Raw genomic sequence first — 83,824 nt, 5'->3', positions numbered from 1 at the left:
TAGTGGTGGAAGGAAAAGTTATCAACATTTATGGTCAACTTTCTTTTGCAGTAGTATTGCATGGGAAAAATTTACTTAATTACCAGTTAATAAATGGTTTTAATGGTAATATTTTTCTTATAAAATACACAAAGGAGGGAGAAAAACCACCTTAAACAAGTTCAAAAAAATGTCTTGACATCTTTAGCCACCATAAATCGTGTAACTGCCGATCCTATTGAAGCAGCATATATCCAAGTTTATCTCTGGGCTGAAGCAGTGAAAAAAGCAGGAACTACTGATGTGGATAAAGTTAGAGAGGCCGCTAAAGGGCTTGAGTATAGAGCTCCTGAAGGATTGGTCAAGATTGAGGCAGAGAACCAGCACCTGTGGAAACCTGTCAGAATCGGTGAGGTGCAGGAAGATGGCTTGATCAAGGAGATCTGGAGTACAAAAGAAGCTGTAAAACCAGATCCATATCTGAAATCCTATGCTTGGGCTAAAGACTTAAGTAACTAACCAGCATAAAGTAGCTTTGACTGTGCAGGATGAAACAATCATCCTGCACAGGCTAAAAAATCGGAGAGTGAATGGGGCTGTGGAAACATATGTTCTGCAAATATTCAACGGGATCAGCGTAAGTTCGATTTTGATGCTTGCTGCTTTGGGCCTTGCCATTACATTTGGTTTAATGAAGATTATTAATATGGCCCATGGTGAATTGATCATGATCGGCGCTTATGTGACCTTTGTAACACAAAATATCTTTATGTCATATGTAGATAAAAGTTTTTTGACATCTATTTTATTTTTGCTTTACCCGTTGCTTTTGTTGTTACTGCATTTGTCGGCTATTTGCTGGAAATTACCATCGTCAGGCATCTTTATGGTCGACCGCTGGACAGTCTGTTAGCTACCTGGGGGGTAAGCCTCGTATTGCAGCAACTGGCAAGAAATATTTTTGGGGCCTAATGTTGATGTCAAAAGTCCTAAATGGCTCGATGGCGGTATTCTTATTTGGGGGAATTTGCAACTGCCATATAAGAGACTGTTTATCATGTTGCTTGTTGCACTTTGCATATTCGCAGTTTATTATTTTCTCTACAAAACAACCAGTGGGCGTAGGATCCGGGCAGTTATGCAAAACCGTAGCATGGCACAAAGCCTCGGGATTAATACGCGGAAGGTTGATGCCATGACTTTTGCAATTGGCTCCGGCCTGGCAGGTATTGCAGGCTGTGCCCTTACGCTGCTTGGTTCCATAGGACCAACCCTTGGCACAAATTACATAGTTGATACATTTATGGTTGTAGTTCTTGGCGGTGTGGGCAGAATTATCGGCACTGTCGCGGGCGCCGGGGCAATTGGTCTGGGGAATACAACTTTTGAGTTTTTAACTGATGCATCCCTTGGCAAGGTACTTGTGTTTTTAGCGGTCATCTTATTCCTGCAATGGAAGCCGCAGGGCTTCTTTACAATCAGTAGTCGCGCCTTAGATGAGTAATTGGAGGTGTACTGATTTGATCGAGAAAGTTACGCAAATTAAAGAACACATTATAAAACGGAATGTAGTCATCTCCATAATATTTATTTTATTATGTCTGGCGCCGTTATTTTTATCAGACTTTAGAATAAATTTGCTTGGTAAATTTGTGGCCTTTGCCATACTTGCTCTTGGCATTGATCTTATTTGGGGTTATACGGGGATATTAAGCCTTGGACATGGTGTATTTTTTGGCTTAGGAGCCTATTGTATGGCCATGTACCTCAAGCTGGAATCAAGCGGAGGTAAGGTGCCGGACTTCATGTCCTGGAGCGGACAGGAAGTGTTGCCCTGGTTTTGGAAGCCATTCGCTTCTGCACCCTTTGCGTTGACAATGGCAATTCTCATTCCTGTGCTGTTAGCTTCAATTATTGGCTACTTAACCTTTAAAAATCGCATTCGCGGCGTATATTTCTCCATTTTAACACAAGCTCTGTCGATTATCTTTGTAGTTCTATTTGTTGGTCAACAAGCTTACACGGGTGGTACAAACGGTATAACCAATTTTAAAACTATTTTTGGTTTCTCGCTTTCCAACCCATCAACTAAACTTGGCCTTTATTATATTGCTGTTTTGTTGTTGTTGGCAGCATATGTGTTTTGCAAATTTATTATCGACAGGCGTATTGGTCGAGTATTGGTCGCTATTCGAGACGGGGAAAACAGGATTCGTTTTTCAGGATACAACCCAACAGTTTATAAAGTATTTGTTTACGCTATTTCTGCCGGCCTGGCTGGCTTGGCAGGTGCCATCTATGTTCCACAGGTTGGGATAATATCTCCTGCAGAAATGGGCATTGTACTTTCCATTGAAATGGTAAGTTGGGTTGCAATAGGCGGACGTGGTACATTAACCGGCGCCATAATCGGAGCAGTGCTGGTTAATTCATTAAAAAGTGTAGTTAGCGAAAATTTCCCTGATATATGGTCATATTTTATCGGCATTGCCTTCATAGCAGTTGTTATTTTCATGCCTTCGGGATTGGTTGGCATTTATCATCAAATAAAAAAGTCTGGCGCAATTCTTTGGTGTTCAAGAGAAAGGAAGCAGCCATGAAACATTGACCACCGTCGCAAAAGTTGTAACCAAAAAGAATTAGATATTAATTTCTTAAAACAATCTTAAAGGTGTGTTTTTGATGGATAGAGTTTTGGAGATTAAAGATTTAACAGTTAGTTTTGATGGATTTAAAGCAGTCAATAATGTAAGTACTACTGTAAAGAAAGGGGATATCCATTTTTTTATTGGACCAAACGGCGCCGGTAAGACTACTTTGCTTGATGCCATCTGCGGACGTGTTAAGCCTGCTGCCGGTTCGATAATTTTCAAAGACAGCAGTGATGTGACAAAGTTGGCTGAACATGAAATTGTTGAACGTGGTATTAGTAGAAAATTTCAGGTTCCATCTGTGTTTAACAGCATTACAGTTTTTGAAAATATGGAGCTGGCAGTTGAAAAGAAAAGAACTATTTATTCTACTCTTTTTTCAAAGCTGAGTCATGAGCAACGGGAAAGAATCGAATATGTACTCAATACAATTGGTTTATATGAAAAGAGGTTCGAGAAGCCGGCAGCTTTGTCGCATGGAGAAAAACAATGGTTAGAAATAGGCATGCTTTTCGTCCAAGAACCAGAAATTATGCTTTTAGATGAACCTGTGGCCGGCATGGGTAGAAAGGAAACGGATAAGACCGGCGAACTCCTTAAAGAAATGGCCAAAGACTGTTCCGTGGTTGTTGTTGAACATGACATGGAATTTGTCAGAGAGTGCGCAAGTACCGTTACGGTTCTGCATGAAGGAACACTTTTGGTTGAAGGCGATATGGACGAAGTGCAAAAACATCCGCGCGTAATTGAAGTTTATTTAGGCAGAGGTGGTGAGTGAAGGTGCTGGATGTTAGCGGCTTAGATGCCTATTATGGCGACAGTATTATTCTGAAAAATATCTGCTTGAGAATTAAACAAGGGCAAGTTGTTTGCCTGCTGGGAAGAAACGGTGTTGGCAAAACAACATTTCTGAAAAGCATTATGGGTCTCGTAAAAACCCCTAACGGCAGCATTTCGCTTAATGGGACAGAAATCATCAAAATGCCTACTTATAACAGGGCCTTACAAGGAATCGGCTATGTCCCGCAAGGAAGGGATATTTTCTCTAATCTAAGTGTTTATGAGAACTTGCTGCTGGGGCTGGAAAGAAATAAAAATAACAGTGCTTTAGACGAAAGCATTTACGAACTCTTTCCTGTCTTAAAAACGATGCTGAAAAGAAAAGGTGGTGATTTAAGCGGTGGACAGCAGCAGCAATTAGCAATTGCCCGGGCCCTGGTGTCAAACCCAAAGCTGCTTTTACTTGATGAACCAACAGAAGGTATTCAGCCTTCGATCATACAAGAAATTGCCAGAGTCATCAAGAAGCTTAAAAGCAAGGGCAATATCACGATGCTAATAGTAGAGCAATATCTGGATTTTGTTTTAGAAACTTCAGATTATTTTTACGTGATGGATAAAGGTTCCATTGTTATGGAAGGAAGTACAAAAGGTGTTGAGCCCGAAAAAATTCAGGCAAAAATAGCAATTTAATATCTATTTAATCCGGCACGGGGAGGTGATGGCTAATGCATTTAACACCAAAAGAAACAGAAAAATTAATGCTGCATTTAGCAGGGGAGCTGGCCAGCAAAAGAAAAGCAAGGGGACTTAAACTAAACTATCCTGAGGCGGTTGCTTGATCAGTGCAGAATTACTCGAAGCTGCTAGGGACGGTAAAACTGTTACTGAATTGATGCGGTTTGGTGCCAATATCCTAACGAAGGATGATGTCATGGAAGGGGTAGCTGACATGATACATGAGATTCAAATTGAAGCAACCTTTCCCGATGGTACGAAACTTGTTACCGTGCATAATCCAATCCGTTAATGTAAAGGGGGCGTAGATTGATGATACCCGGGGAATATTTCATTAGTAATGAATATATAACTTTGAATGGCGGTCGAAAGAAAATTGTACTCAAAGTTTCAAATACCGGCGATAGATCTGTTCAGGTGGGATCGCATTATCACTTTTTTGAAGTTAATAAATGTCTGGCTTTTCCAAGAGGTCAAGCTTTTGGCATGAGGTTGAACATTCCATCCGGGACAACAGTGAGATTTGAGCCTGGAGAAGAGAAGGAAGTTGAGTTGGTCGCCATTGGCGGCAACGCCATTATCCATGGTTTGCATGGTCTGACAAGCGGCAGCGTCAAGGATGCAGATACTTTGCAGAGTGCTCTTGTAAAAGCAAAAAATCTGGGCTTTAAAGGAGTTGAAGGCTAAGTGAGCTATAAAATACCGGGCAAGGATTATGCAGGCATGTACGGTCCAACCAAGGGAGATCGGATAAGACTTGCTGATACGGATTTGATCATTGAGATTGAAGATGATTTTACAGTTTACGGAGATGAATGCAAGTTTGGGGGCGGTAAATCAATTCGAGATGGCATGGGTCAATCGCCATCAGCCACCAGGCAGGATGGTGTTTTGGATGTGGTGATCACCAATGCCATCGTAGTTGATTCCTGGGGGATTGTGAAAGGCGATATAGGCATCCGGGATGGCAAGATTGTTGGTATCGGCAAGGCGGGAAATCCCGATGTCATGGATGGTGTAGTGCCGGATTTAGTCATTGGCGTCTCAACAGAGGTGATTGCCGGTGAAGGCTCATAGCTACGCCAGGTGGCATTGACACACATGTTCATTTTATTTGTCCCCAGCAGGTTGAAACGGCGTTGTACAGCGGTATTACAACAATGATCGGTGGAGGAACGGGACCGGCAGACGGGACTAACGCTACCAATTGCACACCTGGTAGTTTTCATATCCATAGAATGCTGGAAGCTGCTGAAAGCTTTCCCATGAACCTTGGTTTTTTGGCAAGGGCAATGCATCCTTTAAAGGGCCGATTGTTGAGCAAATTGAAGCGGGAGCCATCGGACTAAAATTACATGAAGACTGGGGATCAACACCGAAAGTTATCGATACATGCTTGCAGGTAGCGGATATGTATGATGTACAAGTTGCTATCCATACTGATACGTTAAATGAAGCAGGTTTTGTTGAAGACACGATGCGAGCCATTGATGGCAGGGTAATTCATACTTATCATATAGAAGGAGCCGGCGGTGGCCATGCACCTGATATCATCAAGTTGGCTGCGCTGCCAAATGTACTGCCATCTTCCACGACTCCGACCATGCCTTTTACGATCAACACAGTTGACGAACATTTAGATATGCTGATGGTTTGTCACCACATGGATAGCAAGGTGCCCGAGGATGTTGCTTTTGCCAAGTCAAGAATACGGCCGGAGACCATTGCGGCAGAAGATATTCTGCATGATTTGGGCATCTTCAGCATGATGGCTTCTGATTCACAGGCAATGGGCAGAGTTGGTGAAGTTATTATCAGAACCTGGCAGACGGCTGATAAAATGAAAAAACAAAGAGGTCCGTTACCAGAAGATAGTGATCAGAATGATAATTTCCGTGTGAAGAGATACGTAGCCAAATATACGATTAATCCTGCATTAACACATGGTGTAGCTAATTATGTAGGTTCTTTGGCAAAAGGTAAAGTTGCTGATGTTGTTTTGTGGAAACCGGCTATGTTTGGAGTTAAGCCAGAGATGATTATCAAGGGAGGCTTTATTGTCGCAAGTAAAATGGGTGAAGCTAATGCATCAATACCTACTCCGCAACCAGTGATTTATAGAAACATGTTTGGCGCTTTTGGCCGGGCAAAGTACAATACATGTTTGACCTTTGTATCCAAGGCGGCACTGGAATCGGGAGCCCTTGATAAATTAAAACTTCAAAAGCAAGTTGTGCCTGTTGTTGGCTGCAGAAATGTATCTAAGAAAGACATGGTATTAAATAACGCCACGCCTAATATTGAAGTAGATCCTGAAACATACGAAGTGAGAGTTGACGGGGAACATTTAACCTGTGAACCTTTGCAAACACTTTCTCTGGCTCAGAGATACTTTTTATTTTAATATAGAAATCGGTGAGCAACACGGTAGTAAGCCGGTTGAAAACACCGGTGACACCCCCCGACAGGCCATGCCTGCACCGGGATGCAGATGAAAAAATGACTGCGGCAATTATAGATCGGTTAATCCACCACAGTCATTTGCTAGTGTTTACTGGTCCAAGCTATCGGCTAAAGCATTCTCCCATAAATTGCTAGAAATGGGAACGGGGTGCTCCAAAGATTAAGTTCCGTAATAACTATAGAATCTTTAGTGTTATCAGCAGTAGCAGTAATAATTTCGATGGTTTGATCATTTACAATCTTATAACCACCGGCATAACCGGTACCAGTATATACATCACCAGTAACAGTAGTTTTCCACTCAACGCCAGCAAGAAGTACCACACGGATGGTTTCGTCGTTGGCCCAATCATGCAGGTAGTCTTTGTCTTCTTCAATGGTGATTTAGTTTCCAAGATCACCGGTTTTTGCCGCCAGGTATGAGGTTAGCAGCACCATGATTACCACCAACCTGGAATTTTCCAAATGGCCCGCATTTCTTGGCAATGACCAGGCTATGTCCGCAGCCTTGGTGGACCGGCTCATACACCGGCGGGGAAATCCTTAACATGAACGACAAAAGCTACAGGCTCAAAGATGCTAAAGGGGAGATCGGCAGCTAACTTCTACCAAATCTAACCAAACCTAAATCCTGTGACAGGCCATCTATACAAACACCGGTGCAGGAAGAGAATGAATTACCCGTTCTCCCGCACCGGTGTTTTAATTCCTGGAATATCTTCAGGCCGGCCGCATTAGCAAACACCCCGGTAATTTGCCGCTTTGCACAGTGAATTTTGTAGAGGAAAATATTGTTCACAGCCTGCCCAAAACCACCTCATTATCAGACCCAGATTTCTCTAAGACTCAAGTGTGGTATACTTTTACTGAGCATGAAGGGTTTGTTCCATCCCTACTTCCGGTCCCCGTTAGGCTGAGCGCATCCACCCACACATCGCTGGTTTCTGTGCGGTACCTCATTCTTTTATCTTTTCAAAATCATACCCCGGTGATACACTTCCAATCTTATTCATCTGTGTTTGAGCCGGGACATCGTCAGGAATCTTGAACAACTTATAGAATTCCATCAATTCCATATTTAGAGATTCAGATGCTTCCCTGATTGTCATAGAGCCTTTAATACCACTTATATCCACCTTGTTGTAGTTTTCTGGTTTTTCTATATTATTAGCGGTATTTTCCGACCCTCCGGCTTTTGCCTTAGCTTCGTCAAAATTATAGCCGGGTACTTCATTCGATATTTCTTTCATTTTCGTATTCTTTGAAACATTTTCCGGGATACCTAGCTTTTCATATACTTCTTTCAATGAAAAGCCGGTTGCAATGGCTGTTTCTTCAATCGTATAATAACCTTTTACTTCAGATATCGGCACAATCTGACCCTCCTTCAGCGCTGAAGGAATAGTTTGAAAATTTCCAGTTGCTTGAGCTATTAGTATGGTGCTAAAAAACAAACCTACTACTATAAGAAGCATTGCAATAGGATGAAATGCCTTTCTTGCTGTCTTTACCTCCAGTGCTCCTGTTTTAGAGCAGGCCAAAACACACTCATTACAGTTAATACATTCTGCACTGGTAACTTTGACTGCTTTAGCTATATCAATATTGACAGGACAAGCTTTGTTGCATGCTTTACAATGAATGCATAGATTGTCATTCCGTTCAACTCTTGTAGGACTTATCTTACCAATAATTCCGTAGAATGCTCCCACAGGGCAAAGATATTTACAGAAGAAACGATCATACAGGAAGGAGCCCAATAGCGTAACTGCCAACAGGATAAACCCTACGATGGCATGGGGATCTTCTTTAATGGACTCAGAAACAGTCCATATGTGTGAATAGGCTGAATATGGATCATAAGGAGCCATCCAGAGTTTCCCATAATACCATGCCATTGCGACAGTAAGCAATAGTATGACATATTTTAAGTAACGCAAAGGTTTATCAATTTTCTGCGGTACAATAAACCGCTTTTTGAATATTTTTCGTCCAAGAAGGGAAAATGCCTCCTGCAACGATCCGAAAGGACAAAGTAAGCCGCAAAAGCTTCGACGGAAAAGAATTGCCAAGACAACTGTCAATATCAGCAAAACGAAAGTTCCTAAATAAATTTTCTTAATAAAGCTTCCCATAAAAAGCAATGTATACAAACTTTCAAGTGCACCAAAAGGACATAGTGCATGTATAGAAGGAGCTTTCCTTCCTCCAAGAAGCTGATGCATATAAGATGCATATGTTACAAATGCTAATAATCCTAACAATGTTAAAAGTCTTAACCATTTGGAGGCCTTATTCCAATTTATATAGAACACCCCTTTATCTAAAATGTTTATAACTACTCAAGGGATACCTGAGTAGTTATAAATGTTAAAACAAGCAGGCCACTAATTTTCCTTGATTTATCGTGGTCTTATAGAGGCTGTTTAAATAGTTTTAATACCCATTACCAAGGGAGCATCAACCAATACTCCTGGTAATGGGTACTTTTTAGAGGGGTGCCTACCTGTTCATGCCTCTGCCGGCTCCCATTCCTTGACCAAATCCACCACCATTACGCATTCCTGCACCTCTGCCGGCACCTTGTCCAAGGCCCATACCACTTCCCTGGCCAAAGCCTGCACCATATTTTTTGCCTATTCCAGCACTGCCGGTTCCATCGCAGGTAGCCTGGTTGTTCTTAATTGAATTGTAAATTTGGTCTGCCTGCTCCTGTGTGAGCCTACCGTCCTTTACACGTTGGTCAAGAACGGTTTTCTTCTGCTCCAAGATTTGTGCTTTAAATTCTTCCAGCTTTCCGGCCTCATTTGCGATGGTGCCATAGGTCTTTCCCGCAGAACGCTCCTTGTAGAGGTCCTCAACGGTTTTTCCTGTCAATCCGGATACAACTTCTGCAGGAGTCATTGCTGTTGCTGCAAAGGCAGAACCTGCTACTCCAAGCATACCTACTACTGTTACTGTTGCTAGAAGTTTCTTTAGGTTTTTCATAAAATACACGCTCCTTATCATTTGGTTTTGTTTGTTTAGCTTATATTTACATCATAAGGAGCAATTGTGATAGAAGTATGATAGAAGACTGAAAGAAGGATGAAAGTTAATTAATGAATATTATTTTTTCAGCTCAAACCAGAAGGTTGTGCCAACCTCCCTTTTGCTTTCCACACCATAAGCAGCCTGATGGGCTTCCAGTACGCTCTTGACAATGGCAAGCCCCAGTCCTGTTCCCGCGGCTCTTCTTTTTCCGCTTGCTTTTTCCGCTTTATAGTACCTGTCCCAAATATGAGGAAGATCCTCCTCCGGTATGCCGCTGCCTGTGTCCGAAACCTCGACCCGGACGGCCTTCAGACCGTCAATAGCATTGACTGTGATTGTTCCGCCTCTGGGTGTATGATTGAATCCATTATTGATCAAATTATAAAGTACCTGCTCGATTCTTGCTTCATCTGCTTCCACAAGCCCGTCACTTGAACCCTGCAGTACAATTTGCACACCGGTTTTCTGGCTTAAAACATCATAGCGTTTTACAACGGCAGCAAGAGTCTTCATTATCGGGAAACGGCTTTTATTGAGACTTAAATAGCCGGTCTGGAGCTGTGAAAGGTTAAGAATATCGTCCACTATTTTGCCGAGACGCTCTGTCTCTTCAATAATAATTCCAAGCTGCTTTTCCCTTTTATCCGGAACATTCCCGGTTACATCCCTGATGGTTTCTGCATACCCTCTGATAAGACTTAACGGAGTTCGAAGTTCATGGGATACATTGGCAATCAAATCTTTCCTGAGCTGCTCAATTTTTGAAAGCTGCTGTCCCATATAATTAATTGTTTCTGCTAATTTGCCAATCTCATCCTTGTTACTGGATGTTATCCTGTCGGAAAAATCACCGGAAGCTATTTTCTCCGCCACCTGCTTAATTTCCAGTATGGGTTTTGTAAATGTTCTGGAAATGATAAAGGAAATAATAACTGATGCAGTCAGCAGGATCAATGTTATAAATAGAAGCTGTTTTTTTAATATTGAAGCAGTATCCTCAACCGGTGCCAAAGGCATGTTTATAAAAAGCACACCGGTTAATTCTCCGGATATTTTTACCGGAAGACCGATCAGCATGAACTTGTTCCCGAAACGGGGATGTACTAACGGAACAGTTATCTCCTTACCAGCCATAACCTCCTGAAATGCCTCAACCCTTGCGCTGTTTCTTATCATGGGCATGTGTCCGCTGGAACCGGTTGCACCGGTTATGTAGATGGAGTTTCCACCTGAGTCCACCATCTCGATACTCAGGTTGTTATTAAATGCAAAGGCATCCAGCCTGTTTTCAAACTCGGTTTTACTACCGTCATCAAGTAATTTGACAATGGAAGCACCTTCATTTTTTATATCTGATATTCGCATGCGGGTATAAAAGCTTTCAAGGAATACAATCTGGAAAAGCCATAGGAGTATTAATACGATCATAACAAGGGCCATCATGCCAGCCCATAGCTTTAAGCCTATACTTTTCATTTTTTAACTCCTGCTTCAAACTTGTAGCCTGTTCCCCATACTGTCACAATAAACTTTCTGTAATCCGCCAGGCTTTCCCGGAGCATTTTTACATGGGTATCTACTGTTCTGTTGTCGCCTGCAAAATCATACCCCCATACCGAATTCAGAAGCTGCTCCCTGGAAAACACCCTGTTCGGATTCTGAACGAAGAAGTTTAGCAGTTCGTATTCTTTTGGTGTAAGGTTTACTTTATTGCCATCCACATAAACATTCCTTGAATTGAATTCAATCACAAGGCCTTCAAAACTGATCCTGTCACCTTTTGCGGTATTTTCGGCTGCCGATGAGCCTCTTCTAATAATCGCCTTCATACGGGCAAGAAGTTCTTTGGGGCTGAAAGGCTTTACAATATAGTCGTCCACGCCCAGTTCAAAACCAAAGAGTTTGTCATACTCTTCTCCTCTAGCAGTCAGCATTATTACAGGAACCTGGGAGGTCTTTCTAATCTCCCTGCATACGCTCCAGCCATCCATTTTAGGCATCATGACATCGAGAATAACCAATGAATATTTCTGTTGTTTAAAAAGATTTATAGCTTCAATTCCGTCTGAGGCTTCATCAATATCATATCCCTCCAGACTGGTATATTCCCTGATCATTTCCCTGATCCGTTCCTCATCATCCACTAAAAGAATTCTTACTTTTTCCATGCCGGCCACCTTCTTTTGTGAGCGTTTTCAAATTATTATAAACTCTAATTGTGATAAAAGTTTGAAAAACGTTGATCCTTTATTCAATAAATGCTCAAACTTCTATCACAATAAAAATATAATAGGAATACCGTAAAGAAGATGATAAGGCCGCTAAATCAGCCACCACAAGGGCTGCGCAACCAGACAGGCGCAAACCTGTATTGGCATTTAGCAGAAATTTTGCGCTATCATAACATATATGCCACTGAAACACCATCTTAAAAAAAGAAAGGGGTTTCGCATTGGCGATGCCCCTTTAAATTTCCGGGAAAACAGGGACATTTCCCGAAAACTGTCGGTAAATATTTGGGGGTTAAAGAAAGGATTACTCCACTACCAACAAATACTTAAATATTGCGAAACATTTCACAACTCTAAATAGAATGATTTTTACGAAACAGAAAAATGCGAAAAGTATGTCAAGCCGCTTAATTCGGACAAAACCGATGCAATGACGCAATAATCCTTATTTATATCGACAAGCAAATATAGTATTTATGAAAACAAGATCAAAAGCAAGAAAAAATAAGATAAAGGCAAGGTAAATATAATTTTTAGCCTCATATCTTCCGCAGGGGCATTATTACACTATAATTAGAAATAGTAATTAGTGCGAATAAAACTTAAACTTATTAAAAGAGGTTTTTCTATTTTTAGGAGGTGTCTCCACCTTATGCAACCGATTAACCTTACCCAAAATGGGAATGGGTTTGAACAATTAGCTAACCAAACAGACCAAAACCTACAACATTGTTACCAGTGCGGTAAGTGTACTGCCGGGTGCCCCGTAGCCTTTACCATGGATGTTGCTCCGAACCAAATTGTCAGGATGCTGCAATTAGGTTTGCTAAATGAAACATTCCAAACAGAAACCATATGGCTCTGTGCGTCTTGTTCCACCTGCTCTACCCGTTGTCCCAAAGGTTTTGACCTGGCTAAATTAATGGACAACCTGCGGCAGCTTGCCTGTGAGCAAGGCATTAACCCTGGCGGACGGGGTAAAAAGGTATCCCTTTTTAACCGGCTTTTCTTAGACGCCTTGAAGAAATACGGGCGTGCTTATGAGATGGGCTTAATGGTAAGGTATAACGTAAATTTAATGAACCCCTTTAAGGATGCCCTGGTAGGGTTAACCTTATTTTCCCGGGGCAAATTGAAAATCGGACCCCATCGGATTAAGGGGACTAAGGAGATGATCCGGATTATGGAAAATATTAAGAGATTGGAGGGAGACAAGGTATGAAAGTGGCGTACTACCCCGGCTGCTCTTTGCACTCTGTTGCCAGAGAGTATGATTCCTCCACCAGGGCAGTATGCCAGGCTCTGGGTATTGAATTAGTGGAAATACCTGACTGGAATTGCTGTGGGGCCAGTGCCGCCCACGCCTCCAGTGAATATCTGCCCACGGCCCTTGCTGCACGGAATTTACACCTGGCTGAAAAAATGGGATTGAACGTAACGTCTCCCTGTGCCGCCTGCTACCAGTCCCTTGCGCAAGCAAACTGGAAGATGACCGGGAACGAAAAACTGCGGGAAAAGATTAATGAGGCAGTTGGACAACCCTATCAAGGGGGTGTTAAGGTCCTTTCCATCATTGATGTGTTTACCGGAGCAGGTATAGATAAAATTCAGTCTCAAGTGGTGCAGTCCCTGAAAGGGTTAAAGGTTGCAGTTTATTACGGCTGTCTGCTGGTGAGGCCGCCTAAAGTGGTAAGTATAGATGATTCCGAAAACCCCCAGGCTCTGGATAACCTGATTAGGGCTACCGGAGCTGAACCCGTGGATTGGTCCCATAAGGTGGAGTGCTGTGGTGGTTCCCTGTCTGTAACAAATGAGGAAGTTTCACTAAAGATGGTCAAGGACATTTTAGCCAGCGCTACCAGGGCCGGCGCAAATTGTATTATTGACGCTTGCCCGCAGTGTCACCTTAATCTGGATATGAGGCAGAAAAAAATAAACAAAATATATAACACAGACTTCAATATTCCGATTCTTTACTTTACCCAATTACTGGGTTTGGCCCTGGGCATTAAACCTATTCATTTAAGCATGGATTCCCACTTCGTCAGTACCGGGTCAGTAGTATCCCTGGTAGGGTGATACCAGTGACAGAAAGGGGGGAACTTTTATGAACCGTATTGGCGTTTTTGTCTGCTGGTGTGGTTCTAACATCAGCAGTGCAGTTGATGTTTCGTTGCTGGCTGAAGAAGCGGCCAAGCTGCCGGGAGTGGTCTTTAGCACTGATTATAAATACATGTGTTCTGTACCCGGGCAGGATTTGATTATAAAAATGATTGGTGAACACCGGCTGGATAAGGTGGTACTGGCCTCCTGTTCGCCCCGGTTACATGAAACAACATTTAGAAAAACTTTGGAGCGCGCGGGTCTTAACCCGTATATGTTGGAAATAGCAAATATCAGGGAACAGTGTGCCTGGGTACACCCCAAAATGAAGGATGAAGCTACCGAGAAGGCATTTGCCCTGGTTCGCCGGGCGGTGGCCAAGGCTACCTATATGGAACCAATGTATGAAACCAAAATTCCGGTTACCAGGCGGGCACTGGTGATTGGCGGTGGCATTGCCGGAATGCAGGCCGCTTTAGATATTGCTGAAGCCGGCCACGAGGTGGTTCTGGTGGAGCGGGAACCATCCATTGGCGGAAAACTGGCCATGCTTGATAAAACCTTTCCTACTCTTGATTGCGCTGGCTGAATTGTTACCCCCAAGATGGTTGCTGTGGTACAGCATCCCCATATTAAGCTGTTTACCTACTCGGAAGTTATTGAGGTAGGTGGCTATATCGGTAATTTTAATATAAAGATTAAACAACGGGCCAAATATGTAGATCATGAAAAATGTACCGGGTGCGGTTCCTGCTGGGAAAAATGCCCCGCCCGGGTAACCAGTGAATATAACTTAAACCTGGGAAAAAGAAAGGCAATTTATATTAATTCTCCCCAGGCAGTCCCCAATAAACCGGTCATTGACCCGAAGGCTGCCGGATGCTCCTGAGCGGCAAGTGCGGGGTATGCCAGAAAGTGTGTCAAGCCGGGGCCATTAATTACAAAGATTCCGACCAGATCGTGGAACTGCAGGTTGGCGCAATCGTAATGGCTACGGGTTATGATTTATTTAAATGGGAAAGTGCCTACGGTGAATATGGGTACGGAAAATATCCCGACGTCATCAGCGGGTTGCAGTTTGAACGTATGTTGAGCACCTCCGGCCTTCCGGCGGCAAGATTTTTCGGCCCTCCGACGGGAAAGAGCCCAAGAACGTGGTTTTTATAAAATGTGTGGGCTCCAGGGATGACTCTAAAGGGAAATCCTATTGCTCCCGGGCTTGCTGTATGTACACGGCTAAGCATGCCCACCAGGTACTGGAGAAGATTGAAGGGGCAAATGCCTTTGTTTTCTATATGGATGTACGTACCCCGGGAAAGGGCTATGAGGAGTTTTACCAGCGTTCCGTAGACGAGGGTGTCCGGTATATCAGGGGCAGGGTATCTAAAATATACCCCCGGGATGATAAGCTGGTAGTGATGGGTGCGGACACACTGTTGGGACGACCAGTGGAAATTGAAGCCGACCTGGTGGTACTGGCAACTGCCATGGTACCCAGTGAGGGAGCCGGCATCCTGGCCCAGACGGTAGGATTTTCCACTGACAAAGACGGTTTTTACCTGGAGGCGCATCCTAAGTTAAAACCCGTAGAAACCAATACGGGTGGGATTTTTCTGGCAGGGTGCTGCCAGGGGCCTAAGGATATTCCGGACACGGTTGCCCAGGCCAGTGCCGCGGCGGCCAAAGTCATGGGGTTGCTGGCCAAAAAGGAACTGGCCACTGAACCCATGGTTTCCCAAATTAACGAAAGGCTTTGTACCGGGTGCATGGTATGTCGCGCAGTCTGTCCCTTTAAGGCCATTGAGGCAAAGTTTGATGAGAGAACCCAAAGGACCGTGGCGGCAGTGAACACCAGCCTTTGCCAGGGCTGCGGAGCCTGTTCCTCGTCCTGTCGCTGTGGTGCCGCAGATCTAAAGGGCTTCTCCAATACACAAATAGTATCTGAGATAATGGCTCTATGCAGGTAGTATTAAGGGTTTCGCAAAATTGCGAAACCCCTTGGTTTTCCAAACCCCGTTACGTTCCGTAAATTGAGAATGATTACTAAAAAACCCCAAAAAGAGGGAATATGAACAGAACTTTTCGTTGATGTGAACTTTATTCATCTCGCACAGTGAAAGAGCCGGTTGGGAAAGGATTCCCGCCCGTCTAAAGGCTACCAATTGGGTTGAAGAAATGGGGCCAGCCTGCCGTACACCGGCACCGGCGAGGGAAGGATAGGCAACAGAATAACATCCAAGAGGTCGCCGAATCGTCGCCGATATAGTGAAAAAATACTTGCAAAAACCGACAAACTGTTCAAATGCCAAGGTTCTTGAGTGGTACAAAACCAATAATAAAAGAATAATTCTGGAAGGTAATTGAAAGCACCAATAAGCCTCACAAAACTCGAAATCGACTAGGCGGTGCTGAGCGGTCTCTAGGGTTCGAATCCCTAACTCTCCGCCAGATATTATATATTAATGAAAGACAATGGCTTCTACCGCTATCGGTGGAGGCTCTTGTTGTTTTGTGAGCCGATTTGAGCCGCAGCCGAGGAGTTCCACCTTTCTGGCTGTTTTTTGTTAGGACAAATTCCAGTTAATAATTAATACCCTAAAGGGGAATATTTTAAATGTTTCCGCTTCCGTAGCATCGTATGGTAATGAAGCCTTAATCACTTTTTAATTTCTGATTTTCTTCAGGAGAACCTATGATTCTAAATACTGAACAACTCCGTCAAAAAGCTCATGAAACTGCACTGACACACGACCCTTACGTGAGGCGCAGGCCTCCAAAGCGCCTGTGGCGGGAGTTTTATGCGGACGTCGAGAATTTACGCACGTTTATCCGCTCCCTGCAGGACGGCCACGCAAGCTGTTTGCAGCCCGCTGAAGAATGGCTGCTCGATCATGCTGAGCTCATCGAAGAACAGGTGTTGGTTGTCCGGCACCAGTTTTCCGATGCCTTCTTGCGGGATTTGCCGAATCTGCGCAAGACGGGCGAAAAAAGAGTACTGTCTATCTGTGCTGATTATCTGGAACATGTGGACGGGAATCTGGACGAGGACTCGTTCGTTTCATACATCAATTTTTACCAGGAAGTATCGGTTTTGACCATTGCTGAGGCGTGGGCGGTGCCGCTTATCCTGCGCATCGCCTTGATCCGGCGCCTGGCCGAGGTTATGGAACTGGTTCGCGAACGACGAGAGGTGTGTACGTTAGTCGAACGGTTGCTGTCGCGAATAGAGTCGTCAAAGTTGAGTCCGGATGTTCTTAAGGCTGCCCTTGAAGAAGCGGGTCAAGATATGCCGCTCTCCGGGCCGCTAATCGTCCAATTGGTCAGGCATCTGCGTGAATGGGCGGACGATTCGGCAACCGTACGGGAATGGCTGCTGTGCAAACTGGAAAATGGCCCTGACAGCCTTGATCAAATCGTCTCCTACGAGTATCAGCTTCAGGCCGCCTATCAAGTGACAACAGGCAACCTTATCGGAAGTCTGCGCAAAATTTCGCGCATGCACTGGCGCAATCGGTTCGAGCGGATTTGCATGGCTGAGCAAACTCTGCGCGAAGAGAGCGCAGGCGTCTACCGGCTTCTTGATTTTTCAAGCCGCGACGTGTTGCGAAAGCGCGTTGAGCAATTGGCCCGCCGCTTGCGTGTGCCGGAAAACCTGGTCGCGAAGCAGGCCGTCGAGCTTGCGGCGAAAGAACACGAGCAGGCGTGCGTGGAGCGGGCACAGGCGGATGAGGTTGCCGGCAGTCCGGCAGATTTAGAAGAACTGCCGCGCCAAGCATTTGCTGCATACTACCTATTTGAACCGGATGGCGTCAAGGAACTGCGGCGCGCGCTGAAAATGTGCAGCACTCCCCGGTATTTGCCGGAAATAGGAATTTTGCGTCGTGCCACCGGCGCCTATTTCACCGCCCTTACAGGATTGTTCACGGCCTTTCTGCTCGGATTCGCCCTGTGGATCGGAGGGGGCGCGAGCCTCACCGCTGCCCAGTGGGTGATGATTCTGATTGCGCTGTCGTTGCCCGCCAGCGAATGGGCCGTCACCGCGGCACACTGGCTTATAGAGTGCGCCAGGCGGCCGCGGCCGCTGTTGAGATACGATTTCTCGCACGGGATTCCACCTGAAGCGACCACGATGGTCGTCATTCCCGTAATCTGGTCGACAGTCAAAGAGGTGCAGGAATTAGCGGATCGGTTGGAACTGCATTACCTGGCCAACCGCGACTCAAATATCCACTTTGCTCTCCTGGGTGATCTTGTTGACGCAGCTGCGGAGAGGTTTCCACAGGATGCTGCCGTCCTTGCTGCCGCCCGCGCAAGCATTGAGGAGTTAAACCGCAAGTACTCCCGCCCGGGCGAAAGTACATTTCACCTCTTTCAGCGCCGCAGGTTGTGGAACCCGTCCCAGGGCGTATGGATGGGTTGGGAGCGCAAGCGAGGCGCATTGGTGGAATTTGTCGAACTGCTTAAAGGACGGACTGATACAACTTATGACTTGGTAGTGGGGGACACAGCTATTCTTCCGCGTATCCGTTACATCATCACCCTTGACGCGGATACGCAACTGCCGATGGGAAGCGCGCAGCGGATGATCGGCACCCTGCATCTGCCTATAACCGGCCGCGGTTAAACAGTACGCGGACACGGGTCATCGAGGGATACGGGGTGCTGCAGCCGCGTATCGGCATTAGCCACGGGGCGGCCTTGCGTTCGCGCTTTGCTTATTTATGGTCAGCGGATCCGGGAATCGATCCGTACGCCTTTGCCGTCTCCGATCCATACCAGGACGGGTTAGAGCAGGGCATTTTTACAGGGAAGGGTATATTCGATGTTGACGCCTTTGCTCAGGTACTGTGTGAACGAATTCCGGAAAACCGGGTGCTTAGTCACGATTTATTGGAAGGTGGATTTTTACGCGCCGGCCTGCTGTCGGACATCGAATTAATCGATGAACACCCAGCTACCTTCAGCGCTTATCAGAAGAGAATGCACCGCTGGGTGCGTGGCGATTGGCAATTGCTCCCATGGCTGTTTCACTGTGCCCGCGACCGGTGGGGAAAGCTTTTACCGGTTGATTTATCCCCCCTCAGCCGCTGGCAGATGATCGACAATCTGCGGCGCAGTTTGCTGCCGCCGGCGCTGTTTGCAGTACTGCTGCTCGGCCTGACCGTCTTGCCCGGCTCACCCGGGCGATGGCTTGCTTTTGTTTTCGCTACATTGTTTTTGCCGTTGCTCCGCCAACTGGTGGCGATTCGACGGACAATTTGGCGGCCACGGAGCATACTGGCCACAGTAGGTCAGGTTTTGGTAACCGTTATGACAATGCCGTTTCAAAGCGCGCTGTTGCTTGACGCAATTGCCAGAACCCTATATCGCTTATTAGTGTCTAAACGTCATTTGCTCGAATGGGTCAGCGCCGCGGAAATTGAACGCCGCAACCGGAGCGGGCGCTATCCGGCACTGCTGGGTATGTACGGAGGTTACGCGCTGGTGTTCCTTTTTGGGCTGGCAGCGGCGGCCATTACCGTTCCGGCGCTGCAGTGGACAGGCGTGGTGCTTTTAGCTATTTGGGTTTTCGCTCCGCTTGCGGTCCGCTGGTTGGACAGGCCCGTGCAGCAGCCCGAGTACCCGCTTACGGCGGCCGAGGAGGCAGAACTGCGAAAGTTGTCGGAACAGATTTGGGCTTTTTTCGAGGACTACGTTACTGAGACAGATCATTGGCTGCCGCCTGATAACGTTCAAATGGATCCGCCCAACGGGATCGCGCACCGCACTTCGCCCACCAACATCGGGCTTTATCTTGCATGTGCGCTGGCTGCGCGGGATTTCGGGTTCATCGATACGCCCGGGCTGATTGAGCGTTTGGAACGCACAATCAGTACGGTTGAGCGCCTGGATAAATGGAAAGGCCATCTCTACAACTGGTACGATACGGTGACTCTCGAACCACTACCTCCAATGTACGTGTCAACGGTGGATTCCGGCAACTTCGTCGGCTGCTTAATGACGGTCAGAGAGGGGTTGGCGGAGTGGCTCAAGGTGGACATTGAAGGGGACCAACAGCCAGGTTCTGATCCGGATCGAGGGAAAGCGGCGGCCGCTGGAGTCCGGACTGAAGAGAGGTCGGCAGACTGCAGAACATCGCCAAAGGGGGTCCGGGAGGATTGGCCGGCACGCGGGCAAAATCTGATCGCCCGCTTAGAGGCGCTGATTAACGGGACAGACTTTCGCCAGCTTTACGATCAAAAGACGAAATTGTTCACCCTGGGCTACCACGCCGCACTGCGTGAACCGGATCAGATCCTCTATGACCTGCTGGCATCGGAGGCAAGGCTGGCAAGCTTTATTGCCATCGCCCTCGGCCATGTGTCTGTGGCGCACTGGCATGCGCTCGGGCGGACAATGACCAGGGTTGGGCGGCGGGTCACCCTGCTCTCGTGGTCCGGGACGATGTTTGAATATTTGATGCCCTGGCTCTTTACGCGAACCTATTGGAACACCATCTGGGACAGCACTTACCGTGCGGTTGTCAGACGGCAAATCGAGTACGCGCATCAACGGGGAGTCCCCTTCGGGATCTCCGAATCCGGCTACTACGCTTTTGATTATCAGATGAACTATCAATACAGGGCCTTTGGTGTTCCCGGTCTCGGATTTAAGCGCGGTCTCGAACAAGATTTGGTTGTGGCGCCGTACGCAACAATCCTTGCCTTACCCTTTGCCAAGCATCAGGGGCTGGCGGATTTGCGCAAAATGGAGGAGCTTGGCGCCCTTGGAAAATACGGCTACTACGAAGCCATCGATTTTACGTCCGAGCGGCTGCCAAAGGACCGGACCAGTATGGTCATCCGCAGTTTTATGGCACATCATCAGGGAATGAGCCTGCTCACCCTGGCCAACTTGCTGTTGCCAAAGAAAATATACGAGCGTTTTCACCGTGACAAGCGCGTGCGGGCGGCGGAACTGCTGCTGCAGGAACGTATTCCCGCGCGGCCTAAAATTATTAAACATCCCGCCTTGGCATGTGTGCCTGTGCCTGATGCCAGGCCGGCAGAGACTGGCGCGCTGCGTGAATACCTCTCTGCGGATACGCTGACCCCCGAGGTGTGTATCCTTTCAAACGGGGCCTTTATGACCATGGTAACCAACAGCGGCAGCGGGTTCAGCCGGTACCAAGGTCTGGCCGTCTCCCGTTGGCGGGAGGATCCGGTGTTGGACAATTGGGGCAGCTACCTGTATATCCGTGACGTTACCCGCGACATGGTATGGTCGCCGGCGTTTCAGCCTTGCCGTGTCCCGTCTTCTGAACAACGCGCGCAATTCTCCCTTGACCGGGCCACCTTTATGCGCGTGGACGGAGACATGCAGACGAGCCTTGAAATTTGCGTGTCTCCGGAATGGAATGCGGAAGTCCGCCGGTTGACGCTCACCAACGCAGGCAATGAAATGCGAATCATCGAAGTCACAACATTTCTTGAACTGGCCCTGGCGCCTCCCATCGCCGACGATGCGCACCCGGCCTTCAGCAAATTATTCATTAATACCGAATATGCGGAGGAGGCCCAGTGCCTGCTGGCCCGGCGAAGACCTCGCCAGGAAGGCGAGAAACCGTTATGGGCGGCGCATTCGCTTATGGTCACGGGACGAACGCTTGGACCGGTGGAATACGAGACCGATCGGGCCGGCTTTATTGGCCGGGGCCATACTCTCTTCCGGCCGCAGGGAATCCGTTCCCGCCTGCGTGGAACGGTGGGCTCTGTGGCCGACCCCGCCTTTATCATGCGGCGGCGATTAAGCATCCAGCCCGGTGAACAGGTGCAGTTGTTTGCTGTCACTGCTGTGGCAGGCACGAAGGAGGAGGCGATGGACATTGTTAGCCGTTTCTCGGGGGACCTGGTGGTGGAACGAACATTTCAACTGGCCTGGAATCGCAGTCAAATCGAACTTCGGCACTTGCACATGACTGCCGCCGAGGCCATGGACTGGCAAACTTTTGCGGGCCAGGTGTTGTATACTCCGCCGCTGCGGCAGGAACGGCAAAAAGTATCGTTGCGAACGAAAAAGGCCAGTCCGGCCTCTGGTCGTACGGAGTTTCCGGAGACTTGCCGATGATCCTTGTACGGATCGAGAATCGGGCCAATCTGCAGTTTGTCGTCAAACTGCTAACCGGGTACGAGTATTTACGCCGCATGGGGCTGCTTTTCGACCTGGTCATTCTGAACGAATCGGCGGGAGGGTACCAGCAGGTTCTAAGTGAAATGTTGCGGCGGGCGGTGGAACAGGTCGTTGACCGACATGGTGCAGGGCCCGGCGGCGTCTTTATCATAAATGCCAATCAGCTGCCGGACGAGGACAGGACACTGCTGTTCGCCGCAGCCCGTGTTGCGCTGCGGGCAGGCGGTCCCAGCCTCAAGGCGCAAACCAAACTGCCTTGGCGGGATACCGTCTGCCCGGCACCCCTCAAGCCGGCAGCGCCGTTAAACAGGTTCGCTACGCTTGCGCCGGACGATGTGCGCCAGCTGATGTTCTTCAACGGTTGGGGAGGATTTTCGCCGGATGGCCGGGAGTATCAGATTATGCTCAAAAACGGCAATCATCTGCCGGCGCCATGGATCAATGTAATGGCCAATCCGCGCTTCGGCTGCCTTGTCTCCGAGCTCGGCACGGGTTACACCTGGTGGCGCAACAGCCGTGAGTGCAAATTGACCCCATGGTCTAACGATCCTGTGCTCGACCCACCGGGTGAAGTGTGTTATCTACGGGACGAAGAGAGCGGCGAACGATGGTCTGCCACGCCGTCTACCGCACAAGCAGACCCGCCTTACACCGTTACGCACGGCCGGGGGTTCACACGTTTTCACCACGAGAGACACGGCGTCAGGCAGGAAATGACCGTTTTTGTTCCGTTGGATGATCCGGTCAAGGTGGTCAAATTGCGGTTGCAGAACAGAAGTGCCGGGCGGCGGCGCCTTTCCGTCACATATTACACGGAATGGGTGTTGGGTGTACGGCGCCAGGCGAACGCCTCTTTCATCATCACGGAGTGGGACGAGTCTGCCCAAATCATGCTGGCACGCAACGCGTATCAGGAGGCATTTCGCGATGCTACAGCCTTTTTAGGCGTGTATTTGCAACCGGATCCATCTGTCGAGCCGCCGGCTGCGGCAGAATTCGAAGCGAAGGGGAACGCCGCCGAGGCGGACGATCTGTCTTGGACGTCAGACCGCAACGAATTTCTCGGCCGTAACGGCACACCGGAAAATCCCGCCGCCATGGGCCGGGAGCGCCTGTCAGGTAAAACAGGGCCTCTTTATGACGCTTGCGGCGCGGTGCAGACTAAGCTCACACTGGAGCCTGGAGCCGAACGGACCGTCTACATCCTGCTAGGTTGCGAACATTCCCGGGACGCCGCCGTGAAATTGGCGCAAAAATACTGCCAAACCCATGTCTACGACCAGGCATTTGAACTTGTTCGAGAATTCTGGGAGGGTGTTTTGGATCAGGTCTCGGTTTCCACACCCTGCCCGGAGATGGATTTACTATTAAACGGCTGGTTGCTTTACCAGGCCCTTGGCTGCAGAATGTGGGCGCGATCCGCTTTTTACCAGGCGGGAGGCGCATACGGCTTTCGGGATCAACTACAGGATTCTCTGGCGCTCCTGCACGCCCGTCCCGACCTTACGCGGGCGCAAATTATGCTGCACGCCGCACATCAATATGAGGAGGGCGACGTGCAGCATTGGTGGCATGAAGAGACGCAGCGCGGCATCCGCACGCATTTCTCCGACGATTTGCTCTGGCTGCCCTATGCCGTCGGACGGTATGTCGATCATACGGGGGACAACAGTATACTTGACGAGGTGGCGCCGTTTCTGCATAGTGAACCTTTACGGGAGGGTGAACATGAACGATACGAGCCGACCCAAATCTCTAACCGGAGCGGCACCGTTTTCGAGCACTGCTTGCGAGCCATCGACAGGGCTTTACAGCGCTTCGGTGAACACGGGCTGCCGCTGATCGGCATCGGCGACTGGAACGACGGTATGAGCCGTGTCGGCGCTGAAGGCCGCGGTGAAAGTGTGTGGCTCGGCTGGTTCCTCTGTGATGTGTTGAACCGGTTCACGGATTTATGCCGTCAGCGCGGTGATGTTGAGCGGGCGGGACGCTACCGGGATGTAAGCGTGAAGTTGGCCTCCTCCCTTGAAGAGCACGCCTGGGATGGGCAGTGGTACCGGCGGGCCTTCACCGACGAAGGCCTTTGGCTAGGTTCTATTTGCAATGAGGAATGCCGTATCGATGCCATCGCCCAGTCGTGGTCAGTCATCTCCGGAGCGGCGCCGCAAGAGAAGGCACTGCAGGCGATGCAGTCATTCGACCGCGAACTTGTGGACCGGGATCTTTCCGTTGCACGTCTTTTGACGCCGCCTTTTGACCGCACGGATCCGAGTCCCGGCTACATTCAGGCTATCCGCCCGGCATTCGTGAGAACGGAGCCCAGTATACCCATGGTGTCATATGGAGCATTGTCGCCTGGTGCCGGCTTGGCAACGGAGATAAGGCCTTTGAATTGTTTCATATGTTAAATCCTCTGAATCACACGCGCACGCCCAATGAAGTGCGGCAGTATGCCGGTGAACCCTACGTCATGGCGGCAGACGTTTACACGGTGGATCCGCACCAAGGACGCGCCGGCTGGACGTGGTACACCGGCGCTGCGGGATGGATGTATCAGGCAGGAATTGAGTGTATACTCGGCCTGCGCCGCCGTGGCAAACGGCTGTACATTCGCCCGTGCATCCCTTGTGAATGGCCGGAGTTTTCCGTCAGCTACCGTTTTGGCAGCGCACGCTACCTTATTACGGTCAAAAATCCGTCGCGCAAGTCAGGCGGAGCGACCGCTTTACAAATTGATGGGCGGGAAGTTACTCTTATGGAGCAAGACGTCAAGGAGGGTCCTTTCGTTGAATTGTACGACGACGGGCAGGTCCATCATGTCGTTCTGATGTTGTAGATTGTGCTGAGCCGCCTCTAGGGTTCGAAACCCTGACTTTCCGCCGGATTGCGTATAAATAAAGGGATTCTCACTGGTTTGAGGTGAGAATCCCTTTTACCTTTTGTGTCAAATTTTGGCCTGCGGTCGTACGGTGTAGCAGACGATGGTGTCCATTTGGCCGCCATCATTTGTGTTATTACGATTTAAAAGTATTCGTAATGGAGTAGAAATCAGACGAACAGCACTTCCATGGTTGAATCCCCAACTCTCCGCCAAAATACCTTATAGGCCAGGGGGTGGGGTCAGGTTTGCATTATTGCATTTTATCAGCCAACTTATATTAATGCGATACAAGCCTGGCCCTGCCTACCCAGTAGCAATGTTCAAGATGTTTTACCCTGTTTATCCAACGTTAGCCCTAACCGGTAAACGCAGTTCTTCGGAGGGTTTTTGATTTTATGACCATTTAAACGTAGATCAACATGATACATGGCAAAAACCGGTCTTGACATAATATTACACCCAATGCAGTTTGGGTTTTAACAAACACAGATGTTAACTGATCTATTACCCAATTTCCTAAAACAAAAAAGAATCCCTTTTCCGGAAAGAGTTATTTCCATTATTTCTGCTAGCATTGCAGATAAAAGCAGGAAAAAGTAAGTTTGCGTAGAAAACGTGTTTATGATAACTTGGAAATAAAACTAGTAATTTATCTTAAACAAACTACGAATACCTTAAGATTATAAATCGTTAACAGGAATTACCAGTTGGAAATACAACATAACGAGAGTTTAATTCATCCAAGAGCTTGCTAAAGTAAGGCTGTGGCAACGTATTGTCATTTTGGAAGCCATTAGTTTTAGAAAAACACAATATGGCAAATCAAAGGAATGATCAAGAGATGAAAACGTGGGAACACGCCAATAGAATAACCAGAACATATGTTCCCCCTGGGGGGGGGGGGGGGATTATATGTAATAACTTCCAATATTTGGTAGTTTATTATTTCCCCCTTGGTTATGTAGATAGCTACCACTTTTTGCTTTCTCTTTCAAATTACCTAACCAGATTTTCCCTTCGCTCTTTCCGGTTGCTTGCGAAGGGCATCATAACCATTCTCCTGGATAAAAAGATATTTAAAGGGCTGAACTTTTCACCGGCTGGAAAATTATGTAAAATCCAGTGGTGTTAAATCAGCCTTTAACTTTTAATTATTATATTAAAATTTATTGTGATAAAGGCAAACCATCCGAAAGGTTGGGACGCAAAGCCATGGGTCTGTAGCCCTTGTGGGTATGACTGCCAGGCTGCCGCTATAAAGCTTCACTGTTTGTTTTAAATAGTGTTCTCTATTACGGCAGCTAATTAAGCTGCCGTTTTTGCTTATATGTAATTATACCCGCAAATACTCGTAGAAGGTGGTCGACAATAGCATGATGGGAAAAAAGTTAAAAGGGACACTTGTGGATCTAACGAGCATGAGTGACTTGTTAAGGACGATGAAAGAAGCCTGGCCCACATTATATCTTCACAGTGCTAATGTTGCCAATCTGGCCTTGAGAATATGCACTTTTCTCCGTCTTAGCGAAGTGGAGCAGGAAACTATAATAGCCGGAGCATTCCTCCACGATATAGGAAAGATGTTTGTTAGGCGTGAAATTATCGAAAAGCCGGGACCGCTTTCAGATGAAGAATGGGCTGAATTAAAAGAACACCCCCGACGGGGTGCCTCCATAGTAGCGGCAAGGGGAGGAGACAATTCCTTGGTGGAAATAATCCGCTATCACCACGAGCGGTGGAATGGGAAGGGATACGAGGGACTGAGGGGGCAAATGATACCCTGGTCTGCCCGAGTCATTGCGTTGGCCGATGCCCTAGATGCCATGACTTCCCTAAGGCCTTACCGTCAGCCTTCTAAAATGTATGACGCACTTGAAGAAGTTTACAATGGTGCCGGTTCGCAGTTTGACCCACAATTAATTAGGGCTTTGGCGGAAAAACCCTTTTGGCAAATCGTTACATACCGCGACCCGGGTAGGCTTGAGAGACAAATCGATGAAGAAAAAAAATGGCTTGATCAATTGGTGGATTCATATGCTACTTTATCTCATCCATTAGTATACGCCCAAAGCCAATGGTTGGATCGCTTACTAGTGCTCAATTTAAAGGACATGCAGCCGGCAGGGGCTGATAAGTAGAAGGGCGGTGAAAAAATGCGCCGGTGCTTTGAATGCGTAAAAAAAGAACCAGACCGTCCTTGTGTGGAGTGCTCAGACTTCGTTCAAACGAGTCCAGTTCGCCGGGTACCTCCGAAGCCTATTCAGGTAGTGCTGGAAGAGGAGCAAGGACAAAAATACCCAGCCAATATCCTGGTGTTAAGTACCACAGAATTTGGTATAGAAACGGCAGCTCCGGTACCGGGTCAGTATCTAATTAGGTTGCATGAAAGCTTATGCCTCGAAGTTGCCGGCGTACCATTCAAGGGGAAAAATAACGTCCACGTGTTTGACATCTTATGTGTACATCGGAGGCAGGGGACTGACCGCCGGCTTAACAAAGACGAGTACCAATTACTGACAGGAAGCAATGGCGAACTAGTGGCTGAGATTTCTCGGCACTTACCGGAGCATCTTCAGGACTTGGTCAAGGAGAAACTATTAGCTGAATTGGAAAAATCTGAACTAATTAGTGCTCTCCGGGTTGGCAAGGTGCTGAAATATGAAAGAGGGCGCTTCCGCTACATTTCAGGCCAGGCGGATCTAGACCTACCTATGGAAGAAGTCGAGAAGTTGATGCGGCAGGCCACCCGCCAGGGCGAACACCAGCGCGAGGTAATCATTAGCGCTAACGGGCAAAAGGTATTCGATCTTCATGGGGTACCGTTTGACCACAGGAGCGGTGGGCTATTAGCCCTCGATATTACAGAGGTTATTGAAAAGGAAAGAAAGATTCATCGTCAGGAGATGGAGGCTTACCGAGAGGCTATGTCGGCGGTCACAGGAGGCCGGCTACACCTGGTGAACGGTGAAGAGGCGAAAAGGTTGTTATCGGAAGGAGTGGAAATGGTAAAAGGTGAGGCCAGGCAAGCCCATGACATTCCGGAAGCTCGCCAGGTATTGCGTGAATCTCTGCCCGGTATAGCCAGCCGGAGGCAGCACGCGATTGCCCTATGCTTGTCAGAAGCACTGGCCAACGTTCTCAAACATGCAGGGGGTGGTTGCTGGCAAGTTAGACGGGTGGGGGACATCGTCAGGATTATCGTGCAGGACCGGGGGCCGGGAATCAAAACCTCTGAATTGGCCAGGGCCACGCTGATGCAACATTATTCTACCAAAAATTCCATGGGGTGTGGATTTAATTTGATGCTCTACTACGCGGACTACCTTTACCTTAATACAGGGCCGTTAGGTACCACCTTAGCCCTTGATTTTAGCAATGTGCTCACAGATAAGTTAAACAGTGAAAAAATGACTGAAAGAAGGTGATGTTATTGCTGAAAGTAGAGGTAAATGCTGTTCCAGGAATACGCCGGGTAGTGCTAAACGGTGAATTAGATATGGTAACAGTAGCGCTTTTGCAAGAGGTTGTTAAGAAAGAGGATGAACACACACTGGAACTTGACCTCTCCGGGGTGTCTTTCGTTGATTCAACTGGTCTGAAAGGTTTGCTGGACATCAACAACAACTGGCAGCAAAGAGGTGGCCAGGTGTTAATTTTGCAGCCGCAACCCGATGTAGCAGAAGTGATGCGACTGGTAGGGCTGGACAAACTCCTGCCACAAATCGGTGCTTTGGATGGAGAAGAGAGGTAGAAATGGGATGAGAGAAATGGTGGAAGGGAATGGGAAAATCCTAAGGGGTTACGGATTGGAAGGTAGTGGCTGTAGCTTGCCAGCTGGACAAGAAGGTGGCGATTTTTTTGAATTTATCTCCTGCAACGAAAGAAGCGTCTTTGCCGTTATCGGGGATGTAATGGGTAAAGGATTCCAGGCGGCACGGCTAATGGAAACAATCCGCCAATTGCTCCGGGAGTGTATTAGGATTGACCCCCATCCCCTGGAGGTAGTACGCAGATTAAACAAGCTAGGAGGATATGAGCTAAGAAAACGTGGCTCTTTTGCCACCCTATGCTTGTTATGTTATGACGGAATAACTGGCCGCCTTGCTTGCGTCAATGCAGGTCACCACCCTCCCTCCTTTTATCAAATGGTCGGGTGAGGGTAGCTCAGTCCCGGGGAGTTGCCGTAGGCCTTTTGGAAGATTATCTTGGGTCAGGGGAGGAGGAATTTTTTCTTGCCGCCGGAGATGCGGTAGTGCTGTACACCGATGGACTAGTGGAAGCATCTGGTCCTAGCGAGCGGAGGTACGGGCAAGAACGATTGAAAGAAGTAGTTCGTTTACAAAATGGCTTTGGTGCCGAGTGTATGAAAGGAAATATTTTGGCTGATTTAGATACATTTACTCGCGGTATATCTCAAAAGGATGATGTGACCCTGGTTGTTATGAAGGTAACGGGAAAGGCGGGTGATATGGGTGGAGATTAGAGTCCGACAGCAGAAGGGAATGGCAACTCTCGAAGTGGAGGGTGAACTGGATTTTAGCAACGTGGAACAATTGCAACGGGAAATTCAGCGCCGGCCGGAGGAAGTAGTGGAAGTAGATCTGCAGGAACTTCGCTTTATAGACTCCTCCGGGATGGGTATGCTTCTGAGTCAGGCCAGACTTTTCTACAGGCAGGGGCGGATCCTAAGATTTGTCCGCATACCCAATTTTATTCAAGAAGACCTGGAAGTGATAGGTTTTTTCCGAGTGCTTGAAGTCCTGGAGACAAAGCCCAACGATTAAAAGAAGGTGGGGTGCTAATGAAGGCTGACATAACCCAGGAATCTCTGGCCACAACAGCGATTGAAGCAGACAATACTTGTCCGAACAGGGAAGCTGACAGTTCGTATGCATTTATGAAAGAGGGGTGCCTTGTTGTCCGGCACCCACCGGAAGGACCCTACCCCTTAGTGATACCTTGCCCAGGAGTGAGATTGATTGTTAACGGCCAGGAGCGCACTCAAGCCACTCCGGTATCCATGCAAGATACAGTACTGGTAGAGGTGGTGAATGAACGAAGAGAAGGGGAATGGTCTATAAGCATTTCTGCCGATGGTTTACAAGCGAAATTGCGGGTAAGCCCTACGGTGGTACTATACCGGGAGCTAGCGGATCTCCCGCCTGCCAGCAAACTACAACTTGCGGTAGTTGAGCGGGAAGAACTCCTTCCACCCCTCACATGGGACCAGTTATTGGAGGAATTGTCCCAGCTGGGTATTAACTATGGCGTAGACTGGCAAGCATGCTCTCGCGGCGTTGCATCGTGCACTGAAGAAGAGGTGGTTATTGCCCAAGGTATTCCGGCTAAACCAGGAAAAGACAGTCGAGTGGAATTTCTTTTTCCCACCGATTCCAAATTGCCGGTACCGGTGGAGGAAGAGGAAACGGTAGATTTCCGGGAACGGTATGTTTTTACTTCAGTGGAGGCAGGTAAAATCTTGGCTGTAAAGTATCCGCCTGAGCCAGGGCATCCTGGTACCAGCGTCAAAGGTGACATAATTATACCGCCGTCACCCCGGGACTGCATCCTTGTTGCAGGTGAAGGCGTGGTTCTTACTAAGGATGGTGAACGGGCGGTTGCGGCTCGGGTTGGGCGTCCTGTGGCCACCCACCGTCGTAATTCGGTGAGGGTAAGTGTACTGCCTGAACTTATGCATACAGGTGACGTAGACCTTGCTTACGGAAACATTTCCTTCAAAGGTGATGTGGTGATTGCCGGTAATGTGGAAGAAGGGATGAAGGTAGAGGCCGGCGGAAATATCAGGATAGGAGGTTTGGTCTCTGGGGCGAGAATTCAAGCAACGGGATCTATCCTGATCAGGGGAAATATTTTGACATCAGTAGTAATCGCAGGCGGAATTCCTACCTTTATGAAAGAAATGCTTCCACAGGTTCGCGCCTTAGCAATTGGTTTGCGAGAGATGATCAGGGCTATCTATCAGTTACTTGGTCACCCATCGTTCAAGCAAGGTGATCTTAAACGCGGTATAGGTCCTTTATTAAGATTGCTATTGGAGGGGAAGTTTCGTCATCTTCCTACTGCTGCTGAAGCATTCAGGAAGCAAGTTGAAACTCTTCCATCGGGATTAGCCGGTGAAGGCCTGGATGAGTTTATTGACGAAGTCGAACGGGTAGTGGTTCGCTCCCCTCTGGTGGTACGTGACCTCCAGGAGGTAGAAAAACTAGCCCAACTAGCTTCGGAATGGGAACAAGCCCTTGCGTCTCCGCCCTCTGCGGAAAGTGATGTAGTAGCTGCTAACATCCTCAATTCCACCGTTATAGCGAGCGGCGATATCAGGGTAGTGGGTGGCGGTTGTTATAATTCGCGAATTCAGGCTGATAAAAAGGTGACTGTAACAGGGGTATTTCGCGGGGGAGAGATTCAGGCCGGGGGAGATGTGCATGTAGGAGAACTGGGATCCAGAGGCGGGTCTGCCACCAGGGTGATGGCTGGCGCAAGAGCTACGGTTACCATAAAGTTTGCCTATGAGAATGCTTTAGTATTGGTGGGTGCCCGAGCTTATCGTTTTGATAGGAAGGAAAAAGATGTCTGTCTTTGGTTGGATAAGGAAGGGAATCTCCAGTCCCGAGCAATTCCAGCTTAAGGATCTAGCAATTTAAATGGCTGGTGCGTTTTATTAAAATAGCATCTCAGGGATCAACTGAGGAGAATATGAGAAACGCAATCTTGTTGGCTTTTTTCCTGTTTTACCAATGTGCTTCCTTCGGCAGTATCTTCAGTATTGACGGTAATGGAAGGCTTAACTGGGTAGCTATTCGAGATGATGTTCTAACATTAAGAACTTTAGAATTGGCTAAGCCAGAATAACGGGCTTTGCCCAAGCACATCTTTTGGGAAAGCCCATTTATACCCTTCTTTTGAAAAAAAGGAAAGATAAATTCTTGTGGAATATTGTTTATAAGCAACTTAGAGATCGAACTATTTATACTTGCTATTGATAGTTTGAAACTTCTACTTTAATCTATTGATATTACTACTTGCAAATCCAGCTAAAGCATGATGAAATGGATTGCAAATATGTTAAAAACAAACGTTGAGACTCATATCGAAAAAGAATTTAAGAGCTTTATGTTTGAGTATCATACCTTAATCCGTTTGATAAATAAAATTTTTGAGGAGGATATTTCCAAAATAGCCAAATCTGTAGATCTAACATATCCGCAATTTCTGGCTTTGCTTTTTATAAACCATAACGAAGGTTTATTAATTTCTTGAATCGCTAAAGCAGGGTCATGGCATATCTCTACAGCAATGAATTTTATTGACCGTTTACTTGAAAGAAGTTAATTACTTTGCAAGCCTTAGAAAAAGGAAAAGGGTCTCGGGTTTATTTAACTGATTTAGGGCGAAGTACAATTACTGAAAATATCCCTTGTCCACCGGAACAAATCAAGAAATTTATGATGAACATGGGAGTGGAAGCTGTTAAAAGCAATATTGACCTATATCATAACGTTATGACCGGGGTATTGGGTGAAAGATTTATGCAAGAAATAAGAACTAATTTATCCAAAGCCAGTCATAAAATCACCTCTAGTAAAAACCAGTAAAGATAGAACAGTAGTGAGTAGGGATTTTAAGTTTATTTCAAGCATAAACCGGTAAAGGTAAACCTATCGAAAGGTAGGGGCACAAAACCAAGGGCCTAAGGCTTTATTATGGAGCTATGGCAGCCGGTTGCCGAAGGAGATGCTTTTTTATCTTTTCTATTTGTAAGGGCTTCCTGTCTAAAGTTTCATGAAAGCATTACCAACAACGGGGAAACAATTCTATAAACCTCTATATATTGATTGTAATCTGCAGGTTTTGCTTATGATTCCTGGGACGGATGATTTTCCATGTTTACAAAACTTCTTCGGAAAGGGAAAGTTGAATGGTATATCGCGTTTTAATAGTTGACGATTCTTCTTTTATGAGAAATGTCTTGAAGAATGTAATATCTAAGGATAGCAATTATGTAATTGCTGGGGAAGCAAAAAATGGACTTGAGGCAATCAAAAAGTATAAAGAACTTAACCCGGACATAGTAACCATGGATATTACCATGCCAGATATGGATGGCCTTACTGCTTTAAAAGAGATTAGAAAATACGACAGTGATGCTCGAATCATTATTTGTAGTTCCATGGGTCAAAAAGCCTTTGTCATGGAGGCTTATGAAGCAGGAGCTAAAGATTTTATAGTAAAACCTTTTCGACCTGATATAGTGCTGAAGGTTTTAGCAAATGCGTTAAAATCACCGTAAGAAAGAGGTATCGAGTGATAACCTCTCCTTTACTACGAAAGAAATAGAATAACCAGGCAAGCTAATGCACAACCGGAGACTATGAATGTAAAAAGTTAGCAGAAGGCGCCATTAACAAGAACTGTTACAAGTCTCCTGACGCTCAAGCCTTTAGAGCGAGCAAACGTCGTACGGCGGTTTGTAACAGGCCTCCGAGTAGCTGAGCTGGACCGGTAATTGGCCGGACGGAGGAGAAATTGTACCGGCTACTCAGCCAGGCTCTGCGTGAACTGTCACGCTGGATCAAATTAGCTGGTTAGTTTGTTATGTTGATACTCTGGATAAGTATTAAAATCGTGTTTCCAAAAGGGGGATTCCGGCTTAAGGAATCAAAAGGGTATACATTTGTTTTAGGCAATAGTTTCTAGTACGACAGAACCCAACATATTTATGGTAGTAAATGGTATATAACAGATATAAAAGGTTCACTTAGGCAGAAGAGTTAAATATTTTTACCGAAAAGGCAAACCTGCTCGAAAGACAGGGACGCAAAGCCACGGATCTAATGCGAGCACCAGGATCGCGATGACCGCCGGGCTGCCGAAGGATGATATCAGGCTCACTGGTGCTTTATTATTTAAGGCAGCAGGGGCTTTTTTTAATCTGATTTTCAACCAACATTTTTTCCAGACCCCAAAGCCTTGAAAATAAAGATAAAGCATTACTTTTTAAGCGGCTAACAAAACGGGCACCATTTTCACAGTATTGATCAATTTCTTGTAATCTACATAACCCCGGTCAAAGACATTTAGGACATCGTTTTCCTCTATAACCGGGGCATCCATCTGTGTTTTGTCCAGGTTTGGCCGGTGTAATAACAGCTGAGTCCGGTAGAGCACCTTGCTCAAATAGTCTGATACGAAGGTGTAGTTTTACTCCACCTTTACAACCTGCCGTATTATGTCGCTAAATAGTAACTGGATTAATGAAGAGGGTATTTTCCTTGTCTTCCGTGAAAGCGGGGAAGCACTAATAGATTGAAGACCTACTGCCGTACTGAAACTCTCATTGTTTAAGCTGTTGCTCCATTTGAGCATAAGCCATTATTTGGATGGTTTTACTAACGGTCAATTTCTTAGTGTATTTGTCAAGACCTAAACTTGAACTTTTTTCAAAAATTCTCCGTTACTTATAGGTTGAAACAGTTGAATAAATGTGGATTTATTAACTGTTGATAAATCTTCCTCTAACTCATGAACATCGTAGTTCAGGGGTATATTGTGATTTGCCAAAAAGCCCAAGAAATCTTGCTTGGATACATTGGCTATTTGGGCTGCCTTGCCCAAAGATAGACTGCCGTCCGCATAAAAGGTTGCAGCCAGCATTTTCAAAGCCTCAGCTTTGATTAGTGTTTGCGTGATGACTCGACCTTTAAAGAACAACTCTTTTGGTAATTCAAATTCTATTTTTATGGTTTCACCCGACATTTTTTTATCCTCCCTGATGGTCCAATGACCTTTGTAAGATTATACCATAAATCAACTCTCAACTGCCGCTCTTATCTTGCTTCATTTTTATCGGAACTGACCTCGATTTATAGGTTTCAGGCCCTTCCTTTAGCACACTTCTGACATAGGGTGGTGAAAAACCGTATTTCTGATAAATTTCTTGTACGCTCACTTCCTCAACAAAGTGTAATCGGTATATTAGATCAAAATCTTTGGCTCGTTTCATTTTAGCTCTTTCAGTAAGACTGATTCTTTCAATCCCATGCTTTTTAAATACCTCTTTAACCGTCCACCACTCCATACCCATCTTTTCAGCAATTTGCATTAATGTCAGTCTGTCTTTTTGGTACATATCAATGAGCTTGTCCACTACTTCAGGAGGAATTTGATCAACTTTAGTCAAATAACGGGGCTGAGTTTTGGGTAGGGTATCTCTGTGAAATACATAGTAATTTAATCCTTGGTCTTGGCGCTTGCCTACCCCGCCTCTGGTTCCCACTGCGTTTTTTGCCACAGCCGACAAGGCTCACTCCACACCATTACCCCCTCCGGAGCGAGGGTGGTTCCCCGAACCACAAACAACCTCTCGGGTGGCGGTGAACCACTGCCATATAGGAATATTTCTAAGTTGGTAGTGACCCAGCTCCACTTGCAGACCTTTTGTGGTCAGGTACACCGGCGTGAGCACGGGCACCAAACCCGTCGGCATCGCAGTGCCTTGCACCCCGGGCGATATCGGTGTCAAAATTATCAAAGAACGTTAAAAAACAAAAACCGTTTTTCAGAGAACAATTTCTTGCCCTCTGCCACATAAAGAGAAACTAAAGGCACTTTTAGCAACCGTATACCAATTTATTTTAGCGTTTATAGCCCCTTTTTATGTCAAGGAAAGCTTCCAGTTATTTGCAAAACATTCGAATATTACAACTTTCTGTTTACTCCCCGGTGGCCTAAAATAATAAGGAGACAAACCACTTCTTAATCGCTTGTGAATTTGATTTTTTGCCAAGTGCTATGATGACAGAAAGTTAAAAAACCTGTACAGGAAAAAATAACTAAGAGTCGGAACAATTATGTCAAGAAGTACGTCTACCGAAATAGAAGGAGGGATGTTCCGTGCATTGCCAGGAAGCATTGGAGATGCTGTCACCGTACCTGGACGGAGTCCTTGATCCTGCCGAACATGCAGCAGTTCAAGACCATTTGGCATGTTGTCCCTCATGCAGCGCTGAATTGGAAGAACTACGGTCATGTCTTTCCCTGCTGCAGGAACTTCCTGATGTAGCTCCTCCAGCCGGCTTCCGGGCCGGGTTAATGGAAAAGATTGATACATTGTCTTTGCCGACACAGGCACCCCAGCGTAAAAGTTGGTTTGAACATGTGAACGGGGTCAGCCGTAAAGGGTGGTACCGGACCGCTGCTGTGGCCGCCGTTATGGCCATGACCCTGGGGCTCACCGCCCTGTGGGAAAAGGAAGGACATCAATTCATTCCCGTTCAGCCCACCGCCCAGGAGATGGCTTCGGTTGAGCAGTTAACAGCCGGGGACAGGCAGGAAAACCGGGAAAATAACCCGTCTAAGCCAGCAGACAATACGGTACCCGGCGTAGAGGGCGAGAAGCCCCACGCTTCGGTCCAGGCAGGTAAAGAAACAACCAAACCGGCGGACAAAGCGGGTGCCCCCAAGACAGCCGGTCCGTCTGAAAGACAGTTGGTTTTTGAAAACTACCATTATCAGCCCAGCGAGGGAATGACCGTGCGCACGGTTGTCCTAAAACTGGATGTCCAGGATGCCGGAGCGGCGCTGAAGTTCATTGGTGCCATCAGCCAAAAGGCTGGCGGTTCTATTGTGGTGCCCTATACGGAAAACAGCGGCTCCGGTACGGTAGGCATTAAAGTGCCGGCCCACCAGTCTAGGGCGGTAGAAAACCAGTTAAAAGCCCTAGGTGAAGTCGTTACAGACATGCCCACAGTAAGAGACTTGAGCAGTCAGCACAGACATGCTGTGGATGTGCTGGAACAACTGAAGGCCGAACAGACCAAGCTGGCCAACAAACTGGCAGAGAAAGAGGACCCGGCGCTGGAAGATCAACTGGCGAGCATTACTGCCGCCATGACCCAGCAAATTAAACTGATTCAACAAATAGAAGAACAATGCAGTGATTCAACCATTACAATTACCCTTCAGTAAACCATGCCACCTCCCGGAGGTGGTTTTTTGTTTCTCTGTTCAGCTCCTTCCGGGGAGGCATCATGAACAGCCGGGCGTCTTACGGCATATGCTGATAAGGATAGAAAGGGCCGTTGTTTTTGAAAAAATTTAATCGCATCAGCGACAACGAAGATTTTTACCTCACAGACAATGCCTGGTGATTTGCTTTCAACTTTATGAATATACGCCGTATTATGTCGGTATTCCGGAGTTTGTCATTCCCTATTCCCGGATCCGCAATTTAATCAGGGAAGACGGATCCATTGGAAGGATTTTGGAGGACGAATAACAACCTTCGCCGCATGCAAAAAAACGGTTGCCTAAACTGTTCATTTAATGTATACTAACCCGGCGGGCTTTTATTTTCCCTTGTTTTTCAGCCTTAAGATTTGTCTGGCTTGTCTATAATTGGCTCTTGACTTGCCTGGGAGAAATTAATATAATCTAACATGTAGTCTGTTAGCATAACTTAATAAATTCTCTGGAGAGGTGGCCGAGTCCGGTCGAAGGCGCATGACTGGAAATCATGTAATGGGGTAACTCATTCGCGGGTTCGAATCCCGCCCTCTCCGCCATTTTAAATGTTAGTCTATGACCGTGCTAGACGGGGAGGTAGCGGTGCCCTGAACCAGCAATCCGCTGTAGCTGGGTTGAATTCCTGCCATAGGGTTTGGTTTGTGAGGACTGGTCAGCGTAAGGGGCGTTGACGACCGGGTCTTGCGCAGCGTAGGCTCTCGAACCGTGTCAGGTCCTGACGGAAGCAGCACTAAGGGAAACCCTGCGGGTGCCGCGAGGCAGCCTGGTCTGAGCAACCTGCGTTGGTTCGCTCGGAAGCCATTACTCGACGGTGGGTGCACGGTCTCCTTATTTATTAAGTAGGGTAAACTGCCTGTATAATAAACAGGCAGTTTTTAGTTTCACTATCATAAAGTATATAATTATTATGCTTGAAAGTAAAAGAGGTGCCGGTTGTTGAATTCGACGGTTGAATTCAACAACCGGCACCATTCTGTTTTATAGCACCCAAAATGAAGCGGCAGGTTCAGTTCCTGCCGATTTGATACTAGCGACAATTTAATGCAAATAAGTAGTTCCATTTAGAACCATGCTTCAGTTCATCGGTATAAATTTCAGTTATCATGTTCCGGTAGGGTAAGAACTCTAAACCAAACAAAATTTTACGGTATCTTTCCACGGCAGCCAGTTCCCCAAAAAGGGCATTTGTTATGCCTTCACAATAACTTCTGGGAGGCTGAAAGGCTGTCTCCGGCACCGGGGGTATGTCCTGTCCGGTCAACTCCCAGTATATTTCCCGCAGCATCTTGTTGTGCTTCCTTTCGTCATCCCGGATGGAAGCCACGATGTCTTTTTGATCAGGGGGAGCCATGCTAACCATGTAATTATAAAACAATTCGTCTTCCCTCTCATTGCTTACGGACTGTACGATAAGTTGCAATGCTTCCGGGTAGGCGTAGGCAGGAACATACATATAGGTTGGGTAATACTTGTAAGTTGTGTTGGGGTAGCTGGGGTAAGGAGGCCTCATGTAAGATGTGTTGTTCATATATACAGCACCTCGCTTTTATTACCATACTATGAAGGTACTGGGAAAATGGTTACATCAATTAAAAAACCACAATATTCGAGAAATAGTAGCCTGATTTGTGAAATCTCGATATAATAGTTTTACTTAGTTAACTAATTGTTTGGGAGGTGTACAAATGGAAAACTTAATCAAGGTTCAAGTAGAGGGAGAGCAAACCTTCGAGATTGCCCAGGGTACACCGGTGCTGGAGTTTCTGAAGAATTACATGGAAGAGCGGCAGATTCCGGTTGTGGCCGCCAACATCAACAACAGGCTCAAGGATCTATGGACACCGTTGGACACCCCCTGCCAGGTGAGTTTTGTGGATTTGGCCTCGCCGGAAGGCATTCGCATTTATCATCGCAGTGTTACCATGCTCTTAATGAAGGCCATTACGGAAGTGATGCCCGGCAGCAATGCGGTGATCCAGCACGCTCTGGGCAATGGCCTGTATGGAGAAATTCATTACGACCGGCCCTTGCGGGACCGGGACATTACCAGAATTGAGCGGCAGATGCGCTATATTATTGAAGCCGATGAACCCTTCCTGCACACCGTCCTGAACAAGGAAGATGCAGAGAGGTTGTTTACCGAAGCGGGGCAAACGGAAAAAATTCAACTATTAAAATATATATCAAATGAGCAAGTGGAGCTTTATGTCTGCGGCGGCTTTTATGATTTCTGTCACGGGCCCATGGTCCCCGGCACAGGATATTTGAGGAACTTTCGTCTGCGTTTTTACCTGCCCGGATTTATTTTAGAGTTGCCCAGGGCGGAAAGTCCCACGGAAATTCCCCCCTACGTGGAACATGGTAAACTGGCCAATATTCATTTTGAGGCCAAAAAATGGGCCAATATTTTAAAAGTGAGCAACGTAGTGTCTCTGAATGATGTGATAACAAAAGGGGATGCTACCAATTTAATACGGTTAATCCGGGTTTCCGAGGCCTTCCATGAAAAGAAAATTGCCTATATCGCCGATGAGATTGCTGAGAATATCGACCGGATCAGGATTGTCTTGATCGCCGGACCCTCTTCCTCCGGGAAAACCTCCTTTGCCCAGAGGCTGTCCATCCAGTTGCAGGTGAATGGCATCCGCCCGGTGGCCATTTCCCTGGACGATTACTTTGTGGACAGGGAACATACCCCCCGGGATGAAAAGGGTAACTACGATTTTGAGAGTATTCATGCCATTGACATAGGGTTGTTCAATGATCACCTGATTAAATTGATCCAGGGCGAAGAGATTAAGCTTCCTTATTTTAACTTCAAGACCGGCAAGCGGGAATATCATGGCGAAAGATTAAAACTGGGCCCGGCTGACCTGCTGGTGGTGGAGGGAATACATGCCCTGAACGATCAACTAACCAGTTCCATTCCCAAAGGCAGGAAGTTTAAAATCTATGTCAGTGCCCTGACGCAAATTAATCTGGATAACCAGAACCGCATCCCCACCGCCGATGTAAGACTGTTGCGGCGGATTGTCCGGGACCAGCGCTGCCGGGGGCGTTCGGCCAGGGAAACCATAGCCGTGTGGCCCTCCGTGCGCCGGGGCGAGGAGAAAAATATTTTCCCCTTCCAGGAAAGCGCCGATGTCATGTTTAACTCTGCTTTGCCCTATGAACTGGCTGTGTTAAAGCGGGTTGTGGAACCGCATCTCAAGGAAATTTTGCCGGAGCACCCGGAGTATGCCGAGGCCCAAAGATTGTTAAGATTCCTCAGTTATTTTGCCCCCCTGGAGCTGGATGACGTGCCGTTAAACTCCATTGTCAGGGAGTTTGCGGGCGGCATCTGCTTCGTTGGACCGGTCAGATAGGTTGAAGAAAAACACCCTCGGGGAGATTGCCCTTGAGGGTGTTAAATTTGAGGTCCGGCTATTCGCTATTAGACTATGGGGTACTCCTTTTGGGTCCTGATAGAACCAAAGAAGGACCAGCGACAGGACCAAGGGAAATACCCTTTAGTCTAATGACTAGACCCATAAGACTACCAGAAAGGCCAATAGCTGACCCCAGAGAAATACACATTAGCGAAGAAGTCTTTTTCCCAGCCAGTTCTGGTGCACGCTAACAGCCCGGTGGGGGCATAGTTCCTGGCAGCAGAAACAGCGAATACAGGAATTCAGTTTAAGCCGGGGCCGGCCGTCCACCATATCAATGGCACCGGCCGGGCAGCAGCGGTGGCATTCCCCGCACCCGACGCATAATTCCGGGCTGAAGACAGGCTTGGGCTGCAGTTTGCTGATTAATCCTTTGAAAGGGCCGGGAATATCAAAATCCACCTGCCTGTGGGACGGTAATTGAAAGGGCGGTTTTATCTCTGGAAGAGGGTCGCCGGTTAACTGGATGTGAGAAGGTTCCGGGCAAAGTCTCCTTTCCATGGACAAGCGGATAAAAGGGAGACCTGTTGGGTTGATGCCAATTAAGTTGGAACAGACAACATCCATGGCGTAGGGGCTTGGACTTGCCAGCAACAGGCCAACCTCCCTGGGGAAACCGGCGGTGGGACCATCCCCCTCCATACCCACCACGGCATCCATGATGGTCAGGGAGGTGGGGAGTAACGTATTGATATCGATTAAAAGGCTGCTGAATTGCTCTAACTGCTGCATGTTGAAATGATACTCCGCCTTTTTCAGTCCGGGAATGGCGCCGTACATCAACTTAACGGCGCCGGTGTAGCGGGTCATGCAGTGGGTTTTTAACTTTGGCAGGCCAATGATGACATCCGCCTCGGCCAGCACCTTGAGGACGGTCAACTGCTTTACCGCTTTCCCCCGAGGGTGGGCCAGCACCATCTCCGTCGTATCAAGGCTCAGCCCGCAGCCTGTCCGCTCTGCCACTCCCGCCATGCCGGTGGTTCGGTAAACGGCATTGAGCAGTCCTTTGCTGCCGGGGCCCCCGGGGAATCTACGATAAAGGGTTTGCCGCCGGCCTTTTGGACCAGCCTCACCACCGCCTCCACCACCGTGGGGTGGGTGGTGACAGCCTCCTCGGGCTTCTTTCTGGCAATCAGGTTGGGCTTGACCGCTACAATTTGCCCGGGGCGGATAAATCTCTCCATGCCCCCCAAATGTTCTACCAGCTTGTCCAGCGAGGCGACTACCTGCTGCCGGTCATAGCCGGAACAACGGGATACAGCGACGGTATTATTCTCCGGCACGGTTCAGTCTCCCTTCACAAGGTCATCCTTTGGCAGCAGTAAACTAAAAAGAAAAGCCGGCACCGGCAGGAACGTCATGGCCCATACTGCCACCGGGGCGCCAAAATGGTCGGCAATGGCCCCCAGCAGGGTTACCCCGAGGCCCCCATCCCGATGGCAAAACCGGTCATCAAGCCCGAGGCCACCCCCACCCGGTGAGGCAGCAGTTCCTGCCCCATAACAACGGTAGTGGCCATGGTGGAAACCATCACCATGCCGGTGATAAAGACCAAAACCAGTGTCCAAATTCCCGTACTGTACTTAAACAGCAGCATTAAAGGGATCAGCACAGCGGTGGACCCCAGCAGGCTGGTTCTCCGGCCCAAGCGGTCGGCCAGCGGCCCCCCTGCAACGGTGCCCACAGACCCGGCCAGCATGAAAGCAACCAGGAAAGACCCGGCATAGGCAGGACTTTTGCCAAGATAGTTGACGAAATAAAGGGGCATAAAATGGGTCAAACCCGACTGGAGCCAGGAACGAAGGACGATAAACAGAATTAAGACGGATAGCGGAAAAAGCACCCGCCGGGGAACACTGATTGAAAAATCAGGTTTACCGGTTAGTATGACCGGGGAGTCCTCCGGCAATTTATTTTTGAAGGCAAAAAATAAGACAACCATCAACAGGCCCGGCAAAATAAAATAAAGACTGGCAGACCGGCTATAATGCAGCAGCAGTTGAGCCATCACCAGCGAGCCCAGCGCTGCCCCCAGCGCGCCCCCCACAATAAACAGCGACATGCCGGTGGCCAGACGGGAACCGCTGGCCAGCCGGCTTACCTTGGACGCCTCAGGGTGGTATGCGGCAGAACCCAGGCCGCTCATGAAGACCACCGCCAGGATCAACCAGTAGGTAGAGACAAACCCCGCCAGGGCCAGCCCTGCGGTGGACAACAGGACGCCCGCGGGCAGCAGCCAGCGGCTTTTTACCCGGTCGCTCCAGTAGCCCAGCAGGGGTTGGATGACCGAGGAACTGACATTAAAGACCAGGGCGATGACCCCGGCGGCACTGTAGGAAAGATGCAGGCTGGCCTGCAAAATGGGGAGCAGAACCGGCCAAGCGCCGGCCGCCAGGTCCGTTACCAGGTGGCCCAGGGAAAGCAGGACCAGCACCTTGGTGCGCATGGTCGGGGTGGCTAAGACTTTTTCCGCAGACAATAAAATACCTCCGCATGTGAATTGGCAGATGTCAATACCTGATACCATTCGCTAGTCTTTCATGATTTCCTGTTTTTTAATTGTAAGGAAATAACCTCCCGAAAAGGAAAAGCGTATTAAAGGGCGAAACAATATGGAAGAATATCTATGAGGTGTGTGTGTTTTGGCTTATAAAGCATTGTACCGAACCTGGCGCCCCCAAAATTTCAAAGACATTGTCGGGCAGCAGCACATTACCCGGACGTTGCAAAACGCCCTGCTTCAGGAAAAAGTGGCCCATGCTTACCTGTTCTGCGGCCCCCGGGGTACGGGTAAAACTACAACGGCAAAGGTGCTGGCCAAAGCCTTAAACTGCCTGGACCCTGCCGGCGGCGAGCCCTGCAATCGGTGCGACAATTGCACGGGGGTCAATGAGGGGAATTCCGTGGACGTGGTGGAAATCGACGCAGCCTCCAACCGCGGTATTGATGAAATTCGGGATTTACGGGAAAAAGTAAAATTTGCGCCTTCTACCGGCCGGAGAAAGTATATATTATAGATGAAGTTCACATGCTCACCGACCAGGCCTTTAACGCCCTGTTAAAAACCCTGGAGGAACCGCCGGCCCACGTGGTCTTTGTGCTGGCCACCACCGAGGCCCATAAGGTTCCGGTGACCATTCTTTCCCGCTGCCAGCGCTTTGATTTTCGCCGGATTAAACCCGAAGAGATGGTGATCCGGTTAAAGGAAGTGGCCGCAGGGGCGGGCATCGCAGCCACAGAAGAGGCTCTGCAGCTGATCGCCAGGGCCGCCGAAGGGGGCCTGCGGGATGCCTTGAGCATTCTGGACCAGGGTGCCGCCTTTGCGGAAAAAGAAGTTACCGAGGAAGATATTCACAGTATTTTGGGCACCGTGCAGCAGGACATTCTGGCAGCCATGACCCGCTGCCTGGCAGAGGGGAAAACCGGGGAGGCACTGCAGCTGGTGGCCGAAATCGCCGACCGTGGGAAGGACCTCCGGCTGTTTACCCGGGAAATGACTTCCTATTTAAGAGGACTGCTGGTGGAGGGGATTGAGGGACGAAACACCGGTCTGCAGGCAGGGAACGAAACCCTGTTTACGCTTTTACAGACCCTTGTTCAGGCCGAACAGGAGATGAAGTGGAGTTCCCAGCCGGCCCTGGTTCTGGAACTGGCTCTGGTAAAGGCTTCCCGCCCGGAAATCGCCGGGTCGTTGGAAGGGCTGGCCAGAAGGGTGGCGGAACTGGAGCGGCGAATTGAACAGGGACCGCCGGTTGTACCGAGACAAGATATCCCGCCAGCACCGCCCCGGGAAGCAAAACCGGTGGCCGCTGAACCAGCCGCTCCGGAGAAACCCAAGGCACCCCCGGTTGCGGAAAAAGCCCCGGAGGCCCAAAGGGCTGCGGAAAATCACCTTGTCCCGGAGAGCGGCGGCGTGAATGCCGAGCAGGTGCGCAAGGCCTGGCCGGCCCTGTTAAAGGGAATCAAAGAGGGCAAAAAATGCCTCTCTGGTCCCTGTTAAGCAGCAGCCAACCGCCCCTGGAAGTGCATGACCATCTTTTAACCCTTTACTTTGAAGACGAGTTTGACTTAAAAACAGCCGACAAACCGGAATACCGAAAATACATGGAGTGGCTGGTGAGTAAACACTTCGGCGGGCAGTGGGAGGTACGCTGTGTGCACGCAAAAAAGCCGGTGCCCGGGCCCGCCCCTAGACCCGAAGAAGATCCGCTCTATACCGAGGCGGTCCGTATCTTTGGCAAAGACATTGTGGTTCTGGAGAATGACCCCGACGAAACAACCCGGGGATGAACATAAAAGGAGGATTTACACGTTATGATGGGTGGAAATATGAACAAAATGATGAAGCAAGTGCAAAAGATGCAGCAGGAAATGGCTAAAATGCAGGAGGAACTGGGCAACCGTACGGTGGAAACCACTGCCGGCGGCGGCGCCGTAAAAGTGGTGGCCAGCGGCAAACAGGAGATTGTCAGCATTACCATCAAACCCGAAGCCGTAGACCCCGAAGATGTAGAAATGCTGCAGGACCTGCTCCTGACCGCTGTCAATGACGCCCTGCGCCAGTCCCAGGAAATGGTGGCCAAAGAAATGGGCAAACTGACCGGCGGGCTGAATATACCGGGGCTGTTCTAGGCTTGTAGATATTCCTTTGAGGGTCTGGCTGTTCGCCATTCGCCTTACGGGTAGTGCTTTCGGGTCCGGTCCTTAGACTAAAGGGTATTTCTCTTGGGTCCTGTTGCAGGTTTCTCAATAACTGGACCCAAAAGAAATGCCCGTGCGTCTAACAACAGGACCCCAAAGGAATACCCTTTAGTCTAACAGCGAACAGCTTATATCGACTACTGCCGCTCCATACTTAGCTAGTACTGACGGCTAGGAGGCTATCCCCATGCTATATTTCTCTGGTCCGGTGGCCAGGCTGGTGGACGAATTTGCCAAGCTGCCGGGCATTGGGCCGAAGACGGCCCAGCGGTTGGCTTTTCATATCCTGAACGCTCCGCCGGAGTCGGCCCAAAGTTTGGCCCGGGCGCTCATCGAGGTCCGGCAATCTGTCAAACGCTGTTCCCGGTGCTGCAACCTGACGGACGAAGATCCCTGCGCCATCTGCCGGGACACCACCCGGAATGCCCGGCTGCTGTGTGTGGTGGAAGAGCCCCGGGATGTGGTGGCCATGGAAAAGGCCCGGGGGTACCGGGGCCTGTACCATGTGCTGCACGGGGCCATTTCACCCATGGAGGGCATCGGCCCGGACGACCTGACCATCAAAGAATTGCTAAGAAACTTGCATAACAACCCGGTGGAGGAGGTCATCCTGGCGGCCAATTCCGATGTGGAGGGGGAAACCACCGCCCTTTACCTGGCCCGGCTGTTAAAACCCTTGGGCATGAAGGTAACCCGCATCGCCCATGGCATCCCTGTGGGTTCAGACCTAGAATATGCCGATGCCATGACACTGAATAAAGCCCTGGAGGGCCGCGGCGAATTTGGTTAAAAATTTTTGCATAATCCAAAAAACACAGTCATAAAGTTTGTCCAAGCCCCCTATATTTAGCCTAGGGGGTATTTCTATGGGGTCTGGCCCTCAGCCTCAGCTTAATAACTTAGGTACCAGGTACCTAAGTTATTAAGCTGAGGCTGAGGGCCGATGGCCGGTTTAACATAGAACCCCCATATTTAAAAAGGGGGGTAATCCACTTTGGAATGGAAAACTATCATACTAAGCTTGCTCGGCCTGTTCGGCTTGTACTTGTTTGGGACAATCTTTGCCCGGCCGCTGGTTTTGATCGGCAAATTGGGCTTGTCCCTGGTGCTGGGGGGGATTTTGCTGGTCCTGGTCAATGTGGTCTGTGGCGGGTTGGGGATTCATATTGCCATTAACCCCTTTACCCTGCTTACGGCGGGAATCCTGCAGATTCCGGGCGTCGTCCTTTTGGTGCTGGCCAATTATCTTATCCTGTAACCGGGAAAGCTACGGGAGTCTTATTTTGCGTACTAACTTTAAAAAGATTTAACATTCTACCAATTAGAACCTTCGACCGCTCGGGGGCCTGATTTACACGTTGGGGTGCCATAAATTGCCTTTCCGCCAGAGGCTAAATCCTTGCAGTAAGCCGTTCGGTGAGCTTTAGCAACCTTTTAACGAACTGTCGAAAAAACGACTTAAGTGGTTGGAGGGGCCTGTTAAATTGGTTAAAATTTGTTGATTTATTAAAAATTACAGCTTATACTGAAAAAAGGAACTCGGGATATGTCTGACTATCCAGATTCTTGCTATTTATAGGCCTTTTAGGAATTTTCTGAAATGGGTAAACTAAGTCAACAAAAACGACTGGAGGTAGCTGTACCATCTCGAAAAGAATTGTTGAAGCCTATGTTGGCGAGTATGCCAGCGGCAAAAGCGAAGTGGCGGTAAACCGGGCACTGGAACTGGCCAGAGAGGGCCGCAAAGTAAATCTGGTGGATCTTGACATCGTAGAGCCCTGCTATACCCTGCGACCCATTAAAAAAGAACTGGAACAAGCAGGGATGACCGTGCTTGCCTGGGAAACCAGGGACACCGTGGGTTTAGGTGAAGCAGGCAATATCATAAAACCCGAATGCAGATGGGCATTATACCGTGAGGGGGATGTGATCCTTGACATCGGGTACGGTGTCGAAGGGGCAAAGACCCTCAACCTGCTGGAAGGGGTGGAGGAAACCCCGGAACTGCAGATTTTTGCTGTCATTAATGCCAAACGACCCATGACATCCACTGTGCCGGAGATCTTAGACTACATAAAGGAACTGGGGCCGGTGGACGGTTTGATCAACAATACACATTTGGGCGATGAAACAACACCGGACACTGTGCAAGAGGGTGCCCGGATTGTCAGTGAAGTTTCCAACATTCTGGGAATCCCCGCGGTGGCCACCGCTGCGGACCAGGAAGTAGCGAAACAAATTGGTTCCAAGGATTGTATGGGCAATCCCGTACGCCCCCTGGTCCGATACATGCCGCATACTTTCTGGTAGGACAACCAGACCATCATACTAAAAATTTCACAAGCTTCTCAAGTCCCCAAGGATCTTTATTAATTCAGGAGGTGTGGTATCTCTCATGTCCGAAAAACCCATTACAGGTGAAAAACGGGCGTTCATGACCGGGAACGAGGTAGTTGCCTGGGCAGCCCTGGCTGCCGGTGCCGAAATTATGTACGGCTATCCCATTACCCCTCAGAACGAAATCATGCACTACTGGACCCGTCAAATCCCCAAGTATGGCCGCAAATTCCTGCAAACTGAAGACGAACTGTCTGCGGGCTTCACCACAGTAGGCGGCGTTTTAGCAGGCCTCAAGGCCTTCACCGCCACCGCAGGCCCCGGCAATACCCTGATGCAGGAACCCATGTCCATGGCCGAAATGATGAGACTTCCAACCGTTACCGTTGTGCAGCAGCGTGGCGGTCCGTCCACGGCCACCGTTATCTACTCCCAGCAGGAAGTGACCCTGACCACCATGGGCGGTAACGGTGAAGGGATGCGTATCGTTTACTCCCCCAGCAACCACCAGGAATTGTTTGACTACACCATCAAGGCCTTCAACACTGCCTGGAAATATCGTTTCCCCACCTTCGTGCTGGGTGACGGCTACCAAGCCAAAATGCGTGAATCGGTAACCCTGTACGATCCTGCGGAAAAAGGCATCGAATTCGTGCCTGCCGAGAAGTATGTGGGTAAGCCCGGCACTCCCGGCGTAGACCGCGAACCCGACCTCTATCGCAATACCTACAACACCGAAGAAGAATTATTTGAAGTACTGCAGCAGCACTTTGTGGATTTTGAAAAAATGACGCCGGAAGTTGTGGAATACGCCCAGGAAGCTGTCGAGGATGCAGAGGTTGTCATCATCGGCCATGGCGTTGTTTTCCGTGGCGTCCGGGATGCCGTTAAAGAACTGAGAGCAGAGGGCCTGAAGGTTGGTTATTTCCGTCCCATTACCCTCCGTCCCTTCCCGGCTGAGCAACTCAAGGCCGTGGCCAACAAAGCCAAAAAGCTGTTAATTACCGAATCTGCCCAGGGTCAGCTGGCCAGACTGGTGAAAGACGCCATTTACGGCGCTTCCGCTGAGATCGTTCCCATGTATCGTCCCGGTTTAGGGATTACCACCGAACAAATCGTGGCGAAAGTTAAAGAGGTGCTCTAGAAATTTTCTTCTAAATAAGGAGGGAGGTTCCAACATGTCTGTGTCTCCACAACCTACCATGCCGAAAAGCTGGCGTGTAGAAAGCAAACCCCATAAATTCTGCCCCGGTTGCGGCCACGGTCTGGTGCTGAAGTGCCTGGGCGAGGCCATTGATGAACTGGGTATTCAGGATAGAGTTGTCTTTGGCTGTGACATCGGCTGTTCCCTGCTGTCTTGGGATTTCTTCAACTGCGACAGCGTGCAAACCCACCACGGCCGCACCACCCCGGTGATGACCGGTATCAAGCGGGCCAACCCCGACCTCATCTGCATCGCTTACATGGGTGACGGCGGCGGTTATGCCATCGGTGTAGGCGGTATTGTAAACGCTGCTACCCGTAACGAAAAAGTAACCGTACTGCTGGCCAACAACACCGTATACGCCATGACCGGCGGTCAAATGTCCCCCTGTACCATGCCCGGACAAAAGGTAGAAACCGCTCCCTACGGACGTGACCCCGAAGCAACCGGTATGCCCACCCAGGGTCCGGAAATGATTGCAGCCATCACCGGCGACGGCGCCTACGTGGCCCGCGGCACCACTGCCAATTTAAAACAGCTGAAGAGCTATATCAAAAAAGCACTGCAAACCCAAATGGAAGGTAAAGGCTTCTCCTTTGTCGAAGCGCTGGCTGCCTGCCCTACCAACTGGCGGACCAATGCCGAGAAGACCTGGGCCTTTGTAGAAAAAGAAATGCCTCAGTACTATAAGGTCGGGGAAAAGAAAAACCCCTTCGAGGCTAAGAAGGAGGCTCAGCAGAATGGCTAAAGCTGTAAAGATCTGCTTGGCCGGTGAAGGCGGCCAGGGTGTTCAATCGGTAGCGGAAATTATTGCTGATGCCGCTAACGCAGAGGGCCGCGAGGCGCTTTATATTCCTAACTTCGGTGTAGAGCAGCGGGGTGGTGTTTCCATCGCCTACCTGCAAATTGCCGATCAACCCATCGGTGCTCCCAAGTTTGATAAGGCGGACATTCTGATTGCCCTGAGCGACCGTGCTGTACGCCGCTGCAAGCAATACGTAGACGAAAACACAGTCTATGTGTACGATGCCAATATTGAGGGTGTGGAAGCCGATTTACCCCAGGAAGCGAAGCCAAGAAGGTACTGTCCATTCCCGCACTGGAAATTTCCAAGAACGAGTTGCACCCCCGGGTATTCAATATTCTGATTATGGGTGCCGTTATCGGAGCCACCGATGTGATTCCCGTGGATGCCGCCAAGGCAGCCATTGAAAAGAAACTGGGTTATAAATTCGAGCAAAATCCACAGCTGCGCGAACTGAACTTCAAGGCCATTGACCGCGGCATAGAACTGATGAAATAGGGGGGGATATCATGGAATTCAAAGGTCGTATCCTGGAACTTACCAAAGCTGACTGGATCCTGTACCCCGGTCTGTGCAAGGGCTGTGGACTGTGCATTCAAAAGTGCCCCAAGAAATGCATCTCCTGGTCCAAGGTGCTGGTGTATATGGTACCCCTACCGTAGAGGCCAATGACGAGTGCATCGGCTGTGGCATCTGCTCAATGGTTTGCCCCGAGCCGGCCATCCGGTGGATAAAAAGAAAGTAGTCAAAGAAGCGTAAGGTATAGACCATAAAAGAGAGCATAAAAGGAAAAAGCATTCCCCGACACATGGGAATGTTTTTTCCTTTTTAGGCATTGGCACATTGACCCATCCCTACCACAATACCCGTTTCTTCAGTCTCCCGCTGGTCCAGCAGCCCGTTAAGGTAAAGGCGATCAACAAATTGCTCGTCATTAACGGTATCCATTTGCTCCCAGAAATGCCGGCTATCAAGCTTATCGGGATCAAATCCGGCAATTTCAGGCAGTGTGGTTTGTTTAGCCCTGGCAGCAAAAGTATTCTTGCTGCCAGGTTTAATAGCCCGATGGACAGCAGCAAGCAAAAGAGATTTACCAATCGGCAATCCGTCTCGAATCTGTGGTGAGAAATATCGGTTAAAAATATTGACAAAGTCCATTTCCTGAACAATTTGCCATAAAAGTGAACAGACCCGTGGGAAGCTGAACGGATTTCTTTTGTAGAGGCTCCTCCTTTAGTTTATACAATAACTGTTCAGCCGTTCCCAAGTGCATAAGAACAACAGGTCTTGGTTTACCGTCAACCCTTTTAGATTCGATGATTTGCCAGCATGTACTTACCTACTTTTTGTTTTCTAATAATCGCCATGCTTAGTTTGTAAAATACTTGTATAATATTGTTAATATACGGCTCAAGAGATATAAATGTTTAGTTTATACAGATAAATACCATAAATACTGGGAAAATAGTTAATCACCGGGATTATGTTTGTGGGTCCCCTTAAAAATACCGGCTAAACCACAACCGGCATTTTTTCAAGCTGACCATTTTTAAAGCAGGAGCATACATTACATTAGGAGGGTTGGTGACCATGCAGGAAAAACCGAGATGCATATTATGCCGGAACGTTATTCAGGAAAGCACCATTGGCATTGTTATTCTGGGCAAGTGCATTTGTGCCGGTTGTGAAGAGAAGATCACCAACCTGGCCTGGGACGACCCGGACTACGATGTTTATAAAAGCGGTCTTAAAAAAATTTGGTGCTGCAACGAGGCCTGACTTTTGGCGAAGGCCTCTTTCTTTTTTTTCAGGCGAATTCTCCGGTGGGCCAATTCAATGTCAGATTTTATCTGGCGCAGTGTCATCAAATCAATGCCCGTTTGGGTGGCCACCTCAACATCGCTGCGACCGTCTTTCCATAACTTAATAAGCCTGGTGACACTGGTACGGTATTTTTTTGACAGAGCATTTTCATCAATCTGCGGAGACTTTGATTGCCGCATAATTGTGCTCCTTTCTGCTTATACTGCATTTCTTTGGGTCAAGCCATCAGCCCTCAGCCATCGGCTTTTAAATTTTTAATAAAACTGAAGACTGACAGCTGAAAGCAGACCCGAAAGAAATACCTTTAAGCATAGTTTTCCCTCACGACACACAGCTATAAGGTTAAACTAATGGCAAATAAATTAGAAACTAAATTAGCAGTTAAAATTTGTATGTGATAAAATAAATTATTAAGATATCGTCAGAGGTTATTGGTATGACACAAGAAAAAGCCCCTCTCTGGGATGCTCTGATGAAACAGGCGGCTGTTACAGGAGCTCAGTTTCACATTCCGGGGCACGGGAGCGGGAAAGCGATACCTGCTGAATTTTTACAATTCGCCGGGACAGGCGTTTTTCAACTGGATTTGACGGAAATACCCGGCCTGGATGATTTGCATAACCCGCAAGAAGCCATTGCCGATGCTATGAGACTGGCGGCCGAGGCATACGGAGCAGACAAAAGTTTTTTTCTTGTCAACGGTACCAGCTGCGGGTTAATGGCTTTAATTCTGACTTGTTGCGGTCCGGGAGATAAAATTATTGTTCCCAGAAACGCACACCGGTCCGTGGTATCCGGCCTGGTATTATCCGGAGCGTCTCCTGTTTATTACCAACTGCTGCCCTTGGCAATTTTGGCTGCCTGGTCGGGCCTGATTATTTTCAAATTAAAAAATTACTGAATGAAAATAAAAACGTTAAAGCGGTGCTGGCCGTCAACCCCACCTATTATGGTATCGCCGGAGACATATCCGCCCTGGCAGGCGTTTGCCACGGGGCCGGCGTTCCCCTTGTGGTGGATGAGGCCCACGGGGCCCACCTGCGGTTCCACCGGGAACTGCCGCCGGATGCCCTGAGTTGTGGGGCAGACGCCGTGGTGCAAAGCACCCATAAGACCGGCGGGTCCCTAACCCAGTCATCCATGCTTCACCTGAAAGGGAAACGGGTCGATCCTGAGCGGGTGGCAGAGGCCCTGCGCATGGTCCAGAGCACCAGCCCCTCCTACCTGCTGATGGTTTCCCTGGATTTAGCCCGCCGTCAGCTGGCCCTCAGGGGAGGGGAACTGCTGGAAAAAACCCTGCAATTGGCCCGCTGGTGCAGGGACAAGCTGTCCGGAGTGCCAGGAGTCAAGATTTTAGGTCAGGAGCATCTGGGTGCGGCCGGCGCCGAACACCTGGACCCCACCCGTTTAACCCTGTCGTTACTGCCGTTGGGACTGACCGGCCATAGAACCGCCGAGCTTCTCCATCGCAGACACCGGATCTTTGTGGAAATGGCCGATGATGCCGGCGTGGTGGCGGTCATCTCCCTGGGAACCACCACTGAGGATTGCCGGCGGCTGGTGGAAGCCATTCAAGAAATTGCAGCCACAGAAGCAGGGGACCCCCTGCACTTTCCGGAAACCCTGAAGTTGCCCCGCCCCATGGTGGTGGTCAGTCCTCGGGAGGCCTGGCAAAAACCTGGCAAGGACGTATCGCTGGAAAATTCCCTGGACTGTATCTGCGGCGAGACCGTGGCCGTTTACCCGCCGGGAATCCCGGTGATTTGCCCCGGCGAAGCAATCACCCAACCGGTCCTGGACTATCTCCTGGAAGTCCGGCAGCGGGGCCTGCATGTGCAGGGGCCCGGGGATGCGTCTTTACGAAAGTTAAGAGTAATTGTGTAGATGATACTGCCTTTTAATAACAGGCCATTAGCCATTGGCCTTTAGCCTTAAGGGTCGTACTCTGGGGTCCTGTTGTTAGACTTTAGGACATTCCTTTCGGGTCCGGTAAACAGGACCCAGGAGAAATGCTTGTAAGTCTAAGCAACTAGACCCTAAAGGAATACCCGTAAGGCGAAAAGCTAAAAGCGAACAGCGAACAGCCAAAACCCAAGAATTACCTCACAGCTGCAAGGAGGTTTGAGGCCCTTGTTTATCGTATTTGAAGGTGTGGATGGGTCGGGAAAGAGTACCCAGCTCAACCTTTTAAATAAATTTTTAACCGCCAAACAAATACCCACCTGCACCACCCGGGAACCGGGAGGCACACCGGTGGGGGAGAAAATACGGGAACTGCTACTGGATCCCAATTTTTCTGAAATCCAGGGGCGCACCGAGGCGCTGCTTTATGCCGCCGCCCGGGCACAGCTTGTGGCCCAGGTGATCCGGCCGCAGTTGGAACAGGGAGCGGTGGTGCTGTGCGACCGCTACATTGATTCCACCCTAGCTTACCAGGGCTACGGCAGGGGAATGGACATTGAATTCCTGGCCAGTATCAATGCCCTGGGCACCGGTGGTCTGTCTCCCCGTTTGACTATTTTACTGGATATCCCTCCGGAGGAGGGCTTGGTCCGTTCCAGAAAGGACCGGCCGGCGGACCGCCTGGAAAAGGAATCTCTGGACTTTTACGGGCGGGTTCGCAGAGGTTACCTGGCATTGGCCAAACAAAATCCCCGGGGTTACCTGGTGCTGGATGCACGGCATCCCGTAGAAGAGCTGCACAAGCTTATTTGTTCGGCGGTGGGGGAACTGGCCGGTGTATAAACTAAAGAACATCATCGGGCATCACCAGATACGCCAGACCTTGAAAAATTCCGTACAAAGGGGCCGGGTTGCCCATGCCTATCTGTTCATGGGGCCGCCCGGGGTTGGCAAGGAAACCTTGGCCCGGGCCTTTGCCGGAGTGCTGCTGTGCGAAGCCCCCGAGGAGGGCAATGTGTGCGGGCACTGCCGCTCCTGCCGCCAGGTCGAAGGGGGAAATCACCCGGATTTGCATCTATTGCAGCCAACCGGGGCATCAATAAAAATTGAACAGGTCAGGGAGCTGCAGCGGCAGGTGCAGTACAAACCCTATCAGGCCGGCCGTCAGGTCTTTTTGATCGAAAAGGTGGAAGCCATGACCCAGGAAGCAGCCAATTGCTTTTTAAAGACATTGGAAGAACCCACCGGCCAGACCGTATTCCTTCTGCTGAGCGACCAGCCCTATGCGCTGCTGCCCACCATTCTCTCCCGCTGCCAGCAGTTTCAATTCCGACCCTTGAGCAGCCAGGAAGTGGCCGCAGGTTTGATGAGCATTTGTGCCATGGAGCAGGACGCTGCCCTCAAGCTGGCTCCCCTGGCCGGGGGCAGCCTGGGCAGGGCGGTACGGCTGGCCAGCGGCAGCGAACAATGGCCCCTGCGGGCCAAAGCCCTGGAAATGGCCCGGCTGTTCCCGGAAATAAATAAAATCCGGGCTCTGGCAGTGGCCGAGGAACTGGCCGCCGATCGCCATGAAGCAGCGGAATGCCTGGAAATACTGCTGTTGTGGTTTCGTGATCTGCTGGTTTTCCATTACACCGGAAAACCGGAGATTTTAATCAACCAGGACCGGGCAGACAGCATACTTGAACAGTCAGCCTGGTATGAGGCCCCGGTGCTTTCGGCAATAATTGAAGAGATCAAACTGGCCAGGGAAAGAATTCTGGCCAATGCCAATACACGCATGACCCTGGAGGTTCTCATGTTGAAAATATACTCCTACGGAGGAAACGATCATGCCGGTTAAAGTGGTTGGAATACGCTTTAAAAAAGCAGGCAAGGTATACTATTTTGACCCCGGAGAAATCGCCATGGATAAGGGGAACCACGTGGTGGTGGAAACCACCCGGGGAATCGAATACGGGGAAGTGGTGGTGGCGCCCCGGGAAGTTCCGGACGAAGAGGTGGTCGCACCACTGAAGCAGGTGCTGCGCAAGGCCACCCCGGAAGACCACCAGCAGGTGGAAGCCAACCGGGAGAAGGAAAAGAAAGCCTTTCAGGTGGCGTTGGAAAAGATTGCCGCCCACGATCTGCCCATGAAACTGATCAGTGTGGAGCAGACCTTTGACGGAAATAAAATTATCTTTTATTTTACCGCCGACGGTAGGATTGATTTCCGGGAACTGGTGAAGGACCTGGCGGCCGTCTTCCGCACCCGCATCGAGCTGCGCCAGATCGGGGTCCGGGATGAGGCCAAAATGGTGGGCGGTTTGGGATGCTGCGGCCGGGAGTTGTGCTGCGCCTCCTGCTGGCGGATTTTGCCCCGGTCTCCATCCGCATGGCCAAGGAGCAGAACTTATCCCTGAACCCCACCAAAATTTCCGGCATTTGCGGCCGGCTGATGTGCTGCCTGAAATACGAGAACGACGTATACGAGGAAGCCAAGGCAGGGTATCCCGAAATCGGCACCCCGGTGCTGGCCCCGGAAGGAGAAGGCAAGATTGTTGCTATCAATATCTTCCGCAAGACCCTGAGCGTTGAACTACAGGAAAGCAAAGCCATCCGGGAATACCCCTTGCAGGAATTAAAATTTAAAAAAGGCCGAGGTGAATGCAACTGTGGCTGCCCTGCCCGGCAGGATTAATCGTTTGGAACAGGCCCTTCGCCAGATCTGTGACGAAGTGGACCGACTGAAACAAGAAGTAAAAGAATTGGAAGATGAAAACGCCCGGTTAAGGCAGGAAGTGGCGGGCCTTTACCTGGAAGACGGCCAGGCAGGCGGCGTGCAGAATAAGCCCGGGGCAAAGAACTTGTGGAATTTATACGATAAAGGGTTTCACATCTGCAACTTGTACTTTGGCAAGGGCCGGGAGGGAGAATGCATTTTCTGCTACGCCCTGATGAATCGAGGAGAACAGCGGGATGGAGCGTAAAGTCCCGGGCGTGCTGTATCTCTGCGCCACCCCCATCGGCAATTTGGAAGATATCACCCTGCGGGCGTTGCGCATCCTTAAAGAGGCGGACTGCATCGCGGCGGAGGATACCCGCCATACCAGAAAACTGTTAAGCCACTATGGGATCCACACCCCCCTGGTCAGCTACCACGCCCACAGCGGTGAGAGTAAAGAAGAACACTTGATTCACCGCTTGCTGCAGGGAGAAACCATTGCCCTGGTTTCCGATGCCGGCATGCCGGGCATATCGGACCCCGGGGCAGACATGGTGCGCCAGGTGCTGCAGCACGGCCTTGAAGTGGTGCCCGTCCCCGGCCCTTCCGCCGGCATCGCGGCACTGGTGGCCTCGGGATTGCCTACCAACAAATTTGTTTTTGAAGGGTTCCTTTCCAACCAGCGCAAAACCCGGCGCAAGCAGCTGCAGGCCCTGCAGTCGGAACAGCGGACCATGGTGTTTTACGAGTCCCCCCACCGGCTGGCGGACACCCTGAAGGATATGCTGGCCGAGTTTGGGGACCGGCCCTGCACGGTGGCCAGAGAATTAACCAAACTTCATGAGGAGTTTAAACGGGGCACCCTCTCGGAACTGGTGGCATACTACAGCGAGAACCACCCCAGGGGGGAGATCACCCTGATCCTGGCGGGACTGCCCCAGGAAGAAGCCGCAGCCCGGCAGCAGGACCAATGGGCCGACCTTTCGTTGACAGAACACGTGGAAACACTGGTGGCCCAAGGGTATGAGAAGAAAGAGGCCATCAAACAGGTGGCCCGGCTCAGGGGAGTGCCTAAGCGGGACGTTTATGCGGCGGTGCATGGGGAAGCTTAGGTAGTCTTGTGGGGTATTTCTCTGGGGTCTGGCTATTCGCTTTGGCTTTTAGCCTAACGGGTATTCCTTTAGGGTCTAGTTGCTAGACTTACAAGCATTCCTCTGGGGTCCTGTTTACTGGACCCGCAAGGAATACCTTAAAGTCTAACAACAGGACCCGAGAGTACAACCCTTAAGGCTAAAAGCGAACAGCCAGCACAACAAAAATGGGAGACATCTCTGTCTCCCACTTTTATGTACCTATACAACTTCCTGTTTTACGCTTTCTCCCATGGCGGTGGCGCACTCGCGACAAACCATTTTGCCTTTGTAATGCTGCACGTCCGAGGCATTGCCACAGAAAACACAAGCCGGTTCGTATTTACGCAGAATGATTTTTTCATTGTCCACGTAAATTTCCAGGGCGTCTTTTTCGTCTATGCCCAGTGTGCGGCGTAACTCGATAGGGATAACTACCCGACCCAGCTCGTCCACCTTACGAACAATACCTGTGGATTTCAATCCGCTTCCCCTCCCTAAATTTTACATTCGACAATATACCAGATTTTACTACAACTAATCATACCAGTGTTAACCGTTATAGTCAATATTTTACTTTTATTTTTTGTAATAATATGGTATAAAAACCCCAAGTTCAGGGAAAACTTGACATGGCAGTTTTTGTTGGTTAAAATCGAGATGTAAAGGCGATAATGGGGATGAGTAAATCGGAGGACCCTTACAGAGAGCGGGGGATGGTGCAAGCCCGCAGGGAAAACCGGTCGAACATGGCCCCGGAGCTGCCGGTTCGAAAGTATCAGTAGGGCCGGTCGGTGGAGCACCGTTATTTGCTTATCAAGGCGCTTTTTGCGCCACTGAGGCTGTTACCGCAAGGTGACGGTGAATCAGGGTGGTACCGCGGGTAAATACCTCGCCCCTGCATGGGGCGGGGTTTTTCTATTTTATTTTCCTTTAAAAATTTAGCCAGGAAGGGAAGGGAACACTTTGTCAAAACCCAGTTTTTACATTACAACACCCATTTATTATCCCAGCGACAACCTGCACATCGGGCATGCTTACACCACCGTGGCAGCGGATGCCATAGCCCGTTACAAGCGGCTCACCGGACATAATGTTTGGTTTTTGACCGGTTCGGATGAGCACGGGCAAAAATTGAACGGGCGGCCAAAGCCAAGAACCAAACCCCCAAGGAATATGTGGATCACATTGTGGAGGGCTTTAAGAAACTGTGGGAGCGTCTGGACGTCAGCTACAACGACTTTATCCGCACCACCGACGAGCGTCACCGCAAAGTGGTGCAGCAATTCTTCCAGCAGCTCTATGAGCAGGGGGACATTTACAAATCCGAATACGAGGGTTGGTACTGCACTCCCTGCGAAACCTTTTTTACCGAATACCAGTTGGCGGAAGGCAAGTGCCCGGACTGCCAGCGGGATGTGGAAAAAGTGCGGGAGGAAAGCTATTTCTTCCGCCAGTCCAACTATGCCGAACGCTGGTTAAAGTTTGTTGATGAGAACCCCGACTTCATCCAGCCGATCTCCCGCCGCAACGAAATGGTCAGCTTTGTCAAGCAGGGTTTAGAGGACCTGTGCGTTTCCAGAACCACCTTTGACTGGGGCATTCCCGTCCCCTTTGATCCCAAGCACGTGGTCTATGTCTGGGTGGACGCCCTCACCAACTACATCTCCGCCCTGGGCTACGGCACCGAAGACGACAGCCTGTATCAAAAATTCTGGCCCGCCGACATCCACCTGGTGGGGAAAGACATCGTGCGCTTCCACACCATCATTTGGCCCATCATGCTGATGGCCCTCAACCTGCCCCTGCCCAAAAGGGTGATCGGCCACGGCTGGCTGCTGCTGGACAGCGGCAAGATGTCAAAATCCAAAGGCAATGTGGTGGATCCTTACGTCCTGGCAGACAAATACGGTGTGGACGCCGTCCGTTATTTCCTGCTGCGGGAACTGCCCTTTGGTTCCGACGGCCTTTACTCTGAAGAGTCCATGGTGAAGCGCATTAACACCGACCTCGCCAACGATTACGGCAACCTGCTGTCCCGCTCCGCCACCATGATGGAAAAATACCAGCAGGGCGTTCTGCAGTCCCCCGGCGCCCCCGAAGGACCGGACACCGAGCTGATTGACCTGGCCGCCGGCACCCCCAAACTGGTGGAAGAGTACATGGACAAGAGCGAGATTTCCAACGCCCTGGCAGCCATCTGGCAGATGGTGGGCCGGGCCAACAAATACCTGGAAGAAACCGCCCCCTGGACCCTGGCCAAAAACGGCCAGACCGAAAGGCTGAACACCGTTTTATATAACGTGGCCGAAGTCCTGCGCTTCGCCACCATCATGGCCACACCCTTCATGCCCAACCTGCCCGCCCGCGTCTGGCCGCAGCTGGGCATCGAAGACAAACCGGAACTGCACACATGGGAAAGCCTCCGCTGGGGCAAGTTGCCTGGAGGAACCACTGTTAAGCGGGGCGAAGTGCTGTTCCCGAGGATTGATTTAAAGAGTTTGGAGCAGGCGTAAGGTTGCATATCCGAAAGGTTAGCGAGACACGTCATGATCCCCGTTCACTCCAGCTCCGCACCGGAACGGTACTTAACGAGCGGAGTGAACGGGGATAACACTATGTCGCGACAACCCTTCATATATGCACCCAACACAAACAAACCTTTGAAATAAAGTTCACCACCGACCCAACAGGAGGTTTACTATGCTGATCGACTCCCACGCCCACCTTGACAACGAGCGTTTCAACCAAGACCGCGCCGAAGTGATTGCCCGCTGTAAAGAGGAATTAACCGCCCTGGTCAACGTGGGTTACGACCTGGCATCCTCCCGCAGATCCATCGAACTGGCAGAAAAATACCCCTTTATCTATGCAGCCATCGGCGTCCACCCCCACGACGCCAAGGACGCACCGGAGGACTATTTACAACAGCTGAAAGAAATGGCTGCCCACCCCGGGGTGGTGGCCATCGGCGAAATCGGCCTGGATTACTACTACGACCTATCGCCCAGGGAAGTTCAACAAAGGGTCTTCCGGGAACAACTGCTGCTGGCCAAGGAACTGAACCTCCCCTTTGTGATCCACAACCGGGACGCCCACGGGGACATCCTGCAGGTGCTGCGGGAAGAGGCCCCTACCCCGCATCAGGGTCATGCACTGTTTCTCCGCCAGCTGGGAAGTGGCCCGGGAATGCATGAAACTGGGGCTGTATATCTCCCTGGCCGGTCCGGTCACCTTTGCCAATGCCGGCAAACTAAAGGACATTGCCGTTAAAATGCCCCTGGACCGGCTGCTGGTGGAGACCGATTGCCCCTATTTAACCCCGGCACCGCACCGGGGCAAGCGCAACGAACCGGCCTATGTACGCCATGTGGTTGAACATATTGCACAGTTACGAGCGATGAGTCCCAAAGAACTGGCACCGATCACCGCAGCCAACACCATCAACTTGTTCAACCTACCCATTGAGAAGTGAATGTAAGAGGCTGTGAATTCAAGTTGTCAAGTTAGTCAAGTTGGGGACGGTTCTTGACTTGAATTCCAGAATTTTCAATTCAAGTCAAGAACCGTCCCCAACTTGAGTTGAGTGGAAATGAGGGAGTCTTTTGGAGAAGGAAAAAGGATTGGTCCTGGTCTTTACGGGAAACGGCAAAGGGAAAACCACCGCTGCACTGGGGCTGGCCCTGAGGTCCTGGGGCCATGACATGAACGTCTTAATGCTGCAGTTCATCAAGAACCGGCAGTGCGGGGAGCACCTGGCGGCGCAGCGCATGCAGCCGGGATTTGAAATCCGGCCCCTGGGGCGGGGTTTTATTAACTTCAACAATGCGGAAGATGTGGCCCGGCAGCAGCAGGCCGCCAGGGAAGCGCTGCAGCAAGTGGAAGACGCCATGCTGTCCGGACAATACCAGGTGCTGATCCTGGATGAAATTCTCTACGCCTTAAAGTATGGCCTTATTGATCTGCCGGGCGTGCTGGCGCTTATTGACAGGAAGCCGGATGCCCTGCACCTGGTGCTTACCGGCCGTGACGCTCCTCCGGAAATCATTGACCGGGCCCACCTGGTCACGGAAATGAAGGAAATCAAACACCCTTACCAACAGGGAATCCCTGCGCAGAAGGGGATAGAATATTAGCATTACGGGTCGTACTTTCGGGTCCTGTTGTTGGACTTGAAGGTATTCCTTTCGGGTCTAGTAAACAGGACTCCGGAGAAATGCTTATAAGTCCAGCAACTAGACCCAAAAGGAATACCCCATAGGTAAAAGCGAATGGCTAGCAGTGAACAGCCAAACTAAAAGCAATACCCCTAAGACCAGGAGGTGATTCCTCTGAACATACTTGACCTTACCCGCACCATCACCCCGGATATGCCGGTCTATCCCGGAACCAAACTGCCGCAGATGATTGAGACCTGCAGGCTGGAAACAGAAGGCTTCCGGGAAACCGAACTAAGAATGTATTCCCATACCGGCACCCACATGGATAGTCCTGCCCACCTTTTTCCCGCAGGAAAGACCCTGGACCGGTTTTCCCCGAATTCCTTTTACGGCACGGCCATGGCAGTGGATGTATCCGCCGTTAAAGGGGTTATAGAACCTGAAGACCTGCTCCCATATCAACAGGCGTTGCAGGAAGTTAATTTTCTTATCCTTTATACCGGTTGGGAGCATTTGTGGGGCCGGAAGGAATACTATCACGGGTTCCCGGTTTTATCCCCGGCAGCGGCCCAATGGTTAATCCAGTTTAAACTAAAGGCCGTCGGGGTGGACGCCATCTCCGTTGACACAGTGGAAGCGACATCCCCGCTGACGATCCATAAAATTTTCCTGGGTAAAGATATCCTGCTGATTGAAAACCTCTGTAACATCCAACCATTGACTGGCCAAAACTTTACCCTCTGCTGCCTGCCGTTAAAGACCTGCCGGGCGGATGGCGCCCCGGCCAGAGCGGTAGCCTTGGTGCAAGCATAAAAACAAGCATAAAAAAGAGGAACCATGTAATGTTCTGGTTCCTCCTCTTATATTTACGATACACCCACCTGGCCGAAAGTGACGTCATCGATCAATGCAGCGCAGGTATTCCAGGGCTGGGGTGTAAAGATAAAGCCGACGGTGGCGGAGACGGTGCTTCGGGAACAGGGGTGCCGTTGACCCGGAACTGCCGGTAGGTGTCATTGAGCTGCTGGGATGTAATGGTCTGCTGGACGGTTCCCGTGGGGTTGCCGGCAGCATCCAGGTACAGAATTTGCGCTACCAGGGTAAAGTCGCAGGGATCCCTGGGAACTTCTATGGAGCGGGCCCAGAAGGTCAGTTCATAGGCGGTGCCGGGCAGCACATCCGGGACATTGCGGGACATGCTGGCGGGCAGGGTCGGGCAGCAGCCTAGTTGGGCGCCTGACCGGTCCGGCCGTTGGGGTTGGGGCAGACATTTACGCACTGCCACTGGGCCGGGCAGTTGCCGATCCAGTCTTCAAAGACTTCATCCTGAATTCCCAGGGTGGCGGTGGGTTCGCAGCCTTTGGGGAAGATGGAAACAAACAGCTGGGTCTGCTCAATTATTTTCAGCGTGAAGGATACACCCACCACCTGCTGAATTCTGTTGGGCCGGGGCAGTTCAAAACTGACGTCCACATCCACATTGCGGAAGGTAATTTCCACGTTCTGAGGTTCCAATACGATCAGGGGCGGGGACAGCGTGACGGTTTTGGTAAAGTTAATGTCCTCGCTGAAGTGTCGGACATTATCCTCTTTATCCACATAGAAAATTTGCTTGTGAACGGTGCCGTGGACATTTATTTTACGAATTTCCCTGGGTTGATTTTCACACTGGGGGTCGCCAAAATGGACGGTGGCTTTGGGACTGTTGCAGACCCCCTCCCGGGTTGGGGCGGTAAATACCGGGTCAGCTTCCAGGTCCCGAACCACCACGTCGATATGGTCTACCTTTTTTGCAGGTTCAGGGGGGCAAGTGACGCTTTCAACGGTAACGGAATCAACCACTTCGCCCACTACCACCGGCAGTTTGACCAGTTGGCAGACAGTGCCGTTAGGCATAAACCAATACCTCCTCATCCTTTGTTTGTGGTCAAGCTCGGTATACAGGCAAGCATGACCGGGTGGTACATTATATTCACAGGTTATCAAAATGAGGCGTGTCCCAATGAATTAAACACAGGAATAACCTTCCGGCTTATCCCCCGAAAAAGTTGGCATGATTTTCCGGTACTCTGAATATACATGATGGTAGGGAATTGCCAAATTGTGTGGAGGGGGAACTACCATCGATACACGGATTTGCTTACTGTGGCGGGACAAGGCATGCCGGCTCCTCTTAGGGGTATTTTTAAGTTTTGCGGCCCTTCTTTTTTGCTGCCTCATTTGGGGCAAGCACCTGGTGGTCTCCGTGGACGGTCAGGAAATCCCGGTCATTCAATTCCGGGGGACGGTAGCGGATGCACTGGCGAAGGCCCGGGTAACTTTAAGAGAAGCCGACATTGTGGAGCCTTCCCTGTATTCCCGGGTGGCAGACGCTGAAAGGATTCAGGTAACCCGGGTGACAACGGAGGAAATCACCGATCAGCAATTTGTTCCGTTCGGAGTGGAGAAGAAACCGGACCGCAAACTGGCTCCCGGTCAACAAAAGGTTCTCCGGTACGGCAGCTACGGGCTCAGTCGTAATTATGTCCAGGTCACCTACCAAGATGGTAAGGAGGTAAAGCGAGAGACCCTGCGTAAAGTGCTGATCCGAAAACCGCAGCCCATGGTGGTGGCCTATGGCCCGAATTATGCAGTGTCCCGAAGCAGCCAGCGTCCTGTGATAGGGGGAGCCATTCGCAGCAATTCTATACCGGAAAAGGGTGGCAAAATCCTGACCGCTGTGTCCACGGCGTATACCCATACCGGTCATCGCACGGCCACAGGGATTTACCCCTATGAGGGTGTGGTATCCGTGGATCCCCGGGTGATTCCCCTGAGCACAAAACTTTATGTCGAAAACTACGGTTATGCGGTGGCTGCGGATACCGGCGGCGGCATAAAAGGCAACCGTATCGACGTTTTTTTCAACACCTATCAACAGGCCATAAGCTGGGGCAGGCGTACGGTCAAGGTCCATATCCTGGAATAATTGCACAACAAGATCCTTAAAAACAGCTAAAATCCCTGCCGTTCCTTGTTGTTGCAGAAAGGAATTTGTATGAATTTTTGGGAAGGTTTACCATACCTCCTGGGGGAATATGGGCATTATGAAATACCCATAAATCTAAGGAGGTTTTTCTATGGATTGGTGCCCGGTGGAATGGCCAACTCGGTCCCAGGCAGTTACGACGGCAAGAATGAAACAGTCCGGGAAAAAAGCGACCATGGCCGGTCTTTTGGGAATTCTAATTTTATTCCTCATGGCAGTCGTGGCGCTGGGCTATGCCCTGTGGTCCGACAAGATTGTCTTGCCGGACACCCTGACCCGGGCAGAGGCTTTCCTGAAAGAAATGATTTCCGTCGAAATCCCCGTCAATTTAACGGTGGATGGGCAAACCACTGTAATCCAAACAAAGGCGCAAAATGTCCAGGAACTGTTGGCGGAGCGGGGAATCACGATAAAACCGGCAGATCAAGTGCTGCCGGCCATGACTGCCCTGTTGAAAAAAGACATGGCCATCAGGGTCGTCCAGGTCGAAGTGAAGACCGTCACCAAACAAGTGGCCGTACCATTTGTTACCGAGCGGATTGCCAACCCGGAGATGCCCAGGGGATTTGCCCGGCTGGTAAAAAAGGGAAAACCGGGCCTGCAAAAGGAAACCTGGCAGATTCGTTATGAAGACGGTACGGAGGTTTCCCGTGCTTGCGTGGCCAGGGAAATTATCCAGGAGCCGGTGAACGCCCTGGTTCAACACGGCACCCTCAGCACCATCAGCCGCGGCGGGCAGCCGTTACGCGTCTCCCAGGCGCTGGACATGCTGGCCACAGCGTATACTTATACCGGGTATAATACAGCTTCTGGTGTCGCACCCGGACCGGGGGTGGCGGCGGTCGACCCGCAGATCATCCCCCTGGGCACCCTGCTGTATGTTGACGGCTACGGGAAAGCCACTGCGCTGGATACCGGGGGAGACATCAAAGGAAACCGCATTGATTTGTTTTACGAGACCAGAGATGAAGCCCTCCAGTGGGGGGTAAGGAAAACAAAGGTATATGTGCTGGAATAGGAGGGGGACCTCCTTTTTTTGTTCGGTTGTGGAGGGAATTTTTACAAAAGATGGATAACATCTTGCATTTCCTTTAAAATGCGGTATGATAGGTATAACTTCATACGCCACAGGGGAGCGAAAGCTGAGAAAGGTTAAGACCTGACCCTCAATACCTGATCTGGGTAATACCAGCGAAGGGAGTGATTCATGGTTTCATTCGGTGTGCTTTCCTGTGGGTTGCGGAGCGCACCTTTTGTCGTTTTCATGATTTTTTAGACTTTCACAGGGAGTGATGCCGATGAAAAATGTATTGACCATTGCTGGTTCCGATTCCTGCGGCGGAGCTGGTATTCAGGCGGATTTAAAAACCTTCAGTGCCCTGGGGACCTATGGTATGAGCGCCATCACGGCGGTCACAGCCCAAAACACCACCGGGGTATTCGGGGTGAGGGAACTGGAAGTGGAGATGGTAGCCGCCCAAATCAACTGTATTTTTGAAGACATCGAGGTGCATGCCGTAAAAATCGGCATGGTCTCCGGCAGTGAGATCATTGAAACTATTAGCAAGTGTTTACTGGAGAACCGGGCCCGAAACATCGTGGTGGACCCGGTGATGGTATCCAAAAGCAAATACAAACTGCTGCGTCCCGAAGCCTGCAAAGCCCTGGTCAGGGTGCTGCTGCCCCTGGCGGATGTGGTAACCCCCAACATTCCCGAAGCGGAGGAACTCGTCAAGGGCACCATTAAGACTGTGGAAGAAATGAAACAGGCGGCCAGGGAGATTTACGGGTTGGGGGCGAGACATGTCCTTGTCAAAGGGGGACACCTGGCTGGAGAAGCGGTGGATGTGCTGTATGACGGGGACCGGATGCTCTTATTTGAAGGACCCAGGATCGCCACCCAAAATACCCATGGCACCGGCTGCACCTTTTCTTCCGCCATCGCAGCCTATTTAGCCCGGGGCTATGCCATGACAGAGGCCATCGGCGCGGCCAAAGAATACATCAGCACCGCCATTGCCCATTCCCTGGCATTGGGCCGCGGGGTGGGGCCCACCCATCATTTCTATGCGTTATATAAGAAGGCGGGGCTGAATGACGACTAAACCCGGGTAACCCGCAGGAGGTGAATTCTTTTGAAGATTCTTTATAACGGCAAGGAACTCCTTGTGGAGGACGGTATCACCATCGCCCGGCTACTGAACCAGCGAGGGCTGAAACCGGACACCGTCATCGTTGAGTATAACTACCAACTGGTGATGAAGGAAACGTGGTCCAACATTACGTTAAAAGAAAACGACGTCATCGAAGTGTTAAGATTTGTGGGAGGGGGTTAAATCATGCAAGATGTTTTTCATATCGGGGGAAAAGAGTTAACAAGCCGGTTGTTCCTTGGCACCGGTAAGTATTCCACCAATCAAATGATTCCCAAAATTATGGAGGCTTCAGGTTCGCAGGTGGTCACCCTGGCCATGCGGCGGGTAGACACGGATTTTGCAGAAGAAAACATTTTAAACCACATCCCTGCCAATTGCGTCATCATGCCCAACACCTCGGGGGCCAGAAACGCCCGGGAGGCCATTCGCATTGCCCGGCTGGCCAGGGCGGCGGGCTGCGGGGACTGGGTAAAAATCGAAGTGATCTCCGACAACCGGTACCTGCTGCCGGACAACTACGAAACCATCAAGGCCACGGAGGTGCTGGCCGCCGATGGGTTCCAGGTGTTTCCCTACATGAGCCCGGATTTGATGGTGGCCAAAGAACTGGCAAAGGTTGGCGCCGCCGCCGTCATGCCCCTGGGGGCGCCCATCGGCAGCAACCGGGGTCTCAAGACAAAGGAACTGGTCCGCATCCTAATTGAAGAAATTCCCCTGCCCATCATCGTGGACGCAGGCATCGGCAGACCCTCCGAGGCTGCCGATGCCATGGAGATGGGGGCCGCCGCGGTCCTGGTCAACACCGCCGTGGCCACCGCCCGGGAGCCCGTCATTATGGCCAGGGCCTTCGGCCTGGCTGTGCAAGCGGGCCGGGCAGCTTTCTTGGCGGGCCCGGGGGCTGCCCGTCAATATGCCAGCGCCTCCTCGCCGCTGACAGGATTTTTAAGAGAAGACTAAGGAGTGGGGGCCGTGAGTTTTTACCAGGAAACCCTGCGCTACAGGGATTTTGATTATGACGGTTTTTTTAACGGTATAACCTGTGAGGATATCCGGAGCATTATTTACAAAGACCGGCTGTCGGAGTTGGACTACCTGGCTTTGCTGTCACCGGTTGCCGAAGAGCACCTGGAAGAAATGGCCCAGCGGGCACACCGCCTGACGGTGCAGCATTTCGGGCGGGTCATTCTTCTCTACACGCCGATGTACCTGGCCAATTATTGTGTCAACAAATGCGTTTACTGTGGCTTCGGCGTGCAGAATCACATCAAGCGGGAAAAGCTGACCACCCGGGAAGTGGAAGCCGAGGCAGCCATCATTGCCGCCACCGGATTGAAGCACATCCTAATCCTTACCGGCGAATCCCGGCAGCATTCCCCGGTGTCCTACATCCGGGACTGCGTAAAGGTGTTGAAAAACTACTTTACCTCCATCAGCATCGAAATTTACCCCCTGGAGGAAGCGGAATATGCGGAACTCATTGCCGCCGGCGTCGACGGGTTGACTCTTTACCAGGAGGTCTACGATGAGGCCGTCTATGGCCAACTGCACCTGGCCGGTCCCAAGCGGGATTATTACTGGCGCCTAGAGGCCCCGGAGCGGGCCTGCCGGGCCGGCATGCGGACCGTCAATGTGGGAGCCTGCTGGGCCTCCATGACTGGCGGAGCGAGGCCTTTTTTACAGGCCTGCATGCCAATTACTTGCAAAACCGCTACACCGACGTGGAGGTCAGCATATCGCCACCCCGCATGCGGCCCCATGCAGGGGGATTTCCCCCCAGGGTCGTGGTCAGCGATAAAAACCTGGTGCAGTACATCCTGGCTTTCCGTTTGTTTATGCCCCGGGGGGGCATCACCCTTTCCACCCGGGAATCTGCAGCCCTGAGGGACCGGCTGCTAAAACTGGGGATCACCAAAATGTCCGCCGGGTCCTGCACGGCGGTGGGCGGCCGGGTCAAGGGGGAAGAGCCTGCGGGCCAGTTTGATATTTCCGATGAGCGGGATGTCCGGGCGATGGTCAGCATGCTCTACAGCCAGGGCTACCAGCCGGTCTTTAAGGATTGGCAGATGTTAGAATGAGGGGTATGTCATGAATGAGTTTGAAAAAGCGCTGCGTGGAGTCTTTGGGCCGGCAGCCCTGGCCAAAATCCAACAGGTCCGGGTGGGGATTGCCGGGGCAGGGGGGCTGGGTTCCAACTGCGCCCAGTTCCTGGCCCGCAGCGGCTTCAGGAATTTTAAAATCGTGGACTTTGACGAAGTGGAATACAGCAACCTGAACCGGCAGTTTTTCTTTTTCCACCAGGTGGGGGAAACCAAGGTGGCGGCCCTCAAAAAGAATCTCCTGCAAATTAACCCCGACATCCGGTGGATACGCTGCAGGTAAAAATTGAACCGGACAATATCGGCACCCTGTTTGAGGACAGCCATGCAGTTATTGAGGCCCTGGACCGGCCTGAATACAAAAAACTGGTGGTGGAGTCTTACCTTTTGTCCGGCAAGCTTCTGGTGGCGGCTTCCGGGCTGGCCGGCTGGGGAAACACCGATGCCATCAAAATTCGCAAGGTCAAGGAGCATTTTTACCTGGTGGGGGACCTGGTGTCGGAAGTGCAGCCCCATTGCCCGCCGGTGGCCCCGGCGGTGGTTATTACAGCGGCCAAACAGGCCGATGTGGTGCTGAGTTACTTTTTAGGAAAGTGTGAGGTGAAAGAAAATGACCGTTAAAAGGGGTCTGACCGAATTTTTTAACAGCGGCATTTACGGCATCACTGCCGAGGAATATTCCCGGGGCCGAGACAACATCCAGGTGGTGCGCCAGATGATCGCCGCCGGCATTAAAATTATTCAATACCGGGAAAAGGAAAAAAAGGCTCGGGAGAAATATGAGGAGTGCACCGTCATCCGAGAACTGACCCGCCCGGCCGGTGTCACCTTTATTGTGAATGACGACATCGACCTGGCCCTGCTGGTGGATGCCGACGGGGTCCATATCGGCCAGGATGACCTGCCCCCGGAGAAGGTGCGCCGGTTGGTAGGAGAGGAGCGGCTGATCGGCCTGTCCACCCACTCGCCGGATCAGGCCCGGGCAGCCCTGGCAGCGGGCGTGGATTATATCGGCGTTGGCCCCATTTTTGCCACCCGCACCAAGAAAGATGTCTGCGACCCGGTGGGATTGGAGTACCTGGAGTATGTAGTGAAGCAGGTGAATTTGCCCTTTGTGGCCATTGGCGGCATCAAGGAGCACAACATCCGGCAAGTGGCCGCCCGGGGCGCCCTGTGCATCGCCCTGGTGACAGAAATCGTCGGGGCGGCGGACATCGGGGCCAAGGTGGCGGCCTTGCGGCAGGAAATGGCAAAGGCGTAAGTGGTACCCCAACAATTTATTAACACTGCCCTAATTTGAATTTAATTGGTAGTAGGGTTGACATACAGGATATAATAGAATTATACAATATTTATTAGGAAGGATCGGATCCTACATTGCGGGAATTGACTTCGCCGTCGGCTGTCAGAAAAATCATCCAGGCACATGGTTTCAAGGTGCGCAAGGCGCTGGGCAGAATTTTTTAATGGATGCCAATATCATCGAAAAGATTGTGCGTTTTGCGGACTTGACCGAACAGGATTTAACCTTTGAAATCGGGCCGGGCCTGGGGGTGCTGACCAGAAGGTTGGCCCGTTCCGCCGGTAGAGTGATCGCGGTGGAATTGGACCAGAACCTGCTGCCAATCCTGCAGGAAACCCTGGCGGATTTTCCCAATGCCGAGGTGGTTCACGGGGATGCCTTAAAGGTTGATTTTGACCGGCTGGCTGAGGAGCGCACCGCAGGCGTATTTGGACGTCAGGGTAAAAAATACAAACTGGTGGCGAATCTGCCTATTACATCACTACGCCTCTTCTTATGCACCTGCTGACCAACGGCTTCAATCTGGAGCGGTTGGTGGTTATGATGCAAAGGGAAGTGGCGGACCGTCTGCAGGCCTCCCCGGGGGGGAAGGACTACGGCAGCCTCAGTGTGGCGGTACAGTATTATACCGTGCCGGAGATTGTGGTCAGGGTCCCCAAAACCGTCTTTTACCCTGCCCCGGATGTGGATTCGGCGGTGGTCCGGTTAACAAAAAGAGAGGCCCCTCCCGTTGATGTGACCAGTGAAGAGCTGTTTTTCAAGGTGGTCAGGGCCGCCTTCGGGCAGCGGCGCAAGACCCTGCTCAATTCCCTGACCGGCTCAGGACTGGCCGCCAGGGAAACATGGCTTGAAGTGCTTTCGAAAACAGGCATCGACCCTGCCAGAAGGGGCGAAACCTTGTCTTTGCAGGAGTTTGCCGATCTGGCCAATACCTTTTGGTCAGCGTACAGCGGAACGCGGTAAAAATGCCTAATAGCACAGGGAGGCAATAATGAGTTTTATCAGCCCTTCCAAAGGAAAAATGAACTTTGAAGAGATGATGGATGACATCCTGGCTTATATTAAAGGTCTTCCCTGCTCTTCCTATAAGATCGTGGTGGGGACGGACTCCCAGGTGCGGCGTGAGACTTGCTTTGTTACGGCGGTTATCGTTCATCGCAAAGGAAAGGGTGCCCGCTTTTACTACCGGAAAAACACACAGAGAAAAATTAAGAGTTTACGCCAGAAAATCTTTTACGAAACCAGCATGAGCCTTGAACTGGGCGCCAAAATCACCAACCTGTTGGCGCTGGGCGGCGTTGAGGACACCAATGTGGAAATCCATATCGACGTTGGCCACCAGGGTGAGACAAAGGAGTTAATCCGGGAAGTGGTGGGCATGGTCACCGGCAGCGGCTTCGAGGCAAAAATTAAACCGGACTCCTTTGCTGCTTCCAGCGTGGCAGATCGGTACACCAAGTAAAACCCCCTACCAAAAAGGTAGGGATTTTTTGTCTGACAACGATGTTCAACCATAAATATTCCTTAAAGCCTTGATTTTACTGGATTTGTACTAAAAAATGCCATTTGCAGTGTAGACTTTTAGATGTGATTAAAGTCTTTATTTTCAAGGCTTTGGGGCCACGGCCAACAGCCAAAAGCGAACTGCGACATGCCGACGACCGGCCGTTAGGCCATCCACCCCTCTTTTGGATATCTCTCCCCATTCAGCTCGTAAGCAAACACAATTCTGCTCACCTTGTTCAGGTTATTGGCGATGGAGCAGTATTTCTCCTGGGAGAGGCGGATGGCGCGTTCTACCTTTTCCTGGGTTAAGGCCGCGCCCTTGAGAGAATAAAGCAGGCGAATCTCCGTAAAGAATTTCGGCTCTGTGGCAGCCCGGTCTCCCTCCACCGAGATGGCAAACTCATCGATGGTTAGGTGCATCTTTTCCAAAATGTGAACCACATCAATGCCGCTGCAGCCGGCCAGGGACATCAGCAAGATTTCCGTAGGCCGGGCCCCCCGGTCTGTGCCGCCCATCTCTTTGCCGGTATCCATCATAATTTTGTGGTTGGAACCACTGGTCCCCTCAAAGCACATACCCCCGTGCCAGTTTACCTTACCCGAAAACATCCTGGATCTCCTCCCTTTAAAAAATCTTTTTCGATTTCTATTATATCCCAAAGAATCACCGCAGACATTCACAACCCTAAGATACTTAACATAAGATGCAGTAAAACATGAAAGGGGGGTAGGACCGTGTCAAAAATACAGGAGGGCGACATGGTTGCCCGCAAATCCTACGGCAATGATGTTTTTTTTAAAGTCACCAGCCTTCACCGTGGCGATGACGGCAAGGACTATGCTGTTCTCAAAGGTTTGGACATACGGTTGGTTGCCAGTTCGGTAGTTGATGACCTGGTAAAAATCGACCCTAAAGATGTTGCCAAATATTGGACCCAGACATTAAGAAAAAATGCGGAAGTTATGGACCGTGTCATGAAAAGACGTTCAGAAGAACGTAAAGACAGGCTTAAAAGGTGTACCGACGGTCTCTGCTCTGTGAGTCGCTCGACAGATGGAGAGAAGTGTGATGATGAAATAGAGGGTTTTGATGTGCCCGGTTCAGTACTGCACCTAGACGGGGATAAGGATTATTTGGATTTATGCATGACCACCTACCGCAACCTCTCCATCCCCGCCTTCGCTACGCCATTCATGAGGAAGATCAGCCAAAGAGAGTTTTAGCGCTGCTGGAAAAACACTACCCGGATATCCTCGTACTGACCGGGCATGACGGCCTAAAAAAAGGTGCCAAAGATTTATCCGACGTAAACAATTACCACAACAGCAAGTATTTTATTGAAGCGGTAAAGATTGCCCGCTCCTTTGAAAAGAGCCGGGATGACCTGGTGATTTTCGCCGGGGCCTGCCAGTCCTGCTATGAAGCCATTTTGAGTTACGGCGCCAACTTCGCCAGTTCACCCAAGAGAGTTTTAATTCACGCCTATGACCCGGTGTTTGTGGTAGAAAAGATTGCCTACACGTCTATCCATGACCCCATCGCCATTCGGGATATCATTAAGAGCACCATCACAGGTTTTGACGGTATCGGCGGTGTAGAAACCAGGGGGAAACACCGCCTGGGAGTTCCCAGAACAGATTGCTAAAACTGTAGTACCCCTTCCTGCTGTACCGCATATGATGGTCTAGGACATTTTAGGGAGGGATTTCCTTTATGGATAAGTTTTTCAAGACCCTGGAAAAGGCCAAGTGGCGCTTGCTTGGCATGAAAAACGTTGTGGGGGTAGGAGTTGGCCACAAGCATGTGGGCATGGAGCGGACCGAAAGGCTGGCCATTATTATTTTTGTGAAAAAGAAAGAGACCCCCGAGAACCTCAGCAGGGAGCATATGGTTCCCTACAGAATCAACGAGTTGGAAACCGATGTCATTGAAATTGGTGAAGTGCGCCTGTTGGGCGAAGAAAGAACCAAGCACGTCAGGCCGGCCCAACCGGGCATTAGCATCGGCCATTACCGGGTAACGGCGGGTACCTTTGGGGCGGTGGTGCGTGACCGAAGCACCGGAGAACCGCTCATCCTGTCCAATAACCATATCCTGGCCAATGCCACCAACGGCAAGGACGGCCGGTCCGCCCTCGGCGATCCCATCTTGCAGCCCGGCGAATATGACGGCGGCACCCGGGAAGACCGCATCGCCACCCTGCTGCGGTACATTCCCCTGCAAAAGGGGGAAGCCCCTGCCACCTGCCCGGTTGCCAACGGCGCAGCCGTATTGCCAATGTCCTGGTGCGGGCCATCCGGCTCAATTACCAGCTTAGATTCTTTAAACGCGGGGGCACACCCAATATTGTGGACTGCGCGGTGGCCCGGCCCCTCAGACCGGACCTGATCACCGACGAAATTGTGGGCATTGGCAGGGTGGAGGGCACGGCCCAGGCAAAACCAGGCATGAAGGTGGTAAAAAGCGGCAGGACCACAGGCATCACCCGGGGAACGGTGACCGCCGTGGGGGCCACCATGGAAGTAAAGCTGGATGATGACAGCACCGCTTATTTCAGTGACCAGGTGGTTACAGACATGAAATCCCAGGGGGGCGACAGCGGCTCCCTGGTGCTGAACGAGGAAAACAAAGCCGTTGGATTATTGTTTGCAGGATCCGACAAGGTAACGGTTTTTAATCACATTCAAACCGTGCTGGACAAATTAAATATAGAGCTTTAAACTATGGATAAAACCCCGGGACGAAAGTTACGGGGTTTTGTTGTATGGGAATAGTTGGTATGAGTGCCTAAAAATAAGATTTTCCCCAGGAAATTCGACAATATCCTAAACCAGTTAAACAGTTCAATTAATGACAGGGATTACGGCTTTTGTAAGATCAGCCATTTTTTTGTATATTTAGGACAGGCTTAGGTTGAATGCCAAGAAACTGAAAAAATGCCGAATCCCGGTAAACCCGGGTACGGAGGAACCAATTTTGGGGTGAATCCTCGCTCGTTAGGTAGGGACTTCCTTTGCCCGAACCCGTCAGCTAACTCCGGAGGCAAAAAGGAAAGGAGAAAACAAATGCAGTACCGACTCAAAAAGGTTTCCGTGTTCCTGGCGACCCTGTTTACTGTTCTGTTGCCCTTCATGACTCCCCAGGCCGCCCCGGCGGCAGCCGGAGACGACCAGGATATGGTCGCACTGGTGAACCAGGCGAGAGCCCAGGCAGGCCTTGCTCCTCTTACCTACGACTCTGAATTGTCCGCGCAAGCGGCCAACAACCTGGATTACTACCAGAAAACCGGTCAAATCCCAAATTCCAGCATGTTATTGCAAATTGCTAAAAACGGCGGTTACACTTCCCTGGGACAAACCATTGTGTGCGGCAGCGATGCCAAGTCCATGGTTGATAAACAACTGAAATACTATGGCAGCCGCTCCATTCTCAACGCCAAATACAACCGTATCGGCATCGTGATTGCAGATACCGATGCCGGCAAGTTTTGTGTACAGCTGCTGGCTACCAAGCAAGGGGAACAGCCGCAGCAGCCCCAAGAACAGCCACAACAACCACAGCAGCCCCAGCAGCCTGCTTCCTTTATGAATGACCTGCAGCAGCAGGTAGTGGACTTGGTGAATGTGGAAAGGGCGAAGCACGGTCTGAAGCCGTTGGCGGCAAAACAAGATCTCACCAATGTGGCCATGATCAAGGCCCAGGATATGTATAAAAACAGGTATTTCTCCCATACTTCTCCCACTTATGGCTCCCCCTTCGATATGATGCGCAAGTACGGCATCAGCTACACCGCTGCCGGTGAGAACATTGCTATGGGTCAGAGAACCGCTGCCCAGGTTGTGCAGGACTGGATGAACAGCCCCGGCCACAGGGCCAACATTCTGAATGGCAACTACAACGAAATCGGCGTGGGTATTTACCAGAGTTATAACGGTTATGGATACATCTGGGTGCAGATGTTTGCCCGCCGGTAGTATTAAACAGCCTTCTTTGGACAAAACGGTGAACTTGTCCGAAGGCCATAACCATAATAAGGAAACAGGAGGAAATATTTCCTCCTGGTTTTTTACATTTTCTTAAGGATTGACCACATTTTCAGCACATTTCTCCAGACAATCCAATATATATATTAAGGAGATATCTTGAAAGGAGGCTCGATTGATGGCCATGAAGAAAGGGCCCAAGCCAAAATTTCGACGCGCTCTTGACGATGTTAACAATAATACCAGAAGCAATGCGGCGTTAGAGACAGAAAGATTCAGCTTAGAACAGGTAGTCGGTGAAAATACAGAGCAGACCATCGTCCGTGGCACCATCTCCGTGCCCGAGGCAAAGCCGGCAGTGGATGAAATTCTCTCGACAGACACCACCACCAAGCTGAAAAAGGTCGAAGTCATACCCAACAAGGTCATCGTGGAAGGAACCCTCAGGCTGGAAGTTATGTATACCGCCTTTAAAGAAGACCAGTCCGTGCACACCTTCCACGCGGAACTGGATTTTACCGATTTTATCGAAGTAGAAGGCGCCCGGCCGGGCATGAATGCGGAAGTTGACATTGTGGTGGAGGATGTGAGCCTGACCCGAGATCCCAAGTGTGCCGAAGATTGGGATGTTGCTGCAGTATTACAAGTTACCGCCAGGGTTACCGAAACCCGCGATGTGAATGTTCTCACGGAGTGCCCCCAGGGATTTACCTGCGAAACGGAAAGAATGAATTTGCAGCATGTGGTGGGCACTGGCACCAAACAGGTCCTCATCGACGAAGAGTTTGAGCTGCCCGAAGGGAAGCCGGACGTCGAAAAAGTCATTAAGTGCATGTGTGATGTGGAAATTACCGACACGAAGATCATCAAAAACAAAGTGCTGATTGACGGCGAAGTGGACCTGGAGTGTACTTACACCGCGATGAAGGATGACCAGTCGGTTCACACCCTGGAAGAAACCTTTAAGTTTAACACCTTTATTGAAGTTGAGGGCGCCGAGCAGGGCATGCAAGTCCATGTGGACGCCATGGTAGAGTCCTGCGAGGTTGAGGTTGCCGAAGATAACGCCTGCTTACTGTCTCCTACTATAGTATTACGTCTGCGGGCCCGGGTGACAGAGGACCGTGAAGTGGATGTTGTCACCGAAGTGAAGGGCGCTGACGTGGAGACCGCCACCCTGGATATGGAGAGTCTGGTGGGAGAAGCGTGCAAGCAGGTCGTGATCCGGGATGCCAAGGAACCCCCCGCCGAAAAACCGGCCATCGACAAAATCAAGGAAGTTACCGCCGGCGATGTGGTGATTAAAGATACCGACGTCATCCGGGATAAGGTGCTGGTGAAGGGTACCATCGAGTTTCAGGTGATGTACACCGCCATGAAGGCGGACCAGTCCATTCATATGATTCACCGCAAGGTTTCCTTTAAAACCTTTATCGATGTGCCCGGCGCCCGCCCCGATCAAAAAGTTGACATTGACGTGGAAGTGGAATGGGCCAATGCCAAGATAGACGGCTGCGACCTGGTGGTTGAAGCCGTGCTGAACGTCTGCGCCCGGGTCACCGAAACCGTTAAACGGGAAGTGGTGACCGGTTTCAGACCCAGACCCACCGTGACCCCGGCCCCGGAAGTTTGTATTCCCGGCACCACCTTTAATTACGTGGTTCAGCGGGGTGACACCCTGAGCAAGCTGGCCCAGCGCTTCGGCACCACCGTGCAGGCTATCCTGGCCGTGAACCCGCAAATCACCAACCCCAACTTAATCACGGTCGGCCAGACCATCAAGATTCCTTGCGTTGCCAAGGGTTAAGTATAAATAACATTAAGGAGGTAAAACAATGCCGAACGGTAACAACCAGAATGCTTTATTACCATTTGCCGGATGCATTTTAGTGAAGCTGCCTATTGTGCTAGCGGATGTCAGAGATTCTGTAACCGTGGATAACGTCACCTGCCCGCCCGAACAAGCAAAAAAATAGACCACATTGACGTGGTGGTGCGGGACCTGGAAGCCGATCCGGTCTTCACCGGCCCTATCATGAACAACCATGTTCCCTGCAACAGCCCCAAGGCCACCGTGCATTTCGGTGAACCGGTTTGCGGACCCCGGGAGATCAGAAGCATCACGGTACACGGCACCCTGCACAAGCAGATCTTCTATGTCAACAAGGATGATGACGTCAGACACTTTAGCGAAGACATTCGCTTCATGAAGACTGTAAAACTGGATCCTCCTCTGCCTGTCATGGACCCCGGCAATATTGATATTGAATTCCGGGATGTAAACGTGGATATAGATTTCGAGCTGCCCCGGCCCACCCGCATTCAGCAGGTAGCCACCATCACCTTTACCCTGAAGATCACCGAAGACCAGCAGATCTTCATCCAGACTTGCATCCCGGATCAGGATTTGATTGGCACGCAGGTGCTTGCAAACACAAGCTTTGAAGCTTTTACAGCATGTGTTCTTGCTGTTTGGCAGCAGTCCAATGTTGCCCCGGGACAACCGGGAAGAAACGGCGGATTTTCAGCCGGTTTAGGTGGTCCTCCGGCTGACGCTGAATGTACTGCTGACCCGTCTCAGCCGGCATCTCTTGTACAGCAGATTCCTAGAGAGTTTATCCGTCCTGGGCTTAGGTATGAGTTGTGCTTCTATATCCAGGAGGTACCGCCGGCTGGTTTAGGACCCGTTACAGATTATACCGTTGAAGCGAGGGTTGTGTTCCGTGATGCAGCAGGCAACCCCATTAACTCCGCAGCAGTTACAACAATTCCAGATGAAAACATCAATACAACTTGGAAACAGATTTGTTTAACCTCTAACCCGGCACCTGAAGGAGCAGTTTCCGGAACAGTAGAAATCGTATTTACTCCCATTAATCCTCCGGTTGGGGCCCCAACGGAGCCTTTGTACTCATTGACGATGCAACTTTAACCATTGTTGGATAATTTATTATCCATGTAATATGAAGCCGTCCACCGGGCGGCTTCCCTGTTTATACCAGGGTGTGGGGCTTGTCCCAGGGGCACTTATGGTGCCGGCCCCACATATATTATAGTGTTAGTTTTTTGACTGAAAAAGGGGGGAACAAGGTGGAAAACGGCAAGGAGGAAATGATGTCCCGGGAACCGGTCAGCCAGCCTGCTAACACAGCGGGGGATACGATTCGTCAGAGCCTGGATGAAGCAATGTTTAAACTGCTGAATTTTCAAGCCCAGCACGGGGCCGACCAGAATACGACCATGATTATGCTGGCCTTAATGAACCTGCTGGGCATTGTCAACTGCATGAACCGCATCCTGCCGGAGGGACAACGGGTCCGGGGAACTGATAACCTGGCAGCCCAAATATCCGGCATGCTCGGTGGCGCAGCCCCGCCGCCGGGATTTTTCCAGGGACCCCAGGGACCGCCCGGCGGCCCGGGAGGCATTGACCCGGCCATGCTGGCAGCCCTGGCCGGCATGCTCGGGGGACCCAGGGGCCCCGAAGGTCCCGGTGAACCGGGCAACAGACCCGGCCTCGACCCGGCCTTACTGGGCGCCCTGGCAAGTATGCTGGGCGGACCCGGCGGTGGTGGCGCTAACCCCGCAGCCCTCATGGCCATGCTGGCAAACATGATGGGACCCAGGCGTCCGCCGGAGGGTCAGAGGCCGAAAGAATCGCAGGCAAAGGAAGAAAAAAGGATCAACCGGAAGAAAAGCCCAAACAAAGCCATGAAGCCATGAGGAAAGAGCAAGGGTTTTCCCCCAGAGGAGTTTTAAAATGGGATCCCCGGTTTGGCTCGCCCACATCTTCGTTTTAAGGAGGTTGGTTTGCGTTGTTCGGTAATTTAGGTGGCATGATGTCCCAGGTGCAAAACATGCAGGAAACGCTAAAGGAAATTCAAGTGGAAGTCACGGTGGGAGAAGGTGACATCACCGTTTTAATGAACGGCACCCAGAGTTTAATGGCTGTTCAGATCGCCCCCCGGTTAATGCAAGGGGATGTGGCCCAGTTGGAAGATAAGGCGGCTGAAGCGTTAAATCTGGCCCAACAGGAGAGCAGGAAAAAAGTCCAGGAGCAGGTTGCCAAGATGACAGGCATCAACGTGTCCAATTTCATGAATATGTTTAAAGGTTAACGGGGGTGAGTCCGTGATAGGCAATATGTCCAAAATACTGGGCCAACTGCAGGATTTGCAGCAGCAGTTAAAAGACCTTACCGTAGAAGGGGTGGCCGGCGACGGGTTGGCAAAAGTCATTATGAACGGCCAGCAGAATATTTTAGCCGTCCGATTTGACCCGGACCGGGTCACCGCTGTGGCGCCGGAAGTCCTGGGACAAATGCTTGCCGAAGCCTATAATCAGGCCCAGGTGGAAAGCAAGGCCAGGGCCAGGGAGCAAGTAACTAAAGTTACCGGCCTTGATCTAGCAAACTTGCCAGGAATTTTTTAGTACAGCCGGTTAAGGGATAAAGGGTAAGCCCATGGTGGCTGCCCTTTTTTACTTTGTCATGCAAAATTTGTCTTCTCATAATGTAACACAAAGTCTCCTTTTCTCATAATTTAATGTAAGAACGGTCCCGGGATATCGTTCACAGATTTAAACATGAGGAGGAATTTAGATGTCTAACGTACTAGAAGGCATTAAGGAAAAAGTTGGAGGTTATTCGGGAAATCTGGGTCTATGCTGCTGCCTGCTGCTGGCGCTGTTCATCATCGGCATCGCACTCGTATTCTGCGGCATTCTGCCCGTCCACCTGCTCGGCCTCTACCTGTTCCTGGCCCTGGCTATCTTCTGCTGCTGCTTTGCCTGGTGCTAGACCTTCACAAAAGTTTTATATCCTTTATCAGGGAAGGGGCTACACCCTCGTGTAGCCCTTTCCACCCAAGGATATACGTCGACATCGGTGTTGTTAGGGAAGGGAGTTGATCACAGTGGGTGAAAGATCCAGCAACCGGCTCGCCAGCAACCTAGAGCAGCTGGTCACCAAATTGGAGAGCATCCACTCCCAGAAGAGCAGTGAACTGGACCAGGTTTCCGGTGTGCTGGGAAACATGGATAAACTGGTTGACATTATTTCCAGGGTTGAATTGCAACGTCAGGCAGAACACCAGCTAAACGAGCAACTGGATAAGTTAAACGAAGTTATGGAAAATCTCTCCGGTCAGCAACAAATTGCCAGGAGAGAGGTCCCTGTGGAGGAAACCCTTCACAAGATCATCAAAGGCGTTAAGGTGACCGGCAAGGTCATGGATATCGTGGCCGGCAGCCTGGGAGTTATGTTTGACTCCATCGTGGCCACCGTAAAGACTTCGGAACGGCAGGGCGCTACCCGGTCCACCAAAGAGGTGGATTTAGCCAGCGTTTTGGCCCCCCTGGGAAGTCTTCTCCAGGGGCTGCTGAGCAGTGAACCGGTGGATAACAGCACAAGCAAACCAAACAAATCAAGCAAGCCCGAAGAAAAGAAAGAAGAGTAGGGGCGTTCTGGCCAGAGGGGATGAGGCTATGGTCGGAAGAAAAAAACGCGTAAGAATAATACTTTTTAAAAATCGCCTTTACCGCAGTGAACTGACCCCGTCCCATATCGATCTGATCAAATGGATAGGAGCAAAGGAAATTCGCACCCTACCAAACGTGAACGGTATCATCTGCACTTTACCGGAGGATATTTCAGATGAAAAGATCGTATCTACCGGTGGAGTGGCAGCGGTAGAAGAAAACTTTAAAATTCGTTTGGTACCCTGGGCACCGGCCAAGTTTAAACCATTTATGTATGAAGAGGAGCAGTTAATCCCCTGGGGTGTTCATTCTATTGGGTCCCACGTCTGCTGGCCGGAAACCAGAGGGCAAGGCGTTAAGGTTGCGGTGATTGACAGCGGCATCGATGGCAGCCATCCTAACCTGGGGAACAACCTCAAGGGAGGGATAAACCTGGTTGACCCCGGGGCATCTTATTATGATGATAACGGTCATGGCACACATGTGGCGGGAACCATTGCCGCTGCCAACATTGGCAAGGGGATCATCGGAGTGGCACCGGAGGCGGAACTCTATGCCGTCAAGGTATTGGATCAATGGGGTGAAGGTACCATCTTGAACGCCATTAATGCCATCGATTGGTGTTTGAAACGCGGCATTAACGTGGCGAACATGAGCTTTGGCACCGATAAGTACAGCAGTGCGCTGGAAGAAGCGGTCCGGGTAGCCCGACGGCGAGGGCTGCTGATCGTGGCGGCTGCCGGCAATGACGGCGGTCCGAATACCGTCGATTATCCTTCTGTATTTGAGGAGGCCCTCAGCGTCGCCGCAGTGGACAGCAGGGGAAAACTCGCCAGTTTTAGCAGCAGTGGCCCGGAGGTAGATATGCTGGCTCCGGGAAGCGATATCGTTTCTACCTACCGTTGGGGCAGCTACGTTCGGTTAAGTGGCAGTTCCATGGCTACGGCTCACGTCACCGGCGCTGCGGCATTGTTAAAGGCAAAATACCCTGATGAACATGTTGATCAACTGCACCGGCGGTTATTGTCCGGGGCCCAAAAGGTAAAAGGTTCGGGCAATCATTTCATCGGTGCGGGGATCATCAGGGTGGATCTATCACTAAAATCTTTCCCGGGGGCATAAAAAGTGCAAAGAATTTACAGTATCGGCCCCGGTCGGAAACCTGGACATCCGGCGGGGGTTGATTGTTGATGTATAACGGCTCAGATTACGGTAAAAAATAGGAGAGAAATCAGGAGGGAGGGGAACGTCTTGGTCGAGCCAAATATCCAGGACCACCGGAACATCACCAAGACCTTTAAGATTGGCGGCCTGCAGGGAGGCCAGCATGATAAAGAGGAGATCGAAACCTATCTTTCTGAAATTGACGGGTTGGATAAGGTAATTGTGAATCTGGAGGACGGAACCGTCACCGTGGACTTTGACCCCGGGGCCATCCACACCGATTACCTGCGGGGAATCCTCAGGTCCCTGGGCCACGATATTCTGGTATAGGATTGCCCAACATACAACAGGATAAAAAGCAGGCCACGGGCCTGCTTTTTTCACCGGAGGTCAGTAATGGACAGCAAATTATTCGCACTTATCATCGCAGCCACATCCGGACTCACCATGGCCCTGCAGGGAACCCTGAATTCCGCCCTGGGCAAAGTTATTGGACTGTGGGAGACCACCTTTATTGTTCATGCAGTAGGCACGGTCCTGGTAGGCATCCTGGTCTTTGTTTGCCGCCTGGGGGCCTGCGACCTGGATAAATGGATGAGTGCCCCCTGGTATACCTACCTGGGCGGCGTGCTGAGCGTATTAATCATCTATATGGTGGCCCGCAGCATCCCAGCCGTGGGCGTCGCCCCGGCCACCACCGCCATCATCGTGGGCCAGGTCCTTACAGCCGCCGCCATCGACCACCTGGGCCTCTTTGGCGTGGCCCGCATTCCCTTCAGCTGGTATCATGTTGCCGGAACTTTCCTCATGGCCGGCGGGGCGTTTCTGCTGCTGAAGAAGTAGTGCCCTGGGCTCGCACGTTAGCTACTAGCCGGTAATTTTTATATTAAATATTGTGATTATATTGTTTCAAAAAAATTCCTCGATGGGATATTGTTAAATTCTAACATGTAGTAGCGAAAACTATGCTACTGGAACCGGGAACCCTTGCGGCTATTGGGCTGGAAATATTTGTCGCCAAACTCCGGATAAAAAATAAATAAAAAATTAGCTTGCATATTCCTTTAGATGGGTTATACTTATGAAGTTCGATACGCTTGGATATACGGTAAAACTTTCTCTGGTTGCCATCGGCTTGGGAAAAAACTGTTATTTCCCTAGCTGGCGGGCAACTTAAAATTAGAGGAGGTTTTTTTATGTTTCAAGACAAGAATTTAAGCTGTAAGGATTGTGGTTCCGAATTTGCTTTTACGGTGTCGGAACAAGAGTTTTATGCAGAAAAGGGTTTCACAAATGAGCCCGGTCGTTGCCCTGATTGCCGTGCTGCTCGCAAAGCGGCAAACAGAGGTAACAATTATGGTTATCAAGAACGTCAAATGTATAATGTTACCTGTTCAGACTGTGGAAAAGAAACTCAAGTTCCTTTTCAACCCCGTGGTGATAAGCCCGTATATTGCCGTGACTGCTTCCGCCCACGCAATAACTGGTAAACCCTTTTAATTAAACAAGACTATGACCGTGTAGAATACTACGCGGTCATTTTTATTTTAATCCACTAGCGTTGCATAAAACTTTCGCATAAATTAAAAGGTAATAATTGGAAGATATAATTGTATAATTTTGTAATTATTTGGGTGTATACACCAATTAACCCATTTTACTTTATGCTAAAGGAACAACCACTTAAGAGGTAGTCCTTTAATCCACATTTTTACAAATGATGTAATTCCTAGGCTATTATCGGGTCGTAAGTTAAATCATCCAGGTGGTCTGCTTCACCTTGTAGTACCTGTTCTACTGTAAAGTTGTAGATTTTTTATGGTCTATCCACCGTCGTCCTCTTG

76 protein-coding genes, 2 tRNA genes, 1 other RNA gene, 17 pseudogenes, 5 riboswitches and 1 other annotated feature are annotated in these 83,824 nt (G+C 50.1%); of the genes and pseudogenes, 78 read left to right on the top strand and 18 right to left on the bottom strand.

Translation table 11 applies throughout. The features are described from left to right. Window positions 1–174: 174 nt before the first annotated feature. The 10 genes and pseudogenes from P378_RS07395 to P378_RS20075 all read left to right on the top strand — a co-directional run bounded on the left by P378_RS07395 (window position 175) and on the right by P378_RS20075 (window position 6,746). A complete protein-coding gene (locus P378_RS07395) occupies window positions 175–498 on the top strand; it encodes a transporter substrate-binding protein (RefSeq protein WP_476588323.1) in 324 nt (107 codons plus the stop codon). A gap of 22 nt (window positions 499–520) precedes the next feature. After that, complete coding sequence (locus P378_RS22840; RefSeq protein WP_274378665.1) at window positions 521–892, top strand: ABC transporter permease subunit; 372 nt, start codon at window positions 521–523, stop codon at window positions 890–892. 48 nt (window positions 893–940) lie between these two features. Then, complete coding sequence (locus P378_RS22835) at window positions 941–1,483, top strand: ABC transporter permease subunit (protein ID WP_274378664.1); 543 nt, start codon at window positions 941–943, stop codon at window positions 1,481–1,483. A gap of 16 nt (window positions 1,484–1,499) precedes the next feature. Beyond that, entirely contained in the window at window positions 1,500–2,579 is a 1,080-nt protein-coding gene (gene urtC / locus P378_RS07385) for an urea ABC transporter permease subunit UrtC (RefSeq protein WP_238473001.1), read from the top strand. 82 nt (window positions 2,580–2,661) lie between these two features. After that, window positions 2,662–3,408: an urea ABC transporter ATP-binding protein UrtD gene (urtD, locus tag P378_RS07380; RefSeq protein WP_180261013.1), complete on the top strand. Its 747-nt coding sequence runs from the start codon at window positions 2,662–2,664 to the stop codon at window positions 3,406–3,408. Between the two features lie 2 nt (window positions 3,409–3,410). Further along, window positions 3,411–4,103 (top strand): urea ABC transporter ATP-binding subunit UrtE, encoded by a 693-nt coding sequence (urtE, locus tag P378_RS07375; protein ID WP_099082793.1) that lies wholly within the window; start codon window positions 3,411–3,413, stop codon window positions 4,101–4,103. A 35-nt stretch (window positions 4,104–4,138) separates the two neighbouring features. Next, window positions 4,139–4,440 (top strand): annotated as a pseudogene (ureA, locus tag P378_RS07370) (urease subunit gamma). A 20-nt stretch (window positions 4,441–4,460) separates the two neighbouring features. Continuing rightward, window positions 4,461–4,835 (top strand): urease subunit beta, encoded by a 375-nt coding sequence (ureB, locus tag P378_RS07365; RefSeq protein WP_099082792.1) that lies wholly within the window; start codon window positions 4,461–4,463, stop codon window positions 4,833–4,835. Next, a pseudogene (ureC, locus tag P378_RS07360) lies at window positions 4,836–6,552 on the top strand (urease subunit alpha). A 95-nt stretch (window positions 6,553–6,647) separates the two neighbouring features. Then, window positions 6,648–6,746 (top strand): ATP-binding protein, encoded by a 99-nt coding sequence (locus P378_RS20075; protein WP_420795979.1) that lies wholly within the window; start codon window positions 6,648–6,650, stop codon window positions 6,744–6,746. Here P378_RS20075 and P378_RS19460 read toward each other — a convergent pair. Beyond that, window positions 6,720–6,935: a hypothetical protein gene (locus P378_RS19460; RefSeq protein ID WP_180261012.1), complete on the bottom strand. Its 216-nt coding sequence runs from the start codon at window positions 6,933–6,935 to the stop codon at window positions 6,720–6,722. The genes P378_RS20075 and P378_RS19460 overlap by 27 nt on opposite strands. Window positions 6,936–7,047: 112 nt before the next feature. On the opposite strand from P378_RS19460, the gene P378_RS07350 reads away from it, so the two are divergent. Further along, the gene (locus tag P378_RS07350) at window positions 7,048–7,158 is read left to right on the top strand and encodes an ATP-binding protein (RefSeq protein ID WP_238472999.1); all 111 of its coding nucleotides are present in this window, start codon (window positions 7,048–7,050) and stop codon (window positions 7,156–7,158) included. Between the two features lie 409 nt (window positions 7,159–7,567). Here P378_RS07350 and P378_RS07340 read toward each other — a convergent pair whose 3' ends face one another. From P378_RS07340 to P378_RS07325, 4 genes are all read right to left on the bottom strand, one after another. Then, window positions 7,568–8,875, bottom strand: a complete 1,308-nt coding sequence (locus P378_RS07340; RefSeq protein ID WP_238472998.1) for a 4Fe-4S binding protein — start codon at window positions 8,873–8,875, stop codon at window positions 7,568–7,570. A 238-nt stretch (window positions 8,876–9,113) separates the two neighbouring features. After that, window positions 9,114–9,599 (bottom strand): DUF2680 domain-containing protein, encoded by a 486-nt coding sequence (locus P378_RS07335; protein WP_099082789.1) that lies wholly within the window; start codon window positions 9,597–9,599, stop codon window positions 9,114–9,116. A 120-nt stretch (window positions 9,600–9,719) separates the two neighbouring features. After that, a complete protein-coding gene (locus P378_RS07330) occupies window positions 9,720–11,120 on the bottom strand; it encodes a sensor histidine kinase (RefSeq protein ID WP_099082788.1) in 1,401 nt (466 codons plus the stop codon). Beyond that, a complete protein-coding gene (locus P378_RS07325; protein WP_143338428.1) occupies window positions 11,117–11,812 on the bottom strand; it encodes a response regulator transcription factor in 696 nt (231 codons plus the stop codon). The genes P378_RS07330 and P378_RS07325 overlap by 4 nt, the downstream gene beginning before the upstream one ends. Window positions 11,813–12,527: 715 nt before the next feature. On the opposite strand from P378_RS07325, the gene P378_RS07320 reads away from it, so the two are divergent. The 15 genes and pseudogenes from P378_RS07320 to P378_RS07260 all read left to right on the top strand — a co-directional run bounded on the left by P378_RS07320 (window position 12,528) and on the right by P378_RS07260 (window position 33,336). Beyond that, window positions 12,528–13,097, top strand: a complete 570-nt coding sequence (locus tag P378_RS07320) for a 4Fe-4S dicluster domain-containing protein (RefSeq protein WP_099082786.1) — start codon at window positions 12,528–12,530, stop codon at window positions 13,095–13,097. After that, window positions 13,094–13,954 carry a CoB--CoM heterodisulfide reductase iron-sulfur subunit B family protein gene (locus P378_RS07315; RefSeq protein ID WP_099082785.1) on the top strand — a complete coding sequence of 287 codons (861 nt, stop codon included), beginning with the start codon at window positions 13,094–13,096 and terminating at the stop codon, window positions 13,952–13,954. The genes P378_RS07320 and P378_RS07315 overlap by 4 nt, the downstream gene beginning before the upstream one ends. A 28-nt stretch (window positions 13,955–13,982) precedes the next feature. Then, window positions 13,983–15,945 (top strand): annotated as a pseudogene (locus P378_RS07310) (FAD-dependent oxidoreductase). Window positions 15,946–16,329: 384 nt separating this feature from the next. Continuing rightward, window positions 16,330–16,426, top strand: a tRNA-OTHER gene (locus P378_RS19455). A gap of 244 nt (window positions 16,427–16,670) precedes the next feature. After that, window positions 16,671–18,602 carry a hypothetical protein gene (locus tag P378_RS20070; protein ID WP_207654004.1) on the top strand — a complete coding sequence of 644 codons (1,932 nt, stop codon included), beginning with the start codon at window positions 16,671–16,673 and terminating at the stop codon, window positions 18,600–18,602. A 35-nt stretch (window positions 18,603–18,637) separates the two neighbouring features. After that, window positions 18,638–22,084: a glucoamylase family protein gene (locus P378_RS20065; protein ID WP_207654003.1), complete on the top strand. Its 3,447-nt coding sequence runs from the start codon at window positions 18,638–18,640 to the stop codon at window positions 22,082–22,084. Continuing rightward, window positions 22,081–24,983, top strand: a pseudogene (locus P378_RS20060) (glycoside hydrolase family 94 protein). Before P378_RS20065 ends, P378_RS20060 begins: the two are co-directional and overlap by 4 nt. A 1,214-nt stretch (window positions 24,984–26,197) precedes the next feature. Further along, window positions 26,198–26,283, top strand: a riboswitch (cyclic di-GMP riboswitch). A gap of 118 nt (window positions 26,284–26,401) precedes the next feature. Beyond that, window positions 26,402–27,166 carry an HD domain-containing phosphohydrolase gene (locus P378_RS07300; protein ID WP_099082784.1) on the top strand — a complete coding sequence of 255 codons (765 nt, stop codon included), beginning with the start codon at window positions 26,402–26,404 and terminating at the stop codon, window positions 27,164–27,166. A gap of 303 nt (window positions 27,167–27,469) precedes the next feature. Continuing rightward, a complete protein-coding gene (locus P378_RS07295; RefSeq protein WP_238472997.1) occupies window positions 27,470–28,453 on the top strand; it encodes an ATP-binding protein in 984 nt (327 codons plus the stop codon). Between the two features lie 5 nt (window positions 28,454–28,458). Further along, window positions 28,459–28,779: an STAS domain-containing protein gene (locus P378_RS07290; RefSeq protein WP_099082782.1), complete on the top strand. Its 321-nt coding sequence runs from the start codon at window positions 28,459–28,461 to the stop codon at window positions 28,777–28,779. After that, window positions 28,763–29,511, top strand: a pseudogene (locus P378_RS24045) (PP2C family protein-serine/threonine phosphatase). Before P378_RS07290 ends, P378_RS24045 begins: the two are co-directional and overlap by 17 nt. Next, window positions 29,501–29,812 (top strand): STAS domain-containing protein, encoded by a 312-nt coding sequence (locus P378_RS07280; RefSeq protein ID WP_238472995.1) that lies wholly within the window; start codon window positions 29,501–29,503, stop codon window positions 29,810–29,812. The pseudogene P378_RS24045 and the gene P378_RS07280 overlap by 11 nt, the downstream one beginning before the upstream one ends. A gap of 185 nt (window positions 29,813–29,997) precedes the next feature. After that, complete coding sequence (locus P378_RS07275; protein WP_238473004.1) at window positions 29,998–31,674, top strand: DUF342 domain-containing protein; 1,677 nt, start codon at window positions 29,998–30,000, stop codon at window positions 31,672–31,674. 709 nt (window positions 31,675–32,383) lie between these two features. Next, window positions 32,384–32,641 carry a hypothetical protein gene (locus tag P378_RS07265; RefSeq protein WP_099082778.1) on the top strand — a complete coding sequence of 86 codons (258 nt, stop codon included), beginning with the start codon at window positions 32,384–32,386 and terminating at the stop codon, window positions 32,639–32,641. 46 nt (window positions 32,642–32,687) lie between these two features. Continuing rightward, a riboswitch (cyclic di-GMP riboswitch) is annotated at window positions 32,688–32,776 on the top strand. Window positions 32,777–32,964: 188 nt separating this feature from the next. Further along, entirely contained in the window at window positions 32,965–33,336 is a 372-nt protein-coding gene (locus P378_RS07260) for a response regulator (RefSeq protein ID WP_099082777.1), read from the top strand. 491 nt (window positions 33,337–33,827) lie between these two features. Continuing rightward, window positions 33,828–33,920, top strand: a riboswitch (cyclic di-GMP riboswitch). A gap of 109 nt (window positions 33,921–34,029) precedes the next feature. Here P378_RS07260 and P378_RS21300 read toward each other — a convergent pair. The 3 genes and pseudogenes from P378_RS21300 to P378_RS07245 form a co-directional block, all read right to left on the bottom strand. Further along, window positions 34,030–34,586: pseudogene (locus P378_RS21300) on the bottom strand (DUF4372 domain-containing protein); the annotation flags it as partial. Window positions 34,587–34,607: 21 nt separating this feature from the next. Continuing rightward, window positions 34,608–34,802 (bottom strand): annotated as a pseudogene (locus P378_RS21295) (UPF0175 family protein); the annotation flags it as partial. A 58-nt stretch (window positions 34,803–34,860) separates the two neighbouring features. Next, window positions 34,861–35,346 (bottom strand): hypothetical protein, encoded by a 486-nt coding sequence (locus P378_RS07245; protein WP_143338427.1) that lies wholly within the window; start codon window positions 35,344–35,346, stop codon window positions 34,861–34,863. Between the two features lie 593 nt (window positions 35,347–35,939). Here P378_RS07245 and P378_RS07240 point away from each other — a divergent pair. The 4 genes from P378_RS07240 to ffs all read left to right on the top strand — a co-directional run bounded on the left by P378_RS07240 (window position 35,940) and on the right by ffs (window position 37,893). Then, window positions 35,940–37,013 carry a zf-HC2 domain-containing protein gene (locus tag P378_RS07240; protein ID WP_099082773.1) on the top strand — a complete coding sequence of 358 codons (1,074 nt, stop codon included), beginning with the start codon at window positions 35,940–35,942 and terminating at the stop codon, window positions 37,011–37,013. Window positions 37,014–37,191: 178 nt separating this feature from the next. Continuing rightward, window positions 37,192–37,323, top strand: a complete 132-nt coding sequence (locus P378_RS24040) for an RsiV family protein (protein ID WP_420795978.1) — start codon at window positions 37,192–37,194, stop codon at window positions 37,321–37,323. A gap of 194 nt (window positions 37,324–37,517) precedes the next feature. Next, window positions 37,518–37,609: transfer RNA gene (locus tag P378_RS07230), tRNA-Ser, on the top strand. A 20-nt stretch (window positions 37,610–37,629) separates the two neighbouring features. Further along, window positions 37,630–37,893: signal recognition particle sRNA large type (ffs, locus tag P378_RS07225), an RNA gene on the top strand. 204 nt (window positions 37,894–38,097) lie between these two features. On the opposite strand, the gene P378_RS07220 is transcribed toward ffs, so the two are convergent. Further along, a complete protein-coding gene (locus tag P378_RS07220) occupies window positions 38,098–38,598 on the bottom strand; it encodes a ferritin-like domain-containing protein (RefSeq protein WP_207654001.1) in 501 nt (166 codons plus the stop codon). Window positions 38,599–38,755: 157 nt separating this feature from the next. On the opposite strand from P378_RS07220, the gene P378_RS07215 reads away from it, so the two are divergent. Further along, complete coding sequence (locus P378_RS07215; RefSeq protein ID WP_099082771.1) at window positions 38,756–40,435, top strand: nucleoside kinase; 1,680 nt, start codon at window positions 38,756–38,758, stop codon at window positions 40,433–40,435. Between the two features lie 210 nt (window positions 40,436–40,645). Here P378_RS07215 and P378_RS22830 read toward each other — a convergent pair whose 3' ends face one another. The 3 genes from P378_RS22830 to P378_RS07205 all read right to left on the bottom strand — a co-directional run bounded on the left by P378_RS22830 (window position 40,646) and on the right by P378_RS07205 (window position 42,977). Further along, the gene (locus P378_RS22830) at window positions 40,646–41,461 is read right to left on the bottom strand and encodes a DUF362 domain-containing protein (RefSeq protein ID WP_274378661.1); all 816 of its coding nucleotides are present in this window, start codon (window positions 41,459–41,461) and stop codon (window positions 40,646–40,648) included. Continuing rightward, window positions 41,434–41,781: a DUF362 domain-containing protein gene (locus P378_RS22825; protein WP_274378660.1), complete on the bottom strand. Its 348-nt coding sequence runs from the start codon at window positions 41,779–41,781 to the stop codon at window positions 41,434–41,436. The genes P378_RS22830 and P378_RS22825 overlap by 28 nt, the downstream gene beginning before the upstream one ends. Window positions 41,782–41,912: 131 nt before the next feature. Next, the gene (locus tag P378_RS07205; protein ID WP_180261011.1) at window positions 41,913–42,977 is read right to left on the bottom strand and encodes an MFS transporter; all 1,065 of its coding nucleotides are present in this window, start codon (window positions 42,975–42,977) and stop codon (window positions 41,913–41,915) included. A gap of 163 nt (window positions 42,978–43,140) precedes the next feature. Here P378_RS07205 and dnaX point away from each other — a divergent pair. The 9 genes and pseudogenes from dnaX (at window position 43,141) to P378_RS07160 (ending at window position 50,290) form a co-directional block, all read left to right on the top strand. After that, window positions 43,141–44,788 (top strand): annotated as a pseudogene (dnaX, locus tag P378_RS24035) (DNA polymerase III subunit gamma/tau). A gap of 24 nt (window positions 44,789–44,812) precedes the next feature. Next, complete coding sequence (locus P378_RS07195; RefSeq protein WP_099082769.1) at window positions 44,813–45,130, top strand: YbaB/EbfC family nucleoid-associated protein; 318 nt, start codon at window positions 44,813–44,815, stop codon at window positions 45,128–45,130. A gap of 256 nt (window positions 45,131–45,386) precedes the next feature. Continuing rightward, window positions 45,387–45,989: a recombination mediator RecR gene (gene recR / locus P378_RS07190; protein WP_099082768.1), complete on the top strand. Its 603-nt coding sequence runs from the start codon at window positions 45,387–45,389 to the stop codon at window positions 45,987–45,989. A 204-nt stretch (window positions 45,990–46,193) separates the two neighbouring features. Then, window positions 46,194–46,457, top strand: coding sequence for a pro-sigmaK processing inhibitor BofA family protein (locus tag P378_RS07185; protein ID WP_099082767.1), 264 nt, complete (start codon window positions 46,194–46,196; stop codon window positions 46,455–46,457). Between the two features lie 386 nt (window positions 46,458–46,843). After that, window positions 46,844–47,509 (top strand): hypothetical protein, encoded by a 666-nt coding sequence (locus tag P378_RS07180; RefSeq protein WP_099082766.1) that lies wholly within the window; start codon window positions 46,844–46,846, stop codon window positions 47,507–47,509. Between the two features lie 85 nt (window positions 47,510–47,594). Beyond that, window positions 47,595–48,680, top strand: coding sequence for a transketolase C-terminal domain-containing protein (locus tag P378_RS07175; RefSeq protein ID WP_099082765.1), 1,086 nt, complete (start codon window positions 47,595–47,597; stop codon window positions 48,678–48,680). 34 nt (window positions 48,681–48,714) lie between these two features. Next, window positions 48,715–49,488 carry a thiamine pyrophosphate-dependent enzyme gene (locus P378_RS07170; RefSeq protein WP_099082764.1) on the top strand — a complete coding sequence of 258 codons (774 nt, stop codon included), beginning with the start codon at window positions 48,715–48,717 and terminating at the stop codon, window positions 49,486–49,488. After that, window positions 49,481–50,043, top strand: a pseudogene (locus P378_RS07165) (2-oxoacid:acceptor oxidoreductase family protein). The gene P378_RS07170 and the pseudogene P378_RS07165 overlap by 8 nt, the downstream one beginning before the upstream one ends. 11 nt (window positions 50,044–50,054) lie before the next feature. Beyond that, window positions 50,055–50,290: pseudogene (locus tag P378_RS07160) on the top strand (4Fe-4S dicluster domain-containing protein). A gap of 83 nt (window positions 50,291–50,373) precedes the next feature. On the opposite strand, the gene P378_RS07155 reads toward P378_RS07160, so the two are convergent. After that, window positions 50,374–50,649, bottom strand: coding sequence for a hypothetical protein (locus P378_RS07155; RefSeq protein WP_143338426.1), 276 nt, complete (start codon window positions 50,647–50,649; stop codon window positions 50,374–50,376). 486 nt (window positions 50,650–51,135) lie between these two features. On the opposite strand from P378_RS07155, the gene P378_RS07150 reads away from it, so the two are divergent. After that, entirely contained in the window at window positions 51,136–51,324 is a 189-nt protein-coding gene (locus P378_RS07150; protein ID WP_099082762.1) for a sigma factor G inhibitor Gin, read from the top strand. Here the strand turns inward: P378_RS07150 and P378_RS07145 are convergent. Further along, on the bottom strand, window positions 51,279–51,548 hold the full coding sequence (locus P378_RS07145) for a hypothetical protein (RefSeq protein ID WP_099082761.1): 270 nt from the start codon (window positions 51,546–51,548) through the stop codon (window positions 51,279–51,281). The genes P378_RS07150 and P378_RS07145 overlap by 46 nt on opposite strands. A 257-nt stretch (window positions 51,549–51,805) precedes the next feature. Between P378_RS07145 and P378_RS22820 the strand changes: the two genes are divergently transcribed. The 7 genes and pseudogenes from P378_RS22820 to rsmI all read left to right on the top strand — a co-directional run bounded on the left by P378_RS22820 (window position 51,806) and on the right by rsmI (window position 57,087). After that, the gene (locus tag P378_RS22820; RefSeq protein WP_274378659.1) at window positions 51,806–52,270 is read left to right on the top strand and encodes an aminotransferase class I/II-fold pyridoxal phosphate-dependent enzyme; all 465 of its coding nucleotides are present in this window, start codon (window positions 51,806–51,808) and stop codon (window positions 52,268–52,270) included. A 23-nt stretch (window positions 52,271–52,293) separates the two neighbouring features. Further along, window positions 52,294–53,253 carry an aminotransferase class I/II-fold pyridoxal phosphate-dependent enzyme gene (locus tag P378_RS22815; RefSeq protein ID WP_274378658.1) on the top strand — a complete coding sequence of 320 codons (960 nt, stop codon included), beginning with the start codon at window positions 52,294–52,296 and terminating at the stop codon, window positions 53,251–53,253. A gap of 237 nt (window positions 53,254–53,490) precedes the next feature. After that, the gene (gene tmk / locus P378_RS07135; RefSeq protein ID WP_099082760.1) at window positions 53,491–54,114 is read left to right on the top strand and encodes a dTMP kinase; all 624 of its coding nucleotides are present in this window, start codon (window positions 53,491–53,493) and stop codon (window positions 54,112–54,114) included. Continuing rightward, complete coding sequence (gene holB / locus P378_RS07130) at window positions 54,107–55,114, top strand: DNA polymerase III subunit delta' (RefSeq protein ID WP_099082759.1); 1,008 nt, start codon at window positions 54,107–54,109, stop codon at window positions 55,112–55,114. The genes tmk and holB overlap by 8 nt, the downstream gene beginning before the upstream one ends. Continuing rightward, a pseudogene (locus P378_RS07125) lies at window positions 55,104–55,951 on the top strand (PSP1 domain-containing protein). The gene holB and the pseudogene P378_RS07125 overlap by 11 nt, the downstream one beginning before the upstream one ends. Then, window positions 55,926–56,240 (top strand): initiation-control protein YabA, encoded by a 315-nt coding sequence (locus P378_RS07120; RefSeq protein ID WP_238472990.1) that lies wholly within the window; start codon window positions 55,926–55,928, stop codon window positions 56,238–56,240. Before P378_RS07125 ends, P378_RS07120 begins: the two are co-directional and overlap by 26 nt. Beyond that, a complete protein-coding gene (gene rsmI, locus P378_RS07115; protein ID WP_099082757.1) occupies window positions 56,230–57,087 on the top strand; it encodes a 16S rRNA (cytidine(1402)-2'-O)-methyltransferase in 858 nt (285 codons plus the stop codon). The genes P378_RS07120 and rsmI overlap by 11 nt, the downstream gene beginning before the upstream one ends. Window positions 57,088–57,327: 240 nt before the next feature. Here rsmI and P378_RS07110 read toward each other — a convergent pair whose 3' ends face one another. After that, window positions 57,328–57,588, bottom strand: a complete 261-nt coding sequence (locus P378_RS07110) for an AbrB/MazE/SpoVT family DNA-binding domain-containing protein (protein WP_099082756.1) — start codon at window positions 57,586–57,588, stop codon at window positions 57,328–57,330. A gap of 179 nt (window positions 57,589–57,767) precedes the next feature. After that, window positions 57,768–58,008 (top strand) — a binding site (T-box leader). 126 nt (window positions 58,009–58,134) lie between these two features. Between P378_RS07110 and metG the strand changes: the two are divergent. The 4 genes and pseudogenes from metG to P378_RS07090 form a co-directional block, all read left to right on the top strand. Further along, window positions 58,135–59,621: pseudogene (gene metG / locus P378_RS07105) on the top strand (methionine--tRNA ligase); the annotation flags it as partial. A 187-nt stretch (window positions 59,622–59,808) separates the two neighbouring features. Continuing rightward, window positions 59,809–60,580: pseudogene (locus tag P378_RS07100) on the top strand (TatD family hydrolase). 130 nt (window positions 60,581–60,710) lie between these two features. Beyond that, window positions 60,711–61,241, top strand: coding sequence for a cob(I)yrinic acid a,c-diamide adenosyltransferase (cobO, locus tag P378_RS07095; protein ID WP_099082755.1), 531 nt, complete (start codon window positions 60,711–60,713; stop codon window positions 61,239–61,241). A gap of 186 nt (window positions 61,242–61,427) precedes the next feature. Next, window positions 61,428–62,078, top strand: coding sequence for a cyclase family protein (locus tag P378_RS07090; RefSeq protein ID WP_238472989.1), 651 nt, complete (start codon window positions 61,428–61,430; stop codon window positions 62,076–62,078). Between the two features lie 91 nt (window positions 62,079–62,169). Here the strand turns inward: P378_RS07090 and P378_RS21260 are convergent, their stop codons facing one another. Beyond that, window positions 62,170–62,463, bottom strand: coding sequence for a hypothetical protein (locus P378_RS21260; protein WP_238472988.1), 294 nt, complete (start codon window positions 62,461–62,463; stop codon window positions 62,170–62,172). Window positions 62,464–62,489: 26 nt separating this feature from the next. Beyond that, entirely contained in the window at window positions 62,490–63,161 is a 672-nt protein-coding gene (locus tag P378_RS07085; protein WP_238472987.1) for an SPOCS domain-containing protein, read from the bottom strand. 349 nt (window positions 63,162–63,510) lie between these two features. Here P378_RS07085 and P378_RS07080 point away from each other — a divergent pair, with 349 nt between their 5' ends. From P378_RS07080 to P378_RS07035, 11 genes and pseudogenes are all read left to right on the top strand, one after another. Beyond that, complete coding sequence (locus P378_RS07080; protein WP_274378657.1) at window positions 63,511–64,233, top strand: 3D domain-containing protein; 723 nt, start codon at window positions 63,511–63,513, stop codon at window positions 64,231–64,233. A gap of 151 nt (window positions 64,234–64,384) precedes the next feature. After that, window positions 64,385–65,311: a 3D domain-containing protein gene (locus P378_RS07075; RefSeq protein WP_099082754.1), complete on the top strand. Its 927-nt coding sequence runs from the start codon at window positions 64,385–64,387 to the stop codon at window positions 65,309–65,311. 101 nt (window positions 65,312–65,412) lie between these two features. Beyond that, window positions 65,413–65,510: riboswitch (TPP riboswitch) on the top strand. A gap of 81 nt (window positions 65,511–65,591) precedes the next feature. After that, the gene (gene thiD, locus P378_RS07070; RefSeq protein ID WP_099082753.1) at window positions 65,592–66,398 is read left to right on the top strand and encodes a bifunctional hydroxymethylpyrimidine kinase/phosphomethylpyrimidine kinase; all 807 of its coding nucleotides are present in this window, start codon (window positions 65,592–65,594) and stop codon (window positions 66,396–66,398) included. A gap of 30 nt (window positions 66,399–66,428) precedes the next feature. Beyond that, window positions 66,429–66,629, top strand: coding sequence for a sulfur carrier protein ThiS (thiS, locus tag P378_RS07065; protein ID WP_099082752.1), 201 nt, complete (start codon window positions 66,429–66,431; stop codon window positions 66,627–66,629). 3 nt (window positions 66,630–66,632) lie between these two features. Further along, complete coding sequence (locus P378_RS07060) at window positions 66,633–67,406, top strand: thiazole synthase (protein WP_099082751.1); 774 nt, start codon at window positions 66,633–66,635, stop codon at window positions 67,404–67,406. Window positions 67,407–67,418: 12 nt separating this feature from the next. Then, window positions 67,419–68,524, top strand: a pseudogene (gene thiH / locus P378_RS07055) (2-iminoacetate synthase ThiH). A gap of 10 nt (window positions 68,525–68,534) precedes the next feature. Continuing rightward, window positions 68,535–68,828 (top strand): ThiF family adenylyltransferase, encoded by a 294-nt coding sequence (locus tag P378_RS24480; protein WP_476588322.1) that lies wholly within the window; start codon window positions 68,535–68,537, stop codon window positions 68,826–68,828. After that, entirely contained in the window at window positions 68,810–69,166 is a 357-nt protein-coding gene (locus tag P378_RS24475) for a ubiquitin-activating E1 family protein (protein ID WP_476588320.1), read from the top strand. Before P378_RS24480 ends, P378_RS24475 begins: the two co-directional genes overlap by 19 nt. Then, window positions 69,156–69,806 carry a thiamine phosphate synthase gene (gene thiE / locus P378_RS07045; protein ID WP_099082750.1) on the top strand — a complete coding sequence of 217 codons (651 nt, stop codon included), beginning with the start codon at window positions 69,156–69,158 and terminating at the stop codon, window positions 69,804–69,806. The genes P378_RS24475 and thiE overlap by 11 nt, the downstream gene beginning before the upstream one ends. Before the next feature lie 116 nt (window positions 69,807–69,922). Beyond that, window positions 69,923–70,811, top strand: a pseudogene (rsmA, locus tag P378_RS07040) (16S rRNA (adenine(1518)-N(6)/adenine(1519)-N(6))-dimethyltransferase RsmA). A 28-nt stretch (window positions 70,812–70,839) separates the two neighbouring features. After that, on the top strand, window positions 70,840–71,310 hold the full coding sequence (locus P378_RS07035) for a ribonuclease H-like YkuK family protein (RefSeq protein ID WP_099082749.1): 471 nt from the start codon (window positions 70,840–70,842) through the stop codon (window positions 71,308–71,310). Window positions 71,311–71,516: 206 nt separating this feature from the next. Here P378_RS07035 and P378_RS07030 read toward each other — a convergent pair whose 3' ends face one another. Continuing rightward, window positions 71,517–71,963: an OsmC family protein gene (locus P378_RS07030; protein ID WP_099082748.1), complete on the bottom strand. Its 447-nt coding sequence runs from the start codon at window positions 71,961–71,963 to the stop codon at window positions 71,517–71,519. Between the two features lie 126 nt (window positions 71,964–72,089). Here P378_RS07030 and yabG point away from each other — a divergent pair. The 15 genes and pseudogenes from yabG to P378_RS06960 all read left to right on the top strand — a co-directional run bounded on the left by yabG (window position 72,090) and on the right by P378_RS06960 (window position 83,470). Further along, window positions 72,090–73,000: pseudogene (gene yabG / locus P378_RS07025) on the top strand (sporulation peptidase YabG). Window positions 73,001–73,068: 68 nt separating this feature from the next. Beyond that, window positions 73,069–74,075 (top strand): annotated as a pseudogene (locus P378_RS07020) (chymotrypsin family serine protease). Between the two features lie 207 nt (window positions 74,076–74,282). Beyond that, a riboswitch (cyclic di-AMP (ydaO/yuaA leader) is annotated at window positions 74,283–74,415 on the top strand. Between the two features lie 5 nt (window positions 74,416–74,420). Continuing rightward, complete coding sequence (locus P378_RS07015) at window positions 74,421–75,329, top strand: CAP domain-containing protein (RefSeq protein WP_099082747.1); 909 nt, start codon at window positions 74,421–74,423, stop codon at window positions 75,327–75,329. A gap of 187 nt (window positions 75,330–75,516) precedes the next feature. Then, window positions 75,517–77,145: a DUF3794 and LysM peptidoglycan-binding domain-containing protein gene (locus tag P378_RS07010; RefSeq protein WP_099082746.1), complete on the top strand. Its 1,629-nt coding sequence runs from the start codon at window positions 75,517–75,519 to the stop codon at window positions 77,143–77,145. Window positions 77,146–77,173: 28 nt separating this feature from the next. Beyond that, the gene (locus tag P378_RS21255) at window positions 77,174–77,314 is read left to right on the top strand and encodes a hypothetical protein (protein ID WP_238472986.1); all 141 of its coding nucleotides are present in this window, start codon (window positions 77,174–77,176) and stop codon (window positions 77,312–77,314) included. A gap of 17 nt (window positions 77,315–77,331) precedes the next feature. After that, window positions 77,332–78,270 (top strand): DUF3794 domain-containing protein, encoded by a 939-nt coding sequence (locus tag P378_RS07005; protein WP_238472985.1) that lies wholly within the window; start codon window positions 77,332–77,334, stop codon window positions 78,268–78,270. 158 nt (window positions 78,271–78,428) lie between these two features. Continuing rightward, window positions 78,429–79,061 carry a hypothetical protein gene (locus P378_RS07000; RefSeq protein WP_099082745.1) on the top strand — a complete coding sequence of 211 codons (633 nt, stop codon included), beginning with the start codon at window positions 78,429–78,431 and terminating at the stop codon, window positions 79,059–79,061. A gap of 92 nt (window positions 79,062–79,153) precedes the next feature. Then, on the top strand, window positions 79,154–79,456 hold the full coding sequence (locus P378_RS06995) for a YbaB/EbfC family nucleoid-associated protein (protein ID WP_099082744.1): 303 nt from the start codon (window positions 79,154–79,156) through the stop codon (window positions 79,454–79,456). 13 nt (window positions 79,457–79,469) lie between these two features. Next, window positions 79,470–79,769, top strand: a complete 300-nt coding sequence (locus tag P378_RS06990; protein ID WP_099082743.1) for a YbaB/EbfC family nucleoid-associated protein — start codon at window positions 79,470–79,472, stop codon at window positions 79,767–79,769. Between the two features lie 169 nt (window positions 79,770–79,938). Further along, the gene (locus P378_RS06985; protein ID WP_099082742.1) at window positions 79,939–80,136 is read left to right on the top strand and encodes a hypothetical protein; all 198 of its coding nucleotides are present in this window, start codon (window positions 79,939–79,941) and stop codon (window positions 80,134–80,136) included. A 115-nt stretch (window positions 80,137–80,251) separates the two neighbouring features. Then, window positions 80,252–80,794, top strand: a complete 543-nt coding sequence (locus P378_RS06980; protein WP_099082741.1) for a hypothetical protein — start codon at window positions 80,252–80,254, stop codon at window positions 80,792–80,794. 28 nt (window positions 80,795–80,822) lie between these two features. Further along, window positions 80,823–81,938 (top strand): S8 family peptidase, encoded by a 1,116-nt coding sequence (locus P378_RS06975; protein ID WP_099082740.1) that lies wholly within the window; start codon window positions 80,823–80,825, stop codon window positions 81,936–81,938. A gap of 129 nt (window positions 81,939–82,067) precedes the next feature. Next, window positions 82,068–82,310, top strand: a complete 243-nt coding sequence (locus P378_RS06970; RefSeq protein WP_180261010.1) for a heavy-metal-associated domain-containing protein — start codon at window positions 82,068–82,070, stop codon at window positions 82,308–82,310. Between the two features lie 66 nt (window positions 82,311–82,376). Beyond that, a complete protein-coding gene (locus tag P378_RS06965; protein WP_099082738.1) occupies window positions 82,377–82,823 on the top strand; it encodes a DMT family transporter in 447 nt (148 codons plus the stop codon). 353 nt (window positions 82,824–83,176) lie between these two features. Then, entirely contained in the window at window positions 83,177–83,470 is a 294-nt protein-coding gene (locus P378_RS06960; protein ID WP_099082737.1) for a zinc-ribbon domain containing protein, read from the top strand. Window positions 83,471–83,824 lie beyond the last annotated feature (354 nt).

The sequence above is a fragment of the Desulforamulus profundi genome (genome assembly GCF_002607855.1).
The sequence above is the reverse complement of the archived record's forward strand: the minus strand, read 5'-3'. Positions and strand labels throughout refer to the sequence as shown.

Bases quoted from the DNA above. Each gene is read 5' to 3' on its own strand.
- P378_RS07315 (WP_099082785.1), top strand. From the start codon at position 13,094: ATGAAAGTGGCGTACTACCCCGGCTGCTCTTTGCACTCTGTTGCCAGA.
- P378_RS22820 (WP_274378659.1), top strand. From the start codon at position 51,806: ATGACACAAGAAAAAGCCCCTCTCTGGGATGCTCTGATGAAACAGGCG.
- P378_RS07060 (WP_099082751.1), top strand. From the start codon at position 66,633: ATGCAAGATGTTTTTCATATCGGGGGAAAAGAGTTAACAAGCCGGTTG.
- P378_RS07035 (WP_099082749.1), top strand. From the start codon at position 70,840: ATGAGTTTTATCAGCCCTTCCAAAGGAAAAATGAACTTTGAAGAGATG.
- thiE (WP_099082750.1), top strand. From the start codon at position 69,156: ATGACCGTTAAAAGGGGTCTGACCGAATTTTTTAACAGCGGCATTTAC.
- P378_RS24480 (WP_476588322.1), top strand. From the start codon at position 68,535: ATGAATGAGTTTGAAAAAGCGCTGCGTGGAGTCTTTGGGCCGGCAGCC.
- P378_RS07195 (WP_099082769.1), top strand. From the start codon at position 44,813: ATGATGGGTGGAAATATGAACAAAATGATGAAGCAAGTGCAAAAGATG.
- P378_RS07330 (WP_099082788.1), bottom strand. From the start codon at position 11,120: ATGAAAAGTATAGGCTTAAAGCTATGGGCTGGCATGATGGCCCTTGTT.
- urtD (WP_180261013.1), top strand. From the start codon at position 2,662: ATGGATAGAGTTTTGGAGATTAAAGATTTAACAGTTAGTTTTGATGGA.
- P378_RS06975 (WP_099082740.1), top strand. From the start codon at position 80,823: ATGGTCGGAAGAAAAAAACGCGTAAGAATAATACTTTTTAAAAATCGC.
- P378_RS07175 (WP_099082765.1), top strand. From the start codon at position 47,595: ATGTCCGAAAAACCCATTACAGGTGAAAAACGGGCGTTCATGACCGGG.
- P378_RS07145 (WP_099082761.1), bottom strand. From the start codon at position 51,548: ATGCGGCAATCAAAGTCTCCGCAGATTGATGAAAATGCTCTGTCAAAA.
- ureB (WP_099082792.1), top strand. From the start codon at position 4,461: ATGATACCCGGGGAATATTTCATTAGTAATGAATATATAACTTTGAAT.
- P378_RS07260 (WP_099082777.1), top strand. From the start codon at position 32,965: ATGGTATATCGCGTTTTAATAGTTGACGATTCTTCTTTTATGAGAAAT.
- P378_RS06965 (WP_099082738.1), top strand. From the start codon at position 82,377: ATGGACAGCAAATTATTCGCACTTATCATCGCAGCCACATCCGGACTC.
- P378_RS07335 (WP_099082789.1), bottom strand. From the start codon at position 9,599: ATGAAAAACCTAAAGAAACTTCTAGCAACAGTAACAGTAGTAGGTATG.
- P378_RS07015 (WP_099082747.1), top strand. From the start codon at position 74,421: ATGCAGTACCGACTCAAAAAGGTTTCCGTGTTCCTGGCGACCCTGTTT.
- P378_RS07300 (WP_099082784.1), top strand. From the start codon at position 26,402: ATGATGGGAAAAAAGTTAAAAGGGACACTTGTGGATCTAACGAGCATG.
- P378_RS07150 (WP_099082762.1), top strand. From the start codon at position 51,136: ATGCAGGAAAAACCGAGATGCATATTATGCCGGAACGTTATTCAGGAA.
- P378_RS07320 (WP_099082786.1), top strand. From the start codon at position 12,528: ATGCAACCGATTAACCTTACCCAAAATGGGAATGGGTTTGAACAATTA.
- thiD (WP_099082753.1), top strand. From the start codon at position 65,592: ATGAAAAATGTATTGACCATTGCTGGTTCCGATTCCTGCGGCGGAGCT.
- P378_RS07220 (WP_207654001.1), bottom strand. From the start codon at position 38,598: ATGAACAACACATCTTACATGAGGCCTCCTTACCCCAGCTACCCCAAC.
- P378_RS20070 (WP_207654004.1), top strand. From the start codon at position 16,671: ATGATTCTAAATACTGAACAACTCCGTCAAAAAGCTCATGAAACTGCA.
- P378_RS07215 (WP_099082771.1), top strand. From the start codon at position 38,756: ATGGAAAACTTAATCAAGGTTCAAGTAGAGGGAGAGCAAACCTTCGAG.
- rsmI (WP_099082757.1), top strand. From the start codon at position 56,230: ATGGAGCGTAAAGTCCCGGGCGTGCTGTATCTCTGCGCCACCCCCATC.
- P378_RS06985 (WP_099082742.1), top strand. From the start codon at position 79,939: ATGTCTAACGTACTAGAAGGCATTAAGGAAAAAGTTGGAGGTTATTCG.
- P378_RS21260 (WP_238472988.1), bottom strand. From the start codon at position 62,463: ATGTCCCGCAATGTCCCGGATGTGCTGCCCGGCACCGCCTATGAACTG.
- P378_RS20075 (WP_420795979.1), top strand. From the start codon at position 6,648: ATGACTGCGGCAATTATAGATCGGTTAATCCACCACAGTCATTTGCTA.
- P378_RS06960 (WP_099082737.1), top strand. From the start codon at position 83,177: ATGTTTCAAGACAAGAATTTAAGCTGTAAGGATTGTGGTTCCGAATTT.
- P378_RS07030 (WP_099082748.1), bottom strand. From the start codon at position 71,963: ATGTTTTCGGGTAAGGTAAACTGGCACGGGGGTATGTGCTTTGAGGGG.
- P378_RS21255 (WP_238472986.1), top strand. From the start codon at position 77,174: ATGCCGAACGGTAACAACCAGAATGCTTTATTACCATTTGCCGGATGC.
- P378_RS07170 (WP_099082764.1), top strand. From the start codon at position 48,715: ATGTCTGTGTCTCCACAACCTACCATGCCGAAAAGCTGGCGTGTAGAA.
- P378_RS07325 (WP_143338428.1), bottom strand. From the start codon at position 11,812: ATGGAAAAAGTAAGAATTCTTTTAGTGGATGATGAGGAACGGATCAGG.
- P378_RS07085 (WP_238472987.1), bottom strand. From the start codon at position 63,161: ATGCCTAACGGCACTGTCTGCCAACTGGTCAAACTGCCGGTGGTAGTG.
- P378_RS07350 (WP_238472999.1), top strand. From the start codon at position 7,048: ATGATTACCACCAACCTGGAATTTTCCAAATGGCCCGCATTTCTTGGC.
- recR (WP_099082768.1), top strand. From the start codon at position 45,387: ATGCTATATTTCTCTGGTCCGGTGGCCAGGCTGGTGGACGAATTTGCC.
- P378_RS07010 (WP_099082746.1), top strand. From the start codon at position 75,517: ATGGCCATGAAGAAAGGGCCCAAGCCAAAATTTCGACGCGCTCTTGAC.
- P378_RS07075 (WP_099082754.1), top strand. From the start codon at position 64,385: ATGGATTGGTGCCCGGTGGAATGGCCAACTCGGTCCCAGGCAGTTACG.